General features: G+C 71.1%; 79 protein-coding genes (2 of these 79 running past the window's edge). 36 read left to right on the plus strand and 43 right to left on the minus strand.

Going from position 1 to position 115,343, the window contains the following annotated elements; genetic code table 11:
- Positions 1–560 carry the 3' portion of a TetR/AcrR family transcriptional regulator gene (locus JOD54_RS28590; protein ID WP_204455058.1) on the plus strand. Its footprint begins 13 nt before the window's first position, so 560 of the gene's 573 nt are visible here — the last part of the coding sequence; the start codon falls outside the window, past its left edge; its stop codon occupies positions 558–560.
- A 20-nt stretch (positions 561–580) separates the two neighbouring features.
- Here the strand turns inward: JOD54_RS28590 and JOD54_RS28595 are convergent, their stop codons facing one another.
- Positions 581–1,894, minus strand: a complete 1,314-nt coding sequence (locus tag JOD54_RS28595) for an SEL1-like repeat protein (RefSeq protein ID WP_204455059.1) — start codon at positions 1,892–1,894, stop codon at positions 581–583.
- Positions 1,895–2,102: 208 nt separating this feature from the next.
- On the opposite strand from JOD54_RS28595, the gene JOD54_RS28600 reads away from it, so the two are divergent.
- Genes JOD54_RS28600 through JOD54_RS28610 form a run of 3 tightly spaced genes read left to right on the plus strand, consistent with a single transcriptional unit; the run spans position 2,103 to position 4,967 of the window.
- Entirely contained in the window at positions 2,103–3,929 is a 1,827-nt protein-coding gene (locus tag JOD54_RS28600) for a S8 family serine peptidase (protein WP_307860361.1), read from the plus strand.
- Positions 3,930–3,985: 56 nt separating this feature from the next.
- A complete protein-coding gene (lexA, locus tag JOD54_RS28605; RefSeq protein ID WP_204455060.1) occupies positions 3,986–4,630 on the plus strand; it encodes a transcriptional repressor LexA in 645 nt (214 codons plus the stop codon).
- A gap of 46 nt (positions 4,631–4,676) precedes the next feature.
- Entirely contained in the window at positions 4,677–4,967 is a 291-nt protein-coding gene (locus JOD54_RS28610; RefSeq protein ID WP_204455061.1) for a PspA/IM30 family protein, read from the plus strand.
- 91 nt (positions 4,968–5,058) lie between these two features.
- On the opposite strand, the gene JOD54_RS28615 is transcribed toward JOD54_RS28610, so the two are convergent.
- On the minus strand, positions 5,059–5,760 hold the full coding sequence (locus JOD54_RS28615; protein WP_204455062.1) for a zf-HC2 domain-containing protein: 702 nt from the start codon (positions 5,758–5,760) through the stop codon (positions 5,059–5,061).
- A 62-nt stretch (positions 5,761–5,822) separates the two neighbouring features.
- On the opposite strand from JOD54_RS28615, the gene JOD54_RS28620 reads away from it, so the two are divergent.
- The 4 genes from JOD54_RS28620 (at position 5,823) to JOD54_RS28635 (ending at position 9,772) form a co-directional block, all read left to right on the plus strand.
- Complete coding sequence (locus JOD54_RS28620) at positions 5,823–6,374, plus strand: sigma-70 family RNA polymerase sigma factor (RefSeq protein WP_307860363.1); 552 nt, start codon at positions 5,823–5,825, stop codon at positions 6,372–6,374.
- Between the two features lie 78 nt (positions 6,375–6,452).
- Positions 6,453–7,088 carry an ATP-binding cassette domain-containing protein gene (locus tag JOD54_RS28625; RefSeq protein ID WP_204455063.1) on the plus strand — a complete coding sequence of 212 codons (636 nt, stop codon included), beginning with the start codon at positions 6,453–6,455 and terminating at the stop codon, positions 7,086–7,088.
- 1,140 nt (positions 7,089–8,228) lie between these two features.
- Positions 8,229–9,038, plus strand: coding sequence for a metal ABC transporter permease (locus tag JOD54_RS28630; RefSeq protein ID WP_204455064.1), 810 nt, complete (start codon positions 8,229–8,231; stop codon positions 9,036–9,038).
- Entirely contained in the window at positions 9,035–9,772 is a 738-nt protein-coding gene (locus JOD54_RS28635; protein ID WP_204455065.1) for a metal ABC transporter substrate-binding protein, read from the plus strand. Before JOD54_RS28630 ends, JOD54_RS28635 begins: the two co-directional genes overlap by 4 nt.
- Here JOD54_RS28635 and JOD54_RS28640 read toward each other — a convergent pair.
- Positions 9,756–11,378, minus strand: coding sequence for a class I adenylate-forming enzyme family protein (locus tag JOD54_RS28640; RefSeq protein ID WP_307860364.1), 1,623 nt, complete (start codon positions 11,376–11,378; stop codon positions 9,756–9,758). The genes JOD54_RS28635 and JOD54_RS28640 overlap by 17 nt on opposite strands.
- Positions 11,363–12,913 carry a CoA transferase gene (locus JOD54_RS28645; protein WP_204455066.1) on the minus strand — a complete coding sequence of 517 codons (1,551 nt, stop codon included), beginning with the start codon at positions 12,911–12,913 and terminating at the stop codon, positions 11,363–11,365. Before JOD54_RS28645 ends, JOD54_RS28640 begins: the two co-directional genes overlap by 16 nt.
- Before the next feature lie 56 nt (positions 12,914–12,969).
- Between JOD54_RS28645 and JOD54_RS28650 the strand changes: the two genes are divergently transcribed.
- Entirely contained in the window at positions 12,970–14,058 is a 1,089-nt protein-coding gene (locus JOD54_RS28650; RefSeq protein ID WP_204455067.1) for an acyl-CoA dehydrogenase family protein, read from the plus strand.
- Here the strand turns inward: JOD54_RS28650 and JOD54_RS28655 are convergent.
- Positions 14,049–14,840 (minus strand): hypothetical protein, encoded by a 792-nt coding sequence (locus JOD54_RS28655; protein WP_204455068.1) that lies wholly within the window; start codon positions 14,838–14,840, stop codon positions 14,049–14,051. The genes JOD54_RS28650 and JOD54_RS28655 overlap by 10 nt on opposite strands.
- Positions 14,837–15,946: an MFS transporter gene (locus tag JOD54_RS28660; RefSeq protein ID WP_204455069.1), complete on the minus strand. Its 1,110-nt coding sequence runs from the start codon at positions 15,944–15,946 to the stop codon at positions 14,837–14,839. Before JOD54_RS28660 ends, JOD54_RS28655 begins: the two co-directional genes overlap by 4 nt.
- 728 nt (positions 15,947–16,674) lie before the next feature.
- Here JOD54_RS28660 and JOD54_RS28665 point away from each other — a divergent pair.
- From JOD54_RS28665 to JOD54_RS28680, 4 genes are all read left to right on the plus strand, one after another.
- Positions 16,675–17,217 (plus strand): GNAT family N-acetyltransferase, encoded by a 543-nt coding sequence (locus tag JOD54_RS28665; RefSeq protein ID WP_204455070.1) that lies wholly within the window; start codon positions 16,675–16,677, stop codon positions 17,215–17,217.
- Positions 17,218–17,251: 34 nt separating this feature from the next.
- A complete protein-coding gene (locus JOD54_RS28670) occupies positions 17,252–18,361 on the plus strand; it encodes a sensor histidine kinase (protein WP_204455071.1) in 1,110 nt (369 codons plus the stop codon).
- Positions 18,361–19,002 (plus strand): response regulator transcription factor, encoded by a 642-nt coding sequence (locus JOD54_RS28675; protein WP_307860365.1) that lies wholly within the window; start codon positions 18,361–18,363, stop codon positions 19,000–19,002. The genes JOD54_RS28670 and JOD54_RS28675 overlap by 1 nt, the downstream gene beginning before the upstream one ends.
- Before the next feature lie 70 nt (positions 19,003–19,072).
- Positions 19,073–19,681 carry a DUF2306 domain-containing protein gene (locus tag JOD54_RS28680; RefSeq protein ID WP_204455072.1) on the plus strand — a complete coding sequence of 203 codons (609 nt, stop codon included), beginning with the start codon at positions 19,073–19,075 and terminating at the stop codon, positions 19,679–19,681.
- 700 nt (positions 19,682–20,381) lie between these two features.
- Here JOD54_RS28680 and JOD54_RS28685 read toward each other — a convergent pair.
- Positions 20,382–21,488: an NAD(P)/FAD-dependent oxidoreductase gene (locus JOD54_RS28685; protein WP_204455073.1), complete on the minus strand. Its 1,107-nt coding sequence runs from the start codon at positions 21,486–21,488 to the stop codon at positions 20,382–20,384.
- A gap of 125 nt (positions 21,489–21,613) precedes the next feature.
- Positions 21,614–23,425 carry an ATP-binding protein gene (locus JOD54_RS28690; protein ID WP_204455074.1) on the minus strand — a complete coding sequence of 604 codons (1,812 nt, stop codon included), beginning with the start codon at positions 23,423–23,425 and terminating at the stop codon, positions 21,614–21,616.
- A 166-nt stretch (positions 23,426–23,591) separates the two neighbouring features.
- Here JOD54_RS28690 and JOD54_RS28695 point away from each other — a divergent pair, with 166 nt between their 5' ends.
- Together JOD54_RS28695 and JOD54_RS28700 are read left to right on the plus strand one after the other, a co-directional pair.
- Complete coding sequence (locus tag JOD54_RS28695) at positions 23,592–24,068, plus strand: DUF4383 domain-containing protein (protein WP_204455075.1); 477 nt, start codon at positions 23,592–23,594, stop codon at positions 24,066–24,068.
- Positions 24,069–24,136: 68 nt separating this feature from the next.
- Positions 24,137–24,898 carry a discoidin domain-containing protein gene (locus tag JOD54_RS28700; protein WP_204455076.1) on the plus strand — a complete coding sequence of 254 codons (762 nt, stop codon included), beginning with the start codon at positions 24,137–24,139 and terminating at the stop codon, positions 24,896–24,898.
- Here the strand turns inward: JOD54_RS28700 and JOD54_RS28705 are convergent.
- Positions 24,895–25,431, minus strand: coding sequence for an HD domain-containing protein (locus JOD54_RS28705; protein ID WP_204455077.1), 537 nt, complete (start codon positions 25,429–25,431; stop codon positions 24,895–24,897). The genes JOD54_RS28700 and JOD54_RS28705 overlap by 4 nt on opposite strands.
- 145 nt (positions 25,432–25,576) lie before the next feature.
- On the opposite strand from JOD54_RS28705, the gene JOD54_RS28710 reads away from it, so the two are divergent.
- The gene (locus tag JOD54_RS28710) at positions 25,577–26,377 is read left to right on the plus strand and encodes a class I SAM-dependent methyltransferase (protein ID WP_204455078.1); all 801 of its coding nucleotides are present in this window, start codon (positions 25,577–25,579) and stop codon (positions 26,375–26,377) included.
- Here the strand turns inward: JOD54_RS28710 and JOD54_RS36165 are convergent.
- A complete protein-coding gene (locus JOD54_RS36165) occupies positions 26,316–26,876 on the minus strand; it encodes a PCC domain-containing protein (RefSeq protein ID WP_504739773.1) in 561 nt (186 codons plus the stop codon). The two genes, JOD54_RS28710 and JOD54_RS36165, sit on opposite strands and share 62 nt — an antisense overlap.
- Entirely contained in the window at positions 26,833–27,831 is a 999-nt protein-coding gene (locus JOD54_RS28720) for an asparaginase (RefSeq protein WP_307860366.1), read from the minus strand. The genes JOD54_RS36165 and JOD54_RS28720 overlap by 44 nt, the downstream gene beginning before the upstream one ends.
- Before the next feature lie 518 nt (positions 27,832–28,349).
- On the opposite strand from JOD54_RS28720, the gene JOD54_RS28725 reads away from it, so the two are divergent.
- Positions 28,350–28,808, plus strand: a complete 459-nt coding sequence (locus JOD54_RS28725) for an NUDIX domain-containing protein (RefSeq protein ID WP_204455080.1) — start codon at positions 28,350–28,352, stop codon at positions 28,806–28,808.
- On the opposite strand, the gene JOD54_RS28730 is transcribed toward JOD54_RS28725, so the two are convergent.
- Together JOD54_RS28730 and JOD54_RS28735 are read right to left on the minus strand one after the other, a co-directional pair.
- On the minus strand, positions 28,796–29,524 hold the full coding sequence (locus tag JOD54_RS28730; RefSeq protein WP_204455081.1) for an MBL fold metallo-hydrolase: 729 nt from the start codon (positions 29,522–29,524) through the stop codon (positions 28,796–28,798). The two genes, JOD54_RS28725 and JOD54_RS28730, sit on opposite strands and share 13 nt — an antisense overlap.
- 3 nt (positions 29,525–29,527) lie before the next feature.
- On the minus strand, positions 29,528–30,808 hold the full coding sequence (locus tag JOD54_RS28735; RefSeq protein WP_204455082.1) for an NsdA family TPR-like regulatory protein: 1,281 nt from the start codon (positions 30,806–30,808) through the stop codon (positions 29,528–29,530).
- Between the two features lie 235 nt (positions 30,809–31,043).
- Here JOD54_RS28735 and JOD54_RS28740 point away from each other — a divergent pair, with 235 nt between their 5' ends.
- From JOD54_RS28740 to JOD54_RS28765, 6 genes are all read left to right on the plus strand, one after another.
- A complete protein-coding gene (locus JOD54_RS28740) occupies positions 31,044–32,195 on the plus strand; it encodes a radical SAM protein (protein WP_204455083.1) in 1,152 nt (383 codons plus the stop codon).
- Entirely contained in the window at positions 32,192–32,794 is a 603-nt protein-coding gene (locus tag JOD54_RS28745) for a 3'-5' exonuclease (RefSeq protein WP_204455084.1), read from the plus strand. Before JOD54_RS28740 ends, JOD54_RS28745 begins: the two co-directional genes overlap by 4 nt.
- Positions 32,795–32,811: 17 nt before the next feature.
- Positions 32,812–33,399 carry an AAA family ATPase gene (locus JOD54_RS28750; RefSeq protein WP_204455085.1) on the plus strand — a complete coding sequence of 196 codons (588 nt, stop codon included), beginning with the start codon at positions 32,812–32,814 and terminating at the stop codon, positions 33,397–33,399.
- A 240-nt stretch (positions 33,400–33,639) separates the two neighbouring features.
- Positions 33,640–33,900 (plus strand): hypothetical protein, encoded by a 261-nt coding sequence (locus JOD54_RS28755; RefSeq protein ID WP_204455086.1) that lies wholly within the window; start codon positions 33,640–33,642, stop codon positions 33,898–33,900.
- An 84-nt stretch (positions 33,901–33,984) separates the two neighbouring features.
- Complete coding sequence (locus JOD54_RS28760) at positions 33,985–34,416, plus strand: hypothetical protein (protein ID WP_204455087.1); 432 nt, start codon at positions 33,985–33,987, stop codon at positions 34,414–34,416.
- Positions 34,413–34,832, plus strand: coding sequence for a helix-turn-helix domain-containing protein (locus JOD54_RS28765; RefSeq protein WP_204455088.1), 420 nt, complete (start codon positions 34,413–34,415; stop codon positions 34,830–34,832). The genes JOD54_RS28760 and JOD54_RS28765 overlap by 4 nt, the downstream gene beginning before the upstream one ends.
- Before the next feature lie 354 nt (positions 34,833–35,186).
- On the opposite strand, the gene JOD54_RS28770 is transcribed toward JOD54_RS28765, so the two are convergent.
- The 3 genes from JOD54_RS28770 to JOD54_RS28780 form a co-directional block, all read right to left on the minus strand.
- Positions 35,187–36,710 (minus strand): MFS transporter, encoded by a 1,524-nt coding sequence (locus tag JOD54_RS28770; RefSeq protein WP_239573544.1) that lies wholly within the window; start codon positions 36,708–36,710, stop codon positions 35,187–35,189.
- Positions 36,711–36,837: 127 nt separating this feature from the next.
- Complete coding sequence (locus tag JOD54_RS28775; protein WP_239573545.1) at positions 36,838–37,374, minus strand: MarR family winged helix-turn-helix transcriptional regulator; 537 nt, start codon at positions 37,372–37,374, stop codon at positions 36,838–36,840.
- A gap of 495 nt (positions 37,375–37,869) precedes the next feature.
- Positions 37,870–39,960, minus strand: coding sequence for a GAF domain-containing sensor histidine kinase (locus tag JOD54_RS28780; protein ID WP_204455089.1), 2,091 nt, complete (start codon positions 39,958–39,960; stop codon positions 37,870–37,872).
- Between the two features lie 284 nt (positions 39,961–40,244).
- Between JOD54_RS28780 and JOD54_RS28785 the strand changes: the two genes are divergently transcribed.
- Entirely contained in the window at positions 40,245–41,570 is a 1,326-nt protein-coding gene (locus JOD54_RS28785; RefSeq protein WP_204455090.1) for an alpha/beta hydrolase, read from the plus strand.
- Positions 41,571–41,587: 17 nt separating this feature from the next.
- Here JOD54_RS28785 and JOD54_RS28790 read toward each other — a convergent pair whose 3' ends face one another.
- Positions 41,588–42,244 carry an HAD family hydrolase gene (locus JOD54_RS28790; protein ID WP_204455091.1) on the minus strand — a complete coding sequence of 219 codons (657 nt, stop codon included), beginning with the start codon at positions 42,242–42,244 and terminating at the stop codon, positions 41,588–41,590.
- Between the two features lie 43 nt (positions 42,245–42,287).
- Here JOD54_RS28790 and JOD54_RS28795 point away from each other — a divergent pair, with 43 nt between their 5' ends.
- Positions 42,288–42,998, plus strand: coding sequence for a class I SAM-dependent methyltransferase (locus JOD54_RS28795; RefSeq protein ID WP_204455092.1), 711 nt, complete (start codon positions 42,288–42,290; stop codon positions 42,996–42,998).
- 5 nt (positions 42,999–43,003) lie between these two features.
- Here the strand turns inward: JOD54_RS28795 and JOD54_RS28800 are convergent, their stop codons facing one another.
- Together JOD54_RS28800 and JOD54_RS28805 are read right to left on the minus strand one after the other, a co-directional pair.
- The gene (locus JOD54_RS28800) at positions 43,004–48,955 is read right to left on the minus strand and encodes a WD40 domain-containing protein (protein ID WP_204455093.1); all 5,952 of its coding nucleotides are present in this window, start codon (positions 48,953–48,955) and stop codon (positions 43,004–43,006) included.
- A 53-nt stretch (positions 48,956–49,008) separates the two neighbouring features.
- Positions 49,009–49,779, minus strand: a complete 771-nt coding sequence (locus tag JOD54_RS28805) for a hypothetical protein (protein ID WP_204455094.1) — start codon at positions 49,777–49,779, stop codon at positions 49,009–49,011.
- 194 nt (positions 49,780–49,973) lie between these two features.
- Between JOD54_RS28805 and JOD54_RS28810 the strand changes: the two genes are divergently transcribed.
- Positions 49,974–51,191, plus strand: coding sequence for an ArsB/NhaD family transporter (locus JOD54_RS28810; protein WP_239573547.1), 1,218 nt, complete (start codon positions 49,974–49,976; stop codon positions 51,189–51,191).
- A gap of 8 nt (positions 51,192–51,199) precedes the next feature.
- Here JOD54_RS28810 and JOD54_RS28815 read toward each other — a convergent pair whose 3' ends face one another.
- The gene (locus JOD54_RS28815) at positions 51,200–51,862 is read right to left on the minus strand and encodes a hypothetical protein (protein ID WP_204455095.1); all 663 of its coding nucleotides are present in this window, start codon (positions 51,860–51,862) and stop codon (positions 51,200–51,202) included.
- Between the two features lie 145 nt (positions 51,863–52,007).
- Between JOD54_RS28815 and JOD54_RS28820 the strand changes: the two genes are divergently transcribed.
- A complete protein-coding gene (locus JOD54_RS28820) occupies positions 52,008–52,319 on the plus strand; it encodes a DUF6191 domain-containing protein (RefSeq protein ID WP_307860368.1) in 312 nt (103 codons plus the stop codon).
- Here JOD54_RS28820 and JOD54_RS28825 read toward each other — a convergent pair whose 3' ends face one another.
- From JOD54_RS28825 to JOD54_RS28835, 3 genes are all read right to left on the minus strand, one after another.
- Positions 52,320–55,301, minus strand: coding sequence for an amidohydrolase family protein (locus JOD54_RS28825; protein ID WP_204455096.1), 2,982 nt, complete (start codon positions 55,299–55,301; stop codon positions 52,320–52,322).
- A gap of 61 nt (positions 55,302–55,362) precedes the next feature.
- Complete coding sequence (locus JOD54_RS28830; RefSeq protein WP_307860369.1) at positions 55,363–56,940, minus strand: outer membrane protein assembly factor BamB family protein; 1,578 nt, start codon at positions 56,938–56,940, stop codon at positions 55,363–55,365.
- 300 nt (positions 56,941–57,240) lie between these two features.
- The gene (locus JOD54_RS28835) at positions 57,241–58,011 is read right to left on the minus strand and encodes an SDR family NAD(P)-dependent oxidoreductase (protein ID WP_204455098.1); all 771 of its coding nucleotides are present in this window, start codon (positions 58,009–58,011) and stop codon (positions 57,241–57,243) included.
- 203 nt (positions 58,012–58,214) lie between these two features.
- Here JOD54_RS28835 and JOD54_RS28840 point away from each other — a divergent pair, with 203 nt between their 5' ends.
- A complete protein-coding gene (locus JOD54_RS28840) occupies positions 58,215–61,904 on the plus strand; it encodes a S8 family serine peptidase (RefSeq protein ID WP_204455099.1) in 3,690 nt (1,229 codons plus the stop codon).
- Positions 61,905–61,960: 56 nt separating this feature from the next.
- On the opposite strand, the gene JOD54_RS28845 is transcribed toward JOD54_RS28840, so the two are convergent.
- Positions 61,961–62,941 (minus strand): isopenicillin N synthase family dioxygenase, encoded by a 981-nt coding sequence (locus JOD54_RS28845; protein ID WP_204455100.1) that lies wholly within the window; start codon positions 62,939–62,941, stop codon positions 61,961–61,963.
- Positions 62,942–64,116: 1,175 nt separating this feature from the next.
- Between JOD54_RS28845 and soxR the strand changes: the two genes are divergently transcribed.
- Positions 64,117–64,581, plus strand: a complete 465-nt coding sequence (gene soxR / locus JOD54_RS28850; protein ID WP_204455101.1) for a redox-sensitive transcriptional activator SoxR — start codon at positions 64,117–64,119, stop codon at positions 64,579–64,581.
- A 33-nt stretch (positions 64,582–64,614) separates the two neighbouring features.
- Here the strand turns inward: soxR and JOD54_RS28855 are convergent, their stop codons facing one another.
- Both JOD54_RS28855 and JOD54_RS28860 read right to left on the minus strand, forming a co-directional pair.
- Positions 64,615–65,199 carry an NADPH-dependent FMN reductase gene (locus JOD54_RS28855; RefSeq protein WP_204455102.1) on the minus strand — a complete coding sequence of 195 codons (585 nt, stop codon included), beginning with the start codon at positions 65,197–65,199 and terminating at the stop codon, positions 64,615–64,617.
- Between the two features lie 73 nt (positions 65,200–65,272).
- Positions 65,273–65,863, minus strand: coding sequence for a dTDP-4-dehydrorhamnose 3,5-epimerase family protein (locus JOD54_RS28860; protein ID WP_204455103.1), 591 nt, complete (start codon positions 65,861–65,863; stop codon positions 65,273–65,275).
- Positions 65,864–66,001: 138 nt separating this feature from the next.
- On the opposite strand from JOD54_RS28860, the gene JOD54_RS35825 reads away from it, so the two are divergent.
- Positions 66,002–67,216: an exonuclease domain-containing protein gene (locus JOD54_RS35825; RefSeq protein ID WP_204455104.1), complete on the plus strand. Its 1,215-nt coding sequence runs from the start codon at positions 66,002–66,004 to the stop codon at positions 67,214–67,216.
- Here the strand turns inward: JOD54_RS35825 and JOD54_RS28870 are convergent.
- Genes JOD54_RS28870 through JOD54_RS35830 form a run of 3 tightly spaced genes read right to left on the minus strand, consistent with a single transcriptional unit; the run spans position 67,213 to position 71,887 of the window.
- Complete coding sequence (locus tag JOD54_RS28870; protein ID WP_204455105.1) at positions 67,213–68,109, minus strand: hypothetical protein; 897 nt, start codon at positions 68,107–68,109, stop codon at positions 67,213–67,215. The genes JOD54_RS35825 and JOD54_RS28870 overlap by 4 nt on opposite strands.
- A 2-nt stretch (positions 68,110–68,111) precedes the next feature.
- On the minus strand, positions 68,112–68,627 hold the full coding sequence (locus tag JOD54_RS28875; RefSeq protein ID WP_204455106.1) for a hypothetical protein: 516 nt from the start codon (positions 68,625–68,627) through the stop codon (positions 68,112–68,114).
- Positions 68,624–71,887, minus strand: coding sequence for a CHAT domain-containing protein (locus tag JOD54_RS35830; RefSeq protein ID WP_204455107.1), 3,264 nt, complete (start codon positions 71,885–71,887; stop codon positions 68,624–68,626). The genes JOD54_RS28875 and JOD54_RS35830 overlap by 4 nt, the downstream gene beginning before the upstream one ends.
- 220 nt (positions 71,888–72,107) lie before the next feature.
- Here JOD54_RS35830 and JOD54_RS28885 point away from each other — a divergent pair, with 220 nt between their 5' ends.
- Positions 72,108–73,871, plus strand: a complete 1,764-nt coding sequence (locus tag JOD54_RS28885; RefSeq protein WP_204455108.1) for a hypothetical protein — start codon at positions 72,108–72,110, stop codon at positions 73,869–73,871.
- 450 nt (positions 73,872–74,321) lie between these two features.
- Here JOD54_RS28885 and JOD54_RS28890 read toward each other — a convergent pair whose 3' ends face one another.
- The 5 genes from JOD54_RS28890 to JOD54_RS28910 form a co-directional block, all read right to left on the minus strand.
- Positions 74,322–74,954: a peroxiredoxin gene (locus JOD54_RS28890; protein WP_204455109.1), complete on the minus strand. Its 633-nt coding sequence runs from the start codon at positions 74,952–74,954 to the stop codon at positions 74,322–74,324.
- Positions 74,955–75,032: 78 nt separating this feature from the next.
- Positions 75,033–75,557: a hypothetical protein gene (locus JOD54_RS28895; protein ID WP_204455110.1), complete on the minus strand. Its 525-nt coding sequence runs from the start codon at positions 75,555–75,557 to the stop codon at positions 75,033–75,035.
- A complete protein-coding gene (locus JOD54_RS28900; protein ID WP_204455111.1) occupies positions 75,554–78,118 on the minus strand; it encodes an EndoU domain-containing protein in 2,565 nt (854 codons plus the stop codon). The genes JOD54_RS28895 and JOD54_RS28900 overlap by 4 nt, the downstream gene beginning before the upstream one ends.
- Positions 78,119–78,305: 187 nt before the next feature.
- Complete coding sequence (locus JOD54_RS28905; protein WP_204455112.1) at positions 78,306–81,683, minus strand: signal peptidase I; 3,378 nt, start codon at positions 81,681–81,683, stop codon at positions 78,306–78,308.
- A gap of 52 nt (positions 81,684–81,735) precedes the next feature.
- Positions 81,736–82,320 carry a TasA family protein gene (locus tag JOD54_RS28910; RefSeq protein WP_239575617.1) on the minus strand — a complete coding sequence of 195 codons (585 nt, stop codon included), beginning with the start codon at positions 82,318–82,320 and terminating at the stop codon, positions 81,736–81,738.
- Positions 82,321–82,547: 227 nt separating this feature from the next.
- On the opposite strand from JOD54_RS28910, the gene JOD54_RS28915 reads away from it, so the two are divergent.
- Positions 82,548–84,161, plus strand: a complete 1,614-nt coding sequence (locus tag JOD54_RS28915) for a methyl-accepting chemotaxis protein (protein ID WP_204455114.1) — start codon at positions 82,548–82,550, stop codon at positions 84,159–84,161.
- Between the two features lie 523 nt (positions 84,162–84,684).
- Here JOD54_RS28915 and JOD54_RS28920 read toward each other — a convergent pair.
- Positions 84,685–85,392, minus strand: coding sequence for a CpaE/TadZ family protein (locus JOD54_RS28920; RefSeq protein ID WP_204455115.1), 708 nt, complete (start codon positions 85,390–85,392; stop codon positions 84,685–84,687).
- Positions 85,393–85,636: 244 nt separating this feature from the next.
- Here JOD54_RS28920 and JOD54_RS28925 point away from each other — a divergent pair, with 244 nt between their 5' ends.
- Entirely contained in the window at positions 85,637–86,281 is a 645-nt protein-coding gene (locus JOD54_RS28925) for a response regulator transcription factor (RefSeq protein WP_204455116.1), read from the plus strand.
- A gap of 22 nt (positions 86,282–86,303) precedes the next feature.
- On the opposite strand, the gene JOD54_RS28930 is transcribed toward JOD54_RS28925, so the two are convergent.
- The 3 genes from JOD54_RS28930 to JOD54_RS28940 all read right to left on the minus strand — a co-directional run bounded on the left by JOD54_RS28930 (position 86,304) and on the right by JOD54_RS28940 (position 108,453).
- Positions 86,304–89,165, minus strand: coding sequence for a hybrid sensor histidine kinase/response regulator (locus JOD54_RS28930; RefSeq protein WP_204455117.1), 2,862 nt, complete (start codon positions 89,163–89,165; stop codon positions 86,304–86,306).
- A 10-nt stretch (positions 89,166–89,175) separates the two neighbouring features.
- Positions 89,176–89,559, minus strand: a complete 384-nt coding sequence (locus tag JOD54_RS28935; RefSeq protein ID WP_204455118.1) for a response regulator transcription factor — start codon at positions 89,557–89,559, stop codon at positions 89,176–89,178.
- Positions 89,560–89,631: 72 nt separating this feature from the next.
- On the minus strand, positions 89,632–108,453 hold the full coding sequence (locus JOD54_RS28940; protein ID WP_204455119.1) for a DUF11 domain-containing protein: 18,822 nt from the start codon (positions 108,451–108,453) through the stop codon (positions 89,632–89,634).
- Between the two features lie 643 nt (positions 108,454–109,096).
- On the opposite strand from JOD54_RS28940, the gene JOD54_RS28945 reads away from it, so the two are divergent.
- Positions 109,097–109,915 (plus strand): NAD(P)H-binding protein, encoded by an 819-nt coding sequence (locus tag JOD54_RS28945; RefSeq protein ID WP_204455120.1) that lies wholly within the window; start codon positions 109,097–109,099, stop codon positions 109,913–109,915.
- Between the two features lie 23 nt (positions 109,916–109,938).
- On the opposite strand, the gene JOD54_RS28950 is transcribed toward JOD54_RS28945, so the two are convergent.
- Both JOD54_RS28950 and cobU read right to left on the minus strand, forming a co-directional pair.
- Entirely contained in the window at positions 109,939–110,694 is a 756-nt protein-coding gene (locus JOD54_RS28950) for an adenosylcobinamide-GDP ribazoletransferase (protein ID WP_204455121.1), read from the minus strand.
- Positions 110,694–111,236: a bifunctional adenosylcobinamide kinase/adenosylcobinamide-phosphate guanylyltransferase gene (gene cobU / locus JOD54_RS28955; RefSeq protein WP_204455122.1), complete on the minus strand. Its 543-nt coding sequence runs from the start codon at positions 111,234–111,236 to the stop codon at positions 110,694–110,696. Before cobU ends, JOD54_RS28950 begins: the two co-directional genes overlap by 1 nt.
- A gap of 51 nt (positions 111,237–111,287) precedes the next feature.
- On the opposite strand from cobU, the gene cobF reads away from it, so the two are divergent.
- Positions 111,288–112,067, plus strand: a complete 780-nt coding sequence (cobF, locus tag JOD54_RS28960; protein ID WP_204455123.1) for a precorrin-6A synthase (deacetylating) — start codon at positions 111,288–111,290, stop codon at positions 112,065–112,067.
- Here cobF and JOD54_RS28965 read toward each other — a convergent pair.
- Positions 112,056–113,009 carry a LysR family transcriptional regulator gene (locus JOD54_RS28965; protein WP_204455124.1) on the minus strand — a complete coding sequence of 318 codons (954 nt, stop codon included), beginning with the start codon at positions 113,007–113,009 and terminating at the stop codon, positions 112,056–112,058. The two genes, cobF and JOD54_RS28965, sit on opposite strands and share 12 nt — an antisense overlap.
- A 161-nt stretch (positions 113,010–113,170) precedes the next feature.
- Between JOD54_RS28965 and JOD54_RS28970 the strand changes: the two genes are divergently transcribed.
- A complete protein-coding gene (locus JOD54_RS28970; protein WP_204455125.1) occupies positions 113,171–114,157 on the plus strand; it encodes a M64 family metallopeptidase in 987 nt (328 codons plus the stop codon).
- 50 nt (positions 114,158–114,207) lie between these two features.
- Here JOD54_RS28970 and JOD54_RS28975 read toward each other — a convergent pair whose 3' ends face one another.
- A complete protein-coding gene (locus JOD54_RS28975; protein WP_204455126.1) occupies positions 114,208–115,152 on the minus strand; it encodes a helix-turn-helix domain-containing protein in 945 nt (314 codons plus the stop codon).
- Between the two features lie 133 nt (positions 115,153–115,285).
- On the minus strand, positions 115,286–115,343 hold the end of the coding sequence (locus JOD54_RS28980) for a prenyltransferase/squalene oxidase repeat-containing protein (RefSeq protein WP_204455127.1). The gene runs 956 nt beyond the window's last position; 58 of the gene's 1,014 nt are visible here — the last part of the coding sequence; the start codon falls outside the window, past its right edge; the stop codon is at positions 115,286–115,288.

Here is a 115,343-nt window from a genome sequence, read left to right on the forward strand (position 1 = left end):
GGGTGACGGTCGAGCGGCTGACGGTGGCGGCGGCGGACCTGGCCGACGAGGTCAGCCTGGAGAACGTGACCGTCTCCACCCTGGCGCGGCGGTTCGGGGTGCGCGACGCGAGCCTGTACTCGCACATCAAGAACGCCCGCGACCTGCGGACGAAGGTCGCCGTGCTGGCGTTGACCGAGCTCGCCGACCGGGTGGCGGAGGCGTTGGCGGGCCGGTCGGGCAAGGACGCCCTGATCGCCTTCGGCACCGCCTACCGCGACTACGCCCTGAACCACCCCGGCCGCTACGCCGCCGCCCAACTCGACCTGCCCGACGAGCCCGCCGCAGTCGCCGCCGGGACCAGGCACTCCACCATGACCCGAGCCCTCCTGCGCGGCTACCCCCTCCCCGAACCCACCCAAACCGACGCGATCCGCCTCCTCCACAGCACCTTCCACGGCTACGCCACCCTCGAAGCCAGCGGCCGCTTCCGCCACACCCCCCGCGCCACGGACGCGTCGTGGACCGCCACCCTCACCGCCCTCGACACCCTCCTGCGCAACTGGCCCACGCAGGGGTAGGCCCGACCCGGCGGGAGTGGCTAGGGGAAGGGGTGTGCGGGGGCGGCGTTGAGGGCGGCGGCGATCCGGGTCCAGAGGCCGCGGAGGTCTTGGGGGGTCGCGGGGTCTGCGGCGTAGTGGTCGGCGTGGGCGAGCACGTCCTGGAGCTGCTCGGGGGTGAAGATCGGGAAGAACTCCCACCTGTCTTCGGTGTTGTCGGCGGTGGGGATGGCGGAGTCACGGCGGTGGTGGAGTTCTCGGGTGATGAGGGTGAGCCTGAGGGCGTACTCGCGGAGGGTGAGGTCAGCCCGCGGTTGGTCGGCGAACCCGGCCAGGAGCGCGGTCAGCCAGTCGTAGTCTTGGACCGCGAGGGTGATGGTGTAGCTGAACCGCAGGGTGCTGACCCGGCCTTCCCGTTTCTGCAGTGCCCACACCGGGGCCAGGTCCTCTGGTTTGGGCACTCGGCCGGTGACGAGCTTCCCGGCGAATTCGCGGAGATTGCCCTTGCCGATGTTCTGGTAGTACTCGAACGCGACCGCGGGCAGGGTGACCGACGTGGGGTGCAGTGCGGTGAAGTGCTTCAGCAGTGCGATCTGCTCTTGGTCGGCGAGGACTCCCCATTCTCCGTGCGGGCCACCACTGGTTTCGGAGAGCTCACCGAGGCAATACGCGATCGCCATGGGCTCACTTCCATTCCAGTCATCTTCCACCCACCGGTCGAAATCGGATTTCCGCGGCATCGGTTTCCTCTCACTCGGTGCCCGCCGACCGAACTCCTTGCGGCCCGCCAGGTTGCCGAGGCCGAGTTCGAGCCGTTCGCGGAGGCCGTCGCGGCGTGAGCGGGCGGCGGCGAGACCGGCGTCGGCGGCTTTCGAGTACCACTTGAGCGCCTCGCCGGGGTTGCCGTAGTGGTCTTCGTGGACCTGGCCGAGGTAGAGCGCGCCGATGGGGCTGCCCAGGTGCGCTGCCCTGGTGTACCAGCGCATCGCGGCCTCGACGTCCAACGCGGTCGGGTCGATGTCGGCGCCGGTCAGCGCGGCGTGCAGCCTGCCCTCGATGAACAGGCCGAAGCGGGCCATCGCGTCGGCGTGGCCCGCGCGCGCCGCCGCGTACAGCAACTCCCTGATCTCGGGAAAGGGGACCTCGTCCGCCCAGTCCATTTCCAGCCTGCACGCGGTCTCGAAGAACTCCCGCGCCTGCTCCGGGCTGATCTCGGGCACCTCGTACGGCGCGGAACGACCGGGTTCGGTGAAGTGGTAGTTGTGGACGCCGCCGGTGACGGTTCCGGCGAGGACGACATTTCCGGAGATCACCGCACCGGAGGCGATCTCGTTGTGGAACTGGGTCCCGCCCATTCCACCACCCCGCCCCGGCGCGTTCCGACCAGCACCGATGCTACTCGGCCGCTCAATCCACGGACGGGGTGTTCACCCCACGACTGCGCCGAGCGGGTGACGGCGACAGGCATTCCGGTGAACCGCCGATGATCACCGGTGGCGCAATCCCGCGATTCCTACCCTGCTGGCAGGAGACGGATCGGGGAGGTTCGTAGTGCGCGCAGTGGTGGCGCTTTCGGTTGCGATGGTGGCGTTGTCGGCCGGGGTGGTGCCCGCCGAAGCCGAGGGGAGCACCGGTGACTACCTCGTCGTGCTCAAGGAGGGCCACTCCCCCACCAGGTACGCGGGCACGGCGCAGCGGACCTTCCGCGAGGCGCTGAACGGGTTCTCGGCCGAGTTGACCGCGCGGCAGGCCCGCGAGCTCGCGGCGGACCCGGCGGTGGCCCACGTCCAGCCGAACCGGGTCATCCGGGCCGACACCACGCAGACCAGTCCGCCGTCGTGGGGGTTGGACCGGATCGACCAGCGCGGCGGCGAACTCGACAGCGGCTACACCTACGGCACCACCGCCGCGAACGTCACCGCCTACATCGTCGACACCGGGATCTACACCGCCAACAACGACTTCGGCGGCCGCGCGGTGTGGGGCACCAACACCAGCGGCGACGGCCAGGACGCGGACTGCCACGGTCACGGCACGCACGTCGCGGGCACCGTCGGCGGCACCGACCACGGCGTGGCCAAGGGCGTGCGGCTGGTCGCGGTGAAGGTCCTCGACTGCGCGGGCGACGGCACCACCGAGACGGTCGTCGCCGGGATCGACTGGGTGATCGCGCACCACACCTCCGGGCCCGCGGTGGCCAACTTCAGCCTGGGCGGTGACCCGGACCCGGTGCTCGACGCCGCGATCCGGCGGCTGATCGCCGACGGGGTGACCACCGCCGTGTCGGCGGGCAACGACAACGGCGACGCCTGCGCGCAGTCGCCCGCGCGCACAGCCGAGGCGATCACCGTGGCGTCCTCCAGCGAGGGCGACGCGCGGTCGTCGTACTCCAACACCGGCACCTGCGTCGACCTGTTCGCGCCGGGTGAGTCGATCACCTCGGCGTGGAAGGGCTACCCGATGGCGACGAACACGCTCAGCGGCACCTCGATGGCCGCGCCGCACGTCACGGGTGCGGCCGCGCTGCTGCTCGCCGTGGACCCGGCCACCCCTCCCGCGCAGATCGCCGCACACATCCTGGTTGAGGCGACGCCGAACAAGGTGACCAACGCGGGCACGGGGACGCCCAACCGGCTGCTCATCGTCGGCACCGGCAGCAGGCCCGGCTACCCGATCGTGCCCAACCCCGGCTACCGCGCGCAGCGGACCGGGACGCCGATGACCATCCAGATGACGGCGACCGGCGGCACCGCCCCGTACACCTGGTCGGCGACCGGTCTGCCCACCGGCACCGGCATCAACGCGACCACCGGGCTGATCTCCGGCACACCGACGCAGACCCTGGTCAACAGCCCGATCACCGTCTCGGCGAAGGACGGGGCGAACCGGACCACGACCGTGCGGTTCGACGCCACGGTCGTCCCGCCGAACTGGACCTGCCCCAGCGGCGGCCAGAAGTTCCTCAACCCCGGCTTCGAGAACGGCAGCACCGACTGGTGGTCGGCCGGCTACTACATCGACCGCTACACCGGCGCCGAGGCCCCGCGCACCGGCTCGTGGGCGGCGAAGGTCCCCACGTTCGGGTCACTGGGCAACCAGATCACCCAAACGGTCACCATCCCGCGCGAGTGCGCCTGGTCGACGCTCACCTTCTGGGCCAAGGTCACCAACAACGCCACACCCGACACCTGGGACCGCCTCATCGTCAAGACCGACGACCGGGAACTGGCCGTGATCCCGGCCAAGGGCGCGCCTGCGGGCTACAAGCAGTACACGGTGGACCTGTCCGCCTTCGCGGGCAAAACCACCCGCCTCTGGTTCAACGGCTGGGGCGACACATCCAACGTGGCCAACTTCATCCTCGACGACATGGCGGTCAACGCCCGCTGACCGACGGTGGCGGGCGGGGCCTCCGGGTGTCCGGGGCCGGTCACTATCATCGTGCGGTGATCGTCGACGACGAGTTCTTCGTGGAGGCTGCTGGGTTGCCGCCTCGGCAGCAGCAGATCTTGGGGGCCATTCGGGACTGGGTGGTGCGGCACGGCTACTCCCCCAGCACCCGGGAGATCGGCGAAGCCGTGGGGTTGCGGTCGGCTTCGGCGGTGTCGCGGCATCTGGCGAGCTTGGAGGACAAGGGGTTCCTGCGGCGCGGGACCTCGGTGTCGCGGCCGATCGATGTGCGGGCGTTCCTGGGGACGGTGGAGCGGGAGTCCGACGGGTCGGTGAGTGTGCCGGTGGTGGGCGACATCGCCGCGGGGGTGCCGATCACCGCGGACGAGCACGTCGACGACGTGTTGACGCTGTCGCGGGAGTTCACCGGGCGGGGGACGGTGTTCGCGCTGCGGGTGCGGGGTGACTCCATGGTGGACGCGGCGATCTGCGACGGCGACGTCGTGGTGGTGCGGCAGGGGCCGGAGGCGCACTCGGGCCAGGTGGTCGCGGCGATGATCGACGACGAGGCCACCGTGAAGGTGTACCGGCGGCGCGGCGGGCACGTGTACCTGGAGCCGCGCAACCCCGCGTACGAGGTGATCGACGGGGACAACGCGGTGATCCTGGGCACCGTCGTGTCCGTGCTGCGCACCATCTGACGCGCCTATGCTGGGAAGGGCCCGGACCCACGGAGGGACACCCCAGATGAGCGCACCCCAGGGCGACGACCCGACCGTCGTGGACGCCGAGATCGTCGAGACCACACCGGTCGTCGAGCCCGCTGCCGCGCCGTACTCGGAGTCCGGCGTGCCGAGCTTCGACTACGTGCGCGAGCGCATCGAGACCCGCGCCGCGACCGCCACCGGGTCGACCGAGTTGGCGGGGATCGGCGGCACGGGCCCGGACGTGAAGTCTCTCGACGAGCAGTTGGCCGAGCGCGAGGAAGCCGGGCGGGCGCGGCTCGCCGAGATCCGCCGGGCGATGGGCAAAGACTGACCGCCCCTGGCGCGCGGAGGCGCCAGGGGCGGCTCAGGGACACCGAGTCAGTGGGTGGAGAGGGACCGATCCCGGCGTGTCTATGGGGTTCCTAGGCGGCTTCCGCGGTGGGGCGGAGGTGGCCCCTGCGGCGCTTGGGCGCGTGAACCGGGTCTGGGATGTCGCTGCTGCCCACGGAGTCGTCGTCTTCGCCGACCAGCGCGGGGGTCTGCGGCGTGGGCTTGTCCTTGGTGAGCCGAGCGACGAGGTACAGCAGGGCGAGACCAGCCAGCAACGGCAGATGCGACGCGACTCTGGCGAAGGTAGCCGTGCCTTGCGCCAGGTCGTGGATGGACAGCGCCACCAAGAGGGCCACGAACCCGGTCAGGGTGGGGAGCAGTCCCGACGCTCTCGTCACGCGGACCGCCGCGACGAGCAGGCCGATGCCGAGCGCGAGGTTCCAAGCGGCGCCTTCGTTGAACAGGTGACCCGAGAGGCCGTGGTCGCCGTGGGCCGACGGCGTGAGCAGCTGGGCCAGGGCGATCCAGAACTGGACCAGCGCCACGACGGCCAGGGCGAGCCTGGGGATGAGCGCCGCGGGCCGGGGTCGGACCGCGAGCGCGGCGACCACCAGGTCCGGCGGCTGCTCGGCGGGGCGGACCCGGATCGCCCTGGTGAGGGCTTGGGCTCGGACCTGCCACGCGGTGCACGCGGGACACTGCGCCAGGTGCGCGTCGGTCTCGGCGGCGGGTGCGGGTTCGGCCTCGCCGTCGAGGCGGGCCGAGAGCGCTTCACGGCAGGTTGAGCAGTCCACGTCCCAATAGTCGCGCCATTGGGCATACGGGTTCCCGACGGGTGTGGTTACGATCCGGATTCGTGACCACACCCGATGACGAGGTGACCCGCTGGGCGCTGCGCGCGCGGACCGGCGACCGCGACGCCCTGGAGCGGTTCGTCCGCGCCACCCAGCGCGACGTGTGGCGCTTCGTCGCCCACCTCGCCGGGGTCGCGGTCGCCGACGACCTGGCGCAGGAGACCTACGCCCGCGCGCTGGGCAGCCTGCGCGGGTTCGCCGGTCGGTCCTCGGCCCGCACCTGGCTGCTGGTGATCGCCCGCCGCGTGGTGGTCGACCAGGTCCGGATGGCCCGCTCCCGCCCGCGCCTGGCCGGTGGGGTCGGCTGGGAGGCCGAAGCCGACCGGCACGCGGCGCCGTCGGGCTTCGAGGGTGCGGTGGAGCTGAACCTGCTGCTGGACGCCCTCGACCCGGACCGGCGTGAGGCGCTGGTGCTGACCCAGGTCCTCGGCCTGCCCTACGCCGAGGCCGCCGACGTCGTGGGCTGCCCGGTCGGCACCATCCGCTCCCGGGTGGCCCGCGCCCGCGACGACCTGATCCGCGCCGTGGACGACCAGGCCACCGAAGCGGGCTGAACTCCCGGGAACTAACGCGATCGGGTGACCGACTCCTGATCGGGTGCGCCGCGCGGTGTGCCCGGACGGGAGGAGCCGGTGACCGCGTTGCCCGTGCGGCTGACCGGGGTGAGCTGCCGCTACGGTTCGCACACCGCCGTGCGCTCGGCCGACCTCGACGTCCCCGCGGGGCAGCGGGTCGCGCTGGTCGGGACGAACGGCTCGGGGAAGTCGACGCTGCTGCGCGCGGTGCTGGGGTTCCAGCCGATCACCGCGGGCGTGGTGGCGGTCGGCGGGTCGGTCGCCAAGACGGCATCGCAGTGGCGCGCGCGGCGGGCGGCCGTGGGGTGGGTGCCGCAACTGCGCTCCAGCGGGCGGTTCCCGTTGCTGCTGGACGAGTTGCTGGCCAGCGGAGGCGACCTGGCGGCGGCCCGCGTGGCCGCGGATCGGTTGGGGCTGGGCGGTTTGGGCGGCCGCGGGGTGCACACGTTGTCGGGCGGTCAGGTGCAGCGGGCGTGGCTGGCGCGCGCGGTCGGCTGCGTGGCGGCCGGGGCGGGGGTGTTGCTGGCCGATGAGCCGACCGCGGCACTGGACTTCGCGGGTCAGGAGGAGGCGGCGGAGGTGTTGGCCGGGCTGCCGGTGACGGTGGTGGTGGCCACGCACGACCGGGCGGTGGTGCGGGTGTGCGACCGGGTGGTGGAGATGGCGGCGGGGGAACTGCGGGAGGCCCGGTGATGTGTGATCTGAGCAGCCCCCGATATACAGCTTACCGGGGACAGGCGACAAAACGGGGGCGGCGAGGGGGTGGCTGTGGACAACTCGGGAACGTTCGCGGGAGAGGGGGAAATCGACGCCTCGGATTCCCCACGCCGCCGCAGCGCAGCCCCGAGTTGTCCACAGCCGACGGTTCACCAGCCCCGTTCTGTCGGTGCTTGCCGGTAGGCTGTGTATTGGGGGCTGCTCAGATCGGCCCGCTTCAATTCGAACGCGGAAGAAAGCTCTCACGCCCCAGCCAACCGGAAGGTCCTGGCTGCCCGGAACGGGTTCACCGGCGGGCACTGGCGGTGCCGCTGACCTGCCCGACGGAACTGAGCAGCCCCCGATATACAGCTTACCGGGAAGCACCGACAGAACGGGGTGGCCGACCAGTCGGGTGTGGACAACTCGGAAACGTTCACGGGCGCCGCTTCGGACTTTCGGGACCACCGCAACACGGCTCCGAATTGTCCACAGGCGACGGTTCACGCACCTCGTTCTGTCGCCTGTCTCCGGTAAGCTGTATATCGGGGGCTGCTCAGATCGGCCCGTCTGGAATCGTTGAGGGGAAGCGACTTTCAGAGCCCAGCCGAGGCTCCTCCTGCCCGGAACGGGCTCACCGGTCGGCGCCAACAAGTCGGCTGCAGCAGCGGCAAGGCTGCTCGACGGAATTGAGCAGCCCCCGATATACAGCTTACCGGGATGCACCGGCAGAACGGGGCGAGCGGAAAGCTGGCTGTGGACAACTCTGGTGTGGGTGCGCGGGAGGAGAACCGCGCCACGACGAAGGTGAGACAGCAACCGCGCAGGAAAGAGACGCGAGAGACGCTTGCCAGCACGATAAACCAAGGCGAGCTGAAATGAGCAGCCCCCAATACACAGCCTACCGGCAAGCACCGACGGAACGGGGCGGGCGAACAGATGGCTGTGGACAACTCAGGTGTGGCGCACTACACCGCAGCGGGGGTGAGGCAGCCACTGCGCGGGAACGGGCTGCGGAGGCGGAAGAACCAAGGTGAGCCGAATTGAGCAGCCCCCAATACACAGCCTACCGGGGAGCGCCGACAGAACTGGGTGTGCGGGCAGGCCGCTGTGGACAACTCGAGAGGGGGGTTGGGTGTGAGTGATCTGGCGGAGTTGTTGGGGTTGGCGGCGGTGCAGCGGGCGGGGTTGGGGTTGGTGTTGGGGGCCATCGCGCTGCCGCCGGTGGGGGTGGTGATCGTGGGGCTCGACATCTACCCGGTGCGGTTCGCGATCATGCATGTCGCCCTGTTGGGGGCGGCGGTCGGGATGTTGACGGGGACTGATCCGGTGTTGTGGGCGTTGGGGTTGTGCGCGGCGGCGGGGGGTGGGTTGGCGCCGTTCGCGACGCGGCCGGGTGGGTTGAGCGGGGCCATGGGGTTGTTGATGAGCTTGGCGATCGCGGTGGCGTTGCTGGTGCTGTCGGTGTCGGGGGTTAATGCCAACGGGGCGTTCGAGCTGTTGTGGGGGTCGATCCTGTCGACCCGGGTGGTGGACCTCTGGGTGTTGGGGGTGCTCGCGGTGGGGGTGCCCGCGCTCTTCTGGTGGCGGCGGCACGACCTGGCGTTGTTGTTGCACGACCGGGAGTTGGCGGTCGCCTCGGGGGTTCGGGCCGGGCCGTTGACGGTGGCGCTGCTGGTCGTGGTGGCGGTGGCCATCGCGGGGGCGGTCAAGTTGACGGGGGCGTTGTTGGTGGACGCGTTGACCCTGTTGCCCGCGTTGGCGGCGCGGCGGATCGGGCGGGGGTTGACCGGGATGGTGGTCGCGTCGGTGGTCATCGGGTTGGGGGTGGCGGTGGTGGGGTTGTCGCTGGCCCTGGTGCTGGACCAGCCGCCCGGGCCGATCTTGGTGTTGGTGGCCGGGGTGGTGGCTCTGCTCGCCCAGGCCGTGAGGAGAGGAGAAGCGTGAAGCTCGGGATCGTGGTGCTCGGCGCCGTACTCGCGTTGAGCGCGTGCGGGCAAGCCAAGGGAACCGACAACGCGGTGCAGGGGAAGAAGGTGGTGGCGGCCACCGCCTGGGAGGGGGCGTTGGCCAAGGCGGCCGGGGCGGGCGAGGTGAAGGTGATCGTCCCGGCTTCCGTGGTGCACGCGGCCGATTACGACCCGAAGCCCTCGGACCTGGTAGCGGTCGGGGAAGCGGATCTGGTGCTGTACGCGGAGTTCGAGGGTTTCGCGGGCAAGCTCAAGGAGGCCGCGGGCGGTGACGCCCGGGTCGAGCCGGTGGTGTTGGACAACAAGCCGGACGTCGTGCGGTCCGAGGTGCGGCGCCTTGCGGACCTGTTGGGCACCAAACAGGCGGCCGAGGCGTGGATCACCGAGTTCGACCGGACGATCACCGGGATCTCCGGCAAGCGCGGGGGCCGGGTCGTCAGCCAGGCGTTCGTGGCGTATATGGCGGAGATCACCGGTCTTGAGGTGGTCGGCACGTACGGGCCGCAGCCGATCACCCCGGCCCAGGTCGCCGACCTGACCGCCGCGAAGCCGGACCTGGTGCTGGACAACGCGCACATGCCCACCAGCGGCGGCGTCCTGCCCGACGCGGGCGCCAAGCAGGTCGAGATCGTGAACTACCCGGGACCGGACCTCGACCTGCTGCGGGTCTACACCACCAACGCCGAGCGGATCGTCACCGCGCTCGGCTAGCGATCAACTCCTGGACCGCCCGCCGGTCGACCTTGCCAGCCGGGCCAAGCGGCAGTTCCCCGAGCACGACCACGCGCTCGGGGAACTTGCGCGGCTCAAGCCCCTGCGCCGCCAGGTGCGCCGTAACCTCCGCCAACGACAGGTCCCGTTCCGCGACAACGCAAGCGCACAACCGTTCACCCAGAACGGGGTCCGACACGGGCACGCAGACGACGTCCCGGATCGCCGGGTGCGTGGCCAGCAGCCCCTCCACCTCGGCCGGGCTGATGTTGAGGCCGCCGCGGATGATGATGTCCTTGCGGCGACCCACCACGTGCAGGTGCCCGTCCGCGTCGAAGTGCCCGAGGTCGCCTGTGCAAACCGACCCGTCCGGGAGACGGTAGCGGGCGTTGAGCTCGGGCGCGCCGACGTAGCACATCGGGCTCATCGGTCCTAAAGAGACGATCTCCCCCACTTCGCCTGCCGCCACCGGACGCAGGTCATCGTCCACAATGGAGATATGTGCGACCTCGGGGTTCGGCCGCCCGGCGCTGTCGGGCACACCGTCGACGGCGGTGTGGCAGTTGACGCCGTCCGCGGAGCCGTAGACGTTGACCACCGCGCACCCCAACGACTCCCGGACCCGCCCCGCGGTCACCGCGTCCAGCGCCGCGCCGCCGAGGGCGACGACGCGCAAGCTGGAGGTGTCCCGCTGAGCCCCGCTGTCGGTGATCATGCGGAACATCGTCGGCACCGCCAACACATGCGTCGGCCGGTCCCGCACGATGGCGGCCAGTGCGGTGTCGACGTCGAACCGGGGCCGCAGGACCAGGGTGGCGCCGTGGGTGGCCAGCGTGACCGCGGTGCCGTTGCTGCCGTAGGACGAAGCGAGCGGCACCATGACGTAGACGCGCGGCGAGGGCGTGTCGCCCAGCAGCGCCGCCATGAACCGGCCCCGACCGCCGACGAGCGCGTTGTGCGAGTACAGCACCATTTTCGGCTCGGCCTCGGAGCCGGAGGTGACCAGGATCCGCGCCGGGCCGTCCGGGTCGGGAGTCGCCTGCTCGAACCGCGCCGGATCCCCGCGCAGCAACGCCGACACCGGAACGCAGCCCGCCGTCTCACCACCGACCTCGATGACCGTGCGCAGGTGGGGGAGATCCCCCAGCATCGCCCGAGTTCGCTCCGCACAAGGGTAATCGCCGTGGGACGTTGGAGTGACCACGGCGACGGCTCGCGATCTGCTCAGCAGGCTCCAAGCCTCCCGGTCGCCCCGCCCGACCGGGTACGGCAACGCGATCGCCCCCACCGCCGCGATGGCCAGGTCGAACGCGCAGGCCAGTCTTTCGTTCGGTAACTGGACGGCGACCACGTCGTGTTCGCCGACCCCAAGCCCGGTAAGCCCAACGGCCAGGCGCCGCACCAGAACATCCAAGTCCGCATAGGAAATCGCGCCATCCGCGTCGAGGATGGCTGTGCGGCCGGGGTTCGCGATGGCGTGAGCGCGGAACAGCGAGTAGATGTCTTGGTCGCGGTAGATGCCTTGCGCGGCCCAGGATCGGCGGAGTTCCTGCGGGACGAGGTCGTGCAGCGTCTGGTCGGCGGCGAGCTTCACTGGAACCTCCACGGTGCGGTCAGTGCGGGCGAACCGTGCTCGTCACGGCTCAGGACGGCGGCGAACGCGGGGTCTACAAGCAGATCAGTGAGGTCGGTGACCACGGGCACGCCCCCGACCTGGCCGTCCACCGGTCGGCGAAACCCGACCGGTCGGCGGCCGGATACGCCCCGGCTGAGCGCGGTCGCCGCGCCGAGCAGGCTGCTGCGCACCGACACCCCGCGACCGGTGGCGCGGCGGGCCAGCAGGCCGACGAGGGTCGCCTCGGCGCCGATGAGACCGCCGAGGACGTCGACCAGGGTCATCATCGACGGAGCGGCGACCTCGTCGAGCGGGCGCACCAGGTCGGCGAGGCCGGTGCGGGCCTGGACCATGAAGTCGGTCCCGATCGGCAGGTCGTCCTCCGGCGCGTCGGCCCAGCCGGAGGTGTGCACGTGGACGGTGCCCGGTAGGTCTGCGGCGGTCAGGCCCCAGCGTTCGGCGTTGCCGGGCGCCCAGTTGTGCAGGAAGACGTCAGCCGCCCGCACCTGGTCGCGCAGGCGTTGCCGTTCGTTCGGGTCCTTGAGGTCGACCTCGACGGCTTCCTTGCCCCGGTTCAGCGCCAGCCAGCGCGCGGAGAGCCCGCCCGTCGTGGGGGGCATGCCGCGCAACGGATCCCCGTCCGGCGGCTCGACCCGGACCACGCGGGCGCCGAGCAACCGCAGCAGGTTCGCCGCCATGGGCGCTTGAATGCGCCGACCCGCCTCCCACACCGTCTCCAAGCCGACACCGGGCGCCGGATCGGGCAGAGGCGTGACCTGCCAAGGATGTCCGCCCTCGGGTAAGTCGGCCGGATGGCGCAGCGTGGTCAGGCCCGCGCCGCTGGCCCGCGCCGCCGCCCGCACCTGGTCGAAGGTCGCTGCCCGGCTGGTCTCGTAGAGTTCGACGGGCAGCGGGGCGGTCGCGGTGGCGTAGCGGAACTGGAACGGCCGCCACCCGACGCCGATGGCGCGGACCGGAGCTCCCAGCGCGGTCCAGAACGCGCCCCACATCTCGGGGACCAGCGCCTCGAGCTCGTAGCGGACCCCGTCGGCCGTGGTGAACGGCGGCCCACCGGGCAGAAACTCCTCCCCCGCGGCCGCGATGTACTGCGAAACGGTCAGCAGCGCCGCTTCGGCCACGCTCGTCTCGACGACGTGTTCCCCGAGCGGTTCCCGCAGAACACCGGCGAGCAGGCCCGTCACCGCGAGCACACCCGCCGCCGTGCCGCAGTGGTCCACGCCCAGGCCGCGCGGTGACCCGGTACTGCGGCCGTGGACGTGCATCACCCCGCAGGCCGCCTGGACCGTGGCCTCGTCGCGCAGCCCCGGTACGGCGACCGGGCCCGCCCAGTCGACCCGCACGACGTGCCGACCTCCCGGGACGTCGAGGACGGCCTCAGCGGCCAGGTCGGTCGCCCCGCCGTCGACGACCTCCAACCCGAGGTGGGCGAGGTGGTCGCGCAGCACGGTTGCGGTGGCTCCGGAGCCGGACACGGAGACCTTGGCGTCGAGGAGGGTTCCCGTCATGCCCCACTGGTCGCACGGGCGTCGCCGTCGGTTCCCGTGGTGGTGTGATGTGCCGTGTGAACCGAGAGACCGTGCGCGCGTTCGTCGACCGGGTGGTGATCCCCGCGGAGGCCGAGTTGGACACCGGGCTCGACCTTCGCGGGGAGGCGAAGGCCGCGGGCCTGTGGGCGCTGCCGCTGCCCGCGGACCTGGGCGGGGGCGGGATGCCGCTGGCCCGGTACCTGGAGTTGGCGGAGGACGAGGGCCGCAGCGACTACGGACCCGCTGTGCTCGGGTCCGCCAGTTTGCTCACCGCGCGCATGCTGGCCGCGCACGCGACCTCGGAATTGCGCGAAGCCGTGTTGCGGCCGTTGGTCTCGGGTGAGCTGGTCTCGGCGTACGCGATGACCGAGCCGGGCGTGGCGGGATCGGACCCGAGCCTGCTGCGCACCACAGCCCGCCAGCGGCCGGACGGAGCGTGGATCATTGACGGCCGCAAGTGGTTCACCAGCGACGCGGCCCGCGCGGACCTGGTGCTGGTGGTCGTTCGCACCGGCGAGGAGCTCTCCCTCTTCGCTGTGCCAACGGGTTCTCCGGGGTTCCGGGTCGAGCGGGAGCTGGACGTCCTCGGCGCGGGCGGGCAGTACGAGATCAGCTTCACCGGTGTGCGCGTACCCGAGGGCAACCTGGTGGGGCCGGTGGGCCAAGGCTTGCGGTTGGCGGGCGAGCGGTTGGCGCTGGGGCGGACGCTGCGGGCGTTGCGGTGGGTTGGTCAGGCGCAACGGTGTTTGGAGATGTTGGGCGCGCGGGCCGGAAGTCGTGCACTGGGCGACGGGGTACTCGCCTCGTACCAACTGGTGCAACGGCTGGCTTTCGAGGCAGAGCTGTCGGTCCGGTCGGCGCGGCTGCTCGCGGGTGAGGCGGCCCGGTTGGTGGCGGCGGGTGAACAGGCGGCGGTGGAGGTGAGCCTGGCGAAGACAGCGGCGGCGCGTGCGCTGGAAACGGCGGTGGACGCGGCGATCCAGGTGCACGGGGCGGAGGGCCTGATGGCGGCGTCGGGGTTGCCGCGGATGCTGCGGGTCGCCAGGTCAGCCCGGATCCTGGACGGGGCGGACGAACTCCACATCACCACCACCGGACGGCGGCTGCTCCGGGGTTACCACTGATCCGCTGACGTGAGGCCGGTGAGCAGGGCGGCGGCGAGGGCGGTGAAGAACTCTGCCCAGATGACGCGTAGGCCGGTTCGGCCGTCGTATTCGGAGGTGCCCTTCGCGGCTTCACGCAACAGGCGTTCGCCTAGGGGGTGGTTGGCCTTGATCAGGGCCGCGGCCGCGATGGCGTTGGCACCCGCGTCGTCGGATGGGGTTGACCAGGGGGCGAGGAGGTCGTCGTTGAGCATGTCTCCGTCCACTGCGGACAGCAGTAGCCAGGCCGCCCCTCTGTTCCAGCCGGGGATTCCCTGGGCGAGATGGGTTTCCAGGTGGCGTCGAGCGATGTCGACGTGACCGTGGGCTCTGAGGAGGGGGACGACACCCACGGCGCCGTCGGGGCGGATCGGCGGGCCGTCGGGAGCGAGGGCGGTTCCCCAGGGGATGGCGCCCAGTCGGTCGTCGAAAGCTTGGGCGAGGTTGTTGGCCACGGCGGCTGTGGTGGATTGAGGTGGGTGCAGGCCGAGGCGCTCGCCCGCGCTGCCGTACCAGAAGATCAGCCCTCGGCACACGGTGTCCGCGTCGGCCCAGAGGTCTAGGCGGTGGCGGACGGGCGCGGGGTCGCCGTCCGGGCACAGCGCCAGCAGGCCTGCCCAGAAACCGCCGGTCCAGGAGCCGCGTGCGGTGGTGCGCCAATGGTCTTGGTCGGCATAGAGGGGGAATCGTTGCCCTACAGTGGCTTCGAGCTCATCGACCCGGTTCCAGAGGTCCCGCAAGATCGCCTCAGCCCAGTCGGTCACGTCGCGCTCCGGGTGATCACGAACGCCACCCCAGCCGCGACGAGGAACGCCGCCCCGACGCAAGCCCACAGCCAGGGGTACCCGGGAACCAGGCCGGTCAGCGGTGGTCCCAGGGCGAATCCGCCGAAGAACCCGGCCGAGACCACGGCGGCTGCCCGGCCCGCCGATGCGGGTGGGACAGCGCGCATCACCGCCACCATCGACACCGCGTTGCCGGACACCGCGAACACACCCACCCCCACCGCACCGACCCACACGAGCCACGGCGCGGCTTCAGCCACCGCCACCACCGCGATCGACAGCGCGGCACCCAACGCCAGCAGCGGAAGCACCGACGCTGGGTCCTTCGCCCGCCCGGCGGCCCCGCTCCACAGCACGCGCCCCGCGATCCCGAGCACACCCATGACCGCGATCAACCACGCCGCGACCGGTGCCGACAGGCCGAGGCTCACGCCGTAGAGGGCGAAGTAGGTGTTCACGGACGCGAGCCCGAAACCCAGCGCCAGCGAGAAAGCGGCCAACTTGACCACCCGCGAACCCACGCTCCCGCCACCCTTCGGCGGCACGTGCGGCACCGGCATCCTGGCCGCGGGTACCACCACCAGGCACAGCAGCGCGAGTGCGGCGACACCCCATCTCCAGTCCACAAAGGACGCGACGGCGGCGAGCGGCACACCGGCGACGAACGCGCCCACCTGCACGCCGGATTGCTTCCACCCCGTGACCGCGCCGCGCTGCCCCGGCTCGACCGTGGCGAGGATGACTTTGTTGGTGGCCGGGTTCGCCAACGCTTGCGGCACACCGCCGAGCGCAACCCCCACCGCGACCACCCAAGCCGACGGCGCCACCGCGATGACCCCCAACACCCCAGCACCGACCACGAACAGCCCGACGAGGCTGCGCCCCGCCCCCACCCGGTCGACCAGCGAGCCCGCGGGCAACGACAGCAGCGCCGCCACCCCGAACCCACCGGCCACGAGCGCGCCCAGGTGCCACTGCGCCAACCCGAACTCCGCCACCAGCACCGGCCCGAGCGCCCCAAGCACGAACAACGGCAGCATCGACACGGCCATCGCCACCGTGCACACCACAGTCACCCTCGTCATCACATGCCCATCCCAGCAGACCACCGCCCCGCGCCTCTACGGCAGCCCAAGGGAGGACCACCGACGGCCAGGCACCCCGCTAATACCAGACCACGGTCACCTTCGTCGTCACCCACCTCATCCCAGCAGGCCGCGACGCGCCTCCACGGCGACCCGACGGAGGGCCACCTGACCACAGCCGACCGGCTTGGCACGCGCTCCACCTACCGGCACAGCCATCGCGGCCGCGCACACCACAGTCCCTCGTGCTCACACCCATCCCAGCGGGCCGCCGCCACACCGACACGGTGACCCGATGGGGACTACCACCCGAGCGCGACGGGCAGCTAGGCACGCACCCACAACCATCCCGACCGTGCACACCACAATCACCCGCGTTCTCACGCACCCATCCCAGTAGACCACCGCCACGCGCCGATACAGCGGCGGCCGAGGGCGTGGTGGGCCGGAGACCGGGTGCTGGGGGTTGTTGGCTGGGGAAGCAGTGTCGGCCACGGCAGTGGCGGAGCCGCGGAGGCGGCGCCCCGGTGAGGCTCAACGAACTGGCCGAGCCAACGGCGTGGCACGCGCCCTACCGGAACTGCATCGCCACCGCGCACACGGCGGTCACACTCGTCCTCACGGACCCATCCCAGCAGACCACCGCGACGTGCCAATGCGGTGGTGCACCACCGCCACCCTCATCCCCACCCCAGCAGAGCGCCGCCACTCACGAATACAGTGGCCCGATGGGGGTCTACCACTTGGCCGCAGCCGACGCCGATGATCTGGCGCGGGCCGGTGAGCAGCTGCACGCGCTCTACCGGCGGTGTTTCGCCGAGCCGCCCTGGGCCGAGACCGAGGAGCAGGTCGCCAAGCAGCCGGAGCGGTTTGTGCAGCACCTCGCCGAGCCGGGGGCGCACGGTCTCCTCGCCGCCCTCGGCGGAGTGGTCGTGGGGTCGATCTACGGCTGGCCCACCGCGCCGGGCAGGCCGGACACGCCGTTTTACGAGCGGATCTTCGGCGGGGTAGAGCCCACCGCCCGTCCCCTGCTGGGCCCGCCCGCGCTGGAGGTGGTCGAGCTCATGGTCGACCCGGCGCACCGCGGGCACGGGCTGGGGCGCGACCTGCTCGCCCGCTTCATCACCGGGTATCCGCGGGCGTGGCTGTGCACCCACGCCGAGGCGCCTGCCCGGCGGCTCTACGACGCGTCGGGTTGGTCGGTGGTCGGCTCGTTCACCTCGACCGCGGGGGCACCCCAGGTGGTCTACCTGAGCTGTACTTTCGGCTGATCCGCGCAGGTCAGGCGGCTCGTACACTGGGCTCGTGCTCGATATCGTCCGCTCGCTGTGGCGGGAACCGCGCCCCACCCCGGTGCCGCCGCTGACGTGGTGGGACAAGATGCTGATCGGGGTTCTGGTGCTGGCCGCCGCGCTGGAGGGCCTCTCGCGCCAGCAGTACGCCTCGACCGCCCTGGCGGTCGCCCTGGCCCAGCTCCTGTGGTGGCGGCGGGACCGGCCGCTGCTCGTGGTGGTCCTCGCCTTCGGCACGTGCGCGGTCGCCTCGGTGGCGCTGGACCGCAACTTCCCCGACCTGACCGCGCTGGTCTACCTGCTGGTCCTGCCGTTCTCGCTGTACCGGTGGGGATCGGGTCGGGAGGCCGCGCTGGGGTCCCTGGTGATGGTGGGGCAGGTGGGGCTATCGGTGTTGCTGGGGTACCAGCGGCTGCCGGACGCGCTCGCCGGGACCGGGGTGCTGGCCGCGGCGATGGCGCTCGGCGCGGCCGCCCGGTACCGAACGCGGTACCGGGCGCGGGAGTTGGACCAGGTCAAGCTGGTCGAGCGGGAGCGGTTGGCCCGCGACCTGCACGACACGGTCGCCCACCACGTGTCGGCGATGGCCATCCGGGCGCAGGCGGGCATCGCGATGGCCGCGGCGGACCCGGGTGCGGCGGTCGCGGCGCTGCGGGTGATCGACGCCGAGGCGGGGAAGGCGCTGGAGGAGATGCGCGGCATGGTGCGGGTGCTGCGCGCCGACGAACCGGCGGAGCGAGCGCCCGGGCACCGCCTCGACGACCTGCACCGGCTCGCGTCCGACGGCCACCCGGCGGTGTGCGTCGAGGTGATCGGCGACGCTTCCGGCCTCCCGTCACCGATCGGCGCCGCGGCTTACCGGATCGCGCAAGAGGCCGTCACCAACGCCAGGCGGCACGCGAAGAACGCGACCCAGGTGCGGGTCCGGGCGGACGTGGGCGCGACGGCGGTGCTCCTGCGCGTCACCGACAACGGCGACCCCGCAGCTCCCCGTCCCCCGGGCTTCGGCGTCACGGGCATGGCCGAACGCGCTACCCTGCTCGGCGGCACGTGCACGGCGGGCCCGGATCCCGACCGCGGGTGGACCGTGGCGGCGACATTGCCCACAAAGGACGGTCGCTAGTGGACGGTGATGTGCGGGTCGTGGTGGCCGACGACCAGGAGATCGTGCGCACCGGGTTGGCCATGATCCTGGGGGCGCAGCCGGGGATCGAGGTCGTCGGCGAGGCGGGCGACGGCCGGGAAGCGGTGGAGGTGGTGCGGGCGCTGCGGCCGCACGTGTGCCTGATGGACATCCGGATGCCGGGACTCGACGGGATCGAGGCGACGCGCGAACTCGCCGACGAGGTCGCGGTGGTCGTCATCACGACCTTCGACCTGGACGAGTACGTGTACGACGCGCTGCGAGCGGGAGCGCGGGGATTCCTGCTCAAGAACGCGGGTGCGGACCTGCTCGCCCAGGCGGTGCACGCGGCCGCACGGGGCGACGCATTGATCGCGCCGAACATCACGGCGCGGCTACTGGGCGCGTTCGCCGCGGGGGCGCCATCGACCCCCGCGCAACCGGTTGCGCCGTTGACCGACCGGGAGGAGCAGGTCTTGGCCGCAGTGGCGCGCGGGCGGACCAACAACGAGGTCGCGGCCGAGTTCCACATCACGTTGAGCACGGTGAAGTCGCACATCGCCAGCCTGATGACCAAGCTGGGCGCCAGGAACCGGGTGGAGATCGTGATCTGGGCGTACGAGACCGGCCGGGTCAGGTAGCCGAAAGTACGACACGGGGATCGTACCCAGCCCTGATGTTACTGGCGGCTGCGCGCGCCACGATTCCCTTGTGCTGAAACACATCCGCGTCCCCATCGCACTCCTGCTGCTCGGCGCCGTCCCCATCGCCGCGGGCGCCTTCCGGCTGACGAAGCTGACCGGCCCAGCCACCGAAGAGGGCGCCCGCTTCGCCGCCGCACCGATCCCGATCGTCCTGCACATCGTCGGCGCCACGGTGTTCACGGTGGTCGGCGCCTTCCAGTTCGCCCCGAACCTGCGCCGGTTCGCCTGGCACCGGATCGCGGGCCGGCTCGCGCTCCCTTGTGGACTGATCGCGGCGCTTTCGGGGCTCTACATGACCATCACCTACCCGCACCCAGCCTCCGACGCGCCGTTGTTGACGGTGTTCCGCCTGATCTTCGGCACGATCATGGCGGTCGCGCTCGTCCTCGGCCTGTTGGCCATCCGCAGGCGGGACATCGCCGGGCACCGGGCCTGGGTGATCCGCGGCTACGCGGTCGGCATCGCGTCGGGAACGCAGGCGGTGGTGACCTTGCCGTGGTTCATCGCCTTCGGTGAGCCCACTCCCTTGCCGCGTGCGCTGCTGCTCGGGGCGGCGTGGGTGCTGAACCTGGTGGTGGCGGAGGCTGCGATTCGGCGGCGGGCGCGATGCTGTTGAGGGTTGTCCACAAGGTGCTTGGTTGTGCACAGGGGCTTCTCGCTGGTCCTGTTCTGTCGGTGCGCTTCGGTAGGATGTGCATCGGGGGCTTCTGAATCGGGTGATCTTCGTTGGACGCCTCGCCTGCGGCATCGGGGTCGGTCCGTGGTGGTGCGGTGGGCTCGATGGGGCGAACTCGGTTTGCGCGGGGCCCCTGCGCCAGCCGTGGTAGGACCGCAAAGCTGGGGCCGAAGAGCATGGCCCTATCCGCGCTGAAACGCTACGACTGCCGCCACCCCACGCAAACCGAGTCCGCCCCATCGAGCATGGGGTGGGCGGCTTCCGGGGAGCGGTGGTTGGGCTGGCGGGCTGACTCGGTGGGCTGGGGTGGCGGGGCCGGTTCGTGGTGGTCCGGTGGGCTCGATGGGGCGAACTCGGTTTGCGCGGGGCCCCTGCGCCACCCGTGGCAGGACCGCAAAGCTGGGGCCGAAAAGCATGGCCCTGCAGCGAGGCAAGGCTACGGGCACCGCCACCCCACACAAACCAAGTCCGCCCCATCGAGCATTGGGTGGGCGGCTTCCGGGGAGCGGTGGTTGGGCTGGCGGGGTCGGCTCGGTGGGTTGGGGTGGCACCAGCGGCTTCCGAGTGTCCAATGGTCGGGCTGGTGGGGTCCGCTCTGTGGGCTGACTCGGTGGCTCGGGGGCTGCGGTGAGGGTGGGTGCTAAGCCAGGAAGCGTTCGTAGCGGAAGGGGGCTAGGGCCTCGTCTTGGGGGTCGCCCAGGGCTTCGGCGGCCACCAGGTCGCCTGCGTGGACGCTGAGGGTGGTGCCGCTGTGGGAGACGGCGAAGTGGAATGTGGGGAGGGTGGTTACTCGGCCCAGGACCGGGAGGCCGTCGGCGGGGATGGGGCGTTCGCCTACTCGGACGCTTTCCACGGTGGCGTCGCGAAGGCCTGGGTAGAGGGCTCGGCCTGCGGCGACCACCCCCTCAACGGCGGTCGGGTCGACTTCTGTCTTCCCGGCGGTGACGCGGGCGGCGGAGTCTATTTCGTGGGTGTGCAACAACAACCGCCCGCCGCCGTCGGGGCGTAGGTGTACGTGGGGGGCGTGGACGACCCGGGACACGGAGACGGCTACCGGGGAGGTGTAGATGAGCACGCCGAGGGTGTTGCGCATGGGCAGCGTGAGACCGGCCAGTTCGGCGATGCGGGCGGCGTGCGGTCCGGCGCAGTTCACGACGGCGTCGGCGGTGAGGCTTTTGCCGGAGGTGAGCCGGATCTTGACCGTCGTGTCCACGTCGAGGTCGATGGCGGCGTCGTCGCGCAGCAAGCGGGCGCCTCGGGACAGGGCGGTCGCCAGGAGGTGTCCGATCAGCCGGGTCGGTTCGACCCAGCCCTCGTGCGGGAAGTAGGCGATCTCCCCCGTCGGCAGGCCCGCCGGGTTGATGTCGGGCTCCAGCGCGACGACCTCCGCTTTGGTCAGCCACCGCGCGCCGTACCCGTACTCGAGGACTCCTGCCACCTTCGCCCGCAGCCGCTCCAGGCCCACCTCGTCGGCGGCCCACTCGAGGTTGCCGCCCTCGTGGTACCAGTCGGAGTGCGGTGCCGCCGCGGCCAGCCGCTGGTGGGCGGCCATCCCGGCGACGCTGAGGTCGTGGTAGCTGCGCGGCTGCTTGCCGCACGAGTTGGTCCACGAGAAGGTCGCCCCGGAGGTCCCACCGGCGGGCGCGCCCGCTTCCACCACGGTGACCCGGGCGCCGCGCTTCGCCAGACCAGCCGCGACCGCCGCCCCGTAGACCCCGGCCCCGATGACCACCACATGCCCGACCATGGCGCATCCCCTACCGACGACGATTCCCCCCTTTGCTTACCGACGCGCCAGCGGGAGGGACAACCGCCAGCCGGGCAGTCCTGCACCACGACAGGATGACGCCCGGGCGTTGGCGGACAAGGGGTTCAGCGGGTGTAGCCCCGGGCCACCGCGAGGCACGCTTGCGCGACCAAGGCGTACTCGGCCCGGATGGCCGTCATGTCCGCCGGTGAGCCGCCCGCGTTGTGCTCGAGGGTGAGGAAGAGTTCCGCGAGCGCGGTCGCACCGATGTTGGCCGCGGACCCCTTGAGCGTGTGGGCCTGGGTGACGACCGCTTCGGTGTTAGCCGTTGTCAGGGCGGCGGCCAGGGAGTCGAGCGCCGCCGGGGTCTTCGTCGTGTACGAGGTGAGCAGCTGCGCCAGGAACTCCACCTCGTCCGCGGGCGGGTTCGGGCCGGAGATCTCCTCGAGCCGGTCGCGGATCGCCGTTTCCCGGTCGGGGGCAGGCAGGGTCAGCACAGCTGCGCCGCCGGAAGCGACCCCGGACAGGGCGGCCACCAGATCGGGTACGCGGACCGGCTTGGCGAGGTGGTCGTCCATCCCCGCGGCCAGGCACGCCGCGCGGTCCTCGACCAACGCGCTCGCGGTGAGCGCGACGATCAACGGCTGCCGCTCGGCTGGGAGTTCCGTGCGGATCAAGCGGGTGGCGTCCAGCCCGTCCATCACCGGCATGCGGACGTCCATCAGGACGACGTCGTAGGGGGCGCCGCGCAGGGCCTGGACGGCTTCGTGGCCGTTGGCGACCGTGTCGACGTGGTGGCCCAGGCCCGCGAGCATGAGGCGGGCGACCTTCTGGTTTATGTGGTTGTCCTCGGCGACCAGGACCCGCAGCGGCCCGGTCGGTGCTGTGGTCGGCGCGGTGCGCGGCGCGACGGCTTCGTCCGAGGAGACCTCGAGCAGTGCGGTCAGGGTGAAGGTGGACCCGACGCCCGCGATGCTGCTGACGGTGAGGTCACCGCCCATGACCGCGGCCAGGCGCTTGCCGATGGCCAACCCGAGGCCGCTGCCGCCGTAGGCGCGGGTGGTGGAACCGTCGACCTGGCTGAACGGGGTGAACAGCGTGTCGAGCTTGTCGGCGGGGACCCCGACACCGGTGTCGCGGACGGTGATGCGCAGCCACACCCGGCCCGCGGGCGCGGGGTGGACGTCGACGGTGGTCTCGATCTGGCCGCGTTCGGTGAACTTGACCGCGTTGTCGAGCAGGTTCACCACGACCTGCCGCAACCGGGCCAGGTCGCCCACCAGCCGCGCCGGGCCGTCACCGACGACAACGACCCTGGTCCGCAACCCCTTGTCCGCCGCGGCGGCGGCGACCAGCGCGGCGGCGCTGTCCACCAGTTCCCGCACCTCGAAGGTGACGTGCTCCAGCTCGCCCTCGCCGGACTCCAGCTTCGCGAAGTCCAACACGTCGTTGAGGACACCGAGCAGTGCGGTGCCGCTGTCGCGCACGGTGTGCACGAGGTCGCGTTGCTCACCGGTCAGGGTGGTGTCCAGCAGCAGGCCGGTCAGGCCGACGACGGCGTTCATCGGCGTGCGGATCTCGTGGCTCATCGTGGCCAGGAACGCCGAGCGCGCCGCCGTGGAACTGCGCAGCGCCCGCGCCGACGAGTCCAGCGCCGCGGCCATCCTGGCCAGTGCGGCGGGCCACGTCACCGCGGGTACCCGGACATCCGGTTCGCCAGCGCCCATCCGCGCCGCGGCCTCGGTGACCGCGCGCACACCGGCGCTGACCTGCCGTATCGCCTGCCAGGTGTGCAGCCCGACCAGCGCGGCCGCGGCGACGCACACCCACATGACGACGGTGCCGGTGGTCGGCTCGAACACCGCGCTCGCGACGACCACCACCAGGGCCAGACCCGCCAGGGCCAACCCCGCGCTGACCAGCCGGTATGCGGACATGCGGGGACCCGAGCGGTCCTCCGCACCCTGCAAACCATCCGTGGTCACCCCTGCGATATCGACACAACGGGCAGGCGGATGAGGCCGTCGCACGGCCGAGTGCACTTCACAGCGCGCGGGTTTGCCCGCCGCGACTGGTTGGTAGCCGAGGGTGGAGGAGGTCCACATGTCCACCGCACACCACCTGCCCCACCGGTTCCCGCGTGACGCCACCACCGTGCTGCAACCGGTCCGCTCCGCCGCCGCCCTCGTCGCAGGCGGGTTTCTGCTGGTCGGGGTGCTCGGGTTCGTCCCGGGTGTGACCAGCGGCGAGCTCACCTTCGCGGGCCACCACAGCGGCGCCCTGCTGTTGGGCGCCTTCGCGGTGTCGGTGCTGCACAACCTGGTCCACCTGGCCTTCGGCGTCGCGGGATTCGCGATGGCCCGCCGCGACGGCGGGGCGCGCGAGTACCTGCTCGTCGGCGGGCTCGTCTACCTGGCGCTGTGGGCCTACGGGATGCTCATCGACCACGACAGCGCGGCGAACTTCGTGCCCGTCAACAACGCCGACAACTGGCTGCACCTGGGCCTCGGCGCGGCCATGGTGCTGCTCGGGATGATCTTCGGTGTGCGGGTCCGGCGCACCCCGATGGACCTGGGCTAGCCGGAATCCGTTGCGCGGCGGGAACTTTGCCCCCTCGGGCAGAGTTCCCGCCACACACTGTCCGGCCCATGATCGACACGGCTAGCTTGGCGGCACCACGAGGAAAGGACGCCCCGGTGCGCTTGCCCGCCAAGAAGCAGCTGCCCGCCGCGCTCGCGCTGGCCGCCATCACCCTCCTCGGCACCCTTGCCGCCACGGCCGCCGCCACCCCCTCCGGTGGCGCCGCCCCCGCGCAGCCCGCCAGCTTCTCGCCGTACCCCACGACGTCCTGGTACTACCCGACCGGGCCGTGGTCGTCGTCCACCTACCCGACCACCGTGCCTTCGACCACAGTGCCGTCGACCACCACGACTGTGCTCCCGACTACCACGGTGCCGCCGAGCACCTCCCCCACCTGGTTCACCCCGTCGGAGAACATCCCGCCACCGCAGCCGGGAGAGGACTACGCCCGCGGCGGCACCGCGATCGCGTCCTCCTCCGACATGGCCCCCGGCCTCATCATCGACGGCAACCCCGACACCGCCTGGTCACCCGCGATCGGCCGCAAGACCACCGACACCCCGGAGTGGGTCTACGTGCGCTGGCTGCACTACCGCGAGGTCAGCCGGGTCGTCGTGCACACCTCGCTGCGCGACTTCGACATCCAGGTGCTCAACCAGTACGAACAGTGGTGGGACACGGTGATGACCGTCAACTACGCCAACACGACCACGTTCACCGCGCTCTTCACCCCGCGCATCGCCCGCGGCGTGCGGATCGTGGCCAAGGTCGGGCCACCGGGGCACCCGAACCTGGTGCGGGTGAACGAGATCCAGGCGTACACGAGCTAGAGGCGGCTCTCTACGCGGTCGGCCACCTCGTGCAGGTACGGACCGCGGAGGTGGTGGGCGCGGGCGTTGGCCGAGTCGCTGCCGTGCCGCGCCAACATCTCCGCCAACCGGCCGCGCAGGGTGACGGGACTGCCCCCGGGGTCGGTGGTCTGGTCGGCGTAGGCGAGGGCGTCCGACAGCGGGCTGTCCTCGTGCGGGTACGGCGCCATCAGGTGGCCGAGACCCTGGGCCTGCGCGGTGAAGCGGGCCCCGGAGTGGTGGGCCACCAAGGCGACCAGCCGGGGCGGCCACCCCAGCCCCGCCAGGTGCCTGGCGCCGTCGACCGGGTGGAAACCGGTGTCGCGGGCCGCGTACCCGATGTCGTGCAACCAGGCCGCGGCGACCAGGACCTCCCGCTCGGCGGGGTCGACAGTGCCCGTGAGCTCCCCGGCGCGGTAGGCGACACCGATCGTGTGGTGCCAGCGGGTGCGCATCGGGAACAACAGGCTCGCGGCCAGATCGACCGCCGCGACAACCAGAGCCGGGTCGGGCACTGACCCAGACTGCCCAACCGACGGGTCCGGTCAGCGGCATGATCGTTAACTCTGGTGGCCGCCCCCGTGAACGGTTGCCCACCCGGCTCTCACGCCGAGGGTGAACCGGTCCCCGCCGCGCCGCCGCTGAGGGCACGGTGGTCACATGGGCCAAGGATTCAGCGGCGAGGTCGCCGACTACTACGACCGCTACCGCCGGGGCTACCCCGCCGAGGCGATCGACGCGGTGGTGCGGGCGTTCGAGCTCGACCGGGACGACGTCGCGATCGACCTGGGGTGCGGGACCGGGCAGGTCGCCGTGCCACTCGCTTCGCGCGTGCGGGCGGTCGTCGGCCTTGATCCGGAGCCGGACATGCTCCTGCGCGCCGCGGCGCACGCGGCACCGAACGCCAGCTGGATGATCGGCCGGGACGTCGATCTACCCGCGTTGCGGGCTCTCACCGGCCCTGTGGGGGTTGTGACGGTGGGACAGACCTTGCACTGGATGGACCACCCGCGGTTGTTCGCGGAGATCCCGGCCACTGTGCGGCCTGGGGGTGGGGTGGCGGTGCTGACCAACGGAACACCTCTGTGGCTGCAGGAGACGGAGTGGTCGCGCGCCCTGCGGTCAGTGCTGGAGGAGTGGTTGTCGACTCCTCTTACCGCTGCGTGCGGGACTGATGAAGGTAGCCAGCAACGGTACTTGGATGCGATGGCCGAGGCGGGTTTGGCTTGCCACCGCTTCGAGCACACGTATTCGGCGCCGCTCGCGCTATCGGAAATCGTGGGCGGGGTGTTCTCGGCGCTGTCCGTCGACAGGCTGCCGGGGGCAGCGGGGCGGGCGGAGTTGGCGGAGCGGGTTGAGCGGGCGCTCGGGGGCGGGCCGTTCGAGGAGTTCGTTCGGGTCACGGTCTTGGTGGGACGGGTCGCGGAACCCGGTTTCCGGACTGGTGGGGCGCGCCGGTGATCGGCGGGCGGCGGACATCGGGAAACGCAAGATCAACCGAACGAGCAGCTCCGGTTTCCAGACTAGCGGGCGCGATGGCGGTGAGAGGGTGGCGAAACCTGGCCTGTGGACAGGTGAAACCGTTGTGGATGAGGGCAATCCCTCGCCAGGGTGGGTATCTGGTGCGAGCCCGCGAGGAAGGCGACGACAGGCGTTGGCTGGGCGGTTCCCACGCCAGTGTGCCGCCGCCGAAGGCTTCGGCGTTGGTGAGGTGGACTTGGCTCCACACGGGGGCTTGCGGGTCGTCGAGTTTGTCGCAGGTGCCGACGATCTGGGCTTCGGCGAAGCCTGCGATGAAGCCGGGGATGTATCCCTGGCGGAGGTTGTTGTCGCGGCAGAACTGGTCGAGGGCTTCGAAGAAGTCGTCGCCGTGGTCGAAGGTGACGGCGAAGCTGCGGCCGAGGGTGAGTTCGTGGCTACGCATTCCCGCTCCCGGTGAAGACGGCACGGATGGTGTCATGGTCCTGGCCAGTGGCCAGCAGGCGATGCAGCAGGATCCGAGCCTTGAGCGGGTCGTGGAACCCCGCGGGGATGAGGCCGCGGGCCAGCAGGTCGGACTCGGAACCGGGGAACGCATAGGTGTGCGTGAGCACAGAACCGGCGCCAGTGCGGGAAGCCAGCACAACAGGCTTGGTGGCAGCCAGTTCGGTCAGGATCTCGACGACGCCGACGGGTACATGGCCGGCTCCGAACCCTGCGACGACCACGGCGTCGAAGTGGTTGGCGGTGGCGCGGAGCAGGGTCCCGGTGTCGCCGAGGGTGATGCTGACCAGGCCGACCTCGACTGGATGGTCAGGCGTGCCCTGGACTGTGACGCGACTGGTCGGTCGGTTGAGGATCCGGGGTTGGCCTTCGACGAGGTAGCCGAGCGGACCGCCGTTGGTGGAGGCGAAGGTGTGGCCGCTGGTGGAGTGCGTCTTGCGCGCGCGAGCGGCGGCGTGGATCTCGTCGGCGAATACCACCACCGCACCCAGACCTCTGGTGGCGGCGCTGGCGGCGGTCTGGATCGCGGCGAGCAGATTCGCGGGCCCGTCAGCGCCTGCCATGGTGGGGTTGCGCATCGCGCCGGTGACCACGACCGGTTCCGGGCCAGTGTGCGCGAGGTCGAGGAAGAACGCGGTCTCCTCAATGGTGTCGGTGCCCTGCGTGACCACCACGCCGTCCGCGCCCGCGGCCAGGTGCTTATCGATCGCAGCGGCCAGCTCGTCGAGGTCGTTGAATGACAGTGAGGCCCCCGGCACGCGTCGGAAGTCGATCACCTCGACATCGATCCCGGCCTCGGCGAGGCCCGGTACCGCTGCCACGAGTTGCTCCGCCGAGAGCGCGGGAACGACACCGCCGCTCGGGGTGGAGGTCATGGCGATGGTGCCGCCGAGGCCGAAGACGACCACGCGTGGCATCTGGGTGTCTGGCACTGCACATCCCTGTGGTTGGTCTGGTCTGACGTTAGTACCGTAGCCAGTGCACACGCTCGGTGATCGATGCTGATCTGGCGGTTGCTGCTAGCTTCGGCTTGTGTCGCGAGATGATGAGGGCGAGCCGAGCGCAGCCGCGGTCGTGTTGGCTGCCGAGGTGCGGCGGCTACGCCGGGAGCGTTCGGGCCGACCAACGTCGCCATTCACCGCGTCAATACCGCGACCGAACTCGACGACTTCCAGACCGTCCTCGACGCCAAGCCCCTGGACAACGCAGCTGTGCCGCTGGAGCGGCGCACTCGATATCTGATCGACATCGCCCGCGCCCAGAGCCTCACCGGCCGTCGTGACGAGGCGTTGTCCTCGCTGTTCGCGGCGGAGCGGGACGCGCCGGAGCACGTGCGGCAACACCATGTGGCGAGGACGGTGGTGGCGACCTTGGTGAGGTCCGCGCGCGGCAAGCCCAGCGCGGGCCTTCATCGACTCGCTCAGCGATTCGAACTCACGGGGGCACGATCATGATCAACCCAGCCGACTTGTTCGCGACTCCCCGGCTCGCAGCAGGCGCCTTGTTCGTCAACGGCAACGAGATCCTGTTGGTGCGCAAGACCTACGGCAATCGCTGGGACATTCCCGGCGGCTACGTCGACCGCGGCGAGTCCCCCGCTGACGCCTGCGAACGCGAGATCCGCGAGGAACTGGGCCTCACCCGCACCGTTGAACGGCTATTGGTGCACGACTGGGCACCCAACGGCCCAGAGGGCGACAAGATCCTCTACGTCTTCGACTGCGGCCCTCTCGGCGACGACGAACACCGCATCCAACTCGACGGCACCGAACTCGACAAAGCCGAGTGGGTCCCCGTCAACCGGCTTGGCGAGTACCTCATCCCCCGCCTCGAACGTCGCCTTGCCCAAGCTTTCCTGGCCTACAGCGGCACCGCACCCCGCTACCTGGAACACGGTCAGCCCCGCTGATCCGAACTCCACAGCCAGCCCGGCTCAGCGATCGTGGTCGCCACGCCCGGCGTGGTGGGCAGGGCGTGGGGATCCAGTGCCAGCGCGAGGTGGGTGAGCAGTAGCCGCTTCGCGCCAGCTGCGATCGCTGTGTGGGCTGCCTGCTCAGGGGTGGTGTGGTAGCGATTGGGCGATGCGGTGCCCGCTTCGCACACGAACAGATCGGCGTCACGGGCGAGGTCGGTGAGCGCGGGGCACGGCTCGGTGTCACCTGAGTACGCCAACCGCGCGTTAGGGCCGTCAATGCGGACACCGAAGCCGGGTACTGAATGCTCGACCGCGCGTGCGGTCAGTGTCAGTGGCCCGTAGGCGGCCATGTGGTGATCACAGAGTTCGTGAATCTCGAAGATGCCGTCGACCAAGGCAGAGTCGCCAGTGAGCATCTGATCGAGCCGCCGCGCCCACCCAGGCGGCCCGTAGACGGGGATACGGGGCGCATTCTCGGTGTTGAGCGCCCAGTTGGACCAGGCGAGCAGGTCGGCGCTGTGGTCGGGATGCAGATGCGAGATCCACAACGCGGTGACCTCGCCGGGGTCCAGATAGGTCTGGAGGGCGGCGAAGGTGCCGGAGCCACAGTCGAGGACGACGTAGGTGTCGCCCTCACTGACCAGGTATCCCGAACAGGGCTGCCCTGGGCGAGGGTAGGGGGTTGCGCAGCCGAGCACGGTCAGGTTCACGGGTTAGCCCGCCAGGACCGTGTGGGTGGCGAACGCGTCCAGCTCATCCGCCCACGCACGGGCGACCGGATCAGCGTGGAATGCCGCGGTGGCCAGGTCGCTTCGGAGGTCGCGCACCCTGCGCCGCGCACCTTCCAGACGGCGGGTAGCAGGCATGGTGAGCACGGGTTCGGCGACAGCGACAGCGGCCTCCAGCTCGCCACGGCCTAGGTGTGTGGCCGCCAAGTCGAGTCGGGTGACGGCGATGACCGCGTAGTCGAACGCACGGTCTCGTTCGTAGCCGTCCAGGGCTTGCTCCAGGTGGGTTTGGGCGTTGTCGTGGTCGCCGATCCACAGGTAGGCCCCACCGAGGCAGCGTTGGAGGTTCATGTCGGTGAACAGGACAATCCCGGTCTCGTCGGCGCGCGCCTGGTCGGGCACCTGAATCTCTGCTGTGCGCCGCAGGGCAGCGACGTCACCGAGACGGGCCAAGGCGCGGGCTCGCATGGCGATGGCGCGTGAGGCGCTCGATCGAGTGCTGGCCAGCTCCAGAGCTTCAGCCGCGAACTCGTCGGCTGTCCGCCATTGGCCTGCCCAGTACGCGATGGCCGACTGCACGCTGCGCACCCAGGATCGGAGCTCGTCGTGGTCGGCGAGCTCGGCCAGCTGCCAGGCGCTGCGGGCATGGTCCTCGGCGGCGGCGTACTCGCCGAAGAAGTCGCTGTCGGCGATCGCCAGGTAGCCGCAGGTCCGCGCGGCGAGCGCGTGCAACCGACGTGCCTGCTGCGGCCATCGCGGCTGGTCAAGCAGTCGGAACAACTCGTCTCGGATACTTCGACACCGCGCCACGACCGCGGTCGGCGCATCCTCCAAGAACTCGTTCGCCAGGCGCAGCACCTCCGCCTCCAGTTGCTCCAGCACGGCGCCATGCAGCCCATGACCACCGTGACGACGAGCGAATCTCACCGCCTCGCCCGCGGCCGCGCGTACGGTGTCAAACGGCACCGTTGCTGTCAGGGCACCGGGTATGACGGCGATGCGGGATTCACGTTGACTTGTGCGAACCTGTGCCGTCACCTCCCGCAACTCAATCAACGCGCCACCTGCGGCGAGCGCATGGTCGATCGCCTTGATCAGATCCGCTGACGGGAGACCCCCGGGTCGCTCGGCCAGGGACACGTACTGCCGGGAGTAGCCGACCTGCGCTGCGAGCTGGGCGTGGCTGAGTCCGGCTTCCTTGCGTCGTGCCCGGATCTCCCCGGCGAGGCCAACGGTAGCCCCGGCATTCGGCATGACGTGTTCCATCGTTGATCTCCACGGTCAAGTCGGCTCTCGTCTTGCAGCATAGGCATGCCTGGTAGCGGCTCGGGGGCGCTGTCGACGATGCGCCTCCGCTCAGGAGGCAAATCGGCGCGCATGCTGGTTGCGCCCTTGTTGCCTCCTTACCGCCGTGCTCGCGGTCTTGCTCGAATGAGCGGACCAGAGGTCTGTGAGCACAGGAAGCGGGTCCATCGTGACGATCACTCGACAGACAGCGGGGATGCGATCCCTGCCCGTGTTGAGCGCGACGCAACGGGCTGGATTGCGGCCGGAGTTGTTGGAGGTGATCGAGTACCGCAAGAGCGGGTTGAGCCTGAACCACGTTGTGGGGTGCCCGTTGGATTGTGGGTATTGCGTGCGGCACTTGTTCGACAACTTCGCGATGAAGGTCCCCCGCGCGTTGATGTCCGACGAGGACGCGGTCGACCTTCTGGTGGGGCACGCGCACTTCCAGGCGCACGTCACCCCGGTGCAGATCTTCAACCGGGCCACGGACCCGATGCTGCCGGTGGTCAAGCCGCACACCCTCGCCACGTTGCGGCTGTTGGACGAGCGTGGGTTGACCAATCACGTGCTGGTGATCACCCGGTGGCGGGTCACGGAGGAAGACTGTGCGGCGCTCAACTCGTTGCGAAACATCAAAGTCACCTTGTTGGTCACGTGGTCGGGTATCAACGACGACAGGATCGAGCCAGTCGACTCGACCATCGCCGCGTCGTCGTTGAAGATCGCGTTCGAGCACGCGGATCGGTATCGGGTGGTGTTGTACTGGCGGCCGATCGTGCCCGGCCTCAACGACACCAACGAGCACCTGTCCACAGCTCTGGTCGACCTGAGCCGACATGCGCACGCGACGGTGTTCACGGGGTTGTTCTTCAAGGACGAGATCCGCGACTACTACCGGGCCCACGGGCTGCCCGAGCCCTACGAGGACGGGGCACGGCGCAAGATCTTCCCTCAGGACCCGGAGCGCCGGATCCTGGCCGCAGCGGGAACGCGGGGACATGGATCGCCGTTGTTCCGCAAGACGAGCTGCGCGGTGGCATATGCGCACACTGTGGCGGACTACAACGGGCACTTCGGTATCCGCGAACTGTGCGACATCTGCCCGGCCACCCAGTTGCAGCGTTGCGCGACCGCGTGGACGCGGCCCGCGGAAGGCCCGGTGGCCGCGTTGGCGGAGGACCTGGGCGGGAGGTTGGTGGAGATCACCGATCGGGCGATCGTGGTACAGGGGTTGGACGAGCAGCGCCGATATCGGATGCAACATGGGCTCGGCTTCCAGGTCCATGATGTGGCCAAGCCGCACAAGCCACGCAGGCATGGCCGAGCCGACATTGGCTGGGCCTCTAATACGCAGGAGGAGTCGTGACCCATCCCATTCCACGGGTGCTGGCCGGGCAACGCCTCACGGTCGTGGATGTCGAGGGCAACGGCGGCCAGCCACCGGAGATCGTCGAGATCGGCGTGCTCGCACTAGATCAGCCATTGCACCCGTCGCGCGTAGCGACGTGGTTGGTGCGGCCGAGGTTGCCGATCAGTTCGGTGGTGACGCGCAAAGTCCACGGCATCAGCAACGCCGATGTCGCCGACAGTCCCACCTGGCAAGAGGTAGCCGACGAGGTCACGGGTGTGCTGGCCGACCGGGTGATCGTCGCGCACAACGCCGCGGTGGAGCAGCGTGTGCTGGCCGCGCACCTTCCGGGTTGGACACCGCCGTTGGTGCTCGACACTCTTCGTCTGGCCAGGCATGTCTGGCCAGACCTGGACGGCTACGGCCTGGATCGCCTCATCGTCCACACCGGTGTCAACCCCGGGGAGTTTCCGGGTCAGCGGCACCGCGCTGGTTTTGACGCGTGGATGACCGCACGTCTCCTGGCCACGCTGGCGGAGCACTGCGGCGACTGGTCTGTGCTGGTGCGTGTCGCGGCGTTGCCCGGCTTCGACGTGACCGAGGGGGGATTGTGGTGAGTGTCGAGCGTCCAGTCATGATCGGCGTGCTGGGAACGCATTCCACCGGCAAGTCCACGTTCCTCGCGCGGCTCGCGCACGAGCTGCGCCGTGACGACATCCAAGTCGCCACCGTGGCGGATCTGGGTGAACAGGCGCAGCGGATCGGGTTGCCGATCCTGTTCAACCACACCTATGCCTCCACTCTGTGGTTCATCACCCGCGGTATCAGCAACGAACTCGAAGCCTGGCTGCACGCCGACGTCGTGCTGGTCGACCGCGCCGTCCCGGACGCGCTCGGCTACTACCGCGCCGCCTACGCCTACCGCGGCGAACAGCCAGACGCGGCGGCGGTCGCGTCCCTGGAGTCGCTGGTCCGCTCGCACAGCGCCCACTACGACCTGCTGCTGCGGACCACCTTGGATCCTGTTTTGCCGTTGGGGGTCAACAAGCGTCGCGACCCGAACCTCGACTTTCGCGCATTGGCCGACCGGCACGTCAACCAGGTCCTGCACGATCTCGATCTACCGCACGACCTGTTGCCCTCTCACGGTCACCAGACCGCCCTCGATCGCGTCGTCGCGTTCACCAGCGCCCGGCTCGCCAGCGCGGGAGTCGGATCATGAGCGCCACGAGAGACCAAGTGAACACTCATACCCCGCCCCCATGAACGAGCGTGACTGGGCGGCCGTCGGACACTGCATCAGCCAACGACTGGCCGAACTCGAGTGGACACAACACGAACTCGCCGCCCGATCCGGTGTCGCCAAACCCGCAGACCAACACCACCCCGTTACCGCAAAGGGTTTCTCAGATTCACCACCACCCGACACCACAGTCGCGTGGATCAGGCATACGACGGAAACATGAGGTTCCACCCCGTGCAGACGCCCACGGTCGACATCTACGCCAAGCTCGCCACCGGCTGCTCGATGACCTACGAGAGCAGCGCCCCGGGCGAGATCGAGTTCACCCTCGGCGGCCGCGTCGACGGCGCCATCATGCTCACCTTCACCGACACCGCCCTACAACAGTTCCTCACCCTGGCCACCACAGCCATCAACGAGAACCCGACCACCGCATCATCGAACGGCACGGTCACCGCGAGCGGACACACCACCGCATAAGCAGCCATCCGCTTCCTCGCCCCGACCACTCACTAGCTCCCCGACTCGTCATCGCCCGAATCCCCACCCTCTGGACCCCCTGACATGCCCCACAGCACCGGGAACTGGGCCGATGTGGCCGCACTCATCCAACTCCGCATGACCCAAATCGGCATCACAGAACCACAACTCGCCCTCCGGTCACGCGTGTCCCTCACTGTCGTCAAAGAACTCGCCCGCAACACCAAGCAATCCAACCGCCACCCCCTCACACTCTCCCGACTCTCACGCGCGCTATGCCTCGACCTCGACCACCTCCGAGAACTCGCCTACAGACCCGACCCCGAACCCCACCACGTGGCCCTCGGCGAACTTCACCACGCCGACATCCCGCCCGCCCTACGCGACCTGATCACCGACATCGTGGACCGGCTCGACACCGCCCCACACGACATCCGCGCCGAACACGCCCGGATCGTCGCCGAATCCGTCCCCACCGGCCACCACGAACAGCCCGCCGACACGCCCACCGGATGAACCGACCCCACACCGGATGGCACGCGGTCGCACGCGCCCTCGACCACCGCCTCCGCGAACTCGGCTGGCGCCAACGAGAACTCGCCACCCGATCCCAAGTCTCCCAAGCAGTCATCCGGGAACTGCAATACAACACCATCCAGCGCAAACGCAGCACCCGAACCCTCGAAGCCCTCTCCACCGCGCTCGATTGGCACCCCCACCACCTCACCGCCATATACGAGGGCAACGAACCACCACACCACGACCAACCCGAATACCAAGACCCCGTAGCAACGCGACTAGACGACATCGAACACCGGATCGACACCCTCGCCGACACCCTCCACCAAATACGGATAGACCTCGCGATCCTCCTGCACCGCACCCGCAAGACCCCGCACGGTGGAAAGCGCAACACCCCTGCGGACGACTGATCGACACCGCACGAACCCGCCCCGAACAAGCCACTTCGGGTCCAGCACGACGAGGACGCGCTCGAGCAGATGTTGGACGGGCGGAGACTCGCCTAGACCTGGAGGCGGTACGCCGACACAGGCGTGGTCAACCCGGACTCACCTAACGCCACAGCGGTCACCCGCTCCACCGTAGCGAAGCCAGCGGACGCGCGGATCCGGTCGCGGTCGTGCCGTGCTGGTGGAGCCAATAGGCGAGTGCGGGCCCAGCGATGCTGGCGCCGGAGATCAGGACGGCGCGGGACGTGGGTGTCCTCCTCGAGGAGTGGCGGCGGGGCCTGATCATGGGCACCGGGTGGTGACCGGTGCCCATGATCAGCGGGAGCCGTCGGCGGTCCGGGGCGCTGGCGCGGCGCTCGCCAGCGTGGTGTCCGCGTCCACGATGTCCGCCGGTGTCGTGGTGTCGGTATCGGCGGCGAGGTCCGCGTCGTCGGGGCGGGCGCGACGGGGGAACAGCGGTGAGATGAGCAGGAACAGTCCGATGACGATCGCCTGGACCACGAGGGCGTCACGGAAGCTCTCGGTCGCCGCACCGCTGAGGGCGCCTGCGAAGAACACGGTGCTGAACACCGCGACACCGACCGAGCCGCCGATGGACTGGACCGCGGACAGGACGCCGGAGGCGGAGCCGACCTCATCGTCATCGACGGCGCCGAGCACGGTGTTGAACACCGCGGCGATCACGATGCCCGCGCCGATACCGGCGACAGCGCTGCCGGGCACGATCTGCCAGATCGTGAAGTCCGTGGTGTCGGCCAGGGCGAGCCACAGCCAGGCGACACCGGCGAACTGGACGATGGCCCCGGCTTGCAGCACCCTGCGGCCGAGTTTGGCGGCGAGCAGGCCTCCGCTGATGCCGCCGCCGACGGCGGTTCCCAGTGCGACCGGGAGGTTGCCCAGCCCGGCCTGTCCGGCGGTGAACCCCTGGCCGATCTGCAGGAAGAACGTGAGCACCAACTGGGTGCCGATCAGCCCGCCGAAGAACAACGCGACCGCGACCAGTCCGACGGTGAACGCGGGTTTGCCGAACAGGGCCGGGGTGACCAGCGGATCGCGGTCCAGGCGCACGACCCGGCGCTGCCACAGCGCGAATCCGACGTAGCCGAGCGCGGCGGCGGACAGCGAAAGCCACGTCCACAACGGCCATCCCGCGGCCTGTCCCTCGTTGAGCGGAAGGACCAGCAGCGCGGACGCGGCAGCGACAAGCACGGCTCCGACGACGTCCACGCGCAGCGTCCTGGTCCCGCCGCCGCGGGGCACCAGCCGCCAGGCGAACACCAATGCCACTAGACCGACCGGGACGTTGACCAGGAACACCAGCCGCCAGCCGAGACCGAACAGGTCCCAGTCGACCAGCGCGCCACCCAGTACCGGGCCAAGGACACCGCCGAGCCCCAGTACCGGCCCGAAGATCGCGAGGGCCTTGGTGAGGTCGCGGGGAGCCAGGTTGTCGCGCAGGATGCCGAGGCCCTGCGGCAGCATCATCGCCCCCGCCACACCCTGGACGAGGCGGAGGGTGATCAGCAGGCCGACGCTCGGCGCGATCGCGCACAGGAGCGACGCGACGGTGAAGGCCACGAGGCCGAACAGGAACATCGGGCGGCGGCCGTAGCGGTCGCCGAGCCGCCCGCCGAGCACGAGGCCCGCGCCGAGGGTCAGGGCGTAGCCGCCGATCACCCACTGCAAGCCGACCGGGCTCGAATCCAGCGACTTCTCCAGCGACGGGCCCGCCACGTTGACGATCGTCGAGTCGAGCAGATCCATCAGCTCGACGACGAGCACCGTGGCCAGCAGCCACCACACCGCCTTCCGCGACATCTTCTTCTCGGGTACAGACATGATTTTCTCCAGATTCTGGTGGTAGCGCCCGTTTCCAGGGCGCATTCGCACGCCGGAGGCCATTCGCGCGCGCAACGAACGCACCCCGGTTGGGTAGGTGTGGCGGCTTGTCGTCCGCAGCGAGGTGTCAGCCTTGGGGGAAGGAATCCGCCGTGTCCGTGTAGATCTGCACGACTCCGGTCAGGAAGGCCTCCACGACATCCCTGTCACGGGGGGCCAGCGCTTCGACGAGGCCCTCCACGCCGCGCAGTAGCGGACGCAGGTGACCGAAGAGCCGGTCCATTGACTCCGCGACCGGCTCGACCATCACCTTGCGGCGATCGGTGGGGTGCGGGCGGCGGACGATGTGCCCGGCCTTCTCGAGCCGGTCGACGATGTGCGTGCTCGCCGCCGTCGAGACCCGCAGCCTGTCCGCGAGGTCCTTGGCGGTCAGCGGTCCGTCGGTCGTGAGGTGCTCCAGGGCCGCCAGGTCGGTGGCGTTGATCCCCAGCGCGCCGCTCAGCCGCTGCTCGACCACCCGCGTCAGCACCCCTACCTCTTGCAGGCGCTCCATCACCGCGTTGCCCACGCCAGGGGACTCGACCGGTCGCCTGCCGGACAAGTGGTCCGGCCCGGTGGCGGGTGGCATGTCGGCGCGACGAGACGCGCGGGCAGAGGAAGGCATGACCGATAGACTACTAGGTAAGTCGCTAATTAGCTTAGTTAAATTGCGTGACGACTGCCACCAGGTCAAGGTCTTCCCCGTAGTGGGTCGACTCCTAGCGTCCGGTCCTCATGACGACAAGCCCGTGGACAAGCGAAACCGTTGCGGAAGAGGGCAAATGCCGTGCCGGACGTGGGCCTACACGGTCGCCGACGAGGCGGTGGACCTCGGGAGACGCAAGATCAACCGGAGGAGGAGCCCCCAGTTTCCATCGTAGTGGGGTGCGCAGAGGATGGGCGGGCGGCGAACTGGGCTGCGGACAGGCGACACCGTTGTGGATGGGGCGGTGTCGCGCCGGGGCACGACGGCGGTGCGGGTTCTCGGGAGATGCAAGATCAACTGATGGGGAAGCCCCCGGTTCCCAGCCTAGTGGGACGCGCGGCTGGTGGGTGAGTGGTGAACAGGGCTGTGGATGGGGCCAGCGGTTGTGGATGGGGCTAGCGGTTGTGGATGGGGCTAGCGGCGGGGGGCTGGGTGGCGGTTGGGGGCTGGGGTGTCGCTGGTGCGTGGGGGTGGGGCGGTGGGGCTGGCGGGCACGGTGAAGCGGACCCGGGTGCCGCCGGGGTGGTTGGGTTCGATCCAGATCTGGCCGCCGTGGCGTTCTACTATTCGGCGGCAGGTGCTGAGGCCGATGCCGGTGCCCTGGTAGTCGCTGACGGTGTCGGCGCGGTGGAAGAGGGCGAAGACCCGCTCCCTGGCGTCGGGGGCGATGCCGATGCCGTTGTCGCTGGTGGTGATGGTGACGGCGCCGTCGACCCATTCGGCGGCGACGTGGACGCGGGGGGTCACCCCGGGGGCGACGTACTTCACGGCGTTGCCCAGGAGGTTGGCCATGACCTGGCGCAGCAGGGTGGGGTGGCCGGGCACCTCGGGGAGGCGGTCGCGGGTGATCTCCACCCTGGCGCTGCCCGCGCTGAGCTCGGCGGCGAGGTCGTCGACGATGCCGTCGAGGTCGACCTCGCGCAGGCCGAGGGACTCGTGCGACGAGCGGGCGTGCGCGAGCAGGTCGTCGATCATGACCGTCATCCGGCCCGCGGCGCGGGAGATCGCCGCCAGTGCCGTGCGCTCGGCCGCGCCGCGGTCGGCGATGAGGTCGGCGACCACTTCGGTGTAGGCGGTGATGGCGGTCAGCGGCGACTTGAGGTCGTGGGCGACCATCGCGGTGAACCGGTCGAGCTCGTCGTTGGCGGCGGCCAGTTCGCTGTTGGCCAGCGCGACCCGCTCGCGGGCGGCCTCGCGCTCGGTGACGTCGCGCAGGAACGCGTGGAACCGCCGCTCGCCGCGCCAGGTGAACGACGCCAGGCTCAGCTCGACCAGCAACCCGCTGCCGTCGCGGCGGCGGGCCGGGACCTGGACGAGGCCGTCGTGCAGGCGGGGCACGCCGGTCTCGGCGCGGGCGACGAGGCTGTCGTTGTGCGCCTTGGCGAGGCTGGCCGGGATGATCAGCTCGTCGAGGCGGCGACCGGTGGCCTGCTCGGCGGTCCAGCCGAACATCGCCTCGGCGGCGGGGTTCCACGCGGTGACCGCGCCGCGGGCGTCGGCGACGATGAACGCGTCCGGCGCGGTGTCGAGGATGGTGGCCAGCAGCCGCTCGCGGTCGGCCAGTTCCTGGCGCTGCGCGCGTTCGACCGTCACGTCGCTCATCGACACGACCGCGCCGAGCGGGGTGCCGTCGGCGCGCTTGAGGGCGCGGCCGGTGCACACCACGCGGACCGGCTCGCGGCCGTGCGGGGCGATGACCATCTCCACGTCGGCCACCGAGCCGGTGGTCAGCGCGCGGCGCAGCGGGACGTCGTCCTGCGCGAGCGGGGTGACGCCGTCGGCGGCGTAGAGGCTGTAGCGGTGCGACCAGTCGGCCGGGTCCAGCTCGGGGTCGGGGTCGAGGCCGTGCCAGTCGCGGGAGGCGCGGTTGAACAGGGTGAGCCTGCCGTGCTCGTCGCAGGCGACGATGGCGACGTCGATGGTCTCGTGGACGGCGTCGGTCAGCTCTTGGCGCGCTTCGAGGTCGCGGGCGTAGTTCTCGGCGAGTGCGCGCGCCGACTCGGCCTCGGCGGCCAGCGCACTGGTGATCCTGGCGTGCTTGCGCCGCTCGAACAGCCCCAGCACGACCCGCGCCAGGTCCCCCAGCGCCGCGACCTGGTCGTCGGTGAACTCCCTGGTCTCGGTGTCGAACGCGCACAGCGTGCCGAGCACGTGGCCGTCGGGGGTGATCAGCGGCACCGACAGGTAGCCGCGGACCTTGCCGATCGCGCCGGTGACCCAGGGGTTGTCGGCGAAGCGGTCGTCGAGGCTGGCGTCGGGCACGTGCACCGCGACACCGGTGCTGACGACGGTCTCGCACATCGAGTCCACGCGCGGGGAGTTGGCGCCGTCGAAGCCGACCGTGGTCAGCTGGCACTGGCGGTGCTCGTCGAGCAGGTTCAGGCTCGCGGTGGGCACTCCGGCGACGTGCGCGGCCACCCGCACCACCGCCGACAGCTCGTCGTCGGCGGGCGCGTCGAGCACTCCGTACTCGTGCAACGCCGCCAACCGCGCGATCTCGCTCACCGCCTGCCCTCCCGGTCACGGTCCTCAGTGGGATTCCTGCTCACCTGTCATCGACCGGGGCGCACCCCGACATGAACGTAATGAGCGCCACCGGATCGAGTGGCCGGGGCAACCGGAACGCACCCGGATCCGACCCGAATCCCACCGCCACGGCGATATCCGGACCCGCGGCTCGGATCGCGTGCGCGGATGCTCACCGTGCGTCCACATCGGCCGGGCGGGCGGTGTGCCGATCAACCCACGGGTGGACGCCGGGCAACACCGGGCCCGGCCAGGCTCGTCCTATGTGGAGGAAATGGACCCTCGCGGTCCCGCTCGTGCTCGTCGGCTCGGTGCTCACCGCCGTGCCCGCCGTGGCCGAGGGGATCGCGTGGCAACGGTGTGGCGCCGCGGACTGCGGCGAGGTGCGGGTACCGCTGGACTGGTCGCGGCCGGGCGGGGCGAAGATCACGGTGGCGGTGAGCCGGTTGCCCGCGACCGACCCGGCCAGGCGGATCGGGGTGTTGGTGATCAACCCCGGTGGGCCGGGCGGCCCTGGACGGGCCCTGCTGCGCGACCACGGCACGGAGTTGTTCCCGGCGGACCTGCGGGCGCGCTTCGACATCATCGGCCTCGACCCGCGCGGCGTCGGGGAGAGCAGACCGGCCATCGCCTGCCCGGTGCCGCCGAACGGGCCCGGGGTGACGCAGTTCCCGACGACCCGCGCGGAGTACGACCGCCTGATCGCCTACAACCGCTCGGTCGCCGCGAGTTGCCGGACGGCGACCGGACCGCTGATCGATCACGTCGACACGGTCAGCGCCGCCCGTGACATCGACGTCGTGCGGGCGGCGCTGGGCGAGCAGAAGATCAGCTGGCTCGGGCTGTCGTACGGCTCCATGTTGGGGGCGACCTACGCGGGGATGTACCCGAACCGGGTGCGCGCCGCGGTGCTCGACGGCGCGGTGGACCACACGATCGGCAGCCGCCGGATGGCCGTCGACGAGGCGCGGGCGACCGAGGACGTGTTCGGCGCGTTCGCGCGGTGGTGCGCCACCGACACCTCGTGCGCGCTGCACGGTCGGGATGTGGCGGCCGAGTACCGGGCGCTGCTCGACAGCGGCGCGGACGGGCTGACCGCCGAGCAGATCGGCTACTCCGCCTACGGTCTGCTCAGCCTCACCGACTACTGGCCCGACCTGGCGACCGCGATCCGGGACCGCACGGGGTTCGAGGAGGGCGGCAGCGCTCCGGCGTACCGGGTGATCGCGTGCCACGACTTCCCGAGTGACATCCGCTCGTTCGCCGACATGACCGCGCGCCTCGCCGAGATCCGCGCGGTGGCGCCGAACACCCGCGGCCACGTCGAGGGGTGGGACGTGCAGGCGGGCTGCTTGGGCTGGCCGATCCCGGCGAAGAACCCGTGGGGGCCGACGCCGGTGCGCGGCGCGCCGCCGATCCTGGTGGTCAGCGGCGAGCACGACCCGGCGACCCCGCACTCCTGGGGGATCGGGCTGGCTTGCCAGATCTCGGGTTCACGCCTGCTGACCTGGACCGGCGTGGGGCACACCGCGTACTTCAACGACACCACGACCCGGCAGCGGGAGATCGACTACCTGCTGCGGCCCTGATTCCAGGGGGAGCGGTTTCACGGCCGCTCCCCCAACGCCCAACGGACCGCGTCTCCCAACTCGCGCACGACTGGCACGCCAAGGCCTTCCGCGCGGGTTTGGCTCACCAGGGCGCCGCGAGTCGGGTGGTAGAGCAGGCACGGAACACCGCAGGCCCGTGCGGCGCGGATGTCGTCGTCGCTGTCCCCCACGATGAGCACGCCCTCGACCCCCACGGCGTCGAGGTGTCTGCGCAGGTGGGGTTCTTTGCGTTGCGGCTCATCGGATCGCATGCCGTCCACCCGGTCGAAGAAGTGGGCGATCGCGTGGAACTGCGGTAAGGCGACCAGGTGTTCGTGCGGGTACATCGACAGCAGCGACTGGGTTCTCCCGGCGTCTTTCCACGCTGCCAGCGCCGCCACGGTGTGGGCGTGGAGCCGGGCTTGCTCAAGCAGGTCGGCGTAAGAGCGTTGGAAGTGCGCGTTGATGTCGAGCTGTTGTTGTGCGGTAAGGGCTTGTCCCGCAAGGCGTTCGTAGAAGTCCGTGATGGGGCGGGTGAAGTTCTCCTGGTACCCGGTCACGGTCACCTCTGGCAGACCGCTGCGGGAGAACGCCTCTATCGTGGCGCGCACCAACGCGTCGCCGTCGTCGAAGAGGGTTCCGTTCCAGTCCCACACTATGTGGTCGATCCGCACGCGCGGCCTCCTCGCCTCAGCCACGGTCTGCGATCATGGTCGGGTGCGGCGAGCGCAGTCCCGGGCCACGGCGGCCAACGTGCGCGGCTACTCGGGTGACGAGGTCGCGGGTTACCTGGGCGACCCCTACCACCGGCTGCGGCTGCGGCACGCGCTGGACCTGCTCTCCGAACACCTGCCGCGCGGCGCCGTCGTGGCCGATCTCGGCGCGGGCGGCGGCGAGGTCGCGGCCCTGCTCACCCAGCGCGGCCTGCGCCCGATCGCCTGCGACGTGGTCACCGACGCGTGCCGGGTGGCGCTCGACGCCGGGTTCCCGGCTGTGCGCCTGGACGTCGGCGACCTCTTGCCGTTCCGGTCGCGTTCGCTCGACGGCGTCCTGGCCGGGGAGATCATCGAGCACGTCTACGACCCGGCGCTGCTGCTGGCCGAGTGCCACCGGGTGCTGCGGCCGGGCGGGGTGCTGGTGCTGACCACGCCCAACCTGGCGCCCGCCCAGGACAGGGTGCGGTTCCTGTTCGGCCGGGCGCCCCGGCAGGTCGACCCGTTCCACGAGTACCTGCACCTGCACATCCGCCCGTTCACCTACCCGCTGCTGGCCACCGGCCTGCGCGCGGCGGGGTTCGTGCCGTCGCCGCCGCGGTCCAACCACGTCGTCTGGCGCACCCGCCGCCGCGAGTTCCGGTCGCGCTGGGCCGCCCGCCGCTGGCCCACCCTCGGCGGATCTCTCGTCGTCGCCGGGCTCCGGCGGCCCTGACCGGCTCAGAACGGCTCCTCCGGCGGCACCGCGTGCACCTCGCGCAGCACCCCGTCGAGCTCGCCGACCTCGAAGCGGCACAGCCCGACCGCGTGCCAGAACTCCCCCGCCTGGGTGCCCTCGACCTTGTACCGGCCGTCCGGGGTCACCGCGGCCGATGCCTCGGGCAGGCCGATCATCGTCAGCCGCAGCCCGCGCTCGGCCACGTCCCACAGCCGGGTGGTGCCGTCGGCGGCGCCGCTGGCCAGCGTCCGCCCGTCCGGGCTGAACGCCAGTGACAGCACCCGCCTGGTGTGCCCGGCCATGCGGGCCAGCACGGTCCCGGTCCCGGCCTCCCACAGGTAGATCACCGCGTCGTCACCGGCCACGGCCAGCACGCGGCCGTCCGGGCTGAACGCGCCAGCCCACAACCTGCCGCGCTGCGCGGTGAACACCCGGACCAGCTCGTGGTCGGCGACCCGCCACAGCACCGCGGTGCCGTCGTTGCTGACGCTGGCCAGCAGTTGCCCGTCCGGGCTGAACCGCACGTCGTAGACCCGGTCGGTGTGCCCCTCCAGGGTGGCCAGGCAGGCGCCGGTCTCGCGGTCGAACAGCCGGACCTTCGTGTCGTCGCAGCCGGTGGCGACCAGCGAGCCGTCCGGGCTGAAGACGATCGAGCGCACCCGGCCGCGGTGTTCGAGCAGCACCAGCACCTCGCGGCCGGTCGCCTGCCACCACAGCCGGACGGTGTCGTCGTCGTTGGCGGTGGCCAGCACCTCGCCGTCCGGGGAGAACGCGCTGGCCCAGACGTACTCGGTCTCGACGTCGACCTCTTGGCCCGAGTGCCAGGTGCTCAACTGCCACAGGTGCATGCCGCCGTCGTTGCTCGCCGTGGCCAGCAGCGGTCTCACCGGGTTGAACACCGCGCCGGTGAGCTGGTCGCCGCGCCCGGTGAGGACCTGGAGCCTGCGGCCGGTTGCCGGGTCCCAGACCCGCACGACACCGTCGTTGCCCGCCGCGGCGAGCAGGTCGCCCGCGGGGTTGAAGTCCACCTGGGTGACCCGGCGGCCGTGGCCGTGCACCTCGAACCGCTGCCTGCCGCTGGCCGGGTCCCACAGCCGGACCGCGCCGTCGCGGCCGGTGGTGGCCAACTGCGCGGAGTCCGCGCGGAAAGCCAGCGGCCACACCGCGCCGCGGTGCGCGGCGAGTTCCTGGGTCTCCTGGCCGGTGGTGGTGTCCCACACGCGCAGGGTGCCGTCGCTGTCGCCGCTGGCGAGCGTGCGGCCGTCGGGGCTGAACGCGAGGTGGTACACGTTGGTGGCGTGCCGGTGCTGCAACGCCTCGGAGGTGGGCCTGCCGGTCGGCGGGATCGTCCACAACCGCACCGAACCGGAGATGTCGCCGGTGGCCACGACGTCGCGGTGCGGGTGGAAGGTGGCCGCGTAGACGTGCCCGGTGTGCCCCTCGAGCCGGTGCGCCTCGGTGCCGGACTCGACGTCGAACAGCCGCAGGTGCGCGTGCTGGCCGCCGACCACGAGCAACCGGCCGTCGTGGCTGAAGTCCAGGGTGTAGACGGCCGCGCCGGGGCTGGCGAACCGGTGCCGCTCGGTGCCGGTGGCCAGGTCCCAGATCCGCACCGCGCCCGACTCGTCGGCGCTGGCCAGCAGCGACCCGCCCGGGTGGAACGCGATCGCCCACACCCGTTCCACGTGCCCGCCGAGCCGGTGCACCTGTTCGCCGCCGGGGACCGAGCGCACGACGACCTCGCCAGCGCTGTCGCCGTAGGCCACCACCGTGCCGTCCGGGGAGATCCGCAGCGGCCACACCGGCGCGGTGTGCCCGACGCCATCGGCGACCACCACGCCCGGCTCGCCGGTCGCCGGGTCCCAGAACCGCACGGTCCCGTCTGCGGCGACGGTGACCAACGCGCTGTCCGGCGGGCCGAAGTCGACCGCGTACACCCGGTCCAGGTGGCCGTTGAGGGTGCGCAGCGGCAGGCCCTTCTCCGTGTCGCACAGCAGCACACCGCCGTCGCCGCTGCCGACGGCGAGCAGCGAGCCGTCGGGGCTGTAGGCCAGCGGGCGGGGCAGGCGGCCGTCCTCGAAGCCGAACTGGACACCGACGCCAGCGGGACGCAGACCGGTCAGCACGGGCTGTCCGGGGGTGATCGCGGCCGACCGCAGTTCCCTGGCCGCGCGCAGCGACGGGTCCGCCACCACGTTGATCAGGGCGGCCCTGGTCCACGTGCTGCCGGTGACCACCACGCCGCGCAGGTCGGCCTCGGCGAGCCGGGCGCCGCTGAGGTCGGCCCCGGACAGGTCGGCGTCGCGCAGCACGGCCCGGTCGAGGCGGGCGCGGCGCAGGGTCGCGCCGCGCAGCGTGGCCCTGGCGAGCTTGGTGCCGATGAGCAGCGCGTCGGTCAGGTCGGCGCCGGTGAGGTCCACACCGGACAGGTCGCGGTGCGAGAGGTCCTCGCCGCGCAGCACCGCTTCCCGCATGTCGGTCTTGGCCGGGGTGCGCAACCGCTTGCTGATCTTGAGGGCGTTGGCGTCGGTGACCGGGTCGCCGCCGGGGTGCGCGGCCCACTCGCGCAGCCGACCGGGATCCCCCAGGTCGCACAGGAAGTCCACGGTCAGCTGGGAGAGCTTGCGGCGGCCCAGCAGCGCGGGCCTGCCGTCGCCGAGGCCGAGCTGGCGGGCGATCTCCTTGGCGACCAACCACTCCATCACCGACGCGTGGATGAACCCGAACAGGCCGTCGTCGGTGCGCACCAGCAGGCTGCCCGCGCCGACGGCGTGCGTGGCCTGCGGCGGCGACAGCGGGGTGTCGGCCAGCCCGGCGAGCGCCTCGGCGACCTCGGCGACGTCGTCGAGGCGCAGCAGGACCTGGTCGGACTCCCACACCCGCAGCGCCAGGGTGGTGACGGCGAACCGCAGTTCGTCGACGGTGAACCCCGCAGGCGAGCCGGGCGGGTGCGCGCGGCGGTGCTCGTGGGCGAGCCAGGAGGCGAGGATCTCCTCGTAGAGGCCCGCCGCGCTGATCGTGTCGCGGGCGGCGACGGCGGCCAGCCGCTCGGGGTCCAGACCCGCGACGAAGCTGAGCATCCTCGGGTTGCGCGAGAGCCCGCCGAGGTCGTCGACCCGGCCGATCAACTCGACCCGTTCGCGTGCGGTCGGCTCGTCCCCGCCGTACCGGTTGACCAGGTAGTCGTCGATCTGGCTCTGGCTGAAGTCCTCCAGCAGCAGCACGCGCCGCTGGGTCAGCGCGCCGAGCCGCTCGCCGAGCGCGGTGCGGACCTGGTCGTCGCTCTGGAAGTGCTGGGTGCGGCTGGTGACCACGACCTTGGCCCTGCCCTCCGCCGCGGCGAGCAGGGTGGTGAGGTGGTCGGCGGCGCGGTCGTAGCTGACCCGGCTGGCCAGCTCGTCGAACCCGTCGAACAGCAGCACGACCCGGCCCTCGCGCAGCAGGTAGCGGAAGGCGCGCAGGTCGATGCGGGACTCGCCGTGGTTGGCCAGGTGCGCGGCGACCAACCCGTCGACGCTGTGCGCCTTGTCCAGCGCGTGCAGCTCGATCAGGATCGGCGCCACCCCCGGCAGCCGGGCAGGCAGGGTCATCGCGAGGGTGCGCATGGCGAAGGTCTTGCCCCGGCCGAAGTCGCCCATCAGCAGCACGAACCGGCCCTCGTCGGCGGAGAGCAGCTCGACGAGTTCCCCGACGACGTCCTCGCGCACCGCCGCGGCGGAGGCGGCGGTGCCCGCGATCTCGCGGAAGCGTTGCCGCACGTACAGCTCCGGCGGGTACACCCGGTCCTTGGCGAGCCGCTCGGTCTGCGCCGTGACGTACCCGCGCAGGTCGAGCAGGCCCTGGAACTCGGTGAAGCTGCGCACCCGGACCCCGTCGCGCAGCGCGTCGGAGCGCAGCGTCAGCCCGGGGGTGGGGCCCTGGTAGACCAGCTCGGAGACCATGTCCTCCGCGTTGCGCCTGCGGACCCTGGCCAGCGCGGCGACCTCGGCGGCGGTGGGTTCGCCGATGTGCGCGGCGATCAGGAACTGCGGCACCACGTCGCCGTCCGGGTAGCTGACCCGCAGCACCGGCGGGCGGCCGGGCAGCCTGCGCACCGCGGCCCCGGGATGCCGGACCTCGAGGACCTCGGTGATCCGGCGCAACAACTGGTCGACCGGGTACTCGTCCTCGGTCGAGCGAGCGGGCGCCTCGGTCAGCTGGGGCCCGGTGCCCGACGGGGCGGTGAACGCCTGGCCCGCGGAGCGCCAGCGGCGTTCGGTGTGGCCGACCCGGCGCGGGGTGCCGTCGAGCGACCAGCTCCGCACGCCGTCGGCGGTGAGGTGCAGCAGCCGGGGGCCACCGCGCGGCGGCACCACCACGGGACCGCCGTCCGGCCGTGACTCGATTTCGGCACCGCCCGAGCCGTCGCCGGTGAGCAGCAGGTTGAGGCGGTCCCCGAGGGTGGCGTCGAGGGCCTCGGCGTCGTCGAGCGCGGCGGGGCCACTCGCCGACGGGGTGTGGCCGACGACGCCGATCCGCAGGTAACCGGCCTGTTCGTAGGAGGCGAGCGCGGTGGCGAACCAGGCGAGCTGCTCGGCACCCAAGTGGCCGGGTTCGTCATGGGTCAGGTGGGTGCGGGTGACGGTCGAGTTGAGGGCGGCGACGGCCACCCGCAGGTCGGGGACCTCGATGAGCGACCAGGGCTGGTTCGCGTCGAACACCGTGCCGCTGGGGTGGATCTCGCGGTGCAGGCGCTCGTAGTGCAGCCACTTGCTGAAGTACGGCGGCTCCGGGTCGATGCTCTCCGCGCGGCACTGCGCGAAGTACGCCTCGCACGCGGGGCCGGTGATGTCGCCGCCACCCGGCACGACCACCAGCCGACCCGCATCGATGCCCAGCAGGGACCGCAGGCCGGTGAGGAAACCGCGGGCCTGCTCGAACTGCTCGCGGGTGCCGGAGTCGGTGAGGCTGCCGCTGACGATGACCAGTTCCGGTGTGGGCAGCCCGGCTTCGCCGAGGTGGGCCAGGCTCGCGTCCACAGTGGCCAGTCGGTCGACCGGGTTCTGGCCGCCCGCACCGAACCTTGGGCCGGGGACGAACAGGACGCCGAGTTCGTGGCGCGGCCCGGAGGCGGGGGCGGCGGGCGGGAAGGTCGCCTTGGCGGTGTCGCGGCGTGGCGCGGGAATGGTCTCCGGCGACGGCGGTCGCTGAGCGGCCGCGCCGGGGTAGCGCGGGTTGCCGCCGGGCTTGGCGCGGCCGGTGATGGCGTGTTCGAGCCGGTCGAGCAGCCGCGCCTTGGCCAACTCCGGGTCGTCGATGCCGACCAGGTCGACGAAGGTGATCGGGGCGAGCAGCCCCTCGGGGAAGACGTCGGCCACCCGCACCGGCAGCAGCAACTTGGTGTCGGGGCGGTCGTGCGCGGCCTGCAGCGCGGCCATCCACTCGAGCCTTCCGTACTGCGAGCGCAGGTAGTCGCGCGAGAGCACGGCGATCACCGCGCTGGACTCGCGGATGCCCCGGTCGATGAAGTCCAGGAAGTGCGTGCCCGGCACGAAGTCCCACGCCTGGATCATCACCGAGTACCCGGCCGCCTCCAGTTCGTGCGCGATCCAGGTGGCCCAGGCGTCGTCGACCAGCGAGTAGCTGATGAAGAAGTCCACCGGCCCCGACCGCGGTGGCCTGGGGCCGCGGACCGAGGCCCGCTGGCTGGGCAAGGTTGGCTGGGCGGGCTGGGGTGCGGCGGGCGGGGCCGGTTCGACCAGTTCGGTGACGGCCACGCCGAGGGCCAGAGCCAGCACCGAGATCTCACCGGGCGTGGCGCCCCTGGCGCCCGACTCGATGGCGGTGATGGCGGTGGTGTCGAGCCCGCCCGCCCCCACCCTGGCGCACTCCACGGCGAGCCGGACCACCGACCAGCCCTGCCGCCTGCGCGCCTCGGTGAGGCGTTGGGCCACATCCGACTCCGCTGGGCTCATCCGTGCCTCCCGTCAGCCGAACAGCGGGCGCGGAAGGGTCGCCCCCTGCCTGGCTATTCTCCGCGTGCCTGGCGCGAGGAATGGCTGTTGAGCCTACCGGTCGCATTTCCGCTGTCGAATCCCCCGATCGGGGTCCCCGAAAACGGTGCGTCGCCGAAATGGGTGGTGCAGGTGCCGTAGCGGCTCATGCCGTACACGGCCAGACCGGGCAGGACACCGCTGAACTCGGCGGCGGGCGGCAGGTCGGTGAGGTCGATGCGGAACTCGGGGTCGACCGGCCAGGCGAGGGTGACGTGCGGGTTGAACCGGTCGGTCGCGCCGCCGTCCCACTGCTCGGTGATCTCGTCGTAGCCGAAGCGGGTCAGCTGGGCGCGCCTGGCCGGGTCCTGGGCCGGGTCGCCGATGAGCCCGGCGACGCTCTCGCCAGCGGGGTCGGTGTCGCGCAACCGGCCGCGCCGCAACGGTTCGACGGCCGCGACGACCGCGCGCTGCAGCGAGATCCACTCGGCGGTCTTGCGGAAGTACAGCTCGGGGGCGCCGACCGGGTTGTGCCGGTAGTACTGGCCTTCGGCGACCAGCGCGGGCAGCCCGGCGGCCAGCGCGCGGGTGGCGGCCACGACCGCGTCGACCTCGGTGGTCTCGACCGCGAGCATGAACAGCGACACGTGCGGGGCACAGGGTCCTGCCTGGTCGAACGGGTCGCCGAGGCGGAACCAGGACGGGCTGCCGCCCACCCGCATCCGGTCGGTGAGCCGGTCGCTGAGGGCCAGTGCGGTGTCGTCGAGGTGCCGTGGCAGAACCGCCACGATGTCGACTGTCTCCATGGCGGAACTCCTCGGGGTGGGAATCGCCCGGGTGTTGTGGTGGTGCGCGCGCGGCACAGGGTAGTGGTGCGGTCGGGGTGCGCGACAGCGGTTCCGGAAAAGTCGAATTCGCCGGTATTCCCTCGTTTGCTGCGTTCGAGGGAATGGCTAGCCCATTCCGGGGATGAGCGCGCCCGTGTGGCAGCATGGCGCGCATGCCGGACAAGCCGCTGGATGGCGCCACCACCCGCCGGTTGCCGAAACTGCACGCGCTGGACTGGGTCGCGATCGGTCTGCTGCTCGCGGGCGGGGCGTGCGTGCTGGTGGGGCTGCTGCCCGCGGCCGACGCGGGCGCCACGATCTCGCGGCTGGTGCCGCTGCTGCTGTTCCTCGGCTCGGTGATCATCCTGGCCGAGCTGACCGCCACCGCCGAGGTGTTCGACGTGGTGGCGACCCGGCTGTCGATCCTGGGCCGCGGCCACTACGCGCTGCTGTTCCTGCTGTGCCTGGCGCTGGCCGCGGTCACCACGATGGGGCTCAACCTCGACACCACCGCGGTGCTGCTGACCCCGGTCCTGCTGGCCCTCGCGGCCAAGCTGCGGGTGGAGGCGTTGCCGCTGGCGATGACCACGGTCTGGCTGGCCAACACGGCGAGCCTGCTGCTGCCGGTGTCGAACCTGACGAACCTGCTCGCCGCCGACCGGGTCGCGTTGGCGCCCGCGGAGTTCGCCGCCCGGATGTGGGCGCCGCAACTGGCGGCGATCGTGGTGACAGGGGTGTTCCTGTGGGTGTTCTACTGGCGCCGGGCGGGGGACGCGAAGACCGGCTACGCCATCCCGGGCAGGCACGAACCTCGGGACCCGGTGCTGTTCCGGGTCGCGGCGGTGGCGTGCGTGCTGTTCGTCGTCGGCATCCTGGCCGGGGTGCCGATCGGCATCGCGTCCTCGGTGGCGGCGGGGATCCTGGTGGTGGCGTTCGCCGTGCGGATGCGTTCGGCGTTGCGGCCCGCGCTGCTCCCGTGGCGGCTGCTGGTGTTCGTGATCGGCTTGTTCCTCGTGGTGGAGACGGTGAACCGGCACGGGCTGGCGGATCTGGTGCACGCGCTGATGGGCGACGCGGACGACGCGGCTGGCGCGGCCAGGGCGGCGGGCACCGGCGCGCTGCTGTCGAACCTGGTGAACAACCTGCCCGCCTACGTGGCGGGCGAATCCGTTGTCCCCCTTGGCAACCACAACCAGTTGCTGGCCCTGCTGGTCGGCACGAACGTCGGCCCCATCGTCACGCCGTGGGCGTCGCTGGCGACGCTGCTCTGGTACGAGCGCTGCGTCTCCGCGGGCGTCCGCGTCCCGATGCGCCGGTTCGTGTGGACCAGCGCGGGATTGGCGGTCACCGCACTCGCGGCGACCGTCGCGGCACTGCTGCTGGTCGGCTAGAGCGCCGATCAGCCGGGGACCCGGCCGTCGGCTATGGCGGCGAGCACGACCACGGCCGCGTCCACCGTCTCCTGCCGGGTTCCGGGGCGGCGGCGGACCCGGTGGCTGGTGGTGCGCAGACCGCCCAGGGACAGGTCGGCCGTGTTCGGGATGGACGTGCCCAGGGCGACGGTGGCGACGAGGTCCTGGCCGCCGGGGATGACGGTTTCGTGGAAGACGCCCGCCGGGAGCCGGTAGCTCTCCCCCGCCCGGTGCGTGCTGGTCGCGGTGACGTGCGCGCGGACCAGGCGGTCGGTGGCCTCGATGGTGTCGCCGTCGGTGTCGCTGAGGACCTCGAACACGCGGTGGGTGGGCGTGGCCGCGGCGGCGACCCGGATGGTCTGGTTGCGGAGCTTGCCGACCAGCACCCAGCTCACCAGGTCCCAGCTGTGGCAGTGCGTCGGCGATGTCGTGGGCGGCGCGACACCGCGGCCGGGCTCCCACAGGTGCACGCACACGCCCTCGTCGCCGTCGCGGTGCACCGGCAGGCAGAGGAAACCCAGCGGGTGCAGCACGGCGGTGACACCGGCGGGCTCGGTGACCACTCGGTTGAGCGCGGCGCGCGCCCAGCTGAGCACCTGCTCGCCCGCGTCGCGCTCGATGGCGTCGGACAACTCGGAGTACAGCGTCATGGTGAACGCCCCGGAGTTAGGCTTGGAGTGGCCGCCAGCGTAGCAACGCGCGCGAGGGTGCTGGAAGGTCGCGAACGGCACTGTCACGGTTCTGTCCGATACCGGCAAGCGGAACCGCGGCGCCCGGCCGGGCGTTGGAGGTGGCGTGAACACCGTCGAGCTGGTCCTGTCGCTCAGCATCCCGGCGGCGACGGTCGGCATGGTCGCGTTCGGGGTCTACGAGCTGCGCCGCCGCAAGAACCGGGGCGGTGACGGGGCGCCGGTGACCGCGACGTACGTCAACGAGTTCACCGCGATCTTCTACGGCACCAAGCGGATGGAGCTCGACCACCGCGACAGCATGTCGATGATGCGCGAGGAGGACGCCCAGGGCGACCGGCCGTGGGACCTCAGCGGCGGCATCACCCTCGACCGCGGCGCGCTGGGGCGGGAGCGCAGGCCCCCGCCCCAGCCGTGATCACCGGGTGATCAGCTCGGCCACCGTGTGCGGCACACCGTTCTTGAGCACCCACCGCACGTCGGCGAGCGCGGCGATGTCGGTGGTCGGGTCGCCGCCGACGATGAGCAGGTCGGCGAGCTTGCCCGGTTCGACGGTCCCGAGGTCCTTCTCCACGCCGAGCTGCCTGGCGGGGTGCAGCGTCGCGGACTGGAGCACCTGCAACGGCTCCACGCCGTACTTCGCCATCGACCGCAGGTTCAGGTGCAGGCTGAGCGCGGTGGTGTCGAGCGGGGCGTCGGTCCCGGCCACGACAACGGCGCCCGCGGCCAGCAACCGCTTGATCAGCTCGACGTCGCGGCGGGCTTGGGCGGGAGTGCCGTCGAGGAACCCGCACGGGCCCAACCCCTGCGCGCACAACAGCTTCGCGTTCAGCGCCTGCTTGTCCTGGGTGGTGAACAGCGCCCGCACGCGGGGATCGGTGACCATCGCCGGGTCGTCGGCGAGCAGGGTGCCCGAGCTGAACAGCGTGGAGCTGAACGGCATCCCGCCCTGACCCGCCAGCCGCAGGACGTCCTCGTACGGCCCGCCGAAGGAGGATTCGCGGGCGAAGCCGAAGCCCCACTTCGACGGGCCGAACAGGTGCTCCTTCGAGTCGACCCCGGTGGCGATGGCCGGGTACAGGTAGTGCGAGGTCGTCCCGATGCCCAGCCGGTGGGCGTACGCGGTGGTCTTCGCCTGCCAGTCGACGCGGAAGCGCTCGTAGGTCTTGACCAGGTCGTAGTCCAACTCCTTGACCCGGCTCAGTTCCAGGGCCAGTTGCCGCTCGTCGCGCACCGGCCGGGAGAACTCCCAGTTGACCCTGGTGCCCTCCAGCATCTCCCCCGTCATGAAGTACCGGGGTCCGATCCGGGCGCCCGCCGCCAGCGATTCGCGGTCCTCCACGGCCCGGTACACGGCGTCGCCGGTCGAGCGCGTCGAGGTGATCCCGTAGGACAGCAGCAGCCGCCCTTGGCGGTCGCCGAAGGTCTTGGAGCGCATCTGCTGGTGGTTGTGCACGTCCACGAGCCCGGGGGTCACGGTCAGCTTGCTCGCGTCGATGAACCGGGTGCCCTCGCGCGGGCGGTCGGGGCGGTGCGGCTCGATTCGCCGGATGCGGTTGCCGACCACCACGATGTCGACGTCGGTCTTCGGCCGCGCGTCGCGGCCGTCCCACAGCCTGCCCGCGTGGATGACGACCCGGGTGTCTGGACGCTGCTGGGTGTAGGTCAGCCGCAGCGGGACGTCCTTGACCACACCGTCCACTGTGGCCGTCCGAAGTGTCCCGTTGTGCAGGTGCAGCAGGGTCTTGGAGTCACCCGACCAGCTGGGTGCGTCGCTGGCCTCGGTGGTGACGCGCCTGGGGTGGCCGGTGGGGGTGCCGTCCGGGGCGACCGGCAGGACCCACAACACGCTGTCCATGGAGTAGGCCAGCCACCGCCCGTCCGGCGAGAACACGGGCCCGTCGTCGCCGCGCGTGGAGACCGAGCCGCCCTGGCCGGGGTCGACGATCTTGCTCGCGCCGGTCGCTGGGGTGACCAGTTGGATCTGGTTGCGCTCGGCCGCGGTCACCGCCAACGCGAGGACCTTGCCGTCCGCGGACCAACTCGGTTTACCCGGCACGCTGAACGACCCGGGCAGCACCCTGGTCACCGCCCCGGTGGCCACGTCAACGGTCAGGGTCTGGTTGGCGTGGTCCTGGAACGCGAGTGTCGTGCCGTCGGGTGACCAGGCCGGGGCGAACTCGGCCCCGTCGATGGAGGTGACCCGCCGCTCCCGACCGGTTGCCACGTCGCGGACGTAGAGGTCCTCGGTGCCCGCTTTGTCTGAGGCGTAGGCGAGTTGGGTGCCATCGCGGGACCAGGCCGGGTCGATCTCGTAGGCGTCGTCGTCGGTGAGCTTCTTCGGGATGCCGCCCAGCGGCGCCAGCCACAGGTCGTTGAGCGCCTTGAACGCCACCGTTCGGCCGTCCGGTGACAGGGCCGGGCCGACGATGCCCTGGACGGAACGCGGTCTGGTGTCGTCGAAATCCCGGGCCTTCGGCTTGTAGTGGTCGCGGCGGAGGTGGAAGGTCGCGCGGAACGGGATGGTCTTGCTGTCACCGGTCGCAGCTTGGGTGGCGACGATGGCGCCGTTCGCGCCGTAGACCAACTCGGCCGGGGAAGACCACCGGGCGGGGAACGGGAACACGTCGGTGTGGGCGCCGACCTGCCGCACGACACCCGCCTGCCACACCTGCAGCGTCCGGCCGCCCTGGCCGGTGCGCAGGAAGGACAGCGACTTGCCGTCCGGGGACCAGGAAGGCGCGGCGACCTGGCCCTGCCCCGCGGGGACGAGCGTCGTGACGGCGCCGGTCGCGAGGTCGACGCTCTCGATGGTGTTGCCCTGCACGTAGGCGATGCTGCGGCCGTCCGGGGCCCAGGTCGGCTGGGTTTCGGCGGTGGGCGCGGTCGTGACGCGCCGGGGTTCGCCGCCGCGGGTGTCCACGGTCCAGATGTCCTCGCCGCCCGCGCGGTCGGAGGTGAAGGTGACGCGGGTGCCGTCCGGGGACCACGCGGGGCAGGTGTCGTCGTTGTCGCCGCGGGTCAGGACGCGAGACGAGCGGCCGTCGTGGCTGAGGAGGCGGATGTGGAACATGCCGTCGGCGAAGGACTGGACGGCGATCTGCTTGCCGTCCGGGGAGAACGACGGCCAGTACGGGTCGAGCGTGGTGCCGCCGATCGCTTTGGCGGTACCGCCTTCGCGCGGGAGGGTGAACAACTGGCCCTGCAGGTCGAACAGGATCGAACCGTCGCGCGGCGAGGTCGCCACGGCGAGGTTGGTCCCCTCGCTGACGGTCACGTCGACCGTCTCCGGGACGGGTGTTGGCTCGGTTTCGCTGGCACGGGCCGCCGAGGTCGGCAGCACGACGAGGGCGAACGCCATCGCCGCGCCGCCGAACCGGCGGGAGGTCGCGGGGGTCATGTCGCTCCATGGCGCGCTCCGCCCGCCGGGGCCGCACGACCCCGGCGGGCGCAGCGACTGGTCAGAGGCCGAATGCGAGCAGGACGTTGCCGTGGTCGGACGGGTAGTTCGGCCAGTAGCCGGACTGGATGTAGAGCATCCCGTTGGCGACGACAGCACCCCCGTTGCCGGAGATGGCGCTGCCGCTGCCGGTGAGGCCGTTCACGCCCTGGAAGTCGCGGATCGTGTCGAACGCCCAGAGGACCTTGCCGTCCTTCGCGTCGTAGACCCGCATCTTGCCGTCGACGCTGCCCTCGTAGACGAGCCCGGGGCTCGAGGTGACCGCCGGGGTGTGGGCGCGCTTGCAGACCGTGGGGTGCTGGGCGGCGCCACCGGTCGTGCACCCGTCCGCCGGGCTCTCGGTCTGCCAGACGACGTCACCGTTGGCGGGGTTGAGCGCGAACAACGTGCCGGGGTTGCCCCAGTTGGTCGCGGCGTAGATGTTGCGGCCGTCGAAGCTGGTGCCCCACTGGATCCCGGAGAGCCCACCGCCGGGCATCGGCACGGACAACTGGCGCCGCCAGGTCGGGTTGCCGGTGCGCGCGTCGAAGGCGTGGAAGACCCCGCTCTTCTGGCCGACGCCGACGTAGGTGCGGCCGCGGACCGTGAAGAGGTTCGGGGTCGCGCCGATGTCGTAGTCGAGCGCGGTGCCGTCCTTCTGGCCGGGGCAATAGCCTTCGCTGTCGGGGAACCCGCACAACAGCCGCCAGGTGTCGGCTTTGGTGACCTGCTGCTTCCACTTCACCGCGCCAGAACGGGCGTTGAGCGCGAGGAGCGTGTCGAAGTCGCCGGTGGTGCCCGTGTAGAGGTTACCGGTGCCGACGTAGAGGGTGCCGGTGTTCTCGTCGATGATCGGACTGCTCCACACACCCGCGCCGGACGGTTCGTACCTGGTCGCGCCGCTGGGCCAGGTGCCGACGGCCTTCGGTTCGGGGACGGTGAAGTAGCGCCAGGCGAGGTCACCGGTGTTGGCGTCGAGCGCGTCGATGTGACCGCGGAAGGTGCAGCACGGGTAGGTGCGGTCCGGGCTGACGTTCTCGCCGCTGGAGGCGCCGATGTAGATGCGGCCGTCGTGGTAGATGGGCGAACTCGTGTGCTGTCCCGCCACGTGCGGCTCGGTGTCCTTGGCCCACACCAGTTTGCCCGTGCGCTGGTCCAACGCGTAGACGTAACCGTTGGTGTCGCCGAAGTACACCTTGCCCTTCGCGACGGCAGGACCGTCGATGACGACCGCGCGGGGAGCCACGGTGCTCAGGTCGAAGGACCAGCGTGCGGCACCGGTGCGCGCGTCGAGGGCGTGGAACTTGCCGTCGGGACTGCCGAAGTAGATGCCGTCACCGACCACCGCGGGCTGGCTCTTGGCCGGGAACCCGTTCTTGGGGTAGGCGAAAGCCCACTTCAGGCTCAACTTGCCCACCGTGCGCGGCGTGATCCGCCGCTCGTCGGCGGCGAACCGAGACCCGCCCTTGTCCCCCGTCCAACTCGGCCAGTCACCGGGCCGGTGCCCCCCGGCCACCTCCCCTGAGGCGGCGGTCTGCCCGCCGACCAACAACACGGCGATGGCCGACAGCGCCACCACGCGGCGTGTTCTCTGCGACACAGGCACTCCTCTCGGGTCGTGCGCGGCGGATCCGCCTCACCCCAGTCTCGAACCGGCGAACCACGACCGACCAATCACGCCGCGGTGATGGCGCCGCGCTATCGACCAACCCAGCGACCACCATCCCGGTGACCAACTGGCGACCCCGGTCCGGCACGCGAGGCGAGCGCCCTCCGGTCAGCGACCCGGACCCGCGCAACTGGGAATAACAAGCGCGGGCAACGGATTCAGGTGGTGCCCGAATTCGTTGCCCGCGCGAGGTTTTGGGTCTACATCCGGAGCTGAATGATCCAATCCCACTCAGGTGGCGGAGAAGCCGCCGTCCACGAAGATCATCTGCCCGGTCATGTACACCGAGGCCGCCGAGGCGAGCAGCAGCGTGGCGCCCGCGAAGTCCGGGGCCTCGCCGTTGCGGCCGACCATGGTGCGGGCGGCGAGGGCGGCCACGCGGGCCGGGTCGGTGTAGAGGGGTTCGGTCAGGGGGGTTCGGACGAAGCCGGGGGCGATGGCGTTGACGCGGACGCCGTGGGGGGACCAGGCCTCGGCTTGGGAGCGGGTCAGGCCCGCCAGGCCGGACTTGGCCGCTCCGTAGCCGCCGCTGTTGCCGAAGGCGCGGACCGCCTGCTGCGAGGTGACGTTGATGATCCGGCCCCAGCCCGCGGCGGCCATCAGCGGTCCGAACCGCTGGCCGAGCAGGAACGGGGCATCGAGGTTGGCCCGCAGGGTGTGGTCCCACTCGGCCTCGGTCAGCTCGCCCATCGGCGGCCGCAGGTTGACCGCCGCCGCGTTGACCAGGATGTCGGGCGCCCCGTGGCGCGCGATCACCTCGTCGGCGACCCGGTGCACCTCGGCCCGGTCGGCCAGGTCGGCGCTGATCCAGTCGGCCGGGGCGTTCGCGCTCAACTCGGCCGCCGTCCGCTCCAGGGTGTCCACCCGCCGCCCCACCACGACGACCTCGGCGCCCGCTTTGCTCAGCGCTACCGCCATCCCCCGCCCGATCCCGGAGTTACCCCCGGTGACGACAGCGCGGCGGCCGGTGAGACCGAAGAGGTGGTCGAGGTACTCGGACATCGGACTCCTGGGACTGCTCAGAGGTGGTACCGGCCATTATCGCACTAGGTGCTGACGGAGGTCGCGGCGCGGCGGATTTCCTTACCCGACACAAGGACTGGGCTCTCCGGGCGATGAGCGGCAGATTCTGTGAATGGTGCAACCCCCGACCGCCAGATCGGCGTTTGATGGTGCGACAGGGTTGTCCTCAGGTAGGAGTGCGCATGCGCGACAAGAGGCGAGGACTCCTCGCCGGCCTGGCTGTTCTGCTGGCCGCGGTGGGGGTTTTGCCGTTGGGGGGCGCGGCTTCGGCTCAGCCGTCGTCGACCGCGGGGGGTGCTGGGGGGAGCCGGTACCAGGTCACACTGGTCACCGGTGACCGCGTGGAAGCCGTCAAGGACAAGCAGGGGCGGTGGAGTGTCGGGCTGGCCCGCACCGGGCCCGTCTCGCAGTACCACACTTTCGCCAAGAAGCGCGGGAAGACCACGGATGTCTACCTGGTGCCCACGAAGGCGGCCAGGTTGGTGCAAGCCGGGGTGGTGGACCAGGAACTGTTCAACGTCACCGGGTTGATCCGCCAGCGCTTCGACGACAAGAACAGCAAGACTGTGCCGCTGCTCGTCGAGTACGGGCAGGCGGCCATCGCCGCCGCGCCGCGCGGTGCCGTGGTGGAGCGGACGCTCCCCGGACTCGGCTACACCGCTGTGGCCGAGGACAAGGCCAACGCGGGCCTGTTCTGGTCCTCCGTCAGCGGCAACGGTTCCGCCGCGCTGGCCGGTGGGCCCAAGAAGATCTGGTTGAACGCGCGGTTCACCGCCAACCTCGACCAGAGCGTCCCGCAGATCGGCGCGCCGACGGCGTGGCAGGCCGGGCACACCGGCAAGGGTGTGACGGTCGCGGTGCTCGACACCGGGTACGACACCGGGCACCCCGATCTGGCGGGCCGGGTGTCGCAGAGCAAGGACTTCAGCGGCAAGGGCAACGTCCAGGACGGCCACGGCCACGGGACGCACGTGGCGTCGATCGTGGCGGGCTCCGGTGCCGCGTCCGGCGGCAAGTACAAGGGTGTCGCGCCGGACGCGTCCCTCGCGGTGGGCAAGGTCCTCGACGACGGCGGCTCGGGTTCGCTCGACGACGTCATGGCGGGCATGGAGTGGGCGTCCACGGACGCCAAGGCGAAGGTGGTGAACCTCAGCCTCGGCAGCTACCCCACCGACGGAACGGACCCCGCCTCCCAGGTGGTGAACGCGCTGACCGCCCGCAACGGCACGCTCTTCGTCATCGCGGCGGGCAACTCCGGCTCCGAGGAGACCGTGAGCAGCCCCGCGGCCGCGGACTCGGCGCTCGCGGTCGGCAGCGTCACCAAGAGCGGCGAGCTGTCGGAGTTCTCCAGCCAGGGGCCGCGGGTGATCGACGGCGCGGTCAAGCCGGAGATCGCCGCGCCGGGTTCGGACATCGTCGCCGCGCGGGCGAAGGACACCAACCTCGGCGAGACGGTCGAGGAGAACTACGCCCGGCTGTCCGGCACCTCCATGGCCACCCCGCACACGGCGGGCGCGGCGGCGATCGTCGCGCAGCAGCACCCGGACTGGAACGCCGCGAAGCTGAAGGCCGCTCTTGTCGGCACGGCGGCCCCGGTCGGCACCAACGGCGTGAACACCGTCGGCGGCGGCCTCGTCGACCTCAAGCGGGCGACCACGCAGGCCGTGCGGTCCGAGCAGGCGACGGTCAACGGGTACCTGCGGTGGCCTTCGACCCAGGTCGAGCAGCGGAAGGTGACCTACTCGAACGACTCCGCCACCGCGGTGACGCTGTCGCTCGACCTCACGTTGCGCGACAAGCAGGGCGTCGTGGCACCGGCGAAGCTGGCCAAGCTGTCGGCCAAGACGGTCACCGTCCCCGCCAAGGGGTCGGTCGACGTCACGCTGACGCTGACCCCGCGTTCGGGCACCCCGGGCCTCTACAACGGCGTGCTGCTGGCGACCGCGGGGTCGGCGCAGGTCCGGACCCCGGTCGCCGTGTACGACGAGCCGGAGCACTACGACCTCGACGTGTCGTTCAAGGACCGCAACGGCGCCGCCACCACCGCGGGCCACGTGTCGGTCATCAACGTCAACACCGGTGAGTGGCTCTTCGCCAATCCCGGCGACAAGCTGCGGGTCCAGCCCGGCACCTACGCGCTCAGCGGCTCCATCGAGACGCCGCGGGCGGGCCAGGTGCCTTCGTACACGTTGTTCGCCAACCCGAGCCTCAAGGTCGGCAAGGCGAACAAGGCGGTGAGCTTCGACGCGCGCGAGGGCAAGCGGGCGTCGGCGAGCACTGACCAGCCCGAGGCGCGCGGTGGTGTCTGGACATCCCGGTTCCAGTTCACGGTGAAGGACATCCCCTACCCGTTCTCGGAGCTGTGGGGCTTCGACCCGCGGTTCAACGAGGTCTACGCGTTCTCCGCGCGTGGGGTGACCAGCCCTGGCTTCGGCCATGCCGACAACTACCGGCTCGAGCAGCCGGACCTGGAACTCTTCGGCGAGGGAAGCCAGTCGTTCGAGACGATCGCGTATTGGCTGCGCGGATCGGCGTCCCCTGTCCTCGATGAGCGGCTGCCCGTCGTGCACGGCGGTTCGGGTACCGCGGAGGACCTAGCGAAGGTGGACGCCAGGGGCAAGTTCGTGGTCTTGGAGCTACCGGGCACGCTGACCCTCGACGAGGCCTATAGGCGCATCCAGGCGGTGAAGGACGCGGGCGGAAAGTACGTCGGTGCCCTGCCCGTGGAGACCGCTGGCCTGAACGCCCTCAGCGACGGCGAGGACTCTCCCCTTCCATCCGTCATCCTCTATGACGAGCCCGGTAAGAGGTTCGCCGACGCCGCCAAGGCCGGTGGGCTGACCGCACGGTTCGTCACCCGCACGTCCAGCAAGCACCGCTACGAGCTGTCCTACCCGGCCACGGGCAAGGTCCCCGCGAACCTGGCCCACCGCGAGACCACGGCGAGCCTCGCCGCGGTGCGGATGGCCTACTACGAGGGCACCGAGGCGGAGCCGCCGATCGCGGGCGCCTGGGTGGAGGGCCTCGGCGGTGAGATCGGTACCCAGTGGGGCCTGCGCGCGGTCCCCAAGGCCGAGCGCACCGAGTACTACACACCGGGCAAGTGGCGGCTGACCGTCGGCAGCTGGTGGGGCATCGCGGGCGAAGGCGAGGAGAAGATCGCCTTGGAGCGCGGCAAGTCCTACCGCATCGAGTGGGGCGCCTCGGTCCTGGCACCCGCCTTCCCCGGCACCATCAGCAACGACCTGGGCGAGGACCACCCGTGGGCGTGGCGCAAGGCGGAGCTGATCGACGTCACGGTGCCGTTCTTCACCGACCCGGGCGGGCACGCCAGGGGCCCGGACCTGTGGACCAACTCCGACGGCGGCAGCACCTCGCTCTACCGCGACGGCAAGCTCGTCGGCACCCACAACCAGCCCGGCCGCGGCGTGTTCCTCGCCGGTGACTCCGGCAACTACCGGTTGACCACCGACATCACCCGCGACCAGCCGTGGTGGCCGAACTCGACGAAGGTGAGCGCGGACTGGACCTTCCAGCTCCCGCGCGAGTTCCGGGCCGCGCTGCCGCTGCTGACCGTGGGCTTCCGCCCGCCGGTGACCCTCGCGAACACCACCCCGGGCGGCCGCGAGGTCACCTTCCCGGTCACCGTGGCCCGCCAGGACGCCGCCCCCTCGGTCACCGCCCTCACCGTCGACGTCTCCTACGACGACGGCGCCACCTGGACCCCCACCCGCCTCGTCCGCGACGGCGCGGCGTGGAAGGCCACGGTGACCCACCCGGCCACCGGCTTCGCGTCCCTGCGGGCCAAGGCCACCGATTCGGCGGGCAACACGGTCGACCAGACCGTGATCCGCGCCTACCGCATCGGCTGAGCACCCTTCCCGACCGCAGGCCCCGACGTCCCCCACGGGCGCCGGGGCCCGCCCTTTCAGTACCAGCGCTCGGCGACCTTCGGGTGCGACCGCAACCACCCCAGCAACGCGTTCTCCCCGTAAGCCGACAACAACGGGTTGTCCGCGTCCTGGCTGACCCCGCGCGCGCCCGCGGCCAACTCGGCGGGCAGCACGAGCGGCTCCACGACCGCGTCCAACCGCGGCCCCAGGAAGAACGGCACCGAGTACCGGTCCACTCCCACCGGCGGCGAGATCACCCGGTGCTTGGTCGCCACCAGGTACCCCTGCGTGGCGATCTCCAGCATCTCGCCGATGTTGAGCACAAAGCTCCCCGGCACCGGTGTTGCGTCCACCCAGTCGCCGTCCGGGATCTGCACCTGCAGACCGCCGACCCCGTCCTGCTGCAGGAGGGCCAGGAACCCGTAGTCCTTGTGCGCCCCGACCCCCTGGTCACTGCCGTCCTCGGCCCGCCCCGGGTACCGCACGATCTTCGCGTGCGTCGCCGCCTCAGCGTCGAACCACCGGTCGAAGTACCCCTCCTCCTGCCCCAACGCCGCCGACAGCGCCCGCAACACCTCCGCGCACACCCGCTGCGCCTCGGCCTGCCAGGCCAACGCGACCTCCCGCAACTCCGGCAGCGCCGCGGGCCACTGGTTGGGCCCCACGAGCCGCAACCAAGCGGGCTCCTGCGGCCCGACTTCGAGGGCTTCCCGCTCCGGCCCAATGTCGATCTGCTCCCGCCAGTCCCGGCGACCACCGGTGTACTCGTTGCCCGTGCGCGTGTACCCCCGGAAATGCGGCGAGTTGACGTTCTCGATGGCTAAGCGCTCAGCCTCGGGAAGCTCGAAGAACCTCCGCGCGACGGCGAAGATCCCCGTGGTGAGTTCTTCGGGGACGCCGTGGCCGGTGACGTAGAAGAAGCCGACTTCGTGGGCTGCGTGGCGGAGGTCGCGGAGGAGGTCTTCGCGGGCGGGCGTTCGGAAGCGGGAGATGTCGATGAGGGGGAGGGCGGTCATGGGTCGAGGGTAGGGGGAGGGTGCTGGGGGGTGAGGTGGTCTCTGCGGCGGTCTCACAGTGCGGGCGGTGCGGTTGTCCACAACGGGGTTGGTTGTGCACAAGCGCTTTCGCTGCGCCCGTTTCTGTCGGTGTGCGTCGCTAGGATGGAAATCGGGGGCTGCTGGGGTAGATGATCTTCGGCTCGCCTTCGGCATTGCATCGGATCATCGGCTCGCCTGCGGCATCGCGCTGGATCCGCGATTTGAGTGCAGGCTCGATGTGGTGGACCTGTTTTGCGTGGGGCCCCTACGACAGCCGTGGCAGGACCGCAAAGCAGGGGCCGAAAAGCATGGCCCTGCAGCGAGGCGACGCTACGACTGCCGCACCCCCACACAAAACAGGTCCACCCCATCGAGCAGATGGCACCAGCGACTCCGAGTGTCCAGTGGCCGGCAATGCCGTCGGAGTCGGGGTGTTGGGGTGGCACCGCCGCTTCTGGGAGCGGTGGTTGAGCTGGCGGGGGCTGACTCGGTGGGCTGGGTGGGCGGGCTGGCTCGGTGGGTTGGGCTGGCACCAGCGACTTCCGAGTGTCCAGTGGTCGGGCTGGCAGGGCTGGCTCGGGTGGGTTGGGTTTGGGTGGGCTGGCTCGGCGGGTTGGGGTGGCACCAGCGGCTTCCGAGTGTCCAGTGGTTGCTTCTGGCGTCGGGGTAGGGCGGCTGGGATGGCACCAGCGACTCCGAGTGTCCAGTGGTCGGCAATGCCGTCGGAGTCGGGCGGCTGGGATGGCACCAAAGCTCCGAGTGTCCAGTGGTCGGGCTGGCAGGGCTGGCTCGGTGGGGTGGGTTTGGGCGGGCTGGCTCGGTGGGTTGGGGTGGCGCCGGAGCTTCCGAGTGTCCAGTGGCTGGGTTCGGTGGTCGGAGTCGGGGTGTTGGGGTGGCACCGCTGCTTCTGGGAGCGGTGGTTGAGCTGGCGGGGCTGACTCGGTGGGCTGGGTGGGCGGGCTGGCTCGGATGGCCGAGCTGGCACCAGCGACTCCCGGGAGCGGTGGCCGGGTCGGCGGGGCTGAGCTGGGCAGGTTCGGTGGGTGGGATGGCTCGGGGAGATCGCGGTACCCGGCGGGTGGAGGGGCCGCGACCTGGCAGGGTGGGGGTCGGGGCGAGTGCGGGGTGCGGGCGGCGGTGGGATGATCATGGGCATGGCTGAGGGGGTTGGGGAACTCGAGTTGACCGTGGGGCAGTTGGCGCGGCGGAGTGGGACTTCGGTGTCGGCGTTGCGGTTCTACGAGCGGCAGCGGTTGATCAGCAGTCGGCGGACGGCGGGGAATCAGCGGCGGTACCACCGGGACACGTTGCGGCGGGTGGCGCTGATCCGGATCGCGCAGCGGGTGGGGATCCCGCTGGTGGACATCCGCGCGGCGCTGGAGACGCTGCCGGACGGGCGGGTTCCCGGGCGGCGGGACTGGATGCGGATGTCGCAGGTGTGGCAGGACGAGCTCACCGAGCGGATCCGGTTGCTCACGCACCTGCGCGACAGCTTCGCCGACTGCATCGGCTGCGGCTGCCTGTCGATCAGCCACTGCTCCTTAGCCAACCCCGACGACCGCCTCGGTGGCGTCGGGAACGGGCCTCGGGTGCTGCTGCCCAGGGGCGAGACCGGGTGAGGGGACGCCCCGGACAAGGCGCCCCCTCGGTGCTCACGCGGTGTACGGGCGCTTGGCCCTGGCCTCGCCCAGCGCCAGGGACCACCACGTGAGCTGGTCCAGCAGGGTCTTGGCCGCCGCCTCGGCGGCCGCGGGGTCCTTCAGGGTGCCGTCGGCGTTGAACTGGTCGGGGTAGTTGTAGAAGCTGATCGAGTCGCGGATGGTGACCGCGTGCAGTTCGGCGAAGACCTGCCGCAGGTGTTCGACCGCGCGCAGGCCGCCCGCCTGGCCGCCGTAGGAGATCAGGCCGATCGGCTTGGCCCGCCAGTGGGTGAAGTGCCAGTCGATGAACGCCTTGAGCGAGGCCGGGTAGCTGTGGTTGTACTCGGGGGTGATCACCACGAACGCGTCGGCGGCGGTGAGCCGGGTGTCGAGTTCGCCGAGCTTGGCCTTGACGTCCTGCGCCGGGGTGTCGGTCAGCACGGTGGGCAGGTCGAAGTCGACCAGGTCGATGATGTCGAGCTCGACGTCGTCGTGCGCCGCGGCGCGCTCGGCGAACCACTTCGCCGCGGTCGGACCGAACCGTCCTTTTCGGACACTACCGATGATGACAGCGACCCGGCTGACTGGTGTGGACATGACGGGGATTCCTCTCCGGTGCACGCGAACCCGGCCGGGGTCGCGACTGTGCCACCGACGCTAAGACCTCACCCTAACTTGAGGTCAAGTCGTCGGACCGGCAGTTGGCGTAGTCCGGCAGCGCGCCAGCGGCCAGCGCTTGGGCCAGCGTCGGCGCGGTTTGGTCGCGTTCGGTCAGCACCAGGGTGAGCCCGCGCGGGATGGGCAGGTCGAGACCGGCGTCGAGCGGGGACAGCGCCGCGGCGGTGTCGTCGTCGTAGGGGGTGGAGGTCAGCTGGGTCAGCGTGGTCTCCCCGGCTAAGGCGATCGAAAGGTGCCCCGCCCCGGCGGGCACGTAGAGCGCCCGGAAGTGCCGGTCGTCGAGCATCACCGAGTCCCAGCGGCCGAAGGTGGGCGAGCCGACCCGGGTGTCGACGACGATGTCGAGCGATTTGCCGCGCACGCAGTAGACGTACTTCGCGGTGGGCGCCTGGTAGTGGATGCCCCGCACGACGCCCTTGCGCGAGCGGGTGGTGGCCGCCTGCGCGACCGGGAACAGCGGGTGGCCGACGGCGGCGGTGAACACGTCTTCCCGGTAGGTGGACACGGTCAGCCCGCGCCGGTCCCCCGCCGCCTCGGTGGTGAACTCCACGGCGCCCTCGACCCGCAGTCCCCTGGATAACATGGCCCCTCCTCGCTCGTCACGCCCCGCACCCGATGCTGGAACCTGAACTCCGGTTCAGGTCAAGCGGGGTGACCCCACTGGCCCAGCCCGGGTGTCGGTGCCGGGTGGTGCAATGGGGGGCGACGACGAGGAGGACGCGTGGACGGCTTCGCGGTGGTGGACACCGAGACGACGGGTATCGACCCGACGCACCGGCACCGGATCGCCGAGGTGGCGGTGGTGCACCTGGACGCGGGGGGCGCGGTGACCGGGGAGTGGTCGACGCTGCTCAACCCGGAGCGCGACCTGGGTCCGCAGGCCATCCACCGGATCACCGCGGCCGAGGCGCGGCGGGCACCCCGGTTCGCCGATGTCGCCGGTGACCTGGTGCAGCGGCTGCGCGGGCGGGTGGTGGTCGCGCACAACTGGCCGTTCGACGCGATGCACCTGCGCGCCGAGTTCACCCGGATCGGCGTCGACTCCCCGTTCGACGACCTCGCCGGGCTCTGCACGATGCGCGCGGCGAGTGTCGTGATGCCCAACTCGCGGCGCTCCCTGGTCGCCTGCTGCACCACGGCGGGCTTACCCGCGATGCGCTGGCACACCGCCCGCGACGACGCGATGGCCGCGAGCGCGCTGTTCGGCCACATGCTCGCCCAAGCCCCGGAGGTCTTACAACCGACCGACGAGCACCTGCGCGCCGCGGCCTGGGACTGGCCCGTGTTGGCCCGCGACCAGGTCCCCACCGCCCAGCGCCTGCCCGCCGACCACGTCGAACCGCACTTCCTCGCCCGCGTCGTGCCCTGGTTGCCCCGCGACGAGGAGCCGCTGGTCGACGCCTACTTCGCGGTGCTCGACGACGCACTGCTCGACCGCCGGATCTCGGTGACCGACGCGGACGCCCTGGTCGGCGTCGCCCTGCGCCTGGGCTTGCGGCGGGAGGAGGTCGTCGCCATCCACCACACGTACCTGCGCGCCCTGGCCCAGGCCGCGGCGGGTGTGGGGGAACGGGAACTGGCGGACATCGGCTTGGTGGCCGAACTGCTGGGCCTAGACAGCGCGACGGTCGCCGACGTGCTGACCCCGAGCGCCCCCGTCCGGGTGGCCCCATCCCCCACAGTCGGCGGCCTGGTACTGCACCCAGGCGACAAGGTCGTGCTCACCGGAATGATGACCGCCGACCGCGACGCCCTCACCGCCCGAGCCGTGGCTGCGGGACTGCGCGTCATGACAACCGTGAGCAGACGGACCCGAGTGGTCGCCGCAGCCGACCCGGACACGATGTCGGTCAAGGCCAAAGACGCCAGGGTGCTGGGGGTTCCGGTGGTGACCGAGGAGTCCTTCGTCCGCGCCCTGGCAGCAATGGAAAGCTAGACCAACGCGGCGATCAGTCCGCTGACGACCACCACAGCGAAGGCGAACCAGCCGAACGGAAAGCGGAACCCGCCGACCGCCACCGGCTCCTCCTCCCGCGACACCAACTCCACCGTCATCGGGATGTTGCGGTGCCAGAACTGGCCCAGCCGTTGCCATTGGGCGCGTTCGTCGTCAACGGGGAGCGCGAGGTGGGTGAGCAGCGCCTGCCGGTAGAGGTCGAAGGCGACCTTGACCTGGCCCGCGTAGAGCCGGGCTGGCGCGAGTGAGCTGCGGTAACTGCCCCACGCCAACAACAACCCGCCCCAGTAGCACGCCAGAACCGCAGCTGGTCCACTGTGGACCGCAGTGAGATAAGCACCGGAGGCCACGGCAAAGGTGCAGGCCAGGGCGGAGATGGTCAGCTGGAACTCCAACTCCGCGCGGGCGGCGACCAACGAGGCGATCAGTTTGTCCGGCAGCAGCGGGTACAGCCGTGGCCAGGTCACCACCGCGTCCAGACCGTAGCGTTCAGCGGGGTGGACCTCGGCGTCCCGGAGGATGTCGCCGAGTCGGGTGGGGGTTTCCCGGCGGCGCCAGCGAGCGGTCCACCTCGCGGTCGCCCTGCCGAGGCGCCCCGACCAGATGCCCTCGTAGGCGCGGATCAGCGAGTGGGCGCGCCCGGCCACGACCGCCGCCAGCAGCACGGCCACCACGACGATCCCGGTGCCCACCAACACCCGGACCGTCCCGTCCAGCTTGTTCCACGTGAGGAGCACCTGCCCCGGGTTGGACAACGACCCCACCACCACCGCGCCGAGACCACCCAGGGTGGCCAGGGTCGGCAGGAGCGCGTTGACCAGGAAGCGGCGGTCGAAGAGTCCGCCGGTCTCACGAGCCACGTCGGCGAGCACGGTCAGACCTCCAGGACCAGGTTGTGCGGCGCCCGGTCCGGGTTGGCGCACTGTTGCGGCCTGTCGCGGTGCCAGTACTCGATGGCGTTCACGTGACCGCAGTCCGGGTGCTTGCACGCGACGTGCGCCAGCGGCAGGCGCACCGGGCCGGGCAGCACCGCGTCCGAAGCACCGCCGCCGATGCCCATCGGGTTGCCCGTCGGCCGGTGCGCGCCGGAGGCCAGGTACTCGGCGACCACCGTCTTCGCCACGACCCCGAACACCGCGCCGTCACGCAGGACGACCAGGTACGGCATGTCCAGCAGCAACAGCGTGGTCGCCCGCGACCGGACGAACGCGTCGATCGTCATGTCGGACTCGACCAGCACCGACGGCCGCACACCGGAGTCGGTCACGGTCCCGAGCACCACGCCGCCGGGTCCGAGCAGCACCGCGATCCCGCCGGTGCTCTCGCCCTCGGCGCGCACCACGGTCACCGCGGTGTCGGCGACCGAGGAGAACGGGTCGTCAGGTCTCATCGCCAGTCTCCGATCAGCACGAACGCGGCCCAGTACGCCGGTCGCGCGTAGATTCTCCTGGAATAGTCCGGTATCGCGCCCACTCCCGCCGCGAGTTCGCAGGCCGCGTGCGCGATCCGCAGGTCAGCGCTGTCGTCGGTGGCCAGCAACGAGGTGTACTCGCGCAGCGCGCGGGTGAAGTCACCGGCGCGGAACCGGGTGTCGGCGATGTCGCGCGCGGGCATCCCGGTGCGCTCGCAGTGGTCGACCACTTCGGCCGCGGTCGCCTCCCGGACCGACGTCTGCGCGATCCGCAACGCCTCCGCCTTGCCCGCGCCCTCGTCCCTGGCCCGGTAGAACGCGGCCATCAGCATCGTCGTCGGCAACTCGTCGACCGACCACAGGCTGACCAGCACGCTCGCCGCGCCCGCGTGCACCAGCGCCCTGGTCAGCCCGAACAGCTCGTCCCCCGGCCTGCGATCGGCCATCCCGCTCTGGCAGGCGCTCAGCACGACCAGGTCGGCGGGCAACGACATGCCCAGGATCCGCTCGGCGGTGAGCAGCCCGTCGTCCGGGCCCACCGCGGCGAGCAGTACCCGCGACCGCGCTGGGTGCTCGTGGTCGAACTCGCCGTGGCAGGCGATGTGCAGGACGGACACACCTGTGCCCACGGCATCGACCAGGGCGGGCACGGTCGCCTCCTGGCCGACCAAGCTCGTACGGGCGCTGAGTTGCCGGGCGTGCGTGCGAGAGCGCGGCAGCGGTCGGTCAGCGCGGGAGTCTGCCAGCACCACGGTCCCCTTCGCGTCGGGGCGGCGGCGCGCTTGGCTGTAGCGCATCACGGTGGCGCTGGCGGTGTAGCAGACCGGGTTGCGCGCGCCCAGCGGCTGACCGTCGACCTCGACGGCGTGCAACGGCAAGCCGTGCAGCAGGTCGTGCGGCACGATCCAGATCACCGACCCGGCCGCGCACCGCCGGACCAGCGGCTCGACCAAGGGGCGCAATGGGATCCGCCACCGGTCCGGATCGCCCGCGCCGATCTCGTCCGCCGTCTCGCCGAACTCCGCGACCACCTCGACCAGTTCGTCGCGCGTCATCGGGATCCGCTCCACGTGCGGCGCCCGGTCCCCGGACCCGGCCACGAACAGCACCACCTCGTCGGCGGTGACGTGGTACTCCGCGAGGGTCGCGTCGTGCAGCCCCTTCGTGATCTCGGCGAACCCCGCGGGCTCACCCCGGCGCAGCGCCGCGTACTCCGCCGCTTGGCCGCCGTGCTCGGCCATGGCCTGCCACGTCTGGGCCAGCTCGGCGCGGGCGGCGCGCAGCAGAGCCAGGTGCTTGGTCCGATCCCCCGGTTTCCGCGCGGCGGCGGCTCTGAGGCGCGCACGCTGGTCGCGTTCCCGCTTGGCGAGCGCGTTCGGCACACCGCGCACCGCGGGCTCGGCGGCGTCACCGAGCAGTTCGAGCAGCAGCCGGGATCGGGCCCGTTCAGCGAGGTCGAACGCGGCCGTGTCCGACCAGCTCGCGTCCTGGTGCTGGGTCATCAACGCGATGAGGCGGCTGTGCGGGTCCTCGAACCACCCGTTGACCTGGACCCGCAGCGGCTCGTCGACCAGGTTGTCGGCGAACTGGGACCGCATCGCCAGCGCTGTCTGGAAGGTGTCGTGCGCGGCGCGCGGATCGCGTTCGGCTTGCGCGCGGCCGAGTTCGAGCAGCACAGCGACCGCCGGTGTCAGCTGTGCGTTGTCCGCGAGCAGGTCTGCGGCGGCCCTCAAGTCCGCGGTGGCCCTGACGTGGTCGCCACGCCGCCAACGCCGCTCGCCACGGGTGATCAGCCGGTGCGCTTGGCTGTCCTCCTCGGTGCGCGGCACGGCGATCCGGTTCGGCGCGTCGCGGGGAGCATTGGTGGGTAGCGGGTTCCAGGGTGGGTCGGGCAGCGGGTGCACCGGCGGCAACGGGCCCAAGCGGTCGGGTAGATCCGCGCCCGCCAACCTGCGCACGGCGGCGGGCAAGGTTTCGTCGGCGGCGATCGAGCCGCGGGTTCGGACCGGGTCGGGCAAGAGCCTGGCTTCGGCCAGCCGGGCGAGCGCGGCCAAGGCGGGCAGGTCGGCTTCGGTGAACGCGGCCGCGGCGGCCCGGTAGTGGGTCAGCGCGGCGTTGTGGTGGGTCTGGGCTTCGCTGACTTGGCCGCGGGTGAACAAGCAGTCGCCGCGGGCAGCCGGAAAGGGGTCGGTGAACCGGTCGGCGGCGTCCAGCCAGGTCAGGGCGGCACGGACGGCTTGACGGCTCGGTGACCAGCCCGCTTCGGTCAACGCGGTCCTGGCCCGCGCCGCCATTGCGTGCGGCACGGCCGGGTCCGGTTCGTGCAGCCAGGCCGCGCGGGCACGGCGGTCGTTGCGCAGGAAGACAGCCGCGTCCGCGCGCCACGCCCACCAGGGGTTTCGCGCCTGCACGGCCAACGCGGCCAGCCCGACCAGGGCGTAGAGAGCGCTGATCGAGATCAGCACGGGTTCGTCCGGGGATGGGTGCGCTAGTGCGGCGTAGAACAGCGCTTGCCCGGAGAGAACGGCACCGAGGGACTGCGTGACCGCGAACGTGACCCCGCTGCCGCGGCGGTGCAGCGACCAGGTCAAGAAGGCCTGCGCGACGATGACGACAGGCAGGATCACCGCCCACGGCACGGCTGACCGCACGAGGACGGCACCGCCCGCCACCATCATCAGCACCCACAACAGGTGCACCTGCGACTCGGTGACCAGCACCGACCGCCGCGAGTACCGGCTGAACGGCCGCGCCCGCCACATCGTCCCCCACGCCACCGCCGACCCGGCGGCCCCACCGACAAGCAGCGACGGCGACCGGTCGGCGAACAGGACCGCGTACACGGCGCTCGCCAACGGCAACGCCACTACCAGCCAGTAGCCGCGGGACACCAGCAGCACAGACGGCTCAGGTGCGGTGCCGGGCCGGCTGTGGTCGCCGCGGCGGAGGCGCCGCTCGTACCAGAACAGCTCCCAGCGGTGCCGGGTCCAGTCCTGCCGCCACACCCAGGCCAGCGCGAACCCCACCATCGCCGCATACATGAACAACAGCGTCGAGGGCTCCCGGCTGATCGCCGAAGCCACCACGAACGCCACCGCGCCCCAGGGAACCGCCCCACCCGCGACGAGGGCGTACAACACGAACAGCACCCACCCCGCCGACCCACCCCCAGGCAGGTCGTCGAACACCCCACCCAGAGCAACGACGACCCCGATCACCACCTGCCCGGCCCGCCACACCCGATCATCATGGCAGCGCCCAGCTCACCCACCCCCACCCCCAACCCACCCCAGCGACAACCCGTAACGCGCACACCCCCAATCCCGACGGTGCTCCCCTCGCACCGCTCCCCATCACCCACACCGCCGCCGCCCCTCCGCCTCACACGCCACTCCCCAACTCATACGTGCCCGGCGACAACCCGTAACGCGGTAGGCGCTCTGATCGACGAGATCTCACGTGGCCCAGCTCGCGCAGCCTTCGACCCTGGCGGATGTGCTGCTGGTCGGCGTCGCCCTGTTGTTCGCGGAGTTGCGGTTGCGGGAGTTCCGGCGACCGGACACCTGGTCACCCGCCTGGTATGTGGCCGATGTCGTGTTGGGGCTGGCGTTGCCGTTGTGTTCGGGGCTGTTGGGGGCGGTTCCGGTGGCGGTCGTGGCTCCCGTCGGGCTGGTGTTGGGCCTCGCGGGCATGGCGACCACGGGGTTCGTCGGCGCGGTCCTGTTCGCTTTCGGCGGGAACCCGCTGGCGACGTGGTTCGTGACGCCGCTGCTGGTCGGGGTGGCGCTGCGCGCCCTGAGGTTGCCGCCGGACCTGCCGCGGTACGAGCGGCTCGAGGGCCCGGTCTTCCCCGGCACCGCCGACATCCTGTGGGGGCTCGCCGGGCGGGCCGTGTGCGTGCTGCCGCTGGTGGGTGTGCTGCTGATCCCCGGGCCGGACCCGTGGCTGCGCCTGCTGGGGGCGGCGGTGGTCGGCGCCGTCCTGCTGGCGGCCGACCGGGGCAGGCGTCCGCTGCTGATGGCGCACCGCAAGGCGTCCCGGATGAGCGGGGTGGGCCTGGTCCTGGCCCTCGCCGTCGTCGCCGCGGGCCCGTTCGGCGAGTGGGTCGCCCGGTGGTGGGCCGAAACCCCGTCCTTCGACGCCTGGGAAGTCTCCCGCTACATCTTCTACGCGGCGGGCGTCGAACTCCTCATCGGGCCCGCGTTCCACGGAACCCGCCTGCTGCGCGCGCAAACCCGGTTCCTGCAAGCCACCTTCGGCGTGCTCCCCCTGGTGTCGATCACCTCGGTAACCCCCTTCCTCGTGGTGGGCGTCTTCCACCCCACCCACGCCCCCCTGGTCGCGGCCACCGCGGGCCTGGGCATCGGCCTGCTGTGGCTGTTCACGGCGCACTTCCGCATGGTCCGCACCCGCCAAGCCGCCGACGTGCTCACCCTGCTGCAAAGCCCCGCCGCGGTCCGCGAGAACCTCCTTCACATCTGGACCACCGACACCTTCCAACGCCGCCGCTGGTTGCGCCCCCGCCCCTGGGACTACTCCCTGGTCCGCGCCACCACCACCCTGGCCCTCCGCTGCTCCCGAGCCGCCCGCCTGACTACAGGCGTAGACGTACAACCCCCATGGCCACCCCACGTCCGACTGTCCCATGAGGACGCACCCCGGTTGCTCGCCCTAGCGGAGGAGATCCTCGACCTGATCGACACCCGCTTCCCACCCATAGACCCGGCGACCAGCCACCTGCACCAACGCCAACGCGTGGCCCGCGCCGAACTAGCCGCCCGAGCCGCCGAAGTATCCCGAAACCTGGCCGACCACCAAGCCGCCTACACAGCCAACCGCCAGAGCGTGGACCTACTGCTCGAGTCGGGCGCACCCACCCACGCCGTACTGGGCCTGGTAGAAGGCGCCGAATACGCGATGGACCTCGACGACCACGACACAGCCCTGGAACTGCTGACAACGGCGAAAGAAATCGAAACCGCCCCAGCGATCCGCCGATACCTCCTGGTCAACTGGGCCTACTTCGCCCACCAAGCCGGACAACCAGAAGCCCAAGAACTCTGGCAGGAAGCCCTCGCCATCCCCGACCGCGCCACCGCCGCCCTACGAACAGCCCTCGAGTCCGACCCTGTCCCCTACTTCGAACAGGAGCACCCTTCAATCCTCCACCGGAGGACGACCCAACGAGAGCTGTTCCTAGAACGAACCTTCACCTCTCACTAACCCACCCCGCCTGCCCAACCACTGGACACTCGGAAGCCGCTGGTGCCAGCCCAACCCACCGAGTCAGCCCCGCCAGCCCAACCACCCGACCCCGAGGCCAAGAAGCAACCACTGGACACTCGGAGTCGCTGGTGCCAGATGCTCGATGGGGTGGACCTGTTTTGTGTGGGGGTGCGGCGTCCGTAGCGTTGTGCGCTGCAGGGCCATGCTTTTCGGCCCCAGCTTTGCGGTCCTGCCACGGGCGGCGCAGGGGCCCCGCACAAAACAGGTCCACCACATCGAGCCCGCACTCAAATCGCGGATCCACGCCGATGGCGCAGCCGAGGCGAAGATCATCCGCCGCAAGAGCCCCCGAATACACAGCCTACCGAGCCACACCGACAAAACAGGGGCCCCAACAAACAGGGGCGGCGACAGGGAATCCCCGTCGCCGCCCCTCAACCGCTCAGATCAGCCCTGCGGAACCTGCACGAACCGCAGGTACGGCCGAACCTCGTCCACCTCACCGAACTTGCCCCGAGCGTCCTCAGTGGACACGGTCGGCGGCACGATGACCCGGTCACCAGCGCGCCAGTCGACCGGCGTCGACACCGCGACGCGGTCGGTGAGCTGGAGGGCGTCGAGGGCGCGCAGGATCTCGTCGAAGTTGCGGCCGACGCTCTTGGGGTAGGTGAGGGTCAGGCGGACCTTGTCGGCGGGGTCGATGATGTAGACCACGCGGACCGACGAGGTGTCGCCCTCGTTGGGGTGGATCATCCCGTAGAGCTGGGCGACCGACTTGTCCGGGTCGGCGATGATCGGGTACTCGACGGTGGTGTCGCTGACCTCGTTGATGTCGGGGACCCACTTCTCGTGGTCGGCGACGGAGTCGACCGACAGCGCGATGGTCTTGGTGCCGCGGGCGGCCCACTCGTCGCGCAGTTGGGCCACCCGGCCCAGCTCGGTCGTGCAGACCGGGGTGAAGTCGGCGGGGTGGCTGAACAGCACCGCCCAGGAGCCCTTCTTCCACTCCCGGAACTGGATGGGTCCGGCCGTGGTGTCGGCCTGGAAGTCCGGCGCCGTGTCGCCCAGTTGCAAAGCCACCAGGGGTCCTCTTCTCCGCTGTCAGGACATTTTGTCGGGATTCTAGGGATGGTGGCGCGGCGTGGAACAGAATCCGACTCAGATCACAGTTGCCACCTCGACCCCGGCGGCCAGGGCGGCGGCCTGGTACGGCGGCAGCCGCTCCCCCGCGAGCACGACCTCCAGCAGTGCGCCGTCCATGCCCCAGTGCAGCGCGGACTGGGCGCCTGCGACGCTGCCCCGGGCGAGTTCCACCACGTAGACGAGCTCGTGGTCGACCACCCGCCTGGCCCGCAGCACCCGGCGTACTCCCGGGTAGGCGGCGGTGGTCACCCGGAGTTGATCATCCACTGTGGAGGCGACCGGCTCCGGCTCGAACCGGGTGTCGGCCGGGGTGGGGGGCGGCAGGTCCGCGATGATCGGGCTGTCCACCCGCACGCCCTCGCCCGCGAGCAGCTCCCGCTCCTCGTCGTGCAGGCCGACGCCGTTGTCGGCCAGGGCGAACAGCAGGGTCCGCTCGAGGTCCGCCAACTCCCCCGCCCCCAGGGTGGAGCGCAGCACGGCCAGGTCGTCGTCCGGCAGGCGCCCCGCGAGTCGGCGGAGCACGGTCACCCAGGCGGTCACGGCCAACACCCTGCCACCGGGACGGGCGAGCCGGACAACGGGACCCCGGCGGAGTCGGTGGAGTAGACGACCGGGTTGCCCGACTGGTCCAGCGCGGGCCCACCGTCGCGCCCCACCGCCGGGTACTCCCAGGAGTCGGCGGTCCGGTTGTAGCGCGGCGGGAACGTCCGCGCACCGTTGAGCTGGGGGTTCGCGGGGCTCGGCGGGTTCCTGAGGATGGTTCGATCGTCGAGGGTCTCGGTCTTGCTGACGTGGACCTGCTCGCGATCGACGATCTTGTTGGGCCCGGCGCCGCGGTCCGACGGGTAGCCGTTGCGGAACACACCGTCGTGGTAGACGTAGAGGTCCAGTTCGACCGTGATCCCCTTGACCGTCGCCTGCCCCAGGTAGCGCCACGACCACACCTGGGCGTTCATGTGGTTGCGGTCGCTGCGCGGGTCGTTCGTGGGCTGGAGTTGCTTGTCCACGGTGTTGCCCTGGTCGACGACCTGCGCGATGGCTTCCTTGATGTCGTCGGGCGTCCATGCTTTGGGGAACTCGGTCTTGCCCGGCCCACCCGCGCCGGAGACGTGCCCGCCGCGGTCCTGCTTGCCGGGGTTGGCCGGGTCGTACGGATCGCCGTGGAGCATGTGCTCGAAGTTGGGCGTGGTGTAGACGAGGTCCCTGCTGGTGGGTTTTCTCGTCGGCGCCGTGGCGGGCCGTTGGTGCACGAGGGCGCGCACGTCGTCGGCGCCGAAGACGTACCTGCCGCCGGGGACGTGCTCGCGGGTGAGCCGGTTGGCGACCAGCAGCTCGGTTATCGCCGGTTCCCCGGTGGCGTCCCGGAGCAGGTCGACGAGTCGCTTGCCGCCCGCGGTGTGCAGGCTGAGCTGGTCGACCAGCGTGTTGCGCTGGACCTGGCCGTAGGCGGGGAAGGAGTCGCCGAAGTCGAGGACGAGAACCTTGGCGTAGCTGGCGGTATCGATGCCCGCGAACGCCTTGACGCCCTTGTCGACCGCGTCGTACACCCGCTGGTCCCGGTTCTCCGGGTTGGTGACCGAGGCGATCGAGTACACCCGCTTGGCCTGCGCGTCGACCAGCAGCCCCTTGTCCACCCGCAGCGAGTTCGGCGTCCGCCCCGCCTCCTGGGCCAACTGCGACAGCAGTGACAACGCCTGCCTGGCGGCCAACCGCTCCGGCCCCTTGCCCTTCACCGCCGTCCTCGCGAGCGCGACCGCCGGGCTGGGCGCACCGGCGTCCACAGCGATCGCCGGGTGCTTGGCCAGCACGGTGAGCAGGCTCAGCAGCCGCGCGTCGCCGGACTTCTGCACGATGCCGATGACGTCGTCGAGCAGCGGATCGTCCTGCTTGGCGTACCCGGCGACCGCGGGCCCCGGCGTGGAGAGCCTGTCGATCACGGAGTTGACGTCCGGCCCGGCGACCTCCGGCTTGGCGGGCACCGGCCGGTTCGGGTCGACACCGCGGTCGTGCAGCCGCTTTCCGGTGTCCAAGTCCGGGCCCGCGATGGCGGTGACCTGCGCGAACGCGGTGATCGTGTACGGCCTGGTGCAGGTCTGGGTGCAACTCGAGGCCGGGTTGAGCACCTGGAACACCTGCTGGGTGCTCTGCTGGGGGCCAACGGAGATCGGCAGCACTCCCCCGCCGCCGCTGGTGGACATCACCGAGAGCATGCCGGTGGCGGTCTCGTCGCCGGAGTTGCGGACCTCGACCGGCGTGGGGCACATCGGCGTCATGCACGTGCCGGTGGGCAGGACGGTCACGGAGATGTCCGGCCCGTGGTTGGGCTGGGGCATCGGCGGCGGCGCCGGAGCGGTCACGGCCTGTTGCTTGGCATCGGCGAGCGCGCGGCCCGTGCTCTCCCGGCACGGGTCGTCGACGCCGCTGGTGCTGACCAACGCGTACGGGAAGTTCGACGCCTGCGCGGCGCCGCGGAGCTTGTCGCCGGTGGCCGCCAGCGGTCCGCTGACACCCAGCAGCCGCGTGCCGCCCTCGGTGGCCAGGTACACCGTCCACGGCGACCCCCGCGGCGACAGCGCCATCGCCGAGGTGCCGTCGACGTACACCGTCGGCTCGGCGGTCCAGTCGTCGCCGGTGAACATGTCGTGCAACCGCTTGCCCGACAGCGCCGTCAGCATCCCGATCGGGAAGCCCATGTCCTCGGACGCCTTGACCCACTTGCCCGCGATCTGGTGGGCGTAGACGGGCACGGTGTTGAGCCACCACGCGGCGTTGGCGTTGACCACGACCTGATCGGCCACGGCGACGAAAGTCGCGGCCCCGCCCGCGCCGTCGGTGACCGTCGCGGTGGTCTCGCCGCCGCGCAACGCGACGACGTCGATGCCGAGCCCGATGCCGCCGTCGGTCTCCAGGGTGCCGCGCAGCCGCAGGTCGCCGAGCTCGGCGAGCCGACTGAGCGCCGTCGCCCCGAGATCGGCGGCGGCCACCTCGGTCGGCCGACCCGCGACCTCGCCCGGCCCGGCGAACACCGCGACGAGCACGGCGGCCACCACCGCCAGTGCGGCGACCGCCAGCGGCACGCGCCGCCGCGATTGCTGCTGCATCACCCAGACCCCCGATATCACCCAGACCCCGAACTGGACCGCCGGATCGGTGACACTCGACCCGCGCGGCACCATTGTGCCCCCGGGGTCTGACATTTTCCGCCGAACCGCGCGGACTGTCCGGTTGAGCGCCCAACTGTCCGGTTGACACGCCAAGCGGTCCGGTTGACACAGTCTGGACGTGGCGTCAGTGGTTCGCGTGGTAGTGGCGCCGGATCTGGGCGTCGCTGAGCTGCGACCCGTAGACCGCGTACTCGTCGAGGGTCCCCACGATGTAGTCGCTGATCGGTCGGTTCGGGTAGTTGGTGAGGATGCCGCCGCCCCACCGCCAGTACCCGGTGTAGTTCTGCGCCGTTGTGGTCGCCGCGTCCTGTGCGACGAGAACCCCGTCGACATAGAGCTTCATCCCGGCAGAGCCGAGACTGGCCGCCACATGGTGCCATGTGCCGTCGTTGTACGACGCCACCGAGTTAACCGATTTGATCCCACCAGCCGGGTTGACCGCGAACGTCACCCGCCCGGCGTTGTCTAAGTACACGACCCTGTCGCGGGCGGTGCTGCTGACGCTCACAGTGTCGAAGAAGCCACCGATCAGCCCGCCCCAGTTGCCGCTCACCTTGAACCACGCCTCGATGGTGAAGTTCGTCGGGTTCGCGAAGCTGGTCAGGTTGGTGGCGTTGGTCGTTCCGTTGAACCCGGTCGCCGTGCTGGAACTCTGCCCCTGTTGCGCGCCTTGCAGTGCGCCGGGTTGAGCCGAGTTCATGGGCGACAGGGCACCCGCGACGGGCAGCGCGGCGGGAGCGGGAGCGCCCGCGCTGTAGAGGTTCTGGACCTGAGCGGTCGAGAGGCCTGCCTGGATGGTGCGGACCTTGTCGATGACGCCGTCGAAGTAGTCCATCTGCGAGCCGCTGCGCAGCGCGCGACCGACCTGCAGCGCGTTGGTCGCGTTCCAGGCTCCGGGGTGCGAGACACTGCCTTGTAGGACGCCATCGACATAGAACCGCATGAGCTGTGAGCCCGCGAAGAACACGCCGACTAGGTGGTACCAGCGGTTCTGGGTAGCGTCCGCGGAGCTATAGACCGTGTCGTAGGTCGGCGAGTTGCCGTCGGTGCGGGGCATGCGGAAGACCCACTTCACCGAAGCGATGTCAGCCCCGAGCATGAAGGCGCTGCCTATAGTGCCCTGCTGGGACACCACCGCACGGTCTTGCGATGGCGTCGTCATGTAGACCCACGCGGACACGGTGAAGGTGGCGTCGGTGCGGATCGCGGGTGACTGGCTGACGGTCCAACTGCTCGACCCGTTATAGAGGCCCGCTGTGCCCTCGTAGCCGGAATCGGTCCACTGCACAGCGTTGAGCGTGCCGCTGTTCCCGTTGCCCGAGGAGTCGGACGCCGTCGTCGCGATGTTGTCGTTGAACTGCCAGTCGAGCGTAGGGCGCGTGTACGCCTCCTCGACGTCCGCCGAGCTGAACACACGGTTATAGACGGCAACGTCGTCGATGCGGCCAGGCCAGTAGTCGACGTAAGAGCCGTTGCGCTGGCCACGGCCGATTGAGATGGACCCAACGCCGTTCCACCCACCGGACCGGCTGACTGTGGACTCCAACGTGCCGTTGAGGTAGATGCGCATCTGCCCCGCTGCCGCGTCCCACACACCGAGAACGTTCATCCACGCGTTGGCCACCGCCGGGTTGGACGTCGTCGCGGAGACAGTGGCCGAACTGGATGTGTCCGACGCGGGCATGATGAACGCGAACTTGCCCGTCGACGCTATGTACGTCAACGAGAAGCTGCTGTTGTTGACGCTGTCCTTGGACAGAATGGTCCTGTCGACACCACCCGAACTGCTGATGTACATCCAGGCCGACGCCGTGAAGCTGGTGTCGGTGCGCAGCGAGAAGTACGACGTGGAGACGTAGTCGTCCACGCCGTCGAAGGTCAACGACCGGCCGGTGTGGCCATTGGTGTTCCACGCGGCACCGCTGATCGTGCCGTTGTAGCCGTTGGGGCCGGAATCGGTCAGCACCGATCCGCTCTGCTCGAAGGCGTACTGCGCGTTGGGCGCCGTGGCAGCGCCCATGATGCCGGAGATCTCGCTAGCCCCCAACACGCGCGAGTACACGCGCACGTCGTCTATAGACCCCGCCCAGTGGTAAAGCCAAGAGCCGTTGATGAGTGTGGCGCCCGCCGCCAACGCGCCGTTGCCTCGCCACTCGTAAGAGTCCGAGCGAGGGCCGCTGGCTTCCAACGAACCGTTGACATAGATGCGGAAAACGTTGTTGGGGTCGTCGTACACGCCGACGATGTGCGTCCAAGTGTTCGCAGCGACCGAGGTCGACGACACCACGTAGTCCTCGGTCGGGTTGGCGACATCGCTTCGGGGGAGGCCGAAACGCCACTTCCCGCTCTGGGTGTAGATGTACCAGGCGTTGTGGGTGTTGCCGCCCTGTGACAGCGCTACAGCGGTCGACGAGGCGGAGCTGGTCCTGGCCCACAACGACACGGTGAAGCTGGTGTCCGTGTAGGTGGAGGGGCCCGCGCCGATGACGCGGTCGTTGACGCCGTCGAAGGTCACCGCGGACCCGGTGAGCCCGGTCGACCACGTAGGGCCGTTGACCAGGGTGCCCTGGTTGGCGCCGCCGGAACTGTCCGACGCCGCTATACCGCTGGCGTCGTCGAAACGCCAGTAGGTGTAAGGACCGTTGGTGGCCGCGTTGTACTGACCGGGGCGGTTGTTGCCCGAGGAGTCCGCCGCGGTGCTGGTGGCCGACGACGACTGCGCCTCGTCCTGCCGGTGGTAGAACAGCGGGCTGTCACCGGTGACCGAGGCCGAGTACGTCGGGAACGTCGCCGCGCTGCCAATGGCGTTGCCGGACGTCGTAGTCGTTGAGATGAACTTGGCGAAGCCACCGCTTTCCAGCACGATGGCCAATACGACGCCAAGCGCCACAGTAGCCGAAACGCGCCTATCCGCCCGGCGTCGGGTGACGTCGGACGGTTGCTTGCGATGCCTGCCCGTGGTGGGCGGTGTATCTGCCGGGGGCGGTTGCCCACGACTACGGCGTTCCCAAGCAAGTACGACGAGCCCACCCAGGGCGACAAGGCTCGCGCCGAGCGCGACCCAGTTCTTGGTCTGCGCCCAGTAGGCGGGCAACCCGACCCACGGCACACGCAGTCTGCCTTGACCGAGGACGTCGTCCTCGGTCACGGGGGTGCTGTCGGCGTTCGGGTTGGCGTCACCCTTGGTCGTGAAGGTGGCATCGTCGTTGAGCTTGATGATGCGGTGCATCAAGACCCGGTTGTCGTGCGCGGGGTCGTCGAAGGCGATGACGGCACCGGCAGCCGGGTGGTCAGTGAGCAGCGACCCGACGACAACGACATCTCCGGCCTGGATAGAGGGTGCCATCGAGCCCGACAACACCACGTAAGAGTGCCAGGACACGACGTAAGGCAGCACGCACCAAGCAAGCAGCCACACCAACGTCGACAACACCGCTTGCGCCAAGAACGCCGCCACTGTGGGCACATAGCCCAACAGTCGAGCGGCGTTCTTGGCGTTCACGGTGTCCTCCAGCGCTCACACAAGGTGAGCCCTCTTAGTCTTCCAAGCGGTCTTACGAGCTCTGGGCTTCCCAGGTGAAGCCGATACCGGCGCTCTTGTTCTGCGCGCTGTTGTTGTCCTGCAGCGTGTAGGTGAACTGGAACGTCTTCTTGGTGCCGTTGGTCGACGGCGTCCAACTGCCGATGCCGTTGCCGAAGTTCGTGTAGCCCGAGGCGAAGGTCGCCAGGGTGCCGTTGTGCAGGGGGCCACCGCCGTCGGCGACGAAGCCGGTGCAGTCGGCGTAGGTGCCACCGGTGCCCTGGCGGACCACGAAGTCCAGGTACGGGCCGAGGGTGCCGGTGTACGAGGCGGCGGTCGTGTAGAGCTTGACCGACGACGCCACGTTGCCGGTGAAGGTCACCTCGATGCACCGCGAACCCGTGTCACCCGGCTTGAGGCCGGACACGTTGAACAGCACACCGTTGGAGTCGTCGTCGGAGATGGACACCGAACCCGAGTTGAACGAGTTGCCGCTGTTGGTGGTACTGGCGGAGAACGCCGCGTAGCTGCTGAACCAGATGACCAGAGCGCTGGCGACCAAGCCGGTCGCCACCACCGCCGCGGCCTTGAGCCCGGACCTGTTCTTCTTGACCTGCATCGTCACTCACCCTCCTGTCTCTGCCCCACTGTCGGTCGACAACGACCCACGATTAGGTGGTTCCGTTGTGAGGTGGTTGCTACTTCGGGTGCACAACGGTTGGCCAATAGCGGAAGTGAGGGTGTTCACAGTCACCCCGCCGAGATCCTCAGATCGGTGTACCCGCGGTCGATCACGCCACCGAAGCACAACTCGGCGTCCCGCAAGGGCACTGGAAGGCGGCAACGATGTTCCTCGGCAGGGCCAAGGTCGGCACCCGGCTCGGCGGATCCTTCGCGGTCCTGGTCTTGTTCATCGTCTTCGCCGCGTGCGCGGGGTGGTGGGGCCTGGCCAAGCAGGACGACATCAGCGGCCGCCTCGACACACTGCGCCAGGTCCAGGACGACATCGACCTCATCAAGTACGACGCCGCCGACGTGACCGGCTGGCAGGCCCTGGTCATCGCCGACACCGGCGCCTACGGCGTCGCCGTCGCCACCGCCCCCGACGCGTACAACCACGCCGCGGAGCTCAAGGCCAAGGACGCCGTCTACGCCCACATCGACGCCGCCCACGTCGTGGCCATGACCGACACCGAGAAGGCCCTGTTCGCGCAGCTGCGCCCGGCCTGGGACGAGTTCTTCGACTGGGACACCAAGATCATGGCGTGGCTGCAGGACGGCACCCAGGCCAGCATCGCCCGGTCCATGGACAGCATCAACGGCGGCGAGGCCTCCGAGGCCTACGGCAAGGTCCTCGACGTCACCGCCGAGCTGACCAAGTCGATCGACGCCAGGATGGTCGACCTGCGGGCCGAGGCCGACAGCGCGCAGAGCAGCAGCACCTGGGCGATCGCCATCACCCTGGCCGTGGCGCTGCTGCTGGCCGTCGTGCTCAGCGTGTGGGCCACCCGCTCGGTCGTGCGCCCGCTGGCCGCGGTCGTGCGCGCCCTGGGCAAGCTCGAGCACGGCGACCTGACCGCCCGCGCCGACCTGCGCACCACCGACGAGATCGGCCAGGTCGGCGGCGCGGTCGACAGCACCATCGACTCGCTGCGCACCACCGTGACCAGCCTGTCGGCGCACGCCGAGTCGCTGTCCACCGCGGCCCAGGAGCTCACCAGGGTCTCCACCGACATCGCGGGCTCGGCCAACGACGCCAGCAGCCAGGCGGGCGCGGTCTCCGCCGCCGCCGAGCAGGTCCTGCAGAACGTCGACACCGTCGCCACCGGCGGCACCGAGATGGGCGAGTCGATCCGCCAGATCGCCAACAACGCCAGCGAGGCGGCCGAGGTCGCCAGCAAGGCCGTCACCGTCGCCGAGCAGACCAACCAGACCGTCGCCAAGCTGGGCGTGTCCTCCTCCGAGATCGGCAACGTGGTCAAGGTGATCACCTCGATCGCCGAGCAGACCAACCTGCTGGCGTTGAACGCCACCATCGAGGCCGCGCGGGCGGGCGACGCGGGCAAGGGCTTCGCCGTCGTCGCCGGGGAGGTCAAGGACCTCGCCCAGGAGACCGCCAAGGCCACCGAAGACATCATCAGCCGCGTCGAGGCCATCCAGTCCGACACCGCCAACGCCATCTCCGCCATCGGCGAGATCGTCACCACCGTCGGCCGCATCAGCGACTTCCAGATCGTCATCGCCGCCGCCGTCGAGGAGCAGACGGCCACCACCAACGAGATGAACCGCAACCTGGCCGAGGCCGCCACCACCAGCCGAGCCATCACCACCAACATCACCGGTGTCGCCAACGCCACCAGCACCACCACCGAAGGCGTCCACCAGTGGCAGCGCGCCGCCACCGAACTCTCGCGGATGAGCACCGAAATGCACGCCACCGTCGCGAAGTTCCAACTCTGACCCGGTGCCCGCCGGTCACTGGGGGTCCGGCGGGCACCTCTTTCTTCACAACACCCGACTCCGACAGCAATGCCAGCCACTGGACACTCGGAAACTGGGGTGCCAGAACAACTACCCGAGCCAGCCCACCCAACCCAGCCCACCGAGTCGACCCCGCCAGCCCGACCACTGGACACTCGGAACCTCCGGTGCCAGATGCTCGATGGGGCGGACTCGGTTTGCGTGGGGTGGCGGCAGTCGTAGCGTTTCAGCGCGGATAGGGCCACGCTTTTCGGCCCCAGCTTTGCGGTCCTACCACGGCTGGCGCAGGGGCCCCGCGCAAACCGAGTTCGCCCCATCGAGCCCACCGCACCACCACGGACCGACCCCGATGCCGCAGGCGAGGCGTCCAACGAAGATCATCTGCCACAAGAGCCCCCGATATACAGCCTATCGACGGCCACCGACAGACCAGGGCGCAGCGAAAACCCCTGTGGACAAGCAAGACCGTTGTGGACAGATTCCTCCGCAAAGGACAGAAGCCTCACGCCACCTCTGCGCCCCCCACCGAGGACTCCCCCAGCACCCCCCGAAGCGCCACACAGAACGCGTGCTCCGGATCAACCGCCGCCAACGGCTGTCCCGTGTTGATGCTCACCGGGATCTCCGCCGTGGCGGGTAGCCACGCCGCGATCGGCAGCCGTGCCGCCTGCTCGACCTCCGCAACCGGAATCCCGTCGTCCCCGTACGAGCGGTTGACGACCACCGAACGCAGGCGCCGGTCGTGGCCGAGGATGTCGAGCATGTCGTGGTAGCGGCCGAGGGCGCGCAGGGCGGGGCGCTCGGGGGTGGTGACCAGGATCTGGCGGTGGGAGTACTCGAGGGCGGTCACCACGTGCTTGTTCACGGCGGCGGGGGCGTCGATGACGACGTGGGTGTACATGGTGGACAGGGAGGCGATGAGCTCGCTGACCACGCGCTCGGGGACCCGGCCGGGGTCGCCGAGGACCGTGGGGGCCAGGACGGCGTAGAGGCCGCGGCTGAGGCGGATGGCGACGTGGGCCTCGGGGATGCCGTCCTCGTCGGCCTCGGCGTCGAACATGGTGGCGATGTCCCCGGCGGAGAAGTCCAGGTCGACCAGGCAGACCGGGCCCCGGCCAGCGCGGGCCAGGGTGACCGCCAGGTTGGCGGCGACCGTCGAGGCGCCCGCGCCCGCTCGGGCCGCGACCACGGTCACTATCTGTGCGTCCACCGGTGAACCTCCGCTCGTGTTGTCACAGAGCGTTGCCTAGCTGCCGCGGTGCGCGGCAGCGGGCGACCGGTCGACCCGCGTCGGTCCGCCGTCCGACATAACGTCCTTACCTGCGGTTTCTGTTATGCCCCCGGGTGGCCGGTCGGGTTGCGACACAATTTTCAGGTTCCTGTAACCCTGGTCGGGGGTAAACCGACAGTCACCTATGTTATCGCCCGTATGGGTGACGGAAGGGTGGGCCTTGGTGATTCGCACCGTGGTGATCGACAGCGACACGCTGACGCGGTACGGGCTGTCCATGCTGGCGGGCGCCCATCCCGACGTGGAGGTGGTCGGGGAGACGGGGTCGGCGGCCGAGGCGGGCGAGCTGGTGGCGCGCAGGCAGCCGGACGTCGTGGTGATCGACGTGGAGCTGGCCGACGGGAACGGCCTGCACCTGGTGCGCACCCTGCGCGACCGCTACGCCCAGCTCGGCATCGTCGTGATGACCTCACTGGACACCGACGACGTGCTGTTCCGCGCCCTCGACCACGGCGCGTCGGCGTTCGTGGTCAAGACCGCACCGGTCATCGAGGTGCTCGGCGCGATCCGGCACGCCGCGGTGGCCGCCACCTCGTTCACCGCCACCGGCCTGCTCGACGCCCTCACCCGGCGCCGCGAGCAGGAGACCCGCTTCGCGCTGTCGCCGCGCGAGCGCCAGGTCCTCACCCTGCTGCGCGACGGCCTGTCCATCCCGGAGATCGCGGGCACCATCCACATCAGCAAGTCCACCGCGAAGACCTACGTCTCCCGCCTCTACGACAAGCTCGGCGCCTCCAGCCGCGCCCAAGCCCTGGTCACCGCCCTGCGCACCGGCCTCATCGACTACGAGGCCACCCCGGGCGCCTAGCCCTTGGCCACACGCGGACGACCTAGGCCTTGGTCAACAAGGCGGACACGACGCCCTCGATGGCGGGGACTACTAGGCCCAGCTCGCGGCGGATCGGGGCCAGGGTGGCCTCCGGGTCCGGGATCTCGCCCTCGCGCGCCTGGTGTTCGACCGCCATGACCAGGTCGGACAAGACGGACGCGCCGACGTTGGCCGCGGAGCCCTTCAGGGTGTGGGCCTGGGTGACCACGTCCTCGACCCGGCCCGCGCGCATCGACTGCTCGAGGTCGTCGACCGCGGAGCCGGTCTTCTCGGCGAACGAGGTCAGCAGGCGGGCCATGAACTCGCGTTCCTGGGTGCTGGGGTCCGGCCCGGTGAGCTCGTCGAGGCGGGCGTGCAGGGCGGCGGTGCGGTCGTCGATCTCGGCCCCCTCCGGCCGCGGCGCTGGCTCCGGCTCGGTGCGGGCGTGCGGGATGTGCGCGGTCAGCTTGCCCAGCACGCCCGCCAGGTCCGTTGGGCGCACCGGCTTGGCCAGGTAGTCGTCCATGCCGGCCGCCATGCAGGCGTTGGCGTCCTCCACCAGCACGCTCGCGGTCATCGCGACGATGTGCGGTTGGCGGTCTTCCGGCAGGTCGCCGCGGATGATCTGGGTGGCCTCCAGGCCGTCCATGATCGGCATCCGGACGTCCATCAGCACCACGTCGTAGGGCCGCTGGCGCACCGCCTGGACGGCTTCGCGGCCGTTGGACACCATGTCGGCGCGGTAGCCGAGCTTGGTGAGCATGAGCTGCGCGACCTTCTGGTTCACCAGGTTGTCCTCGGCGACCAGGATCCGCAGCGCGGCGCCGTCGGCCGTGGGGCTGGGCAGCCGGGAGTGGTCGTCGACCGGTTTCACCCCGCCGAGGATCCTGGTGAGCGTCGTGCGCAGGACCGTGACCCGGACCGGCTTGGTGAGCACCGCCTCGAACATGTCGCGCTGCTCCTCGCTCAGCGGCATGGTCACGCTGCTGAGCAGCATCAACGGCAGCGTCTCGCTCCCGGGCAGCCGCCGCAGCTCGGCGGCCAGTTCGGCGCCGTCCATCTCCGGCATGTGCATGTCCAGCAGCGCCACGTCGAACCGCTCCCCCACCCGGATCAACTCGAGCGCCTCGGCGCCCGAGGCGACCTGGGTGGAGCGCATGCCCATCTCGGCCAACTGCGCGCGCAACACCTCGCGGTTGGTGTCGTTGTCGTCGACCACCAGCGCCACCCGGTCCGCCAGCGCCGACCAGCCGGGCTCGCGGTCCTCGTCATCGGTCTGCGGCGACACCCGCAACTGCGTGGCCACGGTGAACCGGGACCCGATGCCCGGGGTGCTGACCACGGTGATGTCGCCGCCCATCGCCCTGGCCAACCGCTTGCTGATCGCCAGGCCGAGGCCGGTGCCGCCGAAGCGGCGCGTGGTGGAGGCGTCCACCTGGCTGAAGGACTGGAACAACCGGCCGATGTGCTCGGGTGGGATGCCGATGCCGGTGTCGCTGACCTCGGCGCGCAGCAGCACCCGGTCTCCCTGCAGCGGCTCGGCCCGCACGTTGATCGCGACCTCGCCGCGCGGGGTGAACTTCACCGCGTTGCCCAGCAGGTTGAGGAAGATCTGCCGCAGCCGGGTCGCGTCGCCGCGCAGCACCGGCGGGCAGGAGGCGTCGACGTAGCCGATGAGCTCCAGTTCCTTGTCCCCCGCGGGCACCGCGACCAGCGCCAGCGCGCTGTCGACGACGTCGGTGATGTGGAAGGAGGCGTCCTCCAGTTCCAGCTCACCCGCCTCGATCTTGGAGTAGTCGAGGATCTCGTTGATCACCGCGAGCAGCGCGTCGCCGCTGTCGCGCACGATCCGCACCAGCTCCATCTGCTCGCTGTTGAGGTCGGTGTCCAGCAGCAGCCCGGTCATGCCGATCACCGCGTTCATCGGCGTGCGGATCTCGTGGCTCATGGTGGCCAGGAACGCCGCCTTCGCCTTGCCCGCCGCGACCGCCTGGTCTCGCGCGGTGACCATCGCCTGCATCGAGGCGTTGACCGCGACCCCCATCTGCTCCAGCTCGACCGGCCCACCCACCACCGCCCGGTGCTCGGTGTTGCCCGAGGAGACCTGCTGGGCGGCCTCGGTGACCCGCCGGATCGGCCTGGTGACCTTGCGGGTCACCCACACCGCGCCGATCGCCGCGAGCCCGCCGACGCCGAGGGTGATCCAGGCGATGACCTCCTGGGTGGACGCGCCGCTGTCGGTGACCACCTGGTAGCGCAGGCCGAGCAGCTCCTGCTCGTGGCCGCGCATGTCGCCGAGGATGCCGTCGATGGCCTCCATGTCGCGCACCCCGCGCCCGGTGGCGACCAGCTCCAGCGCGGCCTCGGGGCCCTGGCTGGTGCGCAGGTCGATGGTCTCGGCCAACTCGGCCAACTTGTCGGTGATGACCGGCCCGACCGCCTCGTAGAGCTGGCGCATGTACGCGTCGTCGGCGACCAGGTCGCGCAGCCGCTCCTGGCTGTCCCCGATGTCGGCGACGGCCTCTGAGTAGGGCGCCAGGTACTGCGGGTCCCCGGCGATCATGAAACCGCGCTGCCCGCGCTCGGCGGCCTGGATCTGCAGCCACACCTGGTCGATCTGGGTGAGCACGGCGTAGCTGTGCTCTATAGGCGCCCGCGCGTCCAGCAGCGTGCCTATCCGGGCATAGGAGCTGATGCCGACCGCGAACAGCCCGCCAATGGCCAGCACGTACCCGGCGGTCAACAACCGCCCGACCGTCCACCGCCACACCGGCACCCCGCGGCGGCGCGGCTCGGGCGCCGGACCAGGACCCGGCGGCGGGATCGGGCCGGGCACCGCCAGCAGGTCGTCGGTCTCGGGCGGCCCCGAGGAGTCCATGGTCATCGACCCGGGGTCACCGTCCCGGGGACTCGCCGGCCCCCGCGAGCAGCGTCTCGATCCGGCCGACCAGGTCGCGCGGGCTGAACGGCTTGAAGATGTAGTCGCTGGCCCCGCTCGAGCGCCCCGCGTCGATGTCGGACTGCTGGGTGCGCCCGGTCAGCAGGACCACCGGGGTGTCGCGGGTGGCCTCGGCCGCCCGCAACGCCGAGCACACCTGCAGCCCGGTCATGTCCGGCAGCGTCACGTCCAGCAGGAACAGCTCCGCCGCCGTCTCCGCCTGGTCGAGCGCCTCCCGGCCGGTGGCCACCGCGGTGACCTCGTACCCGGCCTGGCCGAGCTTGAACACCAGCAGATCCCGCAAGTCCGGGTCGTCCTCGGCGACAACGATCCGTTTCACCGCGTTCCCCTCCTTCCGCCCGGCCCGGTGGGCACGTGGCCCGCCGGACTCCGGCGTCCGCCGCGGGTGGGGTCATGACCGCTTACCCCGCCGCAGCGACTGGTAGACCATCCCGACACCGGCGGCGGTGAGCAGGAAGCCGATGGTGAGCCACCGCAGCACCGCGAACCCGGTCTGGCTGAGGTCCTGGTCCTCGGGGGCGGGCTTCTGGTTCCCGTCGTCGGTGGTGTCCGTCCCGGTACCCGGGTCCTCTGCCCCGGAGTCGTCATCGTTGTCCTCGGCGGTGACCTCGGTGGTGGCCGTCGCCGTGTCGTCGGAGTCGGCCGAGTCGATCACGTCACCGGCGGTCAGCGTGGCGACGTTGACGATCGACCCGGTCTTGTCGACCCGCGCGACGACCCGCAGCGTCTGCTGGACGCCGGGGGCGATGGCGTCCAACCGCCACACGCCCGACTCCGGGTCGTAGGTGCCCGCGCTGGTCACCGCGGAGATCAGCGAGACCCCGGCAGGCAGTTCGTCGGTGACCGTCACCGCGGGCGCGGTCGACGGGCCCGCGTTCGAGAGCACGACCACCCAGGTGATCTGGTCGCCGACCGTGGCCGAGGTCTTGTCGGCGGTCTTGACCACCGACAGCGCCGTCTGCCTGCGGATCGGCTCACTGGCCACCGCGGTGTCGTCTGCGGTGTTCGCGTCCGGCGAGGACGAGGTCGCCAGCACCGAGTTGACCAGGGTGTCGCCCGCGATCTCGGGGTCGACGGTCGCGGTGAGCCGGATGGTGGCGGTCGCGCCCGCGGCCAGCGTGCCGACGCCGCAGCTGACCACGCCGTCGGTGGCCGAGCAGGTCGCCCCGGTCGCCGCGACGTAGGTGGTGCCGGTGGGCAGCGCGTCGGTGACGACCACGTCGGCCGCCGCCCCGGTGCCGTCGTTGCTCACCGCGATCACCCAGGTCACGTCGTCGCCCGCCACGATCTGGCCGTCGACGTCCTTGCTGATCCGCAGGTCGGCCTGGGCGTCGAGGGTGCTGGTGGTGGACGCGAAGTTGTCCGTCGGCGCCTGCTCGGCGGTCGAGGACACCACCGAGGCGGTGTTCACGATCGTGCCCGAGGTGGCGGTCGCCGACACCTGGCCCGAGATGAAGACCGTGGCGCTGTCGCCGGGGGCGATGTCACCGAGGGTGCACACCAACCGGTTGGTCTGCAGCGTGCAGCCCGCGGGCACCACGATGTTGCCCACGCTGGCGGGGAGCTGGTCGGTGAGCACGACGTCCCTGGCGGTGGAGACGCCGTTGTTGGTCACCGTCAGCAGCCAGCTGATGGCGTCACCCGGCGCGTAGGCGGGCTGGTCGGCGCTCATCGACAGGCCGAGGTCGGTCAGCGCCGCCGCCGAACCCGCGATGGACACGGTGTTGTCCGACGGGTCGGACTCGGCGACGTCGGAGACCACGCTCGCGGTGTTGCTGACCGTGTTCGGCACGAAGCCGGGGTCGACGTCGACCACGATCGTCACCGTCACGTCACCGTCCGGCCCGATCGAGCCGGGGGTGCAGGTCACCACCTGGCCGCTGATCACGCAGCCGCCCGCGGTCGCGGTGGCCGTCACCGGGGTGAGCCCGGCGATGATCGGGTCGGTGATCACCACGTTGGTCGCGGTCGAGTAGCCGAAGTTGACCACGTCGATGGTGAACGTCGCCTGCTGGCCGGGCACGATCGGGTCCGGGCTCAGCGACTTGTCGATCGACAGGTCGGCCACCTGGTTGATCTGGGTGACCGCCAGGCTGGTGTTGTTGGCGACGTCGGTGTCCGACACCGAGGTGGTGACCGACGCCGCGTTGTCCAGCTGCGGGTCGCTGAACTCCGGGTCGACCTGGGCGGTGATGCTCAGCGTCCGGTCGCTGCCCTGGGCCAGCGTGCCCAGCGGGCAGCGCAGCGTGCGGTCGGTGAGCACGCAGGCCGGGTCGGCGGTGACCGGGGTGACCCCCTTGGGCAGGGTGTCGACCACGACCACGTTGCGGGCGTCGGACGGTCCGTCCACGTGCACCGCGAGGTTCCAGGTGATCTCCTGGCCCGCGATCACCTGGGTCGGCGCGGTCTTGACCAGCGAGACGTCGGTCTCGGTGGACACCGCCTGGGTGACGATGACCGACTCGTTGCCCGGCACCGGGTCGTTGGTCGGCGACTCGACCACGCCGACCACGGTGGCGTCGCCCGCGACGTCGGAGCTGAACACGCCCCTGACCTCGATCACGACCTCCGCGCCCGGCGCGAGGGCACCGAGTTCGCAGGCGATGGTCAGGTCACAGGTGACCCCGTTCGGCGCGATGATCGTGATGTTCTCGAACTCGCCCGGCACACCCAGTGCCAGCCGCACCGCGCTCGCGGTGGACGGACCGGCGTTGCGGGCCTTGGCGATGACGACCGCCGGGGCGCCCGCGGTGAGCGTGTCGGCCTGGAAGTCCAACACCATCGACAGGTCGGCGTCGGCGGCGACCGGCTCCGAGAGCGCGACCGTGTTGCCGGAGCCGTTCGGGTCGCCCGCGGCCGAGCCGACCTCGACGGTGCTGGTCAGCGGCGCGGTCTGGTCGACGGCGACGGTGCCGGTGACCAGGACCTGCACCGAGGCGCCGGGGGCCAGGGTGTCGACCACGCAGGTGACCGCGGTGTCGCAGGTGACGCCGGGCGGGGCGGTGACCACGACGTCGAGCAGGCCCGCGGGCACCGGGATCGTGATGGTGACCCCGGTCGCCGTGGACGGTCCGGCGTTGCTCGCGGTCGCGGTGATGGTCGCCGCCGAACCCGCGACCACCCGGTCCGGGCCGATGTCGGCGGTGACCGACAGGTCGGCGACGGTGCTCACGGTGCTCGACACGGTGATCGTGTTGTCGGTGGTGTCGGCGTCGGTGGTGCTGGAGCCCGCGGTCGCGGTGATCTCGATCGGCCCGGTCGCGTCCGAGGCGAGGACACCCTGGACCACGATCGTGCGGTCCGCGCCCGGGGCCAGGTCGCCGATGGTGCAGGCGACGGTGTTGTCGCAGGTCACCCCCGGCGGTGCGGTCACAACGACCTGCTGCAGGCCGGGCGGCAGCGGGATGGTGAAGGTGACACCGGCTGCGGTGGACGGGCCGTCGTTGCCGACGGTCGCGGTGATCGTCACCGGCGAGCCCGCCGTCGGGGCGCCCGAGCTGACGACCGCGGTGGCGACCAGGTCGGCGCGGGCGGTGACCGGGCTGCTGGCGGTCGCGGAGTTGTCGGTCGGCGTCGGGTCGGTGGTCGGCGAGGTCGCCGCGGCCGACAGCGCGAAGTCCGCGGTCTGCGCCGGGTCGACCGTGCCGCGCACCACGATGGCGACGGTGCTGCCGGGGGCGACGGTGTCGATCACGCAGGTGCCGCTCGCGTCGCAGGTGACGCCTGCCGGGGTCTGGAACGTGGCGCCGGTGAGCCCGGCGGGCACGGTCACCACGACGACGACGCCCGAGGCGGTGGACGGGCCGCTGTTGCGCACCGACACGGTGGCCGCCAGCGGGGAGCCCGCGGTCGGCGTGGCCGGGTCGAGCACCACGGTGGTCGCCAGGTCGGCGGTGACCACCAGCGGCGGGGTGACGGTGACCGTGCGGTCGGCCGGGTCCGGTCCCGGCGTCGGCGAGGCCACGGTGGCGGTGAAGGTCGGCGCCGCGGTGGTGGTCGGGGTGACGCGGCCGTTGACCACGATGGTCAGGTCGGTGCCCGGCGGCACGTCGCCGATGGTGCAGCTGACCGAGGTGTCGCAGGTGACCCCCGGCGGCGCGGTGACCGTCACGCCGTCGACACCCGGCGGGATCGGCAGCGTGAAGCTCACCCCGGTCGCGGTGGACGGCCCACCGTTGGTGATGACCGTGGTGGCGGTGAACGGCTCACCGGCGGTCAGCGTGCCCGGGCTGAACGTGGTGGTCAGGCCCAGGTCGGCCGAGCTGGTGACGCCCGCGTTGAGCACGACCACGTCGTTGCCGCTGTCCGGGTCCGCCGTCGCGGCGTCCGCGGTGGCGGTGAAGGTCATCGTGCTCGGCGTCGCGTTCGGCGCGACGGTCCCGTTGACCACCAGGGTGAGCGAGGCACCAGGGGCCAGGCTCGCCGCGGTGCAGCTGACCGTGTTGTCGCAGGTGATGCCCGGCGGTGCGGTGACCGTGACGCCCTGCACGCCCGCCGGGATCGGCAGGGTGAAGGTGACGCCGGTCGCCGTGGACGGGCCGGTGTTGCTGAGGGTGGCGGTGACCCGGACCGGCGACCCGGCGACCAGGGCGGACGGGTCGAGCGCGGCGGTGAGGCCCACGTTGGCCGAGGCCGACGCGGTGGCGGTCGCCGAAGCGCTGTTGTCCGCGGTCGACGGGTCCGGCGCCGGGGACGACGCGGCCGCGCTGAAGGTCAGCGTGGACCCGGTGAAGTCGGGGGCCACGGCCGCGACCACCACGATCTGCGCGGACGCGCCCGGCGCCAGCGGGTCGATGGTGCAGCTGACCGCCCGCGCCACGCAGCTGACCCCGCCCGGGGCGGTGTACTGCACGTCGGTGACGGTGACCCCGGGGACGTCCGGCAGGTCGACGGTGACCGGGCCGGAGGTGGACGGGCCGTTGTTGCGGACCGTCACGGTGTGCCGGACGGTCGTGCCCGCGGTCACCGCGGTCGCGTCCAGCGCACTGGTGACCGCCAGGTCGGCGGCGACGGTCACCGCGGTGGACGCGGTGGCCGAGTCGTTGCCGGGGGTCGGGTCCGGGCTCGGCGAGTCGAGCGTGCCGGTGAAGGTCAGCGCCGGACCGGTGTAGGTCGGGGCGACGGTCCCCGTCACCGCGATGGTGATCTCCGCGCCCGGGGCGAGGTCGCCGAGGGTGCACAACGCGGTGGCGTCGCAGGTGACGCCCGCCGGGCCGGTGACCTGGACGCCGGTCAGCGCGGCCGGGATCGGCAGGCTGAACGTGGCGCCCTGGGCGGTGGACGGTCCGGCGTTGCGCAGCGTCGCGGTGACCGCGACCGGGGTGCCCGCCGCGGCGGTCGTCGGGCCGGTGAGCGAGACGACGGCCAGGTCCGCGGCGACGGCCACCGGGATGGTGATCGTGCTGGTGTTGCCGCTCGGCGCCGGGTCGCCCGCGCCGGAGGACACGGCCCCGGTGAAGGGCAGGTCGGCGCCGGTGAACGACGGCGACACGGTGCCGCGCACGGTGATCGCCACGGTGGCCCCGGCGGCGATCGAGGTGATCGTGCAGGAGACCGCGGTGTCGCAGGTGACCCCGGCCGGGGCGTCGACCACGACGTTGGTCAGGCCCGCGGGCACCGAGATGGTGACGGCGACCCCGGTGGCGGTCGACGGGCCGGTGTTGCTGACCGCGGCGGTGACCGCGACCGGCGACCCCGCGGTGAGCGTGGTCTGGTCTGCGGTGACGACGACCCCGAGGTCGGCGGTGACCGCGACGGGGGCGACGACGGTGGCCGTGTTGTCCGAGGTCGACGGGTCCGGTGTGGTCGTCGACGCGGTCGAGGTGAAGGTCAGGTTCGGCCCGGTGAAGCCGGCGTCGACCGTGCCGCGCACGACCACCACGACCTCACCGGTGGCCGCGAGCGCACCGACGGTGCAGGTCACGGAGCTGTCGCAGGTGACCCCGGCGGGGGCGGTGACCGTGACGCCCTGCACGCCGGCCGGGATCGGCAGGGTGAAGGTGACACCGGCGGCCACCGACGGTCCGGCGTTGCGGATCGTCGTGGTGGCGCTGAACGGCGAGCCCGCGGTCAGCCCGGTCGGGTCGACGACGGTCTGGACCGACAGCCCGGCGGCGCTGCCGGTGGCGGCGTCGTAGTTCGCGGTGTTGTTGCCCGCCGAGAAGTCCGGTGTCGGCGAGGACGCGGTCGCGCTGAACGGCAGCGTGGACCCGGTGAAGTCCGGGGCGATGGTGCCGCGGATGGTCACGACCAGATCGGTGCCCGGGGCGACCGCCGCCACGGTGCAGAGCACAGCGGTGGTGCAGCTGACCCCGGCGGGCGCGTCGACGGTGACCCCCCCGACCGCGGCGGGCAGCGGGACCGAGAAGGTCACCGAGGTCGCGGTCGACGGGCCGGTGTTGCGCAGGGTGGCGGTCGCGGTGAACGCCGACCCCGCGGTCAGCGTGCCCGGGTCGAGCGAGAGCTGGGCGGCCAGGTCGGCGTTGACCGCGACCGGCAGCGTCGTGCTGCTGCTGTTGCCCGAGGTGTCCGGGTCCGGCGTCGGCGAGGACACGGAGGTGGCGAAGGTCATCGACCCGCCGGTGAACTCCGGCGCCACCCGGCCGCGCACGGTGATCACCAGCTGCTCCCCCGCGTCGACCGAGCCGACCGAGCAGGTGACGGAGGTGTCGCAGGTGACGCCCGCGGGGGCGTCGACGGTGACGTCGATCAGGCCCGCCGGGACCGGGAAGGAGTAGGTGGTCCCGACCGCCGCCGACGGTCCCGTGTTGCGGATGGTCGTGGTGATGGTGACCGGCGAGCCCGCGGTCAGCCCGGAGGCCGGGTCGACGGTGGTGCTCGCGCTCAGGTCGGCCGAGGCGTTGACCTGGACCGGGACGGTGGTGCTGTTGTCCGCGGTGTCCTGGTCGGGGGTCGGCGAGGACGCGGTGCCGGTGAAGACCAGCTCGGTCCCGGCGAAGTCCTGGGCGACCCGCGCCCGGACCAGGATGTCGACCTGGGTGTTGGGCGCGATCGACCCGAGGGTGCAGGCCGCGGAGGTGTCGCAGGTGACGCCTGCGGGGGCGACGACCTCGACCTCACCGACCCCGGCCGGGATCGGCACGGCCAGCGTGACGCCGGTGGCGACCGACGGGCCGTCGTTGCGGACGCTGGCGGTCACGGTGAACGGCGAGCCGGAGGTGAGGCTCAACGGGTTCGGGGTGACCGTGACCCGCAGGTCGGCGTTCGCGGAGACGGCGGCGGTCACCGTGGTGGAGTTGTCCGCGGGGTTCGAGTCGGTGGTGGCCGACGACGCGGAGGCGGTGAAAGCGATCGGCGGCCCGGTGTAGGCCGGGTCGACGGTGCCGCGCACCTCGACCCGGACGTTCGCGCCTGGGGCGACCGCACCGACGGTGCAGGCGACCGTGGTGTCGCAGGTGACGCCCGCGGGGGCGATGACCTCGACACCGGTGATCCCGGCCGGGATCGGCAGCGCGAAGGTCGTACCCGCGGCGGTCGACGGGCCGCCGTTGCTGATCGTGGTGACGAAGCTGAACGGCGAACCGGCGACGAGGGCGGTCGGGTCGAGCGTCGAGGCGACCGACAGGCCCGCCGAGGTGGCCACCGCGGTGGTGGCGGTCGCGGTGTTGTCCGCGGTCGACGGGTCGGTCGCGGTGGTCGCCGCGGTGGCGGTGATGGTCAGGTCCGGCGCGCTGAAGTCCGGCGCCACCGTGGCCCGCAGGGTGATCTCCACCGAGGCGCCGGGGGCCAGGTCGCCCAGGGTGCAGGCGGCGGTGGTGTCACAGGTGACCCCGGCCGGGGTGAGCACCTCGACACCGGTGAGGCCCGCCGGGATCGGCAGCGACAGCGTGGCGCCCGCCGCGGTGGACGGACCGCCGTTGCGGACGGTCACCTTCGCCGAGACCGGGGATCCGGCGACGACGGCTCCGGGCTCGTAGGCGAGCGTGACGCCGAGGTCGGCGGCGGTGCCCACGGTGCCGGTCACCGAGAACGCGTTGTCGGCGGTGTTCGGGTCGGCCACCGGGGACGTCGCCGACCCGGTGAAGGTGATCGGGTTGGTGACCTGCGGGGCGACCACACCGCGCACGACCACGCTGACCGAGGCGCCCGGCGCGACGGAGCCGACCGTGCAGGTGACGGAGGTGTCGCAGGTGACGCCCGCGGGCACCTCCACGGTCACGTTCGTGACACCCGCGGGCACCGGCACCGAGAAGCTCACGCCGGTCGCGGTGGACGGGCCGTTGTTGGTCAGCGTCGTCGTGACCGCGACCGCCGTGCCCGCGGTGAGCGGGTTCGGCGAGACGACGGCGGTGAAGGCGAGGTCGGCCGAGGACGCGGTGGCGCCGGTGTCGGTCGCGGAGTTGTTCGCCGGGTTGGCGTCGGTGGTCTGCGAGGTGGCCGTGGCGGTCGCGGTGACCGGGGCGGTCACGTCCGGCGCCACGGTGCCGGTAAGCACGACGCGCACGGAAGCGCCGGGAGCCAGCGTGCCGATGGTGCAGAACACGCCGCTGTCGCAGGTGACCCCGGCCGGGGCGACCACGGACACGCCGACCACACCGGCGGGCACCGGGATGGCCAGGGTGGCGCCGACGGCCGTGGACGGACCGCGGTTGACCACGTCGGCGACGATCTCGATCGGGCTGCCCGCGACCGGGTTGTCCTGGGTGATGTCGACCAGGGTGTCCAGGTCGGCCGAGGCGGCGACCGGGCGGGTCACCGAGGCAGACCCGTCGGCCGGGTCGGGGTCCGGGGTGGTCGAGGTCGTGGCGGCGGTGACCGTCAGCGACGGGCCGGAGAAGGCCGGGTCGAGCAGCCCGGTCACGGTGATCACGACGTCCGCGCCCGGTTCGATCAGCCCGACGGTGCAGGTGATCGCGGTGTCGCAGGTGACGCCGGGCGGTGCGGTGACCGAGACGTTGGTCAGGCCCGCGGGCACCGGGATGCTGACGGACACTCCCGCCGCCGTCGACGGACCCCCGTTGCTGACCCGCGCGGTCGCGGTGACCGGGGTACCCGGCGTGACCGTGGCCGGGTCGACGGTGAGCACCGTGGACAGCCCGGCGCTGGCACCGACCGCGGTGGTCGTGGTGGCGGTGTTGTTGCCGGGCGTCGGGTCGGCGCTGCTGGTGGCCGCCGAGCCGGTCAGGGTGATGTCCTGGCCGGTGAAGCCGGGGGCGACCCGGCCGCGGACGGTGATCACCCGCTCGGTGCCCGGCGCCAGCGTGCCGACGGTGCAGGACACGCTCTCATCGCAGGTCACGCCCGCCGGGGCGGTGACCTCGATGCCGACCAGGCCGTTGGGCACGGGCAGCGTGAACACGATGCCGGTGGCGGTCGACGGTCCCTCGTTGCGCACGGTCGCGGTGGCCGTCACCGGCGAACCCGCCACGAACGGCTGCGGGTCGACGGCCAGCGCCACCCGCACGTCACCGGCGACGCCGAGGCCGGTGGACACGGTGGTGCTGTTGTTGGCGGGCGTCGGGTCGGTCACCGGGGAGGTGACCGTGGAGGTCAGCGTGATGTTCGGGTCGGTGACGTCGGAGCGGACCTGGCCGCGCACGACGATCACCAGGTCCTGACCGGGGGCGACCGAGTCCGCGGTGCACCGGACGGCGGTGTCGCAGGTGACCCCGGCGGGCGCGTCGACGGTGACGTTCTCCAGGCCTGCGGGCACCGGCAGGGTGAACACGACACCGGTGGCGGTGGAGGGACCCGCGTTGCGGATGGTGGAGGTCAGCGTCACCGGCGAGCCCGCGGTGAGCGGGTCGGGGGCGACCGCGGTGGTCACCGACAGGTCGGCGTCGGCCGAGGTGGACGCGGTGGCCGTGGTGGTGTCGTTGACCGGGTTGGCGTCCGGGCTGGTCGAGTCGACCGACGCGGTGACCGACAGCCCACCGGTGAAGTCGGCGGCGAGCACGGCCCGCACCTCGATGGTGACCTCGGTGTCGGGCAGCATGGTGCCCAGGTCGCAGGTCACCGTCGGGTCGCAGCTGATCCCGGCGGGCGCGGTCACCTGCACGTCGCGCAGTGCGGCGGGCACCGGCAGCGAGAAGATGACACCGGTGGCGGTGGACGGACCACTGGCCCGCACGGTCGCCGTGATCGTCACCGGCGAACCCGCCACGGGGGCGGACGGCGCGATGGTGGCGGTCACGCCGAGGTCGGCGGACACCTCGGACTGGGTCGTGGTGCTGACGGTGTTGTCACCGGGGTTGGCGTCACCGGCGTCGGAGGACACCGACGCGGACACGCTCAGCGAGTCGTCGGTGAAGGCCGAGGACACCCGGCCCTTGATGACGATCTGGATCTCACCGACCGGCAGGGTGCCGACCGCGCAGGTCACCGCGGTGTCGCAGGTGACCCCGGGCGGGGCCTCGACGGTGACGTTCTCCACGCCCGCGGGCACCGGCAGGGTGAAGGTGGTGCCGGGGGCGACCGACGGGCCCGCGTTGGTCACCGTGGCGGTGATCGTCACCGGTCCGCCCGCCACGATCGGCTGCGGGGTGACGGCCACGGCGACCCGCAGGTCCGCGCTCGGGCTGACCGGGGTGCTGGTGGTGGCGGTGTTGTCGCCCGGGTACGGGTCCTGCACCGGGCTGGCGACGGTCGCCTCGGCGTCCACCACCGGCCCGGCCAGGTCGGCGGGCACGTCGGCGGTGAGGGTGAACTCGGCGCTGCCCTCCTTGCCGGGGGTGAGCGCCGGGATCACGCAGCGCAGGGCCGCGCTGTCGCAGGCCACGCCCGCCGGGCCGGTCAGCCGGGCGCCGGTGGTGCCCGCCGGGGCGACCGCGGTGACGACGATGTCGCGGGCGGTCGACGGGCCCGCGTTGATCGCGGTGATCTTCCAGCTCGCCTGCTGGCCGGGGGTGATCGTCGGCGTGGTCGACTCGACCTCGACGAAGATGTCCGCGCGCGGGGTCACCGTGCTGGTGGCGCTGTCGGAGCGCCCGTCCGGCTGGCTGTTGGTCGGCTCGGCCACCGTCGACTCGAGGACGGCGTCGCTGGTCAGCTGGGTGGCGGTGGTGTCGGCGGCGAGCACGCCCATCACGGTGATGGTCGCGGTGTTGCCCGCCCCCACGGTGCCCAGCTCGCAGCGGACGGTCCGGTCGACGACGGTGCAGCTGCCGCCGGAGGCGACGGCGGTGATCTCACCGACGCCCTCCGGCAGGGTGTGCACCACGGTGACCGGGGCGTCCGACGGGCCGGAGTTGGTCACCGTCAGGTCCCAGCGGGCCGGGTCACCGGGCACGATCTCGGCCGGGCCGACCAGGTCAACGGCCAGGTCGGCCTCCGGGACCACGGCGGCCTCGGCGCTGGCGGTGTTGTTGTCCGGGTTCGGGTCGACGGTGGCGTTCTGCACCGAGATCGACTTGACGAGGTTGCCCGCGGCGAACGACGGGGAGATGCGCACCGGGATGCGCAGGGTGACCACGGTGGTCGGCGTGATCGGGCCGAGGTCGCAGACGACGCTGCGGCCGATCATCGTGCAGGAGCCCTGGCTGGCCACGATCGGCCCGCCGATCTCGGTGCCGTCGGGCAGCGGCGAGAAGGTCACCACGCCCTGGGTGTTGGACGGGCCCTGGCTGCTGATGGTGGCGGTGTAGAGCAGCGTGCCGCCCGGCACGGCCGGGTTCGGGTCGGCGGTGAGCGTGGCGCCCAGGTCGGCCGCGGTGGTGACGTCGACCCGGGTGGCGGCCGAGTTGTCGCGGCCGTCGGGGTCGGGCACCGGCGAGGCGGCGTTGATCCGCGACTCCAGCGCCGAGCCGCTGTAGGCGGGGTCGACGGTGCCGGTGAACCGGACCACGACCGAGCCGCCGGGGGCGATGTCGCCCAACGCGCACGAACTCAGGTTCGGGCAGGACGGGCGGTCGCTGGTCAGCCCGAGGAGGGCTGCGGGCAGGACACCGTCGAGGGTGGCCGAGCCCGCGGTGGACGGGCCGCTGTTGGTGACGGTGACGGTGTAGGTCAGCGGCGTGCCCGCGACAACGGTGGCCGGGGCGTCCACCCGGACGGCCAGACCCGCGGACTCGGTCGACGAGGCGGTGACGGTGCCCGAGTTGTCCGAGCCGTCGACCTCCGGGGTCGGGCTGGAGACGGTGGCGGTGTTGGTCACCGAGTCACCGGCGCCGTCGGCGAGCACGCCGCGCAGGGTGATCGCGACCGGAGCCGCGCCCGCGGGGACGGTGCCCAGCGCGCAGTTGAGGTCTTGGCCGCTGATGGTGCAGCTGCCGCTCGGGGTCTGGACGGTGAGCTGGCTGATCGTGGCGGGCACGGTGTCGGTCATGACGACCGACTGCGCGTCCGACGGCCCGCCGTTGCTGACCTCGATGACGAAGGTGATCGGCGCGCCCTCGACCGGGACGCCGCTGGTGACCGCCTTGGCGACGTGCAGGTTCGCGGTCGGGGTGACCGGCGAGGTGCTGCTCGAGGCGTTGGCCGTCGGCGTCGGGTCCGGGGTCGGCGAGGCGACCAGCGCGGTCGCGGTGATGCTCGGCGCGGTGACGCCTGCGGCGAGGTCACCGGTGATGTTCACCAGCGCGGTCATGCCCGGGGACAGCTCGCCCACCGGGCAGGTGATGTCGCGGCCGGTGACGGTGCAGGTGCCCGACGGCGAGGTCGCGGTGATGCCGGTGACGCCCGCGGGCAGCGTCGCGGTCGCCACGACCGCGTCCGCGGCGGACGGGCCGAGGTTGCGCGCGACCAGCAGCCAGCTCAGCCGGGTGCCGGGAACGGCGGAGGTCGGCCCGGTCAGCGTGGAGACCAGGTCGGCGGACCGGCTGGAGGACGACACCGTGTTGGCGGAGTTGTTGGACAGGCTCGGGTCCGCGGTCTGGGCGGTCGCCTCGGCGCCGACGGTCAGCGGTCCGGAGTAGGCCGCGTCGATGGTGCCGGTGAGGGTGACGTCGGTGGCCCCGCCCGCGGCGATGACGCCGATCGGGCAGGTGGCCACCGCGCCCGAGACGGTGCAGACCCCGGACGGCCAGCTGACCTGGGCGTTGTAGAGGTAGGCCGGGACGGCCACGGTCAGCGAGGTGCCGACCGCGTCGGACGGGCCCGCGTCGCTGACCCGGATGGTCCAGGTCGCGCTCTGGCCCGCGACGGCGTTGACCGGCTGGGTGACCGCGACGGCGACGTCGGCCTGCGGGTTGGGCGTGCTGGTCGCGGTCGCGGTGTTGTCGCTCGCGTCGACCTCGGCGGTACCGCTGGTGGCGGTGCCGGTGTTGCGCAGGCTCGCCTCGCTGAAGTTCGCGGCGAGCAGGCCCGCGACGGTGACCGTCGCGGTGGCGCCGACGGCGACGTCGCCGATCGGGCAGCTGAACCGCTGGCCGGTGATCGTGCACCCGGCCGACGGCCGCGGGCTGACCGCGGCGGGCAGTTCGTCGCTGACGACGACGCCGCGGGCGGTGGACGGACCGCGGTTGGTGACGGTGAACGTCCAGCTGACCTGCTGACCGGGCACGACCGGCTCGGGCTGGGCGGTGACCGCCAGGCCCAGGTCGGCGCTGCTGGTGGTGTCCGAGACCGCCGACGAGGCGTTGTCGCTGGGGTCCGGGTCGCTCGAGGTGCTGCCCACGGTGACCGTGTTCGTCACGCTGGTCCCGGTGAAGTCCGGCGCGAGCGAGCCGGTGAGGGTGACCGTCGCCGTGGCGCCGGAGGCCAACGTGCCGATCGCGCAGCTCGCGGTGCCGCCCGCGTTGATCGAGCAGGTGCCCAGGGTGGACGACACCGCGCTGTAGGTCACCCCGGCCGGTGCCGGGTCGGTGGTGGCCACGCCGTAGGCCGAGGACGGTCCGTCGTTGCGGACGACCGCCTGCCAGGTGAGCTTGCCGCCCGCGACCGGCGCGCCGGAGGTGAGGACCTGCACGACCGAGACGTCGGCGACGGCACCGACGGTGCCGCTGGCGGTGGCGGAGCTGTCGGCAGGGCGCGGGTCGGGCACCGCTGAGGTCGCGGTGACGGTGTTGGACAGGGTGGAGCCCGCCGGGGTGGCGCTGGCGACGTTCACCGTGATGTCCGCGAAGACCGACGAGCCGACCGGCAGCGACGGGTAGGTGCAGCGCACGGTGCCGGAGGTGAAGGTGCAACTGCCGCCGTTGCCCGCGATGGCGCTCACGTAGCTGGTCCCGGCGGGCAGCGGGTCGGCCAGCACCACCTGCGGCGCCACGGACGGCCCGACGTTGGTGGCGCTGACCCGGTAGGTGGCCGGAGTACCGGCGACCAGCGGCCCGGAGGTGATGGAGATGGCGGCCCGCAGGTCCGCGGTCGCGCTCACCGACTGGGTGGCCGAGCTGCTGTTGTTCGCGGTGTTCGGGTCGGTGGTGGCCGCGGCGGCGGAGGCGGTCGTGACCAGGGTCTGCGTGGCGTAGTCCGGCGCGAGGTGCGTGGTGATCGCGACGGTCTTGATCGCGCCCTGGGCGAGGTCGCCGATGGTGCAGCGGACGTCGGAGCCGACCTGGGTGCAGCTCGGGTCGGCCGAGACCAGGGTGACCCCGGCGGGCAGCGGGCTGGTGATCACCACGGAGCGCGACAGCGCGGGGCCGTTGTTGGCGACGGTGACGGTGTAGCCGTTGTCGCTGCCCGCCTCGGCGTTGCTGGCGTTCGCGGTGGTGGTGACGCTCAGGTCGGCCTCGGCGATGACCGTGGCGGACAGCGAGATGGCGCGGTTGGCCGGTGTCGGGTCCGTGGTGGGCGAACCGACCGCGGCGGTGTTGGTGAGCACGGTGCCCGCCGGGGTGTCCGCCGGGACCAGCGCGCTGAGCACGACGACCGCCGAGGCACCGGGGGCCAGCGTGCCGAACGAGCAGTTGACGCCGCGGTTGTCCGGTGTCGCGGTGCAGGTGCCGCCCTGGGCGGACACGCCGCCGGGCAGCAGGACCATGCCGGTGGGCAGGGTGTCGGAGAGCACGACCGCAGCGGCGGCGGACGGGCCCGCGTTGGACACCGTCAGCGTGTAGTTCTGCGCGGTTCCGGCGCGGACCGGGTTCTGCGACATGGAGCCGGTGAGCACCAGGTCGGCGCTCTGCACGACCGGGGTCGACATGATGTCGAGCTGGTCCTCGCCGCCCGGGCTGGGGGTGGTGGTGACGACCTGCGCGTTGGTCTGCACCGAGCCGCTGGCGGTCGGCGACACGTCGACCACGACGGTCACGTCGGCCGTGCTGCCCGCGGGGAGCCGGTCGAGGGTGCAGAGCACGTCGCGGCCGTTGACCGTGCAGGAGCCCAGGTTGCTGACCGCGGAGACGATCGACAGCGCCTGGGGGACGGTGTAGTTGATCGTGACAGCGGTGGCGTCGGAGGGTCCGTTGTTGACCGAGGTGATGGTGTAGGTGGCGCGCGAGCCCGCGACCAGCGGGTTCGGGGTGACCACCTGGTCGATGCCGAGCCGGGCGTACGTGGTGACGGCGGTGACGGCGGCCACGGAGTTGTTCAGCAGCACCGGGTCCGGGGTGGAGGTGCTGATGGTGGCGGAGAAGGAGCGCGGCCCGGGCGGGCTGGACGCGGCGATCCGGCCGGAGACGGTGCCGTTGAGCGTGCGCCCGGCGATGAGCGTGCCGACCGTGCAGGTGACCCGGCCGCCGGTGGCGGTGCAGGGGACGCCGTCGAGGGTGACCACCAGGTCGAGCACACCGGCGGGCAGGTCGGCCACGACGGTGACGTCGCGGGCGTCGGAGGGGCCTGCGTTGGCGACGCTGAACGTGCGGGTGAACGCCTCACCGGCCACGAACGTGCCGGGCGCCTGGACGTTGGCGATGCGCACGTCGGCGGAGGCGCGCACCGAGACCGGCGTGCTCACGGTGTTGTTCGACTGGGTCGGGTCCGCTGTGGTCGAGGCGACCACACCGGTGGCGCTGACCGGCCCCGTCGCCTGTCCCGAGGGGACGGTCACGTCGACGGTGACGGTGGCCGCCGTCGCGGCGGCCAGGTTGCCGAAGGCGCAGAGCACCTGGCCGTTCTGCACCTGGCAGGTACCGGTGGTCGGCGTGACCGCGCCGATGGTGAAGCCGGCCGGGATGGTCTGGGTCGAGGTGACGGCCTGGGCGAGCGAGGGGCCCTCGTTGACGACGGTGAGGGTGTAGCGGGTGCCGGTGCCCGCGGTGACCTGGGGCGCGGACACGACCTGGGTGACGGCGAGGTCGGCCTGCGCGGTCACGGTGGAGGTGTGCGTGGCGGTGTTGTCCAGCGGGTTCGGGTCGGTGCTGGTCGAGGTGACCGTCGCGGTGTTGCTGAACCCGGCGCCGGGAACGGTGCCCGGGGTGTCGGCGGTGATGGTCACGGTGGCCGTGCCGCCGACGGCGAGCGTGCCCAGGGCGCAGGTGATCGTGCGGGTGACCACGGTGCAGGTGCCCTGGGTGGACTGCTGGCCCGCGAAGGTGAGCCCGGTGGGCAGCGTGTCGGTGACCGTCACGCTGTCGGCGGAGGACGGACCGCGGTTGGTGACGGTGAGCGTGTAGGCCAGCGGCGCGCCCGCGATGACCGGCTGCGGGATCGCGGTCTTGGTGATGCCGAGGTCGCTGACCCGGCTGACCGTGGTGGCCACGACGGCCGCGTCGTTGGCGGTGAACTCCTGCGGGGTGCTGGTGGTGGCGTTCGCGGAGTTGGTCAGCGGGCCCGCGGCGCGGTCGGGGGCGATGTCGACGCGCAGGCTGACGGTCACCGAACCGCCCGCGGGGACGACCCCGATCTGGCAGCTGACGGTGGCCCCGGTGGTGCAGGTGCCGGATTGGGCGGTCGCGCTCACCACGGAGACGCCGCTCGGGATCGGGTCGTTCACCACGACGTTGCGCGCGTCCGACGGGCCGTCGTTGTAGGTGGTGATCGTGTAGGTCATGCGCGTCCCGGCGACCGGGGTCGCGGTGGACGCGGTCTTGGTGACGCGCAGGTCGGCCAGCGGGGCGACCGGCTGCGTGGCGGTGGCGGAGTTGTTGCCGGTGGCGGGGTCCGGTGTGGTCGCCGACGCCGTGGTGGTGATCGAGAAGGTGGGCGCCGCGTAGCTCGGGTCGATCCCCAGCACCACGTCGGCGGTGAAGGACTGCCCCGGCGCGAGGGTGCCCACGACGCAGGTGAGCGTGCCCGCGGAGACGGTGCAGCCGTCGGTGGCCCACACGACGGTGGCGCCGTCGGGCAACGGGATGTTCAGCACGACGCCTTGGGCGGTGGACGGCCCGGCGTTGGTGACGGTGGAGGTGAGGGTGGTCTGCTCGGTGCCGGGGACGATCGGTCCGTTGAGCGAGCTGGTGACCTGCAGGTCGGCGGACTGGGTGACGGTGACGGGGACGGTGGCGGTGTTGTTGACCGTGATGTCGTCGGCGGTGGTGGCCGCGACCCGCACCGAGTTGATCACCACTCCCCCGGCGGTGTCGGCGTTGACCCGCGCGACGACCGGGATGGAGATGGTCGCGCCGTTGGCGACCGTGCCGAGCGAACACGTCACGGTCTGCCCCGACGGGCTGCAGGTGACGCCCGCGGGCGGGGCGGCGGAGATGAAGGTGGTGCCGGTGGGCAGCGTGTCGACGAGGGTGGCGCCGGTCGCCGCGTTCGGCCCGTTGTTGGTGGCCGAGATCGTGTAGGTGACGGTCTGGCCCGCGTTCTGCGAGGGCGCGGCGACGGTCTTGGCCGCCGCGAGGTCGGCCAGCGCGGCGACCGTCGTGGTGGCGTCGTTGCCCGCGAACGAGTACGTGCGGTTGAGCGTGCGGGCGCGGTAATCCAGGATCGGCGTGTTGACGATGGTGGTGCCCGAGGCCGCGCGGTCGACCGACGCGCGGAACCGCGCCGCGACGGAACCACCGGGGGCGATGGTGCCGCCCGTGGACGCGTTGGCGCCGGTGCCCACCCGGAAACGGACAGTTCTGTCCGCTGTCGTGTAGTCGGCCGTGTCGTCGCCCGTCGCGTCCGTCTTCGTCCCGGTGGCGCCACCGGGGTCGGTTTGCACGACCAGGCTGCCCGGCACGTAGGTGAGGTTGGCGGGCAGGACGTCGCGCATCACCGAGGCGTCGGCGAAGTCGCCGCCGGAGTTGGCGAAGGTGAGCCGGTACTCCAGCACGTCGCCCGGCTGCGCGGGGTCGCGGCCGTTGAGGTTGGTCACCGTCTTGCTCACCGCGTTGAAGCTCGGGGTGAACAGGTCGATCTGGCTGGTGACGATGCCCGGGTAGTACGAGTCGCCGCTGGAGGTCAGGTTGATGGTGGCCGAGGTGCTGCCGTTGCTGAGCACGTTGGTGGTGGCGATGCGGCCGATGTCGACGCCGAAGTTGTTGAGGTTGGCGGGGTTGCGGCCGGTCTGGTCGACACCCGCGTCGCTGATGCGCGAATCGAAGAAGTTGTTGGCAGGCCGGGTCGCGTCGCTCAGCGTGGTGCTGCCCAGGCGCAGCGCGTCGCCGGTGGTGCCGTAGTCGCCTTCCCACGCGACGACGCCGACCGAGGCGTTGACGTTGCCCGTGGTCGGGGTGAGGAAGCCGGAGACCGGGATGTCGACGCTGTTGTTGCCGGTGGCGGAGGTGATGTCGGCGAAGCCTTCGAACACGCGCAGGTTCCGCAGCGGCAGCGTCGGGTTGCGGTAGGCGACGATCAGCGACCACCCCGCGTAGCGGTCCTGACCGGTCGCGGCACCGATGTCCGCGGCGGCGTAGATGCCGTTGCCCCCGGCCTTGACGACGTTGGTGACGTCGACCGAGGCCTGGAACGGGCCACCGTCACTGGTGACCAGCGCGGCGGGCTGGATCAGGTTGCTCGCGGTGTAGGTGGTGTAGGTGAGCGCGGTCGGGGCGCGGAACTTGATGGTGTTGACGGCTTTCGTGGGGACGACGCCGTTCGTGCCCGCGACCGTGCGGCCACCCCAGACCAGGCGCGCGTTGAGGACCGTGGACCCGGAGGGCATCGCCAGCGTCGCGACGGAGGAGTTGGACGTGGTCAGGTCGAGGTCCACGTCGACGAAGGCCATGTTGAACACGTTGTTGTTGTTGGACGTTCCGGTGGCGGTGCCCGCGCGCGCCGAGGTGCAACCGGAGGACGCGGTGGGGCAGTCCATGTTGCTGGCGCCGATCAGCGTGATCGCGCCGTTGTCCTCAGCGGAGTACACGGGGTCGAAGGAGGCGCGCACCGACGCCGCTGCGGGGGACGCCGCGACGACCGGCAGCAGCGTCGCCACCAAGGCGGCCGTCACCGCCAGAACACCTGCTCGGGTGTTTCGCAGGACCCCGGTCCGATACACCGCGCCCATACCAGAATCCTTTGGCCTCGCCGCGACAAACTGAGATCACTTTAGGCAAAGAAACGGAAGTTGGCAGGGGTCCTACCCATTCGAGTGGGGATAACCCAATTCGGTCACGCAGCGATGAACCGCCCCGGGCCGCGTCGCCCCACCGGGCGGGAAACCCATGATCAGCGGCTTGTCGGTGTCACGAAGCGGAGAGGCGGCGACGGTCGGTGACCGGCCGCGCGAGCCCGGCCCGAGGCGTGATCGAGCGGGGGCAACGGATTCACTCGATTTGACGGAAGCCACACAATCGAGCACCACAAGGATGAGTAATAAACTCCAGCGAGCATCACTGAACGCCACTTATCGACGAATACCGGGACCGAAAACCCCTCGAACGGGTTAGAGCCGAAAGGGCGACGGATGGCCGTTTCGTCCGGTGCGTGGTCGACCTGTCCACACTGGACGATCATCGACGGCGGGCGGTCTAGTGCGTTCGGACGACCCATCCGTCCCACTAGGACCGGACGTCGTTCACCGCACCGAGACCTGGCCGGGAAACCCCGGGATTAGCGAAAGCTAATTGCTCTGTGCGGGCGGGCTCCGACCGTGGCTAGCGTCGACCGGGGCTTGATCTTGGGGATCGGCCCGTGGAGGAGGGGGAACCATGCGGGTACTGGTCACCGGGGCGACGGGCACCGTCGGGCGGCACGTGGTCACCGGGCTGGTGGCGGCCGGGGTCGAGGTGCGGGCGATGACGCGGCGCCGGGCCGGGGCGGGGTTCGCCGACGGCGTCGAGGTGGTCGGCGGGGACCTGGGAGCACCGGACCCGGCCGTCTTCGCGGGCGTCGACCGGCTCTACCTGTTCACGGCGGGCAAGACGGCGACCGTGCTGGACCACGCCAAGCGGGCAGGCGTGAGCAGGGTGGTGCTGCTGTCGTCGGCGTCGGTGGGGTTCGACGACGCGCAGGTCGGCGAGTCGCACAGGGTGGCGGAGGAGGCCGTGGTCGACTCCGGTCTGGAGTGGACGCACCTGCGGCCGGGGATGTTCGCGGCGAACCTGCTGGAGTGGGCGGACTCGATCCGGGCGGAGGGCGTGGTCCGGGAGCCGCACAGGGCCGCGGCGCAGACCGCCATCCACGAGGTCGACATCGCCGAGGTCGCCGTCGCGGCGCTGCTCACCGACAAGCACGTCGGCCAGGCGTTGGCGCTGACGGGCTCCGAGGTGCTGACCAAGGTCGAACAGGCGGAGACGATCGGCGCGGTCATCGGCAAGACCGTGAGGTTCGAGGAGCTCGCGCCGGAGCGGTGGAAGGCGGAACTGCCCGCCGAGGTGCCGGGCTGGGTCGCGGACTGGCTGCTGGGCATCTGGGCCGGGGCAGCCGCCGTCCCGGAGACCCCGCTGCCCACGGTCGCCGACGTGCTCGGCAGGCCGCCGAAGACGTTGCGGGAGTGGGCGACCGACCACGCCGCCGACTTCCGGTAGTCCCGCTGGTCAGGCTCCGGTTGTCAAGCGATGGTGCAGACGATGAGGAAGGCCGTGGTGGCCGCCTCGGCGTTCGCACCGAAGACATCGCCGGTCACGCCGCCGAGGCGGCGGTGGAGGTGGCGGGTCAGCAAGACCACCACCACCGCCGCCACGGCGACCCCGGCGGGGCCGAGCAGCGGGTTCCCGGGGACCACGAAGACCCCGGCCACGCACAGCACGAACGTCCACACGATCGGCACCGCAATAGGCTGCGTGCCCGCGACCAACGCACCGAACCCGTCAGGGCGCGCTGGTGGGACGCCGTGGCGGCAGCACCAGGAGAACGCCGCGCGGCCAACGGCAAGAGCGAGAACGACAGCGGGTAGTCGTTCAGACGCACTAAGTGTCGCGAAGGCGGCTGCCTGGATTCCGATCACGATGACCAGAGCAACGGCCGCGAAGGCGCCCACGCCGCCTTCCTTCATGACCGAGAGAGCACGCTCGGGCGGGCCGTAGCAGCCGAGGCCGTCGGCTGTGTCAGCCAAGCCGTCGAGGTGCATGCCCCGTGTCATCAACGCCAGGGCACCGACCGCCAAGAGGCCGGCGATCAGCGAGGGCAGGCCTATCTCTCTAAGGCAGAACAAGAGCCCAGCTGTGAGTGCACCCAGTACCAGCCCTACGACGGGCGCGACGGCTATGGCCCACTTGCGGACCTCTGGATCAGTTCGCTGGGCAGGGACAGGTACGACAGTGAGCCAGTGGAAGGACAGCCGGAGGCCGTAAGAGAGGGAGGTCATCAGCGCAACCGCATGGGGATGCCCGCGACCAAGAGGAGCACCTCGTCGCACTGCTCGGCGAGATCGGCGTTAAGGGCGCCCAGCTCGTCGCGGAAGAGGCGCCCAGCGCTGGTAGAGGGAACGACTCCCAAGCCGACCTCCGCGGAGACCAACACCAGGCGCGCTCGGCAGGCGGCCACCGCCGCAACCAAGTCGTCGCGAGCTGCCTTCGGACGGGTCGCGCGGTCCCAGCCGGTGTCGTCGAGGGCGCCGGTGAGCCAAGTGGCGATGTCGTCGACCAGGACCGGTGGGCTGTGGAGGTGGGCTTCCCGCAGGTGGTCGCCGAGGTCCGCGGTGGCGGGGACCTCGACGGTGCGCCAGTGGGCAGGCCTGCGGGCGACGTGCTCGGCGATGCGCGCGGACCACTCGGCGTCGCCGGGGTCGCGGCGCGCGGTGGCCAGGTAGTCGACGGGGGTGTCGCCGCGCAGCAGCCCTTCGGCGTGGGCGGACTTGCCGGAGCGGGTCCCGCCGAGCACCAGCGTCCGGCGGGGCTGGGTCTGCATGCCGCCATCCTGTCATCCGGCTGTCCGAACACCGCCGGTTAGGGTCTGGGCATGGACACGAGGCGCGTGGAGATCATCGGGATCGGGGCGGGTGACCCCGGGCACGTGACGGTGGCCGCGGTGGCCGCGTTGAACCGGGCCGACGTGTTCTTCTTCCTCGACAAGCCGGACGCGGCCGGGGAGCTCTCCGACCTGCGCCAGGCCATCCTGGACGCGCACGTGCCCGGTGGCGGGTACCGGCTCGCCCGGGTGCCGGATCCGCAGCGGCTGCGCACGGAGGCCGGGTACGGCGAGGCGGTCGAGGATTGGCGCAAGCGACGCGCTGACGTGTGTGAGCGGCTGCTCGCGGAGCACTTGGCGCCTGGGGAGACCGGGGCGTTCTTGGTGTGGGGGGATCCCGCGCTCTACGACAGCATCATCTCCGTCGTGGAAGACATCCGCGCGCGAGGAACCATCGACTTCGACATAGAGGTGTACGCGGGGATCAGCAGTGTGTCCGCGCTCGCCGCTCGCTGTCACACCACGCTCAACCAGGTAGGTGGAGCGGTGCAGGTGACTACGGGACGGCGGTTGGAGCAAGCGTGGCCGGACGGGGTCGACGACGTAGTGGTGATGCTGGACGCGCGGGACGCGTACTTGGCCTACGCGGATGACCCGGACGTTCACATCCACTGGGGCGCCTATGTGGGAACAGCGGACGAGATCATCGTGTCTGGCCCTCTTACCGAGGTGGCCGAGCAGATCCGCCGAACCCGTGAGACCGCCCGGAAGGACAAGGGCTGGATCATGGACACCTATCTGCTGCGCCGTAAGAAGTCCTCAGTGGACTAGATGAGCGCGGTGACGTAGGGCGTCGAAGTGGTGTGAGTACTGCTTCGCGTAAGACCAGTAGGCCCGCATGGCGAAGTCGACGACTGAAGCCATGTGCTCGACTACCGGTCCTTCACGCCGGTAGGCCAAGACGTGGCGCATCTCGACAGGGCTGCCGGTCAACGGACGGACAACAACGCCATCCCCTGCCCTATAGACCGCTTGACACGCTGTCACTGCGCGGTTGCCAGCCACCAGATCACGGATGGACTCGGTACTCGGCGAGGTGTAGCGGACCCTGGGTGTGAACCCGGCGTGCTCACACACGACGTGGAAGCAGTCGGGCCAGCCCGCGCCGTCGGACGGCGTCATCACCCACGTGCGGTCCGCGAGTTCCGGCAGGTCTATCTCGTCGCGGTCGGCTAAGGGGTCCGATTCCGCCAGCGCTACGAAGATGGGTTCGTGAGCGATGGTGACGCACTCGATGTCGGCCGTGGATGACAGTTCGTAGCCCGGGTAGTCGACGGTGGCCACCACGTCGAGCCTGCCCGCGCAGATGAGGTCCCACAGCAGCCTGGGCGAGTACTCCATGGTCAGGCGGATCTCCACACCGGTGAGGCTCTCCACCATCCGCTCCGCGAGCCCGACCGACACGGAACCGACGGCGCCGCCCAGAGCGATCACCGGTGCGGTCGCGTCGAAGTAGCGCTCGGCGCCGCAGTGCAGGTCGGCGACGCTGTGCAGGATGGCGCGCGACCGCGACAGCACGAACTGCCCGACCACGGTCGGTTCGACGCCGCGGGCGCCCCGGGTGAACAGGGCGGTACCGATCTCGGTCTCGACGCGCCGGAGCCGGGCGGTGAGGGCGGGCTGCGAGAGCCCCAACACCGTGGCGGCCTTGGTGAGGCTGCCCGTATCGGCGATGACGCAGATCGTCCGCAGATGGCGCAACTCCAAGTCCATCCGCTGAGCCTAGGTCTGGCGCACCCGGGCGTTCAACAGATCGGGGGGTCACTCATAAAAACGGGTTATGCAAGCTGTGATTACCCGGGTGCTCGGCGTGCGGGCGACAGTGGGCGGGCTCTGCGCACGTCCCTGCGCTTCCCTGCCTGAAACGGAGCACCATGCGCACGAAATCCCTGCTCGCCGCAGCAGCGGCGGCCGGTGTCGCCGCGGCCGTCGTGGTCGCGGTGCAGCCCGCCGCCACCGCGGCTCCCCCAGCGGCGCCCGCCCCGCCCAACACGGTCGTCAAGGAGGTCTTCTCCCCAGACGGCAAGATCACCCGGGCGCGGGTGGCCGCGCCGGTGGCCACCGCCGCCCCGCTCGCCGCGGTGAGCGCCGATGTCGTCACCATCCAGAACGCGGGCCCCTCCAGTTCGAAGTTCGACCTCGTCTTCGTCGGCGACGGCTACACCGCCGCGCAGATGGCGACCTACCACCAGCACGTGGTCAACCGCTGGAACGAGCTGATCCAGGTCGAGCCGTTCAAGTCGATGAAGAACTCGTTCAACGTGTGGCAGGTCAACGTGGTGTCCACGCAGTCCGGTGTGGACAACGACCCGAGCAAGGGGGTCAGCCGCAGCACCGCGCTGGACATGTACTTCTGGTGCGGGGACATGGAGCGGTTGCTGTGCGTCAACGAGACCAAGGCCAAGCAGTACGCCGCCTTGGCGCCGGGCGCCGACCAGGTCCTCGCGGTGGCCAACAGCACCAAGTACGGCGGCGCGGGCGGCGGTGTCGCGACCTCCTCGGGCGGCAACGCGCAGTCCGGCCAGATCGCGACGCACGAGCTCGGGCACTCCATCGGCGGGCTCGCCGACGAGTACGACTACCCCAACGACCTCTACACGGGTGCGGAGCCGCGTGAGGTCAACGTCTCCACCTACACAAGTGCGACGATGTCGCGCTACCGCGTGAAGTGGTACTCCTACCTGGGCAAGACGTCCCCTGACGGCGGCGTCATCGGCACCTACCAGGGTGGCTACTACTACAAGCGCGGCGTGTACCGCCCAACGGAGAACTCGCTCATGCGCAGCCTTGGACGTCCGTTCAACCTGATCGGGTTGGACGTCATGAAGGCCGCTATCGCGCGAAAGGCTCCTGCCCGCTAGCAGCCGCCGGCCGCGGGCTCACTACGCCAGCCCGCGGCCGGCGCCTCCTCTTATTCCCATTCCCACCTGATCCCATGAACGCCTGGGGGTGCATCCGGGATGGCGATGTGAGTGGTCATGCTGGGCCCTATAGGAAGCTCGCCGTCGATAGACGACAGGCCTGCGGGGCTCTTGTAGTAGCGGTAGCACCGGACAGGAACCTGAGCGGCGTCGAACGAGACCTGTAGGACCAGTTGTCGCGCTGGGGTGCGCAGTCCGTACTGGGAGTAGTCGGTCGCGGGAGGCGGGCCTTCGTAACCGATGTCGAAGGAGTAGACGTAGGTCTCGCCCGACCTGAGGGGGTAGTCGAAGCGGAGTTCGACGGCGAGCAGTTCGCTGTCGGGGTCCGTGCGGGCTCGGGCGGGACGGCAGCACCGGGTGTCGATGACGGTGGGTTGGTGCCCTTCACCGTCTTGGGGGTGGAAGAAGCTGACCCAGCGGTCGACCCCGTTGACCCGGGCCGTGGCGACGATCTCGGTGCGCACTAGGCGCTCGGTGCGGTCCGGGCCGATGTGGACGTGCTGGTGCAGCGACATCAACGCCAGCCGGTTGTTCCCGATGAGGTCTATGCCGTCACAGGACTCTATGGCCGCCGGGGAGAGGTCCAATGCGGTGGCGAGCCCGGCCGCGGTGTCCTCCGGCGAGCGGGGACGCACCGGGGTCAGTAGCCGCTCTAAGGCGGCGCGGGGCAGGCCCAGGCTGTCTTCGAGTGCGCGCACGGCGCGGATCGACCGGTCGCCGTCCGGGCGGCGGCCGCCCCGGCGCCAGTAGCTGAGCGTCGCTTGGCTGACGGTGGCACCGCGCAGGGCAACCCGGCGCTGGACGGCTTCCAGGCTGAGGCCGCGGCGGCGGATGGCCAGGTCGAGTGCGCGGTCGAACGGTCCGGCGCGCAGCGCGGCGGCCAGCTCGGCCGACAGGTCCTCCCCGTCATCGGTGATCGACGCGGCCATCGTCACGGTGCGCTCCTCGATCGGTGCTGGTGTCCACACAGCATGGGCGCACCGCGGTTGCCCGCTCAAGGGCCGAACCCGGGAAGCAATACACCGAATTGACCTGGCCGCCGCGACGCGACGGCCAGGCAACCGGGTTTCAGCAGGCCAGCGTGGGTACCGCCGAGGTCGACCCCGCCGAGGACAGCGTCGCGAGT

Source organism: Actinokineospora baliensis, assembly GCF_016907695.1.
Lineage (GTDB): Bacteria > Actinomycetota > Actinomycetes > Mycobacteriales > Pseudonocardiaceae > Actinokineospora > Actinokineospora baliensis.

Bases quoted from the DNA above. Each gene is read 5' to 3' on its own strand.
- JOD54_RS28595 (WP_204455059.1), bottom strand. From the start codon at position 1,894: ATGGGCGGGACCCAGTTCCACAACGAGATCGCCTCCGGTGCGGTGATC.
- JOD54_RS28610 (WP_204455061.1), top strand. From the start codon at position 4,677: ATGAGCGCACCCCAGGGCGACGACCCGACCGTCGTGGACGCCGAGATC.
- JOD54_RS28645 (WP_204455066.1), bottom strand. From the start codon at position 12,913: ATGACGGGAACCCTCCTCGACGCCAAGGTCTCCGTGTCCGGCTCCGGA.
- JOD54_RS28660 (WP_204455069.1), bottom strand. From the start codon at position 15,946: ATGACGAGGGTGACTGTGGTGTGCACGGTGGCGATGGCCGTGTCGATG.
- JOD54_RS28665 (WP_204455070.1), top strand. From the start codon at position 16,675: ATGGGGGTCTACCACTTGGCCGCAGCCGACGCCGATGATCTGGCGCGG.
- JOD54_RS28685 (WP_204455073.1), bottom strand. From the start codon at position 21,488: ATGGTCGGGCATGTGGTGGTCATCGGGGCCGGGGTCTACGGGGCGGCG.
- JOD54_RS28690 (WP_204455074.1), bottom strand. From the start codon at position 23,425: ATGTCCGCATACCGGCTGGTCAGCGCGGGGTTGGCCCTGGCGGGTCTG.
- JOD54_RS28695 (WP_204455075.1), top strand. From the start codon at position 23,592: ATGTCCACCGCACACCACCTGCCCCACCGGTTCCCGCGTGACGCCACC.
- JOD54_RS28700 (WP_204455076.1), top strand. From the start codon at position 24,137: ATGATCGACACGGCTAGCTTGGCGGCACCACGAGGAAAGGACGCCCCG.
- JOD54_RS28710 (WP_204455078.1), top strand. From the start codon at position 25,577: ATGGGCCAAGGATTCAGCGGCGAGGTCGCCGACTACTACGACCGCTAC.
- JOD54_RS36165 (WP_504739773.1), bottom strand. From the start codon at position 26,876: ATGACACCATCCGTGCCGTCTTCACCGGGAGCGGGAATGCGTAGCCAC.
- JOD54_RS28725 (WP_204455080.1), top strand. From the start codon at position 28,350: ATGATCAACCCAGCCGACTTGTTCGCGACTCCCCGGCTCGCAGCAGGC.
- JOD54_RS28735 (WP_204455082.1), bottom strand. From the start codon at position 30,808: ATGGAACACGTCATGCCGAATGCCGGGGCTACCGTTGGCCTCGCCGGG.
- JOD54_RS28740 (WP_204455083.1), top strand. From the start codon at position 31,044: ATGCGATCCCTGCCCGTGTTGAGCGCGACGCAACGGGCTGGATTGCGG.
- JOD54_RS28750 (WP_204455085.1), top strand. From the start codon at position 32,812: ATGATCGGCGTGCTGGGAACGCATTCCACCGGCAAGTCCACGTTCCTC.
- JOD54_RS28755 (WP_204455086.1), top strand. From the start codon at position 33,640: ATGAGGTTCCACCCCGTGCAGACGCCCACGGTCGACATCTACGCCAAG.
- JOD54_RS28760 (WP_204455087.1), top strand. From the start codon at position 33,985: ATGCCCCACAGCACCGGGAACTGGGCCGATGTGGCCGCACTCATCCAA.
- JOD54_RS28765 (WP_204455088.1), top strand. From the start codon at position 34,413: ATGAACCGACCCCACACCGGATGGCACGCGGTCGCACGCGCCCTCGAC.
- JOD54_RS28770 (WP_239573544.1), bottom strand. From the start codon at position 36,710: ATGTCTGTACCCGAGAAGAAGATGTCGCGGAAGGCGGTGTGGTGGCTG.
- JOD54_RS28775 (WP_239573545.1), bottom strand. From the start codon at position 37,374: ATGCCTTCCTCTGCCCGCGCGTCTCGTCGCGCCGACATGCCACCCGCC.
- JOD54_RS28785 (WP_204455090.1), top strand. From the start codon at position 40,245: ATGTGGAGGAAATGGACCCTCGCGGTCCCGCTCGTGCTCGTCGGCTCG.
- JOD54_RS28800 (WP_204455093.1), bottom strand. From the start codon at position 48,955: ATGAGCCCAGCGGAGTCGGATGTGGCCCAACGCCTCACCGAGGCGCGC.
- JOD54_RS28805 (WP_204455094.1), bottom strand. From the start codon at position 49,779: ATGGAGACAGTCGACATCGTGGCGGTTCTGCCACGGCACCTCGACGAC.
- JOD54_RS28810 (WP_239573547.1), top strand. From the start codon at position 49,974: ATGCCGGACAAGCCGCTGGATGGCGCCACCACCCGCCGGTTGCCGAAA.
- JOD54_RS28815 (WP_204455095.1), bottom strand. From the start codon at position 51,862: ATGACGCTGTACTCCGAGTTGTCCGACGCCATCGAGCGCGACGCGGGC.
- JOD54_RS28825 (WP_204455096.1), bottom strand. From the start codon at position 55,301: ATGACCCCCGCGACCTCCCGCCGGTTCGGCGGCGCGGCGATGGCGTTC.
- JOD54_RS28835 (WP_204455098.1), bottom strand. From the start codon at position 58,011: ATGTCCGAGTACCTCGACCACCTCTTCGGTCTCACCGGCCGCCGCGCT.
- JOD54_RS28840 (WP_204455099.1), top strand. From the start codon at position 58,215: ATGCGCGACAAGAGGCGAGGACTCCTCGCCGGCCTGGCTGTTCTGCTG.
- JOD54_RS28845 (WP_204455100.1), bottom strand. From the start codon at position 62,941: ATGACCGCCCTCCCCCTCATCGACATCTCCCGCTTCCGAACGCCCGCC.
- soxR (WP_204455101.1), top strand. From the start codon at position 64,117: ATGGCTGAGGGGGTTGGGGAACTCGAGTTGACCGTGGGGCAGTTGGCG.
- JOD54_RS28855 (WP_204455102.1), bottom strand. From the start codon at position 65,199: ATGTCCACACCAGTCAGCCGGGTCGCTGTCATCATCGGTAGTGTCCGA.
- JOD54_RS28860 (WP_204455103.1), bottom strand. From the start codon at position 65,863: ATGTTATCCAGGGGACTGCGGGTCGAGGGCGCCGTGGAGTTCACCACC.
- JOD54_RS28875 (WP_204455106.1), bottom strand. From the start codon at position 68,627: ATGAGACCTGACGACCCGTTCTCCTCGGTCGCCGACACCGCGGTGACC.
- JOD54_RS28900 (WP_204455111.1), bottom strand. From the start codon at position 78,118: ATGCAGCAGCAATCGCGGCGGCGCGTGCCGCTGGCGGTCGCCGCACTG.
- JOD54_RS28910 (WP_239575617.1), bottom strand. From the start codon at position 82,320: ATGCAGGTCAAGAAGAACAGGTCCGGGCTCAAGGCCGCGGCGGTGGTG.
- JOD54_RS28915 (WP_204455114.1), top strand. From the start codon at position 82,548: ATGTTCCTCGGCAGGGCCAAGGTCGGCACCCGGCTCGGCGGATCCTTC.
- JOD54_RS28930 (WP_204455117.1), bottom strand. From the start codon at position 89,165: ATGACCATGGACTCCTCGGGGCCGCCCGAGACCGACGACCTGCTGGCG.
- JOD54_RS28940 (WP_204455119.1), bottom strand. From the start codon at position 108,453: ATGGGCGCGGTGTATCGGACCGGGGTCCTGCGAAACACCCGAGCAGGT.
- JOD54_RS28945 (WP_204455120.1), top strand. From the start codon at position 109,097: ATGCGGGTACTGGTCACCGGGGCGACGGGCACCGTCGGGCGGCACGTG.
- JOD54_RS28950 (WP_204455121.1), bottom strand. From the start codon at position 110,694: ATGACCTCCCTCTCTTACGGCCTCCGGCTGTCCTTCCACTGGCTCACT.
- cobU (WP_204455122.1), bottom strand. From the start codon at position 111,236: ATGCAGACCCAGCCCCGCCGGACGCTGGTGCTCGGCGGGACCCGCTCC.
- cobF (WP_204455123.1), top strand. From the start codon at position 111,288: ATGGACACGAGGCGCGTGGAGATCATCGGGATCGGGGCGGGTGACCCC.
- JOD54_RS28965 (WP_204455124.1), bottom strand. From the start codon at position 113,009: ATGGACTTGGAGTTGCGCCATCTGCGGACGATCTGCGTCATCGCCGAT.
- JOD54_RS28970 (WP_204455125.1), top strand. From the start codon at position 113,171: ATGCGCACGAAATCCCTGCTCGCCGCAGCAGCGGCGGCCGGTGTCGCC.